Origin of the sequence: Leptospira sanjuanensis (genome assembly GCF_022267325.1) — a bacterium.
Taxonomy (GTDB): domain Bacteria; phylum Spirochaetota; class Leptospiria; order Leptospirales; family Leptospiraceae; genus Leptospira; species Leptospira sanjuanensis.
Window position 1 is genome coordinate 117,501 of the sequence record NZ_JAIZBG010000002.1, and the last position, 115,343, is coordinate 232,843.

Below are 115,343 nucleotides of genomic sequence, written 5' to 3' on the forward strand. Positions count from 1 at the left end.
CCTCTTTTTTGGGAGGTTCGTTTGTTTCTTCTCCGCCGAAATGGAAGCCGAGTCCGATCATACCGGAATAATCGTTGTAATTGATTTTCAGTTCGCGACTGTAATAGCGGCTGATTGCGGAAGCTTCGGCTTCCGTAAAAAGGAAGAATCGATCAAGATTGAGTTTAAAGCCCAAACGGGCAAACCCTCGATACGAAGAAAATTTGTCGAAACCGGTGATTCCGGCGCCGATCGAAAGATACGGATCGAAGGTTTTACCCGGTCTCATGTGGAAGGTGGGTCCGATATCCAAAAAGGTCATGGAAAAATTATTTCTTTCCTGAAACCGATTGTCGTGCAACGCGCCGTTGAAAAAAATCTGATTGGAGATGTCCCGCAAATTACTGTTGATGTTATATCCCGCCTGAAGAAGCAGAATAGGGAACGAATCCTCCCAACGATCCGGTATGTTTAGGGAAAAGATTTTGTGAGTAAGTCCGAACTCGAATCCGAAAAATCTAGGATTGTATTCCGCCGAAACTCGATAGTTGTTCGTTTGACCCCTATTTTCATCGTATCGTGTTTCGTGTGCTTCTCCTATACCTCCGCCCGCTTTTAAACTCCAAGGAGCATATTGCGAATTCGATTCCGTCTCCCCTTCGGCAAAAACGACCGCGCCGGGAAACAAGGCGCAAGCCAGAAACATTAGTAAAATTGAATATTTTCTTTTCATAGAGTGCTCACTTTGTTGATTGATGCCGCTAGGACCGAAAGGGTTTCAAAAAAAGTTTCAATCAAAAACTTGTTTTTTGGGGCGAGCAAGTTGCAGATGATAAGTTAGGAGCGAGTAGATATAATGTCATCGGCCGAAACACGCGTGATCTCGCCAACAAAAACAGAAAGCCGCACATCGGCGGCTTATGCTAAAATTATAATTTCGGTTTAAACAAATTGCTAAAACGAAGACCGATTGGAAACGGTTTCTTCTTTTTTTGGAGTTTCGTCCCCGCCGCCGAAATGAAAACCGACCCCGATCATTCCCGAATAATCGTTGTAATGCAATCTTAGGTCTCGGTTGTAGTAGCGGTTGATGGCCGACGCTTCCGCTTCCGTAAAAATGAAAAACCGGTCGAAGTTGAGTTTAAAACCCAAACGGGCAAATCCGCGATAGGAAGCGAATCGATCGAAACCGGTGGTTCCCGCTCCGATCGAAAGATACGGATCGAAGGTTTTACCAGGTCTCATATGAAACGTCGGTCCGATGTCTAGAAACGTTAGGTTGAAGTTATTTCTTTCCCGAAGAGGGTCGCTGTGCAGGGAACCGCTAAAGATCGCTCCGTTCAAAACGGAATTGTTCTGTCCTGCGGATTGAAACAACGCGTAAGGAAGAACATGGTTCGTTCGGGGAGGGGCGCTTAAGGAAAAAATCTTGTGTGTTATGCCGAACTCAAAACCGAAATATCTCGGATTGTACTCCGCCGAGATGCGGTAGTTGTTTGTTTTACCTTTGTTTTCCCTGTATTCGGTTTCGCCCACACCTCCGAGACCGCCTCCGGCCTTCAGCGACCACGGCGAAAATTGAGCGTCCGGTTTAGAATCCCCTTGTGCGAAAAGGGAAGAACCGGTAAACATCGTGCAAGCAAGCCCAATTAGTAAAATGGAATATTCTTTTTTCATTGATAGATGACCTCTTTAACAGCGCCTCTAGGACCGCAAGAAGTTCTGAACCTTTCCCGTTCCCGAAAAAACGATTCTATCGGATGATAAAATGTCGAAATATCCGGACTAGAAATCTACATGATCGTAATGAGTTTTATACGTTATGCGGAATCGTATCAAAATCGTTTCGAGACCATCCGATCGTTTTTTGCCTTGTTCCTGAAAAAAATGTCTGTATCTGATGCTGAATCGGATAGAATCGCATTTATCTACATTGGCTTGAATGCCGGTAAGACCCGCGAGGAAAGAGTAAGATTCCAATCAAACTGAAAAAACGCCTACCTGTGATTCCGCCTCGATGGGAATGGTTAAAAAATCAACGACGGAAATTTCGATTTCGAAAACTCTGGAAACCGATTTCAAAAGTTGAAGATCGGGGATCGAATTGGAATTTGCACTTTGGGAAAGCCTTTCTAAACTCATTCCGCTTTATGGCGGTCCCGGCCTCGCAGTTGTTTCCTTTGCCGCCGCGACCATCTTCCCGTTCAGCTCCGAAGCGGCGCTCGCACTCGCGATCGTATCCGGACTTCCGCCGCTCGAAGCGGTGATTTGGGCCTCGTTCGGAAATTGTGCGGCCTGTCTGTTGAATTACGGACTCGGCTACGGATCTGAAACGTTCGTTCACAAGAAGCTCGATTCTTCTCCTATCTTTCATAGGCTTTTCGAAAGAATGCAAAAGACGGGATGGCCGATTCTATTCTTGTCGTTTCTGCCTGTGATCGGCGATCCAATCACCATACTGTCCGGTTTCTTTAAACAAAGATTGATTTTGTTTGTGAGTGTAGTGTTCACTCTGCGGATCGTTCGCTATATTCTTCTCGCCTATTTCTTTTTTAAATCTTAGAAATATTTTCCATTCGATGAGCCTTGTATGTTTCGAACTTACAAGCGAACGAATTCTTAAGATTCAATAACTTTTTTTCACATCCGATCGTATTCCCACTGTCTATAATACCGAAATGAAAAAAGAGTCCCTTGCGATCGTTGGAACGGGAATATCAGGAATGGGCTGCGCTCATTTTTTACAAAAGGATTTCGAGCTTACAATCTATGAAAAGGATTCGTATATCGGAGGTCATACCAATACCGTAGACGTCGATGAGGACGGTAAGACGATTCCGATCGACACCGGATTTATCGTGTTCAATCACGTGACCTATCCGAATTTGAAACGTCTTTTCGAGGAGCTGCACGTTCCCACGAAAAAGACTTCGATGTCTTTCAGTGTTCAACACGTCGCAAAAGGACTTGAGTTTTGCGGTTCAGGAATCGGAGGTCTTTTTGCGCAGAAAAGAAACTTTTTGAATCCGAGATTCCTGCGGCTTTTGTACAATATAAACCGCTTTAACAACGAAGCGCCTCGAATTTTAGAAGATTCAAAATATCTACATTACACTTTGGACGAATATATAGAAGCAGCAGGGTATCATCGGGATCTCCTCGAATATTATCTTGTTCCGATGAGCTCCGCGGTTTGGTCTACACCGGATGATCGAATGGCTCGGTTTCCCGCATACGCGCTGGTTCGTTTTTTTCTCAACCACGGATTTATGGGTTTAAATACGCAGCATCAATGGTATACGGTTCACGGTGGATCGAAGGAATACGTTAAACGTCTGACAGCGCCGTTTCTGGATCGGATTTACACGAAGACGGCGGTTCGTTCCGTCGAATCTGAGGGCAAGAAAGTTCGCATAACACTGAATAACGGTCAATCCAATCTTTTTGATAAGGCGATTCTTGCGACGCACGCCGACACTTCGTTAAAGCTGCTGAAAAAACCTTCTTCTTTGCAAAAAGAACTCCTCAAAGAATTCGAATACCAGAGGAATATCGCGACCCTGCACACGGACCGAAGTTTTATGCCGAAAAAGAAACTCGCTTGGTCTTCTTGGAATTATCGCATGCAAAACGTGGAAGGAAGAATGAAAGCGTTCACCGTTTATTGGATGAATTGTCTGCAGGGAGTTAGCGACAAAAGGGATTATTTCGTATCCATCAACGATCCGGGAACCGTCGATCCTAAAAAGGTCATTCAAGAAATTGAATATCATCATCCTCTCTTCAATGTTGGTTCTTTTCGGGCACAAGCGCGTCTGCCCGAACTCAACCGAAAAGGAAATATTTTCTTTTGCGGAAGTTATTTCCGAAACGGATTTCACGAAGACGGACTTTGGTCGGCGAGAATGTTAAGCGAAACTCTTTTAAATCGGAGAGTTTGGGATTGAATTCCTGCGTCTTTCAGGCAAACGTGATGCACGATCGGCGATTCCCGAAACGGAATCGTTTCCGATACGGTATATTTACGTTTGCGCTTGATCTTGACGAACTCGAGGAATTGGATTCGAAGTTTCGGTGTTTCGGTTTTGAAAAACGTGCTTTGTTCCGTTTTTCAAAGGCGGACCATCTCGATTTCGGAAAGAGGAACGTCAAAGAAAATATATTAGAATATTTGCAATCGAATGGAATCACGGACCCGATCGCTAAAGTGATTTTGGTTACCAATCTAAGAGTAATGGGATACGTCTTCAATCCGGTGTCGTTTTATTTTTTTTACGGACCGGAGGATTCTCCGGTTTGTGCGGTCGCGGAAGTGGGGAATACGTTCGGGGAACAGAAACCGTTCCTGCTCGGAAAGGAAACTTGGAAGGACGGCGCTTTTCGGATGAAAACCGGAAAGTTCTTTTATGTTTCTCCCTTTGTCGGATTAAAATCCGAATTCGAATTCGTTCTGAAACCGACGGACGAAGGTTTGAACATTCGGATCGACGCCTTGGAAGAAGGGCAGACCGTGATGGTGACCACCTATGTCGGAAAGAAGCTGGAGTTTAACGATCGGAATCTGATTTTCCTATTCTTCCGCTATCCGCTGGTTACGGTTCAAGTAATCGTTTTAATTCATTGGCAGGCCTTCCGGTTATTTCTGAAAGGCCTCCCTTATATTCAAAAAAATGAAAATATCAATTTGCAAAAAGGAGTTCACATTGGAAAGAACCACTGAATCCGAAATCAAGTTTCCAGATTCGGGAATCGAAATCCCTTCCTCCGAATCGAATTCTTTTAAATTTTATAGGAGCGTGTTTTTCAAAGCGCTTTCCAAAATGCGAAAGGGTTCGATCCGATTGATTCTTCCGAACGGGGAGAAAGCGTATTTAGGCAATCCGGAAAGCGACGATCCGGCCGAATTTCACAAAGGGATCATTCACATTCACAATCCGGTTTTTTTTAAAAAGACGGTGTTAAACGGAGACCTCGGTTTTTCCGAATCGTATATGGACGGAGATTGGGACACGGACGATATACGAGCAATCATATCTTGGTTTCTGTACAATTTGGAAGATTCCCCCTCCGTGAGCGGAAGTAAGAATCGTTTTGCGCATTTGAGTTGGACGAATCTAGGAAGCAGACTTCTGCATCTCTTTCGAAGAAACTCCGTCTCGGGAAGTAAAAAGAATATCGTGGAACATTACGATCTTGGAAACGATTTTTATAATAAGTTTCTCGATCCTACGATGACGTATTCCTGCGCTTATTTTAAATCGATGGAAGAATCTTTGGAAAAGGCGCAACTCACAAAGCTTGAGATTCTTTGTAAGAAACTTAGATTGCAAGAATCCGATCATCTTTTGGAAATCGGAACGGGATGGGCCGGGTTGTCGACCTATGCCGCGAAACACTACGGTTGTAAGGTGACGACGTATACGATTTCGGAGGAACAATATCGTTACGCGAACGAAAAAATCCGAAAAGAACATCTATCGGATCGTATCGAGGTTCGTCTTGCGGATTACCGCAAAGTGGAAGGACAGTATGATAAACTTGTAACGGTCGAGATGTTGGAGGCTGTGGGACACGAATATTTCGAGGACTTCTTTGCGATGTGCAATCGTGTTTTGAAGAAGGACGGAATCATGGCGCATCAGATCATCACTTCTCCCGATTCGCGCTATCAATCATTCCGCAAAGGAGTGGATTTCATTCAGAAACATATCTTTCCGGGTTCTCTTTTACCTTCGATCGCGAGAATCAACCAAGCGATCAATCGAACGAGCGACTTTCATCTGCATTCTTTGGAGGACATCGGAATCAAATACGATCATACTCTGATGACTTGGTTGAAAGGGTTCGATTCCAATATCGCTCTGATCCGCGATATGGGTTTTGACGAATCCTTTATCCGCAAATGGAGATATTACTTTTCTTATTGCGCGGCCGCCTTTTCGATGAGAAATATCAGCGTCGTTCAAGTCGTTTATACAAGACCAAACAACTTGAGTCTGCGCTCTTAAAATCGCATCGGAAACACTCTGTGGAAAAAGAAACGACCTCGATGAATGCGGATCACACCGGAACGAAACGGAAATCGTTTTTCCATTTTCTCAAACATTTTTCCCCAAAGAACGTGATGGACATCATCAGGAGGGAGCTGAAATCGGGAATCACACCCGAAAAGATTTCCTTGAGCATCGTCGTCGGTGCGGGGATCGGCGTCTTTCCTCTGATAGGAACGACGATGACTTTGTGCGGGATCGCGGGCGTTCTGCTTCGTTTGAATCCGGTTTCGATCCAGCTCGCCAATTATCTCGTGTATCCTCTGCAGATTCTTTTGATCTTTCCTTTTTTAAAAACGGGATCGGCCGCTACGGGAACTGCTCTCAACTTGGATTGGGCGGAAACCATCTCCGTGGATAACGTTTCCGCAATCGCAAAAGGAATCTTCGACGTAGCGGGGTTTGCCGTATTGGGTTGGTTGATCTGGGTTCCGGGAATTTCACTGGTTCTATATTTTCTGCTTTTGCCTTTTATGAAGAAGGCGAGCAAATTGTTTCAATCCAAAAAAGATCGATAACGTTTTCTAAAGGATGTCGTATTAAAATGATATTACAAATTCTTACTTTGATGTTAAGCGCGTGGGGTGCGGTCGCCGTTTTGATGTCGCTTCTTTGGTGGATCGGTAAAAAAGCGAAGAATTATGCGATCGTCGACGTGGGCTGGGGACTTTGTATATCGACCGCTGCGATCGTTTATTATTGGTTAGGCGACGGATTTCCGCTCCGCACCGCGCAGATCACTTCGATTGTCGCGTTTTGGGGTTGGAGACTTTCTCTTTTTATCCTGGTCACGCGCGTTTTTAAAGGTCACGAAGACGCTCGTTACACGGCCTTTCGCGCGGATTACGGCGATCAAGTCGATCGCAAGTTTTTTACCAATATCTTTCAGTTTCAGGGAATTCTCGCGGTGTTGTTGAGTATTCCGTTCGTGTTCCCGAATTTAAACGATAATCCGAATCAGAGCGATTTCGAACTCGCGGGACTTGTGCTTTTTGTTTTAGCGGTGATCGGAGAATCGTGGGCGGATTTTCAGTTGAACGAATTTAAAAAAAATCCGAGCAACCAAGGAAAAGTCTGCGATGTCGGACTCTGGAAATATTCCCGTCATCCGAATTATTTCTTTGAGTGGCTGATCTGGGTCGCTTTCGGTTTGTTCGCGCTTGGTTCTCCGTTCGGGTGGATCGGTTTGATTTCTCCGGTCGTCATGTTTATTCTTTTGACCAAAGTCACGGGCGTTCCATTGAACGAGGTCGGTCAGTTGAAATCCAAAGGCGATCTTTATCGGGAATACATGCGGAAGACGAACGCATTCTTCCCCTGGTTCCCGAAGGATTGATCTAGTCGAAACGATTGTCTTGTGTTCCGTCTTTTTTTGTCCGATTCGTATTTCGATAAATCGGATCGGAACGGACGGATGAGAGTGAAGGAAAATTAGAAAAATTGAATATTTTAAATAGGATGGAACCTCGCAATGAAGTGGATGTATGATCTGATGGAAAAGGATGTTTTTCCCCATTGGCTGATCCGTTTTCAGATTCGTCGACTTTTGAAACAAAGACTCGAGCAGGAAAATCAGGGTTCTCTTGAAGCCGATCAGAAACGATTGATTTCCTATGTGGAAACGCTCAAGAAATCTCCGATCGCCGTTCATACTTCCGCGGCAAACGAACAACACTACGAGGTTCCTGCCGATTTTTTTAAGCTCGTAATGGGAAAACACATGAAATACAGTTCGGGTTATTGGGAAACCCCGAACGTCTCTTTCGATGAATCCGAACGAAGAATGCTCGAGATCACCTGTCAACGAGCCAAGATCGAAAACGGTATGAGCGTATTGGATCTCGGTTGCGGTTGGGGTTCTTTATCCTTGTATCTTGCGGAAAACTTTCCGAAATCCTCGATTACCGGCGTTTCCAATTCCAAAAGCCAGAAGAAATACATAGACGAACAGGCAAAGAAACGCGGTCTGAAAAACCTAACGATCCTTACCGCCGATATGAACGAGTTTCGTATTTCGAAAAAGTTCGATCGTCTTGTTTCCGTGGAAATGTTGGAACACATGAAGAATTACGAAAAGCTTTTCGAGAAGTTTGCGTCCTTTCTCAAGCCGAAGGGTTACTTCTTCGTCCATATTTTTACGCATCACAAATACGCGTATGCGTTCGAAGTCGTGGACGATACTGACTGGATGTCCAAATATTTCTTTACCGGCGGTCAGATGCCTTCGCATGATCTGTTTTTATACTTTCAAAAAGATTTTCAAATTCGGGATCAATGGGTCGTCAACGGAAAACACTACGCGCTCACTTCCGAAGAGTGGCTGAAGGGAATGGTTCGAAACCGCGATGAAATTTTGGAAATCTTTTCCGAAACGTACGGTAAGAATCAGGCCTTAAAGTGGTTCGTTTATTGGAAAGTGTTCTTTATGGCCTGTGCCGAACTTTGGAAATACGGAAACGGGGAAGAATGGATCGTTTCCCATTATCTGTTCTCGAAACGTTAGACGAAATCTTGCATCCGTCGCGAAAGGATCGGCGGACGAACGGTCGGATTTTTAGTAATTCAGTTTGAGAATCTTGATTTCCTTTTCTTCGAAACGAATCGTGTCCTTGAGGGTCTGGAACTTTTCGGCGGAAAAAGGATTCTGATGATTTCGAATCTCCGTCTTCAACTTTAGGATTTCCTCATAGAGTCCGAGGATTTCCAAAGTGTTTTCGTTCGCTTCCTTGCGGTAGAGTTCGCGCACCATCGAGATCAATCTCGTCGGGATATCGGCGTGAACCACTTCGATCCAACTCAAATCTTCGATCTCGCGGAACATCCAATTCTGAAGATACAGAGCCACGAGTCTTTCCATTCTCATGATCTCTTCTTTCGTGCTGCGGGGAGAAATACTTTTATAAAAACGATATCGTTTTCTGAGATGTTTACCGGCGGCCACCGAGTCGACGGGCTGATTCTTAAGTTTCGTCCATTCTCCCATTAAGGAAGGAAAGGATTCTTTGCCGTAGAAAGGTTCGCCGAGTTCACAGATGTGAACCGCCGAAGGTTCGAATACTCTGAGTCTTGCAAGAAATGAATCCGTGTCCGCCGTGACGAGATGCACCGGTGCGATCTCTTCCAATGGACTTAGAATCGCGTTGATCTCTCTCAAAAACGTGCTTTTGAGTTGATCGCTCGGATCGGCCAAAAGAAAAAAATTATAGTCGGACGAATCTTTGAAATCTCCCCTTTGTCTGGATCCGTAAAAAAGGACCTCGAACGGTTTTAGGGAAAATACGGTTTGCAGATTTTGTTTGATCGACTCCATCTTCCCTCTCTATTCAAAAAATAATTTCATACGTGATAAGTTCTCGAGAATCGCATCGTACGCCCGGTCTCTTTCTTCCGGATTTCGAAACGGTAAGGATTTGATATGGTTGAGATCGTTGTAGATAATCTCGATCGAGTTGGAAGAGGGGTTCTTTTTGATCGTGGATATATAATCCAGGTTGATGATTTCAGAATCTCCCAGCTTCAACCACATACCAGATCCTTGCAAAGGATAGGATACGGACCTGTACCGAATCGGTCAAGAAGACTAAAAAATTCTGAGACCTTTGCGGATATTTTCATGAAATTCTTTTCCAAGGACGGCCGGAGATTCCCCCGAATCGTTTTTGGACAGAGTTTCAAAGACGAAAATAAAGGATTCCTTCTGCCATTCCCAGCGGATGTAATATTTCCCGTTATGAATTCCCGTTAAAACGCTGGCCCTTGAGTCGTTGGGCATGGAAAAATATTGATATTGTTTATTCTTCAGCGAACCGAGTTCGTCGGCCGTCAGAATATGTTTGAAATCGATCTGATTGTCTTCGGTATAGGAAGAAGCTCGGATTCGATCGAATTTGTGCGCCGACGAATGGATCGAAAAGTCGTAAAATAGTCCTCTCGCGAACAACCTGCCCGATTCATAGAGGGTAACCCCTTCGGACGTATCGTAAACGACGTCGTAGTTGAGTCTCAGATAGCGTGGAGTTTCCGCAGCGGAAGCGGTTCCCTTGCTTTCCTGTGTTTTGCACTGCAACGTAACCGCAAAGACGACGACAAACACAATTGCGAGAAACAAACCGATCCACGTTTCGGAGACGGCTCGGAGGCGGAATTTTCCCTCGAAAAACGCACTTCGCTTAATAACTGATTTCATAGAGTTCGTCCTGATAGTTTCGGAATATGTACGAATGATCCGTCTTTTCCGCGAGATAATCGGTCGGAAGCGGAACCTTGCCTCCGCCTCCGGTCAAATCGACCACGTAGAGAGGAACGGAAAGGCCCGAAATTTTTCCCCGAATCTGCTTCATGATTTCGACTCCCTTGGAGATCTCGACCCGGAATCCGCCGCTTCCCCAAACCTCGTCGCACTGATGGAGGTAATAGGGTTTGATCCCGATCGCGGTCAATCCGTAGAACAAATCTTTTAAAGTTTCCGCGGAATCGTTGATCCCTTTGAGCAGAACTCCCTGGTTCAAAACCATCACGTTTCCTTCCTGGATGAGAAGCGCGATTCTTTCCTTTACCAAAGGTGTGATTTCTTTCGGATGATTGAAGTGCGTTACGAGATAGATCGGAAAATGTTTTTTCAATACGGCGCATAACGAAGCGTCGATTCGCATCGGAAGAGTTACGGGATATCGGGAATGAATCCGAACCTGATTGATATGCGAAATGGATTTGAGTTCGCCTAAAAGATAATCCAATTTCTCGTCCGAAAGATTGAGCGGATCTCCTCCGGATAAGATCACTTCCTTAATTTCAGGATGCGATCGAAAGTAAGCGAGAGCCTGATCCCATTCTTCTTTGCCCGGAGTGTGAATGGATTTGCTGACCTTTCGTTTGCGCGTGCAGAATCTGCAATACACGGCGCATACGTGCGATAAATACCAAAGGGCGCGATCGGGATAACGGTGGGTAACGCCCTTGACGGGCATGTGCGCTTCTTCGGCGAGAGGGTCCTGCCTTTCAAAACCGTTTCGGATCAATTCTTCTTTGCGAGGAACGATTTGCAAACGGATCGGACAATGGGGATCTTTTTGATCCGCGAGACGTAAGTAATACGGCGTAACCGAAAATTCGAAGAACTCGGAACAAGCGTCAAAGGAAAGTTTTTCCGTCGGCGTCAACTCGAGATGTTCGGACAACTCGCTTTGTGTTTTGATACGATTTTGAATCTGCCACTTCCAATTCAGCCATTGAGGAGAAGTTGTCTCCCAATCGGAGGAACGAGGCACGAGATTTGTGAATGAAGAATTAGACAGCGGTTTGACCCCGAGAAACGGTTCTACTGAAATCCTCCGACGAGAACTCCTTGCGTCAACCAAGAAGTGAAATCGCTTCTTTCTAAAAAAAAACCGGAAGTAGGACTTTCGAAACCTCTTCCGGCAATCGTTTTCTATTGCATCTCCGATTGGGAAATTCTCACTTTTTTAGGAGATTCAGGACAAGAATGAGAAGAATCCGAAGGGAGATTCTGTTTACATTCGAGGATGGAATTCTTTTTGCCCAAAGAACGTCCATCCGTGAACGGGGAGACTTACTCCCTCGATACAGAATTGAATGTGTCCTTAAACAGCCGTCGGAGGAGGTAGAGAAAGGTAACGAAAGGAAAGAGAACCTCTACCGGATATGATTTCGATTTTCAGGATAGAATGAGAAGGTAAGAATTTGCCCGAGAAAGAATCGATTCTGAAGAAATCGACAAGCCCTTTATCGTCGTCTCCCGAAGAGAGATTTTTGGTGAAGGGATTGGAAACCTGCTGAATGGTTCTGGATTGAGCCTTGACTCGAACGACCGGTTTGTAGGATTCCAATCGGCTTTCCGCAAAACTATCCGCGAGGAAACATCCTGCGACAAGCAACGCGACGACTCCAAGTATAGCACGGCCCATAACGTTGTATTAGATCCCGAGAATGTCGAAAATCAATCGTTTTCTGCGAAAAAAATCCCGAGATCCTTTCGTTTTTTATCCTATTTTTTGACTTCCACTTCCACTGTAGGAAGGGTTCCTCTCAAATAACCGCTTTTGAGAATCGTCTTTTGTCCGTCTTCGCTCGTTACATACGTGATGAAGTCGTCGATCTTTTGTCCGTGATCGGAAAGATAAAAGAGATACAATCCTCGGGAGAGTTCGTATTTTCTGTTATATACGTTTTCGATGCTCGGAACGACGAACGGATCCTTTCCGCTCAAGGAATATTCCAGAGCACGAACGCGTCCTTTGTTCTCGAAAACGGCGCTTCCCATTCCCATGAACCCGATCGAGTTTTGGTTTCCGTCGATCGCGGCCGCCATTGCGTCGTTGTCCGCAACCACCTTGGCAGTTTTCACGTACCCTACGTTCTTTCTCACTTCAAAGTTCTTGATTCCTAAATCCTTTTGTTTCAAGACGTGCGTTTCAAAGTAAGCCGCGGTTCCCGATTTGTCGTTTCGGATCACCACGTCGATCTTTCCGGGTTTTCCTCCGACCTTGGACCAATCGGAGATTTCTCCGGCGAATATTTTAGAAGCGTTTTCCAGGCTGATCTTGCGAACCGGATTGGATGGATGAACGATGATTGCGATTCCGTCGTAAGCGACTGCGAGAGATTCGAATTTTCCTTTGGAGTCGAATTCCTTCAGTTCGGTTTCGGTCAGAGGCCTGCTCGCCGCTGCGATGTCCGTTTTACCTTGAAATAACTTTTCGATTCCTTCGATCGAGCCTCCGCCGTGAACAACGACTTGGACTCCGGAGTTTTTTCGGGAATATTCCAATCCGATCATCTGCAACATTATGTGCATCGTTTCCGAACCGGTGACGGTGATCGTTTCTTTCGGTTTGCAATTTCCTGTAAATGCCGCAGCAAGGATGACCGCGGATAGAATTGTGGATCTTAATTTCATACGTCTGTTTTTACGTTCCTATGGAATTCTCCGGGAGAATGCCGTTCGCATCCAAAAAGTCTATTACAATTCGCGCGTGAATTGTTACAAATTGATACAGCCGTTTTGATCGGTCGGAGAAAGACATTCTTGACATTGAGTAGAAGGATTATCGTGGCCTCTTAGAGAGCACCGTACAACCCTAGGATGTGGGAACTCTTACAAAAAGAAATAGAAGCAAATCGATGAATTTTTGGTAATTTGTGGGAGCTCCCACATTTTGAGATTAGCTTGACAACCGTCCCTTTTAGAGTTTCGAGACGAGTTCTTCGCTTTTGGATTTTGAGATCTTAGTTTCGGGTTTTAGTTTTTGGGTTCTTAGCTTTTGAGATCTTAGCTTCGCTAAGAGCCAATCGCTGATCGCTCCGCGGCTCTTTGGCCACAACGCTCCCTATGGGTCGCGTTGAAGAACTCAGCAGAACTGCTTTGCAGTTCTGGGTTCTTTTTCTTGACAGGGGGGCCTTTTCCCGAGAAATAGAAGGAGGTAAATTATTCTTAGGAAATTCCATGACTCTTGGCATCACAGAAGTAAAAAAAGGTATGGTTCTCAAAGTGGAAGGGGATCTTTATTCGGTAGTCAAAACCGAATTCGTAAACCCGGGAAAGGGTTCTGCGTTTATTAGAACCAAACTTAAGAACCTCACCAGAAACAGCTCGATCGAACGCACCTTCAAGGCGGCGGAAAAACTGGAAAGCGTCGAGTTGGAAAAAAGAAACATGACCATCTGCTACACCGAAGGCGACGACATCATCTTCATGGATTCCAACGACTTCGAACAGATGCCGGTGTCTAAAGAATATGTGGAGGACATTCTTCCGTTCTTAAAGGAAGAAACCGCGATGGAAGTTACGTTCTACGAAGGCAAACCGATCGGAGTCATTCCTCCGAACTTCTCCATCCTTCAAGTTACTTATGCGGAAGAAGGTCTCAAAGGGGACACTTCCGGTACGGCTCAAAAAAGAGTCACCGTCGAAACCGGCGGAGAAATCAATGTTCCGATATTCGTAAAGCAGGGCGACGTTATAAAAATAGACCTGCGCGATCTCACTTACGTAGAAAGGGTCAACAAATAACAATCTGCGGAGGTATCTATGGCAACGATAGTAAGACAAAACGGACAAGCGCCGATTCAGGAAACGAACGAAGTGAAATCCTTTCTCAAAGAGAGAGGAATCGACTACGATCATTGGGCGGTTCCGCCTAACGCGGCAAATCTTACCGATAAGGAAGTGTTGGCCGATTCGGAAAAAGAGGAACTTCTGAAAAAACTGGACGATCGTTTTGAAACTCTCAAAGCCAAAGAAGGTTATCAATCCCGCGATTTGATCGTGCTTCATCCGAACGTTTCCGGATTGAACGAGATGCTCGCGAAATTCGACCGGGTTCATTATCACACGGACGAAGAGGTTCGATACATCGTGGACGGATCGGGAGTATTCGGTTTCGCCTTAAAGGGCGAGAAGTTTCTCGTTCACGTTTATAAGGACGACTTCATCTCCGTTCCAAGAAACACGAACCACTGGTTTTATCTCGACGATAAAAAAAGAATCAAAGCGGTACGTTACTTTCAGGATATGAGCGGTTGGGTTCCGAACTACGTGGAAGAAACGAATACTCTGGACTGATATGTCCGTTAAAAAACAATTGGAGCGGCTCTCGGAATTGGGAGCCGTCTATCACAAAAACGGATGGATGCCCGGAACCGCCGGGAATCTTTCCGTTCGTGTTCCGGAAGAATCCGGATTTTGGGTCAGCGGGAGCGGACTCGACAAAAATCTTCTCAACAAACGCAATTTTCTCTACGTGGATTTGGAATCGGGGCAGCCGGTGGATTCCAAAAATTCCAAGGCGACCAAAGGATTAAAGCCGAGCGCCGAAACTTCGATCCATCGCGCCGTATATCGTGCGTTAGACGGGGTTTCCTGCGGTCTTCATGTTCACACTCTCGAATCGAATTTAATCCGCGCGAACACTTCCAAAAACGAACCCGTTGCTTTACTCGAACTCCCCACAATCGAAATCCTGAAGGCATACGGAATCTGGGAAGAAAATCCAAAGGTTTACGTTCCTGTAATATACAATTTTCCGAATGTGCAGGATATCTCCGATTGTTTGGAAAAGTATCTCAAGGATTACAGACCTAAGGTTCCGTTCTGCATCATCGAAAAACACGGTATCACCGTTTGGGGAAAGGATACGATTCAGGCGAATCGGAATCTGGAAGCGACGGACTTTATTCTCAAATATATGGTCTCTTGGAAAAATCTTTCTTATCCGGGAGAAACGAAAAATCTGCCTACCGACGCATCGGAGCTGGATCGTCAGGAAGTCTTCTCCACCGAATTTCCGGTTTATCCCGCGACTTTCTCTTAAGGGGAAGATCCTTTGTCCTCCGAAAAAGAACACAAGCCCATTCTCGTAGCCGGGGCCGGTTCCGGCATCGGAAAGTCCGTATTAGAAAACTTGAATTTACTTTCGCGGGACGCGATCGGGATTTCCAGAACCGGCGCCGAGTGGAAAAACGCGGAAAGCGGAAGTCCGTTCGAATACGGAAAGAATTTTCAGTGCAATCTTTCCAGGCAGTCCGAGGTTCTCGAGTTCGTGGGCGCTCTGAAATCGCAGGTGAATTCCTTGTCCGGAGTGTATTTTACCTTCGGAAGCGGACTTTTTAAATCCGTGGATCAAATCGCATTAGAAGAATGGAATGCACATTTCGTTCTCAATCTGAATTCTCTCTTTTTACTCACGAAGGAGATTCTGCCGCTGTTGCGGGCCGGTTCCTTTTTGTGTTATCTTTCTTCCACCGCCGGTTATCAGGGCTTTCCGAACTCGACGGCGTATTGTGCGAGCCGCCACGCGATTGCGGGTTTTGCAAAAGCGCTTCGGGAAGAATTAAAATCCCAGGGAATCCGGGTCATTACGGTTTATCCCGGTGCGGTTTATACGGATATCTGGAAGGGAAGGGAAGGGTTCGAACAGGACGACATGATCCCCGTGGATGATTTCGGGAAATGGCTCGCGACTCTCGCGACTCTTCCCGATGCGGTCTATCCGGACGAAATCCGCTTATTGCCTCGCAAAGGGATTTTATAATTTTATAATATTCAGTTTTTAGTATGCACTAAAGGGAGCTTTACGGTAAATACCGTCTTTCCGGGCTCTGATTCGTAAGAAATCGTTCCGTTATGTTTTTCGACGATCTTCAGGCAAATATCCAGGCCGAGTCCGCTTCCTTCTCCCGGAGGTTTGGTCGTAAAGAACGGATCGAAGATCTTCTCTCGAAGGGAATCCGGAATCCCCGGGCCCGAGTCTTCCACCTGAACTACTGCAAAACCGTTCTCTTTGTTTCCGCTGATATTGAGTTTGCCGGAATAATTCATCGCTTGGACGGCGTTCATGATGAGGTTTGTCCAAAGATGGAGCAGATCGTCCCGGTAGATCGGAATTTTCGGAAGTTCCTCGAAGTTCACGGAAAGATCCACTCCGTGACGGAACAGGTTTTGATAGAGAGCGAGAACGATTTCCACATTCTCCCGTAAATTCGATTCTTCTAACACGCTTTTGCTTTCAAAATGGGCCAAACTTTTCAACGCGTACAGAATTTTGGAGGACCGTTCGACTGCGGTTTGAATCGTCTGAGAATTTCTTTCCGGTCCCAAAAGATCCGTGATCAATTCCAAAATCGGAATCGCTTCCTTATGTTTGAGAAGTTCGATATATTCCTCTTCTCTTCCGTAAAGACCGCATTCGAGCGCGACCTCGCAGAGTTCGTTGGAAGGGGACGGAATGCCCAGACGTTCGAGATTTGTGCGGACGTCTTTTGCCCTTTTTCTTCTTTCCAGACCTAAAACAAGATCCGAGTGGGTTGCGGCGATGTCGATTAACGAGGAAATTTGATCTCGTATCCGTTCCGGTAATTTTTTTAAAAGACGGAAATAGTCCTTCGATTTTTCCCGAAAGGATTTGGTGTAGTGTTGTATGTTTTGGTTCGAAGCGAGAATGGCGCCTAACGGGTTGTTGATTTCGTGCGCGATTCCCGAAACGAGTTGTCCTAGGTCCGCAAGTTTTGCCGCCTGAACGAGTTGCGCTTGCGTTTTGGTGAGAGTGTCGATGATTTGTTCGAGTTCTTTCTTTTGATCCTCGATCATCTGATTCTTTTTTGTGATTTCCTCGTTGGCAGTTTTGAGATTTGCGATTTCGTTTTCCGCATTGTAAACGTCAGTCAAATCCGCGCCCGCAGTGATGATGTAATTGGTTCTTCCGTTTTTGTCCTTGATTTCACGGTTTTCCCATTGGATCACTTTCCGTTCTTTGAATTTACCGATCCATTGTTCCTGGGTTTTCGGAAGAAACTTTCCTCGGATCATTCTCAGATACACTTTCTTGATCGATTCCTTTTTGTGAGGTTCCACGAAGATGTCCCAGAACGCGTGGCCTTTGACCTCGTCGGAACGATAGCCGAACGCGTTTTCACAGGCTTTGTTGAATCGAAGAATTCTTCCTTCGCGGTCGAGGGCGACGAAAAGAACCCTGGTCGAATCCAAAATCATATTCAGGAAGTTCTTTTCCTCGATGGCGCGTTCTTCGCCTAACTTGCGTTCCGTGATATTCCTTAAGGTGAGAATCCAGAAGTCGCTTCGTTCCGATCGGTTTGAAAAATTCCTGAGAATAACCTCGTAATACCGAAGTTCTCCTTTGATGAACAACCTCAGATCCGGGATCGAATCGATTTCGTTTCGTTTGTATTTCTCGATCAGATAGTTCAAGTCGGGATACACTTCCTTCAGGGTGATCCCCGCGGTGTTCAATTGTCCCAGAAAAAGATTGATCGCCGCCTCGTTGTAATCCAGAATGATATTCGTTTTATCTAATATAATAATTCCGTCTTGAATCAGATTGAAAACTTTGTCCCTGGCGACGGGAATCAGATCCATCATCTTGAAATAAAAAAGACCGTAAGCCCATACGAGGGAAGTCGCACATCCGGTGATCGGGAACACATCCATATGAGGATTGATGAACGGGAATACGCCGGCCACGGTCATCAGACCTCCGAGAAACGGAAAAAGAATTCCCACCAAAAGGAGAGACATCTGCGCTTGGCGAAATCCGGTCAGCGTTAAGAATTTCCAGATGAGAATTCCGATGACGGCTGTTTGAGCTCCTAGATAATAAACGATAAACAACTTCATCCAAGGGCCATAGTCGTATGTGAGCGCTTTCCAGGAAGTATCCGTAAGAAATCGAACATTGGTTCTGATCCATTCGGGATGATAACCGGACCACAAAAGCAGTTCGTTGGAGATCGGAAATAGAACTAGAAGCAGGCTCAAAGGGAAGCGATATACGAACGTAAGGGCTGTGATTCTAGGAATAAAAAACGAAATGCCGATTACGATGATGTCGTTGCCGATGAACTGAAAATCGTCCCAGAATAAGATCCAATTTTCGTTTCGGGAAAGAATCTCGAAAAAACTACCTAAGGAATAGAGCGCGAAACCGCATAGAACGAAAAGGAATTCTTTGCTTCCCCGTACTTTAAGATTTTTGTATGTAACGTATAGATTGAAAGAGAAGACAAGGAACGAAAAACCGGAATAGAACGCAAACGGGGACCAGGAAAGGTCCATGGTTTCGTGCAGAGGCGGTAGATTCATTGGCGTTTCGCTCCGGGCAGGCAAAGTGCGACCTTCTCCGGATCGGTTGTAGCCTAAGTCAATTTAGACGACGTGAAAAGTAGAAAAACGATTTCGGTTTAAAAATCCGAATTTTTTATTTTGTTTTTCGATTCTTCCGCCCATTCCATAAAACTTTTCGCGGTTGCAATGCCGAAGTCGAGAGTGATCAGGCTCAATATCTTGTTTACTTTCGGATTTTCATGCTGATCCAAAAAGCCTCGGATGTTCGCATAAATTTCGGTGAGACGTTGCACTTCCTCTTTCGTATGTTGCAGATGTCCTATGAGTATTTCCTTTTCCACGTGATTGCCGAAAAAGAGCTTTAAAAGAAGTTCGTTGCGATAGGGAAAATTTTCGACGGGCTTTTCCAGCCACTCCTTAAGTTCTTTTTTTCCTTTGGGGGTTATCTTGTAGATCGTCGATTCCGGGCCGGTTCGTTTTTTCTCTTTGGACGACTTAAGGCATCCTTCTTTTTCGAGTTGTTTGAGAATCGGATAGATTTGTCCGAAACTTTCCTGCCAGAAAAATCCGATGGTTTGTTCGATGGTTTTTTTGATTTCATAGGCGTTTTTGGGACTTTGTGCTACGATACCCAAGAGCGCATAACGCGTTTTGTTGATACGGGCCATTATTTGGGATTTTGAACCTTATGATTTGAGGAGTTTTGCGATTTCTGATTTAACAATTGAGAATAGAGTTTTTCCGGAAATTTCATGGAAAACCGAGACGGCAAAAATAAGTCGCGCAATCTATAGAATGAGAGATATATCTTTCAGATACTATCTGGTAGATAGAGAGATCAAGCAAAATTTATGATTCCGTAAGATCGGATTTGATGCGAAGCTCAGCGATTTTTTGAATGTGAGCAACTGGTCGCATTCAAGATTCGGTTGGCCGCTGTCTCGAGAAAAATCGGAATGACTTTCGAGTGAATTCTCGTCCATCCGGTAAGTTGAAAAACATCGAAGGAGTTCTTTGGGATCTAAAGGATCGGAAAAAGAGGAATATTCTATCCGAGTTGTCGTGGGGTTTTTGCCGGTTCGGCACGATCGGATGTTGTCGCACCTGTACGGCGGAGAAAAGAAAAAGCCGGGTTATACCCCGACTTCTTCCGCCGTTTCCGATTCTTCTTCGTCGTTCATCAATTCTTTGAGTTCGTTGTATGCTTTTTCTTTTTCCTGAACTCCGGTCTTTTTGATCGCTTTACGAAGCACGTTTTCCCACTGTTTCGCGGGGAGATTCGCTTGAATATCTTCCAATAATTCCAAGACCGCAATGTCGTCTCCCGTGTTGAAGATTTCGGTCGCGTCATAACGGAAGAGCGCGGACAACTCGTCGATGTAATCTCCTACGCTAGTTCCTTTTCCGGAGGCGAGCCTCTTTTCTTGAAGCTGTGTCTTTTTTTCTGCCTTGCGGAGGTCTCTTTCTCTTCTTTCCAGTTCGGTGCGTTTCATAGAAAAACCCTCAAGTATAGCTGATAAGCCAGTTTTTTACGGGGGCTTTTCATGTATAGGAGATTCCCGGGAAGCCCCCGAGACCGGTTGCAAAAACGCTTGTTATAAATTCCATTCTCTCTGTACTATAGACGGACCGAACAATCGTTATGGGCGTTAGAATCGATATAGGAAGAGAAAATAGGAGAATTTGAAATGGCAACGAGTGTAATCGGAGATACAAAATCGAAAACGAACGGCAATTATATGGGAACCGGTTTCCAAGTGTCGCAAAACCCGGCTACGTTGGAAGAAATCGGAAAAGTTCCGAACACGGATCTGGCAAAAATGCCCGAAATTTTCAATAAAGCCCGCGAGGCCCAAAGAAAGTGGGCTCAGACAAAATTCGCCACCCGCAAAAAGCACATTCTCAAGATGAGAGATTATATCGTGGAACACGCGGAAGAACTCGCGGACATCGTGAGCAAGGATAACGGCAAATCCAGAATGGACGCGCTTGCTACGGAAGTTCTTCCGGCCGCGCTCGCGGCGGACTGGTATGCGAAGAATGCAAGACATCACCTGCAACCGAAAAAACTTCCGATGTCCACATTCTTATTTTTTAATAAGAAGAACGAACTGCATCGCGTTCCGCTCGGCGTCGTCGGAATCATCAGTCCGTGGAATTATCCTCTTTCGATTCCTTTCGGGGAAATCGCGATGGGGTTGATGGCGGGGAATGCGATTCTGTTGAAGGTCGCGCAAGCGACGATTCTCGTGGGTCAAGCGATCGATAAGATCGTCGCCGCCGGAGAATTACCCGAAGGTCTTTTTTATCATATCGTCGGTTCGGGCGGAGCGGTTTCCAAATCCTTCTTTGAAAACAAGATCGATAAGATCTTTTTTACCGGTTCGGTTGCGACCGGAAAAACTTTGATGGCGGCCGCGGCTTCCACCTTAACCCCCTTGTCTTTGGAGCTGGGCGGTAAGGATCCGATGATCGTTTTGGAAGACGCGGATCTCGAACGTGCGGCGAACGGCGCGGCTTGGGCCGGTTACCAAAACGCGGGTCAATCCTGCGGCGGTGTGGAACGCGTGTATGTGCAAGACAAGGTATATGATAAATTCGTAAACTTGCTCGCGGCCAAAACCCGAGCGATTCGCCACGGAGCCGACCGGGATTTCGACGTGGAAATGGGTTCCATGACCACGGAAGAACAACTCAATACGGTAAAACGTCAGGTGGACGGCGCCGTGAAACAAGGCGCTAAGATCGTAGCACAATCGCAGCCGAGCGGTAACACGAAGGGATTCTTTTATCCCGCCACTTTGATGGTGGACGTGAATCACCAGATGGAGTTGATGAAAGAAGAAAATTTCGGTCCGATCATTCCCGTGATGAAATTCAAAACGATCGAAGAGGCGATCGCTCTTGCAAACGATTCTTCGATGGCGCTGACTTCATCCGTATGGACCAAAAATTTAAGTCTGGGCAAAAAGATCGCGAAAAAACTCGAATCGGGTGCGACGACGATCAACGATCACCTCTATACGCACGGTCAATCCGAAACTCCTTGGGGCGGTTGGAAAGAATCGGGTTTGGGAAGAACCCATTCCGGCCTCGGTTTCGACGAGATGACTCAGCCTAAGCTCGTGAACTGGGACATCATTCCTTCCAAAAGGAATATATGGTGGTATCCGTTTAACAAAACCTCGTACGAAGCGATTCTCGCCGCGATGCGGTTTAACTTTTCCAAGAATCCGATTTCGTTGCTCGTAAACGGAACGAAGCTGACTATCTTCATGATCGGCAAGATGTTCACTTCTTGGAAGGTTTGAATTTCGTTTGAGGATTTATCATCGAACCGGTTTCGTATTTTTCTTTTTTCTCTGCGTTCCTTCGTTTCTGTTTGCGGACACCGTTCTTCTCAAGGACGGAGGGGCTCTTCGAAACGTAAAGGTTACGATGGGAGGCGATGTGATTCTCGTCGAAGACGAATCGGGCAATATTAGAAAAATCGAAACTAGCTCGGTGAAACGGATCGTTATGGCGGAAGTGAAATCGGAATCCGAACCTTCCGCGTCGAACGTTCCGAAAAACCAAGGTTCGAAAAAACCGAATTCTTCAGGGGCCGGTCGAGTTTCTTATTCTTCGGGGGTTTCCTTCTGGGAAAGCCGTATCGCAGAACCGGATCGAATCGGAAATTTTTCGGTTCTTGTTCAGTCGGTGTTTCTTCAGGCGGAAACCCGTTTTGAAGGCAGATATGGAATCACTCTGGGATTGGAAAATTCCCGTTTCGATTTCCGCAGTTCGTCGAACGCATTCTTGAATCCGAGAGCCGCCGCTTTGGTTTTACCCGGTCCGGATAATATTCAAAAAAATGAATCTTCCGCGACTCTTCTGGCGTTGTCCTCGCTTGACGAAGGTTATACGCCGTTTAGAACCTCGAACTCTTTTCGGGTGGAAACGGTTTCTTTTCTACCGGGTTTGAAATATTATCCGATCGATGGGGAGAGATTTTCCTGGTTCGCACAGTTCGCGTTCGGATTCGGACGAAGTTATCGAACCGGAATGTACTCCGATCCGTTTTTTCACGGCACTTTATCGTTGGGAACGGGGGTTCAATGGAACGGCGATTCCATAGTGATCGCTCTCTCGGCTCAAATCAGGAACACGCTTCTTTCCAATTCCAACGTTTCGTATCGTTTTACGGAACCAAGTCTTCAGTTTTCTTTCGGAATCCGGATCTGATCCCGCCGCGGGTCTTGAATTAAGGAAAAATCTTTCGGAAACCTTCCGGAAGATTTCCCAATTTGCGAGTTGAGTAATCCATAAAAACCACGCCTGTCTTCGCTTCGCAGATCACTTTGCCGTTGGCCGGTCCGTCCGCGTGCGTCATCCTATAATAGATATCGCAACCGCGCTGATTGAAATCTCCCGCGGTGATTTCCACTCGGACCTTATCCCGAAAGAACGCTTCCGCCTTATAGACGACGGCGATGTCGGTCATGATGATCCCGAGTCCGTCCACGTTGAGTTCGTTGTAGTTGTGTTCCAAAAAGAAACGCGCTCTCGCTTCGTGAAGAAGCGAAATCACGCGGTCGTGTGCGAGATGATCCGCAAAATTGATATCGTAGATTCGAACGTCTAGGTCGACGGACCAGACGAATTTATTCGGGAGTTCCAGTTGAATTCTTGCCATAACTATTCCTGAGTTTCGTGTCCTTCCGCTTTCGCTTTTTCCATCGCCTTACGGATGATCTCCGCGGCTTCTTGTTCTCCGTGTTCTTCCTCTTCCCTTGTGAGAGGTTTGTGAGAATTCATATTCTCGATCATCTTGTAATCGTTGATATACGAGGAAACTTTAGAGTATTGCAAATAGAGAAGAATCGCCGCAAAAATCGTAAGTACGATCGCGGTTCTTTGTACGGGTGCTTTGAGATACGAAGTCAACGCGAAGTAGAATAGAATCGGGACGTATGCGGTAAACGCGATTCCGAGTCCGATTCCGAGATACGGATGGATGAGTCCTCCGAAACTCTGTAAAAGCAATGCGACCCAAAAAATTCCGAGAACCGCGGTGCTGGCTCGGAAGTTCGACTTCCAGCTTTTATCTCCGCCGCAAATCCAAGAGAAAAACATATAAAGAAAACCTAAAGTAGGGAATACGATAAAACTCGCGAGAAAGTAGGCGAGCGGCATTTCCAATAATAAGAAGGAGAGGGGAGGATTGGAAAAACCGTCCGGCGTCAAGACGGTCATGCTGAGTACGGCGATCCCGTATAAGAAGCCCATAAAAATCAGGGAACGCAGATATAACGGAATCAGAGATTCTTCCGGGGTTTTGGAAAGTTCTTTGAAAAATGAAACCGGTCTGATCAATACGTCCCGCGCTTCTTCCAGGACGGTTAAGAATGAAAAAGAAAATTGAAACATGAAATCTCCGCTTTCGCACAGAATCGAATGCAAAAGCGGGATTGCAAGTGGTAAATTTGGATTCCACGAACGACCCTCTTTAACTCGGCGGAACGCTTTCTACGAATCGCGTTCTAGATCGCTCGTTATCGATCTTTTGATCACAAAGAGCGTCTTACTTCGGATGATTGTTCGTCGCGTGGTTCGGGTGTTCCACTTTGCTGACACCCTGCATATATTCTTCCAAATACGTGTGATCCGTATAATCGAGCATCTTCGTAAAATGAACGTGATCTCTTTCGTAACCGAGAATCGTTTCCAACGTTTTGAAGATGTTGAGTCCTGCGCTGATCTCGATGTCGCTTCCTCGGAACTGAAGGGGATGTTCGTAACCCGCTGCGTGCGTTACGGACAAAACTTCTTTGCGGAGTCCTTTGATGTAATTCGCGTTCCGTTCCGCTTTGAGATCCACATCGAGCCCGGCCTGTAGCCAGCGGTTCTGCGTCGCGACTCCTGCGGGACAATGGTCCGTATGACAACGCTGCGCTTGAATGCAGCCGATGGACATCATCGCTTCCCGTGCTACGTTGATGAGATCGCATCCCATCGCGAAGGCTACGATGGCTCTATCAGGAAATCCTAATTTACCGCTTCCGATCCAAGCCATTCTTTCGGAGAGTTTTTCCTTTTGAAAGATCTGATACACTCGCGCGAACCCGACCTTGAACGGAAGGGAGACGTGATCGGCAAAAGCGAGGGGAGCCGCTCCGGTTCCTCCTTCTCCGCCGTCGATCGTGATAAAATCGGGTCCTTTGTTGGTTTGTTTCATCCGTTCCGCGAGTTCGTTCCAAAAATGAATTTCACCGATCGCACTTTTGATTCCCACCGGAAGTCCGCTCGCGGAATGAAGGCGTTCGATAAAGTCGATCAATTCGCTCACCGTTCCGAATTCGGAATGCGCGTTAGGCGAAACACAATCTTGTCCGGCCGGAACTCCTCGAATCGCCGCGATTTGTTTCGTAACTTTTTTCCCGGGGAGAATTCCTCCTTTGCCCGGTTTTGCGCCTTGCGAAAGTTTGATTTCGATCATTCTTATTTGGGGGTTTTCGTGAATCTTTTGTCCGAAAAGATCCAAGGAAAATTTTCCGTTCGCGTCTCTCGCGCCGAAGTAACCGGTTCCGATCTGCCAGACGATATCGCCGCCTAACTGGTGATAGGGGCTGATCCCGCCTTCTCCCGTGTTCTGATAACAATGCGCCATCATCGCGCCCTTGTTCAAAGCGGAGACTGCGTTCTTCCCGAGTGAGCCGTACGACATCGCGGAGATGTTCACTACGGAAGGAGGACGAAACGGTTTTTTGCGATTGTGAAATTCTCCGATGACTTTGAGACAGGGGATCATGGAAGAATCGTTTTTTAAATGTTTTACCTTGGATTCGGGAAACGGAAACGCGCTGTGTTTGATGATCGGATAACCGGCTTCGTATAAAAGTTCGGTCGTTCCGAATCCGAAGTTGTTGTTTTGTTTTTTTGCGGTCGCATAAACCCAGGAACGTTCCGCGCGATTGAACGGCATTTCTTCTTTGTCGTTCGCGACCCAGTATTGCCTTAGCTCCGGTCCGATCGTTTCAAAGAGATATCGGATTCTTCCCACAAGAGGAAAGTTATGTTTGATTGCATGCCTTCTTTGAACGATGTCGTGAACGAGAGCGATGAGTGTGTATGTTCCCATCGCGTAAAAAAAAGAAGACCAAGGATTTTCCGAAATGAACTGCAAGATCGTAGAATAGCCTGGAATTTGCATCCGGCAATTCTGCACCTTTTGAAAAGGTTAAGCAAGAAATATTTTTACTAAACGGAGGAATCTTCCTTGTGTTTGTAAACGAATTCTTTGGAGAATTCTCCCCGTTTGTTCATCTTGGCTCCGATAAAATGAGATCCGTCTTGTAATACGAAGCTGTTGCTTTTCACCCAATCCCCCGTGTTGATGATTCTTAAATGAGGAATACAAAGAAAATCGTGTGTGTGACCCGAAATCAAAAGTCGATCTCCTTGGTGCGTGATTCTAGATAGACGTTCGTAATACCGCAGAATCTCTTCGGTCGTAGTAGGGTCCTGTCTGTTCAGGTGTTTTTGATAGAACGCTTCCGAATAACGGAAAAGGTTGGGAATCAGTACGGCAATCGCATGCAAAAAACGTAATAGAAAAATCGACCCGATCCAGGTGAACCGGTTGTATTGTCCCTGATGGCCGTGCACCGCAATCAGGGTTTCGTTTTCGGTTTTTTCGCAGACTTGCCAATCCCGTTCCTTTAGATACTTTTCTATCTTGGGTGGAAGGCTCATCAGATACGAAGTCGAGTCGTGATTTCCTACGATGTAGATTTTGTCGCCGCCACGGACCGATAAAGAGTCGAGTCTGTCGAAGAGTTTGTTGAATTTCTTTTTACTGCGGCGGAGTTTGCGAGATGCGCTGAAAAACCAATTCTCGATGATGTCGCCCACGAGGTAGATCGTTTGAAAGCGGACGTTCTTTTTTTCGAGATGATCCAGGAACTGAAAGAGTTCTTTGTGTTTGTGGGATTTTATTTTTTTATTGAGAAGGTAGTGAACGTCCGAAAGAAAAATTCCTTCATAAACTTTGTCCCTTTCAAATTTCATCGGAAAGTCGTTTCAAAATCAATTTGACGAAAAACGACGTTTTCGTCAAACGATTCCGATGCGATTCTTTCGTATAAAAAATAAAATTCGATGACAAATACCGCGCCGTTTCCGCGTTTCTTTTTTAAAGAATCTTAAACCGTTCCAACGCTTCTCGTTCGAGTTTTTCTCTGTGATCGGGATGAGCGATCTCGATTAAGGCTTTTGCCCTTTGTCGTAAATTCTTCCCGTATAAATTCGCGATTCCGTATTCGGTCACGATGTAGTGAACGTGCGCGCGTGTTGTGACCACGTTGGCGCCGGGTTTCAACATCGGAACGATTCTGGATTCTCCCTTGGAAGTGGAAGAGGGTAAGGCGATGATGGGTTTGCCTCGTTCCGAAAGGGAGGCGCCTCGGATAAAATCCATCTGACCTCCGACTCCGGAATATTGTCTTGTTCCGATCGTGTCCGCACAAACTTGTCCGGTCAGATCCACTTCCACCGCGGAATTGATCGCCGTGACTTTCGGATTTTTTCTTATCACGTGGGGATCGTTGATATAACCGATATCGAGCATCGCAACTTCCGGATTGTCGTCGATAAAGTCGTAGAGTTTGCGGGTTCCCATCACGAAGCCGGAAACGATTTTTCCGGGATGTTTCTTTTTATGAATTCCGGTGATGATTCCTTTTTGAACGAGTTCCATCACTCCGTCCGAAAACATCTCCGTATGAATTCCCAAATCTTTGTGAGAAGTCAGGCACGTTAGGACCGCATTGGGGATCGCTCCGATTCCCATTTGCAACGTCGCTCCGTCTTCCACAAGAGAGGCCACGTTTTTTCCGATCGAGAGTTCAACTTCGGACGGCGTTTCGGAAACGTGTTCGTACAACGTTTGATGTCCTTCCACCAAAGAATGAATTCTGTCGACGTGGATGATTCCGTCTCCGTGTGTGCGGGGCATGTTTTCGTTGACTTGCGCGATCACTATCTTTGCGGTTTCCACGGCGGCCTTGCTAATGTCCACGGAAACTCCGAGAGAACAATAGCCGTGTTTATCGGGAGGGGAAACCTGTACCAAGGCGACGTCCAAAGGAAGAATTCCGTTGCGGAACAACAAAGGGCATTCGCTTAAGAAAATCGGAATATAATCGGCCCGTCCTTCCTCCACGGCCTTGCGCATATTGGCAGCGACGAACAAAGCGTTCGTAAAGAATTTTCCCTCCATTCCCGGTTTCGCATAAGGAGCGTCTCCTTCGGTATGAAGGTGAATCATTTCCACGTTAGACAACTCGCCGGCTCGGGCGGTCAACGCTTCGATCAAAAGAGTCGGAACGGCCGCCACGCTGTGAACGAAAACCCTTTGACCCGCTTTGACGGAGGAAAGGGCCGAATTTGCGGAAATAAATTTAACTTTCATACGGTGGATTTCCTTTTTTGTGAGGATTCTTTTGCGGGAATTCCAGTCGTTCAATCCATTTTTCCCGTTTTTCTATCTACAGGAAACTGACATTTCTCATGCTATCCAATATCTATGTCTTCCCACCCTTCTCGCAACATTCATGTAAAATCCGAACCGATGCTGATCTTCGTATTAGCGGCCGTTCAATTCACTCACATTCTCGACTTCGTAATCATGATGCCTCTCGGAAGCTACTTTCAAGAAGCGTTTCATATCAATCCGAGAGAATTCTCCTTTCTGATTTCTGCATATACATACAGCGCGTTCGCGGCGGGAATCGTAGGCGCTCTTTTTATCGATCGTTTCAACCGAAAGTCCGCCGCAATTTTCTTATATACCGGTTTTATCGTAGGCACCGCGTTCTGTGCCGTTGCCGATTCGTACATTCTTCTTTTATTGGCGAGAATCATTTCCGGAGCGTTCGGAGGAATTCTGAGTTCCGTCATCTTTGCGATCGTAGGAGACGTGATCGCGATGGAAAGAAGGGGAAGGGCGACCGGCGCGATCATGGGAGCGTTTTCCGTTTCTTCCGTGATCGGGATTCCGTTGGGTTTGAAAGTCGCCGAATTTTACGGATGGAACATGTCCTTTGCGGGAATCGTTTTATTGAGTCTTCCGATTCTGGTTCTGATGTATTATCATCTTCCGAGCATTCCTCCGTTTCAATCCGCGGGAGACAATCCGATTCAAAACTTCATCCGGATTCTCACATACAAACGATACATGGCTTCGTATATGCTTATCATGTTCGTGATCCTCGGCGGTTTTACCGTCATTCCGTTTATCGCGCCTTATATGGAACGGAACGTGGGAATTCCCAAAGAGAATATCTCTTGGATTTATTTCTTCGGCGGGCTTGTGACCTTTTTTTCTTCGAGACTGGTCGGGATCGCTTCCGACAAGATCGGAAAACACAAGGTATTCTATATTCTGGTTCCGTTATCCTTTATTCCGATTTTTATCATGACCAATCTAGGTAAGGCCGATCTCGTAACGGTGGTGACGTTGACGACCGCCTTTATGGTGATCGTATCGGGAAGATGGATTCCCGCCTTGGCTTTGATCACATCCACGACCGAGCCGAAGGACCGGGGACGTTTTATGACGGTGATCTCCGCGTTGCAAAACCTGGCTTCGGGACTCGGGGCTACGATCGGGGGGAGCATTTTGGTTGCGGCGACTCCGACCGCTCCGTATCAAAACTACGAGGTGGCCGGTTTTCTTGCAATGGGGTTTAACGTGATCGCGATGATATTGATTTCCAGAGTGAAGGCAGTTTCGTAAATCATTTGTTGATTCTTTGTTGCGCGCCGCCGAAGGCGGCGCGAATCGCGGCTTTTGCCGAATGTCGTCGATGAAAGCGCGGTGTCCGCTCGATGCTCCTTTCAGGAAAGAAAATTCTCAAAAAAATCGCTCTGTTCTTGACATTTTAATGAGACAGAATATTCTGCGGCCACACGAAAAGGAGGTGGTCTAGTGAATGATAGTTGTTGTAAACAATTGACCGGTGAGGTGGCTGAGCAATAGCCCGGGTTTCACTTGCAATACAGCCGTAGTCGGGACATTGCAATCCAATCAGACCGCTGACCTTTCTGAGTTTCGAGAACTGGTCATTCTCGAGCTTCCGATCTCGACAGATGGATGTCGACGAAACGATGCAGTCGCTCAGGAGGTTTCCCTCTTTCGAAAAAATCTGTCCCTTTGAGTTTCACTCGACAAACCGAAAATTCTTCACATTTTTTAAACCCTTTGAGATTCAGGTAGAATGAAACGTGCCCTTATTTTATCCGGAGGCGGAGCCAGAGGCGCTTACCAAGCGGGCGTTCTCCGTTATTTGGAAGAAATCCAATTCAAACCGGATATCATCTGCGGAACTTCCGTAGGAGCGATTACCGCTACCGCGATGGGTTGCGGGATGAACGCGATGGAAATCACGAAGTTGTGGAAGTCCATCGAAGCGAAGAAGGTGATGCGTTATTCGATTTGGAACGATCTTGTCGACATCTTCGTCAAAAGCTATTCTCCTTTAACCGATACGACTCCTCTCAAAAATCTTTTGTATTCTCATCTCGACTTCCGCAAGTTGCGGAAGAATCCCGTGGAAGTCATTATCACGGCGGTCAACATTCTCACCGCGGAACTCGTATTTTTTAGAAACAAGGAAATCGACATCGAACATGTGATGGCTTCTTCGGCGATTCCGATGTTCTTCCCTTGGCAATACGTCGACGGAAAACCTCACTGGGACGGGGGAGTTATGGCAAACACCCCGATCCTTCCGGCGGTCGAACGGGGCGCGACGGATATCGTCGTAGTCCTTCTTTCACCCGTCGGGGGAATCGACATGGGTTTGCCGAAAACGAGACGGGAAGGTTTGGAACGCGTATTCGAGCTTTCGCTCATCGGTTCGTATCAAACCGTGATGTCAAACTTGAACTTCGAGAAAAAAAAGAGAAAGAGAAAGAAGTCCAGACTTTCCTCCCTTCTCTCCATCCCCAGCGCCGATCGGCCCGAGTTGAAAATTCGTACGATCGGACCGAGAACCTCGCTCGGATTCGGAAGTATTTTGAACTTCTCGCAGGTGCAGGCGGATTATCTGATCAGCCGCGGCTACGAGGACGCGAGAATTCAATTCGGAGAATATTAGAATATTATGGAAGAATTATTCGTTAAGAACGGACATTTCACCGGAAAAGACGGAGCGATCTATCAGTTGAGAGGAGTGAATCTTTCCGGTTCGGCAAAACTTCCCTCCAAACCGGACGGAACCACACACTTCGATCAGACCTTAACCTTCTTCAATCATAGAAACGTTTCGTTCGTGGGAAGACCTCTCGAAGAGGATCAGGCTGCGGAACACTTCGATCGTCTCCGCAAATGGGGATTCAATTTTTTGCGGTTTCTCATAACGTGGGAAGGAATCGAACACAAGGGTCCCGGAAAATACGACACGGAATACGTCGATTACGTGGAGAGAATGGTCGCACTCGCGGCTCAAAAAGGATTGTATCTGTTTATCGATCCGCATCAGGACGTATGGTCCCGATTTACCGGAGGAGACGGAGCGCCCGGCTGGACCTTGGAGGAACTGGGAATGGATATTTCCAAGATCCGCGATTCGGAAACCGCGATCGTACATCATCATCACGGAAGAAATTACCGAAGAATGTCGTGGCCTCTCAACTATCAGAAATACGCGTGCGCCACGATGTTCACTTTGTTTTTCGGAGGAAGGGAATTCGCACCCGATACGAAGATCGGCGGCAAAAACGCGCAGGACTTTTTACAGGATCATTACATCGAATCCGTACTCAAAATCGTACGTAAACTCAAGAAGTATAAAAACGTAGTCGGCTTCGACTCGTTAAACGAACCGTCTCCCGGTTGGATCGGTAAAAAGAATCTCGGAGAATTCGACGGATTCGGATTCGGTAAGGTGATCAAAACCTCTCCGTTTAAGGAAATGTATCTTTCCGAAGGACGCGCGGTTTCGGCGGAACAAGCGTATATGCTCGGTTTTTGGAGTTTGCCTTGGGGGAAGGTTCGGTTGAACAACGGCGGAATTCCTCTTTGGAAGCGCGGGCATCAGTGTATCTGGAGAAATCACGGTGTTTGGGACTACGATCCGAACGGAGCGCCTATGATGCTTCGTCCCGAATATTTTTACAAAAAGAACGGGAGAAAATACGAATTCTATTCCGACTTCATGCAGCCGTTCATCAGGAAGTTCAAGGAACGAGTGCAGAAGGTGGAAAGTCGGTTTCATATCTTTATCGAAAGCGACCCGTCCCGACTCGAACTCGAATGGAAGGAAACTCCGAAAAAGAATCACGGTTCGATCGTGAACGCAACGCATTGGTACGATATTTCCGTGCTGATGCTCAAACGGTATTATCCCTGGTTCGGGGTTCATGTATTTAAGCAAAAACCTATATTCGGAAAAGAAAATATAGACAAGGCCTACGAAGAGACGATCCGTATGATCCGCGAAATGTCCGAACGACACATGGGTAACTGTCCGACCGTGATCGGGGAAACCGGAATTCCGATGGATTTGAATCAGCGCGCGGCCTATCTCAAAAAAGACTACGGAGTTTTGGAAAAAGCGCTGGATCGGGTCATGAAGGCCGTGGAAAAAAATTTCGTGCATCTTGCGTTGTGGAATTATACGCCCGATCATACGCATAGTTTGGGCGATCGTTGGAACGAAGAGGATCTTTCGATTTACTCGATGGACACTCCGACTGCTTACGATGAAGACGGAGGAAGGGCGGTACGGGCTTTCAGTCGTCCGTATCCGATTCGAACGAAAGGATTGCCGATCGCATTGACCTTCGATATGGAACGATCCTTGTTCAAATATTCGTTTCGGCAGGAAGGGGAATTGTTTCCGGAAACCGAAATCTTTATCCCCGAGATTCATTATAAAACCGGGTTTGAGGTATTGGTTAATGCGGGTACGTATCAATATGATTCCCGCGCCAAAATATTAAAATTTAAGGGAGAAAAAGGAATTCAACATTATGGAATAACTATTCTCCCGTCTAAAAAATCACTTTTCAGGGAACAAGATCGGGTTAAAGTGGTTCCCAATACTCAAAAGAGGAAGATTAGATGAAAAAAGTTCTCATGATTTCCCTAAGCGCTCTTGCAGTTCTTTCATTAACTGTAATGTGCGGCGGACCAAAACATTCAGCGGAAGAGTGTGCTCCTATCGTTGAAGAAATGTTAACCAATCTGACTGCTGGACAAAAAGCGGATGATACTGCAAATATCGCGACTATGAAAGCGACTTTGGTTCCCGTATTACAAAAAGAATGTATGTCCGGAAAATTCGACCTCACTTGTCTTAAGTCTGCAAAAAGTATTCCTGCAATCCAGGCTTGTAAGAAATAAGATTTTTCCTACTTCTCACCTCGCTTGTCCGATTCCGGTCGGCGGGGTGCTGAACTCCTATAACGATCGGCTTAAATTCTTTTCGGTTTAATTTCTCCGCCGCACCTCCGTCGGTTTGGGCGCTCCTGCTCGAGTTCGCCTTCCAACAAAACTTTTCTTAAAAATCGCAGGCCCGGCTTGTTCCGCGCTGCGGCTATCGCCTTCGGTCGTCTCGAACGAGCCGACTGCTTCGCACGCTCCACATCCTTAGCGCTAGATTACCGACGAACTTACCGTTGTAAAAGTAAACCGTGGTTGATACGGTTTACTTTTGTTTCCCGTGATTCGATTCGGAGAGATTCGGATTTTATTCATCCATCAGAAAAAAACCTTCTTCGTCGGAATAACAACCGTGTTCCCGATACGGTCCCGAAGGATAAAAGTGAATCTTCTGCGCGTATCTTCTCCCGATCTTTAGGCAACTCATACAAATATCCCAACGAATCGCCCAATCACATTCTTCCTTTCGAAATGATGGAAAGACGCGGAGGAGCGGTTTTGTTTCGGCTTGTTCTCGTTGTTGCTGTTTTTCCTGGGAAAAAAGAGACGAGTGAGTTCCTGTCCCGGTCCCGTGGAACAATCCGAAGACCAAAACGATTTCCCCCCAAACGAAAATCGATAAAAGAAACGTTCGAATTTGTAGAATCATTTTGGTTTGGTTGGAATCCCGCCGCCGAAATTTTCCAAGTCGAATTCGACGAAGGAGCGCCTAAGATTTTTATCGAAAAAAAGGGGCGATTTTGGAAGTAGAAAATGCGGTTTTTCTTGTTAATGCGGGCTCGGCTTTCGTTTGAAAGAACCGTGTTTTGATATGGGAAATATCATCTTGGCTGAAACCCAAAAAGTTCGAAAACGTTGGATCGTCGACGGTGAATCAAGCGTGGAAACGTTTTTGATTCCCGAACGCTACTGGACTGGATTGAATGAGAAAGATCGGAAGAATTTGCCGAAACGGATTCCGACGCTGATCCGTAGATATGCAAAGTATATCGTAGCGATGCCGCGTTTGAATTCTAAACCGGGAAAGACGATGTATCAGAAAGATCAAGGTCCTTTGATCCGAATGAATATTAGAATGGGAACTGGAATCGTTTCCATTCTCGCTTCGTTTGCGGCCTCTCACGGAGTGTCCCGCTGTTTTTTAGTGAATTATCTGCTTTGGTTGGAAGAGATCGGAGTCGGGAATTCTATTGTGGAAACGGTTTCTGTGGGAACTCCCACCTTTCACGATGTCTACAGGAATATTCTGACCCTCGATTTCAACTCCAACACGGTTACTCGCGAATTTCAATTCGAACCGAACCCAATTTACGCACAGGATTTGGACTATCGGAATTATTTTTCTCGAAAAATCTTCGAAGATAACTAATTCCAATCAAACGCGAATACGCACACACTGAATTCTTAAATATGGAGAATGAGGGAGGATGTTTTTTTGCGGTTTACGCATGTCCACATGACGATTCCGAAAAGAAATCATTGCAATTCGCTGTAAATCATACAAAGATAACACTGTATCGCACGAACCCCATACGAATACAAAGGAATAATTCGGCTTTATGAAAGACGAACATATATTAGTACATAGTAAAATTATAAAATATCTTCAATGGTTTTTCCGAACCGATAAACTCGATCCATCGAACGATTTTACATCGGAAAACAAACAAGAACCTATCCGCCGAACCCGCGGTCGAAATCCATTGTCAATGTCTACAACGGCTACGATCGTTTTGATTCTTCTCGTTTGGATCGGTTCGGGTTTTATCGGCCGCGCGAGCCTGTTCGCCTTCGATCATAAACACGGTTCTTTTAACGCCGAACTCAAAAAGTATGTCAAAGAAGGTTCCGTCGATTATACATCTTGGAAAAATAACCGAGCCGCTCTGGATTCTTACCTGCAAACGTTGAGTTCCGTTTCCGAAGCCGAATATTCTTCCTTTAGCCAAACGGAAAAACTGAGTTTTCTGATCAACGCATACAACGCGTTTACGATCCGGCTGATCTTGGATCATTATCCTCTGAAAAGCATCAAGGAACTCGGAGGAATTTTGACGGGACCGTGGAAGCTGGAATTCTTCTCTTTGTTAGGATCTAAAAAAAATTTGGATTGGATCGAACATCAAAAACTGAGAAGGGAGTTTCAAGAACCGAGAATTCATTTCGCGATCAACTGCGCATCCAAAGGATGTCCACCCCTTCTCGAAGAAGCGTTTCAACCTTCTAAGCTGGAAAGCCAGCTTTCAAGCGCGGCAAAACGATTTCTTTCCAACCCAAACTACAACCGATACAATGCGACAAAAAACGTTCTGTATCTTTCGAAGATCTTTCAGTGGTTCCAGGAAGATTTCACGCGGAAATCCGGAAATCTCGTGAACTTCTTCAATTCCAACTCGGGACTTTCTCCGGTTCCGGTCAATTCGGAAGTCGAATACTTGGATTACGACTGGAATTTGAATCAAAAGAAATAATCTTCGAGAACCTCCAAAAAAAACCGTCGATCTGAAAAAAAACCGAAATCGCTCTGTTAACTCAGGATAGAAGGCAGGAGCGGCAGAGGAATTTACTTGAAATCGGGTTCTCACTCTTCAACTTAGTTCCAATGACCTCCCGGAAAGATTTTATGGATGCTCTCTATCGAGAGTACAGCGGAAAGATCTTTGATTTCCTCTATAAATACAGCTCCGGGAATCCTGAAGTCGCGATGGACCTCATGCAGGACACATTCCTGAATTTTTTCAGGAAGTATGCGGACACGGATATAGATCGGGAACAGGCGGTCCGTTTGCTTTACACGATCGCCAGAAATCGGTCCATCAATCACTCTCGGAAATTTTCCACCGTAAAGGAAAGTGGAAATCCGGAAATGCAGGACTTTCAGGAACAAAAGCTTTCTTTCGTCAGAAAGGCCGAACTCAAGGATTTGGAAGAGCGTCTTCTCGACTGTTTGGATGAGTTAGAAGAGGACGAGAAGTATGCTTTGATTCTTCGGTTTATGGAAGATTACAATCTGACGACCATTGCGGAAATTATGAATATATCGGTTTCGACCGCTTCGCGTTTGATCGTAAAGGCGACTGCGAAGGTGACGGAAATCGCGGAAAAGAAAAATTTGAAACCCTGATTAAGAGTATCGATAAAAATGGAAGAATCGGGAATGGAAAGGGAAGAGAAGATTAAAGAAATTCTGCTCGATGGGAAGCGGAACGATTTGAGTCCTTCTGTGGAATGGCTGGCCAAAGGCTTAAGCAATTCCTGGGTTGAATATTCGCCCCAAGAAGGAGACTTCGAGTCCCTCTATGCCCGCGCACTTTCCGAAAAATCCGACGATTCTACCTTAAATCGTTCGAATGCAAGGCACGGAATCGCGGCGACCCGCAAAAACAACGTTTTATCCTTTTCCGATTTTGCAAAGAATAAGCTCGTAATCGGGCTTTCCGCCGCGGCGATCTTTTTGTTCGCCGTTACATTAGGATATTATTCTATTCTAAAAGATAAATCCCCCGTCGGTTCCGAAAAAGGCGGCGTCGAAATTTCTCAGGTGGAAGGGGACGCGTATTTAACATCTTCCGATCCGAAGGATAAAATTCTCCTCAAGCCCGGCGTGCGAATCCAAGAAGGCCAAAGGGTCGTTACCGCTCCGGGTGCGATTCTGAATCTGAAAGTTTCCGATGGAATCGCGGTGAGAATTCTTCCCGACTCGGAAGTTTCGTTCCGTTTGATCGATCTTTCCACACATTATAAGATAGGAATCGATCTGGAAAAAGGCGAACTGCTCGCACACATTCATAAGAATCTTAAAAAAGAAGAATTCATCGTTCGTTCCGAGAACGTAAGCGCCGAAGTCCGGGGAACCAGCTTCAGCTTTCAAAACGTTCCGGGAGAAGGGACTCGGGTTCGGGTTCTCGAAGGACGCGTTGCGATCAGCGCTCGAGAAGAATCCAAAAATACAGCCCCGGAAGGGGAACAGGTTCTTGAACCGAATCAGGGAATTTTCGTAAATCAAAAGGGCTTTGTCCGTAGCCGTTTGAACGACGCGGAAAAGGACCGTCTCGGAACGGAGTTCGAAAAACTTCCGATCGATGCGATTCCTCGCGATAAAAACCGGGCGTATGCGAGTAAACAAGAACTCTTAACGGAGTTTCAAAGAATGGAACGTATCGTTCTGGTCGATGGGAAATCGATCGAAGGTGTGATCGTCGATATGGACGAGAACTCGATGTATGTTCAAACTCTGGAAAGAGAAATCACGATCGAGAGAGCGTCGATCTCCGAAGTGATTCAACTCCACTAAAATCAAATTCTCTTTGACAGTCGGCCGGTAAATCGGGAAATTTAGTCCCGAGGACCTTGCATGACACAGAACGACCCCGGTAAAAAAAGAATTTTTAGCAACTACATCATCGACCGGGACTTTCAACTCAAGTTTTTATTGAATTATTCTCTGCTGATCGTTTTCGGCTTACTCTTAACCGTGGGATTTCTCTATTGGCTGAACTACACGAAGTTCGATAAGGGAGTCGTTTTCCGTTTAAGAAACGATCCGGTCAAGGTCTATCAAAAGGGATTCGAAGATCAGAACGGAGTGGAAAAGGAAAAGTTCGTGGAACGCGAAATCTTTCTGCCGGATTACGATCACAGACTGGACATGTTTACGATTCAGGTGAACGGAATTCTTCTTTTATCCGGTTTGTTTCTCGGAATGACCGCGATCTTTACGGTGATCTATTCTCACAAGATGGCCGGACCGGTTTACAATATCAAAAATCATCTCAAAAAAATGGCGGCTGGGGAAGAGCCCGTTAAGAAGATTAAGATCCGCAAAGGCGACGAGTTTCAGGAACTCGCCGATCTTCTCAATCAAGTCATCGAAAGAAGAATCAACAACGGCAACGGCTGAATTTTCTTCCGATCTCTCTTACGTCCGATCGTCTTCCGATTATGGCGTCGACGTAAGACGGCCGGGATTGAAAAAGAAATTCGATCTTTGCGAGAGCCGATCTTCAAACCGGGAAATTTATTGTGGATTTTTTCGGGAACCCGTGTAATTTTTTCCGGTATGATTCGTAAGGTTTTATTTTTTCTTTCCATCGTTTTCCTTGTTCCCCAAGTCCTATCGGCCGACGAAGAGGTTGCGATCGCTTTATTCGTTACGGGAAAAGTTCAGTATTCTCAAAGCGGTAAAACGGAAACGCTGAAGAAGAACACGGTTCTTACCAAAACCGCGAAGGTGGAAACCGGAGACGGAAAGGCCGATCTTCAGTTGGGTGCGAACGCGGTGATCCGTTTGGCGCCGTTTACGAAAATCGAAATCGCGGAACTCTTGTCCGATAACTCCAAAAACACGGCCAAGGTGACTTTGGTTTCCGGGAAACTTTTCGCCAACGTTCAAAAATCGAATAAGAAGGAAGATCTTCAGGTTAGTTCGACTTCTTATACGGCCGGCGTTCGCGGAACTCAGTTCGTGATCAGCGAAGAAAAGAAAAAGGCTCCCCGCAACGACGATTCGGATATACCCGACGGAGTTTTCGTGAATGAAGGAGAGGTCGCCGTCAATTCTTCCTCCGGCGGAGAATTGGATCTTAAAACGGGGGAACAAGCTTCTTGGAACGGAAAAGAACTTCTGCTCGAACCCTTAAAGGAATTCATGAAGGAAAAGATGAAGATCATCCAAAACTTCAAAGCGATCAAGGCCGAGAATTATCAGATGCTCAAGGATCAAAAGTTGAAAAATAAGGAGCTTCTGGAGAACTTTCCAAAATCATAATATTCAATTTGCCTTAAGGATTGGCCGAGATGAAGACTTTTACGACTTCGGCCAATTCTTCCCCTTTGTCCTCCTGCAAAAAATGTCCTCCGTTGGCGATCGTGACGTGTTTTTGTCCTTTCGCACCGGGGATCAACCTTCTAAAAAAGATATCGCCCCCCTTTGTGATCGGATCTTTGTCGCTGAACGCGGTGAGAAACGGTTTCTTCCAAGTTTTTAAAATCTCCCAAGCCTTTCGATTCGCTGCGGATGCGGGATCGTCCGGTGTGATCGGAACCAATGCGGGAAACTTTCGCGCAGCCGCCTTGTAGGTTTCGTCGGGATAGGGCGCGTCGTAGGCGGCTACGATTTCTTTCGTGAGTTCGGAAGTGCAACCGTTCTTTACGATCGTTCCGATTGCCAGTCGTTTCACGTTCTGCGAAAAGTGTCTCCACTTTAAGAAGTCTTCTTTGGGCGGAATATCGCCTGTGGGTAAAAACGTGTTGGCCGCGACGATTCTGGAAAAGCGGTCCTGATTTTCAGCCGCGAGTCGAAGTCCCAAAAGTCCGCCCCAATCTTGACAGAACAGAGTGATCCTTTTCAGATCCAGTTTTTCCATAAATTCCTTCAACCAATCCATGTGCGTTTGATAGGTGAAAAATTGCGGATCGTCCGGCTTATCGGATTTTCCGAAACCGACTAGGTCGGGCGCGATCACTCGGTACCCCGCGGCTGCGAGCGGAGGAATCATCTTTCGGTAGAGATAAGACCAGGACGGTTCTCCGTGAAGGAGAAGAACGGTTTCGCCTTCGGCGTTTCCTTCTTCTACGTAGTGCATTCTCAGATTTTGCACTTCCACATAGTTGGGTTTGAAGTCGTACCCGGGCAGATTTTCAAAAGCGGAGTCCGGCGTTCTTAGGATTTGCATAGGGACAGTAGGATCTTATAAGCTTTCAATCGGGGAAGCATTTTTCTCGGAGCGGAACTTTTTGAGTCAGCGAAAAATGTCCGTGTTGGCCTTTTGCGAATACCCGATGACAGGGATAAGACTGAACCGCTTCCGACTTTGGATCGAGGGAAATTCTTGTGGTCGCCGCCGATTTTCGGTCACTCCGGATTTTTAGGGAGAGAATGTAGGAACTCATACAAGCATTGTTTCGATGTTCGAGAAATCCGTTTCGTGAAGGATGTATTGAGTATAATGTGTAACCCATGTCTCCGGTTTAGAGTGTTACCGATGTGCCGGAACACACAACCCAGCTCTTTTGTAATGCGACATAATGTACATTATCGGAAGTTACCTGTTGCATCCATAAGAATCTACTCCAAACTGTTCACGATGATGGATACGGCTATGATCCGGGGCCTCGTCAAAGACCCAGCAATTGATAAACGAAGTTCACGTCCAAAGATTGCCGAACGTGTCCCGCTAAACGGTCCAGGGATTTTTCAAGATTGTACGAAACTTGGATTTCACCCAAGGGTTGTTTGCCGTTGCGGGTTCGGATCCGATCCAAATAATTTCTCCGAAATTCGTCGCGATCAAAAACCCCGTGAATGTATGTTCCCCAGATTCTTCCCGTAGAATCGCTGTGACCGAGAGCTTCCTTGTCTTCGTTTAAAAAGATCGTTTCGTTTTGTCCGATCGACTCCGTTCTCCCATGATGGATTTCGTAACCCTCCACTTCGCAGCCGCTCGGATTGTGAATCGCCTTGACTTGCTTGAGCGATTTATCTTTTTCGAATACGGTTTCCAGATCCAAAAGGCCGAGGCCTTTTGCGTTTCCCCGATCCGTTTCGATCCGATATGGATCCAAGACGTTTCTTCCGAGCATTTGATAACCGCCGCAGATGCCAACGATCTCCGTCCTTCCGTTTTTCGACAAGGTTAGGATCGATTCCGCTAAACCGACATTGCGTATATGATCCAGATCGGTGACTACATTTTTGCTTCCGGGAAGAATCAGCACGTCCGGTTCTCCCAGATCCTTTCGACTTTTCACGATGCGAACGCGTACGTCCGGCTCCATCCGGAGCGCGTCGATATCCGTATGATTGGAAATCCTCGGTGTGTCGATTACGGCGACATCGATTCTATTTCCTAAGGGCGATGTGTCGTCTAACGTTCCCGATTTGAATTCAAGGGAATCTTCTTCGGGGAGTTCCAGATTTTGAAGGTGAGAAACGATTCCGAGGACGCGTTTGCCCGTGTGTTCTTCCAGATATTCCGTTCCCGTTTTGAGCAATTCTTTGATTCCTCGAAATCGGTTGATGATAAAACCGGCCACGAGTTTTCGTTCCCATTCGGAGAGAGTCTCCATCGTTCCTAGGATCGATCCGAAAATTCCTCCGTGATCGATGTTTCCGATGAGAAAGACGTTGGCCTTTGCATACTCCGCCATTCTCATGTTTACGATGTCGTTTTTTTTCAGGTTCACTTCGGATGCGCTGCCGGCGCCTTCTATTAGGATCGCGTCATATTCGGACGAAAGGGAATCGTACGCTTTTTTCACCTCTTCAAACGCGAAGGATTTGTATTTCGAATAGTCTCTGAAATCCATGGCGGCGATCGGTTTACCGTTGATGATTACTTGTGAATCCTTTTCGCTCGAAGGTTTGAGAAGAATGGGATTCATCCGAATGTCCGGAAGAATTTTTGCGGCCTGTGCTTGCAACGCTTGTGCCCGTCCGATTTCCCCTCCTTCACGGGTAACGAAAGAATTTAAGGCCATGTTCTGCGATTTAAACGGAGCGACTTTGATTCCTTCTTGGACGAGAATTCGGCAGAATGCTGCGGTCATGACGCTTTTCCCGACGTTAGACGCCGTTCCTTGAAACATGATGGCCGGAGTTTTACGCGGGATTCTGCGAGGATGTTTTTTACCGTGGAATAACTCGTGGAGAGCGTTTAAAATCGTTTCGTTTTCTTCGGGAGTTCGGACCGCAATGCGAACGAAATATTCCGAGAGTCCGGTAAAATTACCGCAATCTCGGATAGCGATCTTATACTTCGATAGAAGAAAGTTTGTAAGAGTCGCAGCCGTTCCGTATTTCCTTATTTTTACCAGAACAAAATTCGTTTCGCTTGGGAATACATGCAGAAAATCGAATTTACTGAGCTCCGCAACGAAGTTCCCTTTCCATTCGGAAACCTTGTTCCTTGTCGTCTTAAAAAAATCCGAATCGTCGATCGCTTTTTCGTAAACGGCCGCGGCGAGCGCGTTGACATTCCAACTGGGGAGTCTTTTTTTGAGTTGAGAACAAATTTCTGCCGAAGCGTTGCAGAAACCGATCCGCAGTCCCGGAATCGCGAGAATTTTCGTCAAAGACCGGATCAAGATCATATTTTCGGTTCGTTCGTTTTGAAACGAATCCTCTTCGGAAACGAATTCGATAAACGATTCGTCGATCACAAAAAAACTGTCGGAGAATGTCCGCACGAGCGTTTGAATTTCTTTTTTATCTAAAGCGAGTCCGGTGGGATTGTTCGGATGTCCCAAAAAAATCAACGCCCTCCGGTCCGGATTTGATCGTAGAACCTGTTCGATCGCATCGACTCGAAGACGGAACGAATCTTCCTCGAGGAGGCGCAGTTCCGTGCAGGGAAGATTGGCGAGCTGAATCGCTTCCCGATAACCGCCGTAACAGGGTTCAATCAGAATCGCATAATCGGCGTTTACCGCAAATGGAATCTGATGGATAAGTTCCTCCGCTCCGTTTCCGAAGACGATCTGCTCGGGAAATATTCCATACTTTGCATATATTTTTTCCTTTAAAGACGCGTAATCGGGATCGGGATAAGAGACAAGATCGCTGATCTTCGAGTTCAAAAACGGACGTAACCATTCCGGAAACCCGAGCGGATTGATATTTGCGGAAAAGTCCAGGATTTGATCGGGCGTGCACCCTGCTCTGCGTGCAAACTCCCAAAGATTCCCGCCGTGTTTTGTATGTTCCACCATATCGGCTTTTTATCCTATTTGTCTGCCATTCCGATTCCGAACTGCAAGCGGAAGCCCGCTGACCATAAGTAGCCGAGCTCTCGCTTTGTGCAACGGTTTGATTGCAAGTTCCCAAAAGATGCCTGTAAATTAGGGTAGAATTCTCCGAGAAGCATTAACGCATGTTACTGATAAATTGACTTTTTTAAGTTACGGATCGCCTTACTTCCGAGGACGAAAGGTATCAAATGAACTGTAATTCCACCGGCATTCGGATCGATTCTTTTGGAAAGAAGATTTTTTTCGATCGATCTAAGAATCTTTTCGAGTTGAAACGCTTTTCTCTTTGATCTAAGATAAAATCGATTCGAAGTTTTGGAATTTGTTTGCAGAATTCTCCGGGGTACGGCGCGGGTTCGATAGGATCGAAAAATCAAGTTTAATGAACTTAAACCTCGCTCTCTACGATCGCTCGGTAGGTTCTTATACTGAAATCGTTTCTAAGAATCCTGCTTGACCCTGAAAAAAAGAAACTTATACAGTTCGCATGTTTTTTTTAGCGCAAGCCCGCCCCATTCTTGTCTGGCCGGAATTTTCCTGGATCCCGGTCATCAACGGAACTATCTTCGTGGCTCTCCTGTTGCTTGCGGGATATTATCTAGAACGACGTTTTCGAAATTCGATCAAACATCGCGCCGCGTTGCGCGCTAGAATTCTCAAAAGACTTCCGCTGACATACATGAACGGAAGAGACGTGATTCAAATCCACTCCTTTGTGGATCATGCGTCCGTCTCCGTTCTTCAAAAGATCTCGGATTCTCACTCTTGGTTTCAGGAAGTGTTTCTTCCGGAACTTGCTTCGTTTCTCGCACATCAGGGAGAACTCCCCGCTTGGAGAGACGCGCTCATCGTCAAAAGGTTGCAACATCTTATTCACGATCTCGGGCCTCATCCGAGAAAATTGATTCCCGTCGTATTCTTGACCGATGGGGACGAAGCTTTTCCCGGACTTTTGTATTCTGGGCCTCCCGGTGCGGACTCCGTTCAGAAATCTCTTCACACGAAGGTTTTTACGAAGAAGTTGTATCATTCGTTTCCCGTATCGACCGGCGATAAGATTCACGTATTGTTTTCCGGCGAGGACAAGGAATGGATCCGTTTCGACGCGAAGATTCTCAGTTTAAACGGAAACGATATGGGGATTCAAGTCGAAACTCCCCCTGAAAAAGACGCGGAAAAGACGAGGGCTTGGGGTGGAATTCAAATGGGCGGCGTCAGCGTCCAGGAAGATGTCGCGCTTCCGGAGGAATTTCAAGGAAGTCTAACGCAGATTTTGAACTACGCGGCGATGGGGAACTCGGCAACGTCCGAGATTCAACGCAGGGTGCAAGCCTTTAAGGAACATCCCGGTCTTGTCCGCAAGGAACACAAACCCGAAGAAATTCAAACCTTCATTCAACTTTACTCCGCTTGTTATGCGAGATACAGATCGGACATCGGTCCGGTTCCGAAAGCGGTGCTTCTGTTTTTATATTTCTTTTATCTAGACGAGAATCTTCTTTCGGCGGGAAGAATCGTCCAGCTCTACGGAACTCTACAGAAGATCCGAGATTATACTCAGGATGCAAATCCCTCCAATCATAAGATCGCCGTATATTTTTTACCGGAATGGCTCGGACTCATTCTTTCGGGAAAAAAAATTCCTTCGCGAAATCACCTGGCTCAATCGTACGAACAAGTGCGTGCGACGATGTTGCGTAAAACCGGAACGGACGAATTTGCGGGCGACAGCGGAATCGAAGATCTTCTTCATCTTTTGGATTGGGAACTAAGCAATTTATTGTTCAACGGTCTGATCGGAGTATCCGCCAATCCGAACCTCGCGTATCCGATTCTTTCCGAAGATCAGATGTACGGCGAGACGGACGCGTTCTTAATGACTCCGGAAAAACTGAACGCGGTCGTGGATCACGTTCATAAAATCGATAAACATCTTTTTTACAGACAAATCTCTTTCGAACCCGAGCAGACTCCCGGCAAACCCGAACTTGCTATGAAGGAAATCTGTCCCGATTGTATCATTCTTCCCGTATTCGGAAGCAGAGGCGTCCTTTGGCAGGAAATCACTTCGGGACTTTCGTCGAGAGGACGTCTCGTATTTCCGCAGATTTTAAACGAGAACATGACTCTTGCGATCACGAGAACCCTCGGAGAATTTCGCTGGGAAATCGAACGGACCGTCCGCGGTAGAAAGTGGAAGGATTCTTCCCCTCCTTCGCTGACTTCGGAATATTATTTGTATCTGGAGAATTACCGCAAGTCTCCGGCTTTGACGCCCGACGCAAAAAAAAGCATCGATCAACAACTGGTGAAATATAAGAAAAATCTAAAGGATATGTTCGCTAGCGATTATTCGTATTGGATACTGTTCGAATCCTCGGGCAAACTCAGACTCAACCGCGTTTCGAGGGACATACTCAATCGTTACGTTCCGTTTTCTCCGCAGCTTCGTGCCGAGCTGCAGAAAAATCCGATTCTCAAGGAGTCCATGGATTCTTTCGAGGCGAGAAAACGAAGGCTCGTTTCCGGAATCAAAAAAAGATACAATCCTTATTTTCAGGCGGGAAACGTCCCCGTCGAAGTTCTGGAAACCATCAAGTTTTTCGAGGACATGTAAGAATATTATAATAATCTTTCGAATGGAGAAGTGCGCCAATCCTTCGTTACGAAAAACTTGGAATGGCAGGCCGGGCAGGCGTAGTTTCCGGAAACCTGTATCTTCAGCAGATGAAAACAGTTTGGACAATTTACCAGGACGGGGGAATTCTCCGTAAACGCCTCTCCGCCTGCGTCTTCCGCGGTTAGATGCGCTTTTGCGGATTCCCGATCTCCGAAGACGGGAATTTCGTTTTCTTGTTGGGAAGAAATTTCGATTCCGCCGGGAACGGAGCAGATCGCGAACCGCGTTTGCGGAAAACGCTCCGGAAGTCGGTTTAATATGGAAGCTCCCTCTAACGTTGCCGTTTGAAGTCCCGATGCGTCCAAAAGAATTTTGCGAGGAGCTTCCGTGAGATCTTCCAATTTGGAAAGCAACGCTTCTCCTAACTTAAAGTCCAGATCTCCTTGGAGGTTGATAATAATTTCTTTCAAGGTGTCCCGATATTAGAACCGATTTATTCTCCTATTGGAGTGGGGCAAGAAAAGAATTTCTGCAACACATTTTTCGATTCGCCCAAAAATCGGCCGCATCCATTTCAAAAAGATTGGACTTTTAGGAACAAGCGGATTTTATTTCCTACATGCTCGGTCATTGGAATCGGAGAATGTGGATCTTTCCTTTGGATCTTTTATTCATGGGGATCTCCTACTTTTTGGCGCATTGGATCCGTTTCGAATCGTTCGTTTTTCTCGCTCAACCGGAAAGATTTCTCACCTCTTTACTCATTGTCATCAGCGTTCGAGCCGCGGTTTTTATTCTTTCGGACATTTACAGATCGATTTGGGCCTATGCTTCCATTCACGACCTCGTGGAAATCATCAAGGTCACACTTCTTTCTTCCCTGATTTCGACCACGGCGCTTTTATTCTACAACCGATTCGAACAGCTCTCAAGAATGGTTCCGGTTCTCGATACGCTTCTTCTTTTGAGCTTTCTTTGTATCCGCAGTTTTTCCTGGAGAGTGTTCCGGGATCAGTACATTCTCAAAAAGGCAAAGGAAGAAGGACTTCCTACGCTCATTCTCGGTGCGGGAAAAGTCGGAGCTACGCTTCTTTCCGAAATCCGTAGGCACAACGAACTAAAACTCAATCCGGTCGGATTCTTGGACGACAACGTCCAAAAGATCGGCGCGCATATCCAAGGCGTTCCGATTCTCGCAAAGATCGACCAAGCAGAACAGATGATTCATCAGTTCGGAGTCAAACAGGTGATTATCGCGATCACCAATCCGGACGGAAAACTGATCAGCCGTTTGATCCGTTCTTTCGAAAGCACGGACGTGAAGTTCAAGATTCTTCCTTCTTTGGGATCTTTGTTTTTTGATTCTCCCAAACTGAATCAACTCCGGGAAGTTCAGGTGGAAGACCTTTTGGGTCGTCCGGTCGTAGACTTGGAAATCGAATCCATTCGTTCTTATCTCAAAGGCAAATCGATTCTCGTGACCGGGGCGGGAGGTTCGATCGGAAGCGAACTTTGCAGACAAGTCGCTGTATTCGAACCTTCGAGAATTCTCCTGTTGGATTCCGCCGAAACGCCGTTATACGAAATCGAATACGAACTGAGGAAAAAACTGCAAGGTCAGAATGTGGAACTCGTTCCGATCGTCGCGGACATCAAAAATCTTTCCAGAGTCAGTTCGATCTTTGAAAAACATTCTCCGCAGGTCGTATTTCATTCCGCCGCTTACAAACACGTTCCCATGATGGAAGTCAATCCGACCGAAGCTGTGATGAACAACATACTCGGTACGAAAAACATCGCGGACATTTCAAGACTTTCCGGCGTGGAACGTTTCGTTCTTATTTCCACCGATAAGGCCGTCAATCCGGTCAACATCATGGGCGCATCCAAACGTGCCGCCGAATTGTATCTACAACATGTTTCGAGAGAAACCAGAACCAAGTTCATCACGGTTCGATTCGGGAACGTTCTCGGTTCGAACGGTTCGGTGATTCCTCGTTTTAGAGAACAGATCGCAAACGGTGGACCGGTCACGGTAACACACCCGGATGTAATTCGTTACTTCATGACGATTCCCGAAGCGACGCAGCTTGTGTTGCAGGCCGGAAGTATGGGAGAACGCGGAGAAATTTTTATCTTAGAAATGGGCGAGCCCGTCAAAATTTTGAATCTCGCCGAAGAAATGATTCGTCTTTGCGGACTCAGACCGCACGTGGATATTCCGATCCAATTCACGGGACTCAGACCCGGAGAAAAACTGTTCGAAGAGCTTCTTTTGGATTTAGAAGGGATCAAAAAGACGCACCATCCGAAAATCAAGATCGCCGCTCCTCTGGAAAATCAGGAGACGACCACGTTCCTAGCGCGTTTCAACGAACTTCTGAACGCGGGCCGCACCAATAAAGACAAGGATATCTTCCTCGCCTTCAAGGCGCTCGTTCCGGAATACAAAATCCACGGGGATTATTTGAACGAGGCTAACGCGGGAATCGCAGATCAGAATTTAAAGAATGGATAAACAAAATCTAAAAGAAGAAATCCTTACGCTCCGAAAGTTCAAACGTTCTTTGTTCGATCTTTACTGGGATCAGTTCGGAACCTTCTATCTGCAAGCGGTGCCCCATCGCCAACTGGTTATCGGCAAACGCGGGTTAGTCGGCGACGAAAAAGAATCCGGGATCGTTCTCGTATTCGGACCAAAAGGCGGCGTTCGTCGTTTGGATCTTCAGGAAGAATGGATCTACGCGGAACTTCAATTCGGATACGTCTGGGAAGAAGTATTCATTCCCTGGGATTGTGTCCTACGCTATTTTGATAAAACTCAGGCAACATTGACGAATTTAAAAGTTTTTACGACGGAGCCGGAGATCCTGCAAGATTTCCGTTCGGGCGAGAAGACGGTTACAATAGAGAAAAAAGAGGATGAGACGAAGGATGATAAGTCCAACGTGATTCAAGTGGATTTTGGGAGTAAATCGAAACAATGAGCCAAAATAAATTAAAATGGTTTGTACTGGGGGATTTGGACGGCTTTTTCGGTCTGATGATCGACAATCTGATTCAGATTCTCGTTCTTTCTTTTTTGCTGACCACGTTATGTGGTGTTCCGGGCGACTTCGTTTATAAGGTCATTCTTCCGGGAACAGCAATTTCTCTTCTGCTCGGGAATCTCTTTTATTCCTGGCAGGCGCACCGTCTCGCCGAAAAGGAGAATCGAACCGACGTCACCGCCCTTCCCTACGGAATCAACACCGTATCTCTCTTCGCCTTCGTGTTCTTTATTATACTTCCCGTATATAAGAAAACCGGCGATTATAAACTGGCTTGGCAGGTCGGACTCGTTGCGAGTTTTCTTTCCGGTTTGATCGAGATGTCCGGTTCTTTTGTCGCGGAAAAAATCCGCAAGGTGACTCCTCGCGCCGCGCTTCTTTCTTCCCTTGCGGGAATCGCGATCACCTTTATTTCCATGGATTTTCTGGTAAAAACCTTTCAAAATCCTCTGATCGCGTTTCTTCCGTTCGGGGTGATTCTTCTGCAATACTTCGCTAGAGTCGTGTTTCCGTTCCGTCTTCCGGGCGGACTCGTTTCCGTAATCTTAGGAACCATTCTTGCCTGGTCGCAAGGCGCTTGGGGAAATCCGATGATGGACGGGGCGCTGCTCAAAGGTTCCACGAGTCAGATCGGTCTTTATCTTCCGGTTCTTTCCGTTAGCGATTTGTTTGCCGCGTTTCAACATGCGGATATCCGCGAATATCTTTCCGTTTTGATTCCGATGGGGATCTTTAACGTGATCGGTTCGCTGCAAAACATTGAATCCGCAGAAGCCTCGGGAGATTCCTTCAACACCAGAGATTCTCTGATGGCGAACGGAGTGGGAACCGTCGTCGGATCTTTTTTCGGATCTCCGTTCCCGACTACGATCTATATCGGTCATCCCGGCTGGAAGGCGTTAGGCGCTAGAGCGGGTTATTCCACTCTCAACGGAGTGTTTATGACGATCGTAGCGCTTTTCGGTCTTCTCGCATTCATCCAAGCCTTGATTCCGGTCGAAGCCGGAATGGCGATCGTACTTTGGATCGGAATCGTGATCGGTTCGCAAGCGTTTGAAGCGACTCCGAGCAGACACGCCCCTGCGGTTGTGATCGGAATTCTTCCCGCTCTTGCGGGTTGGGGAGTTCTTCTCGTTCAATCCACGTTCAACTACGCGGACCGATCGATTGCGGGAATTCTGGAGAACGCGGGCGTAAAAGAAACCGCTCATCTTTGGATGTCCGATGTTCCTTTAGGGTTGCCGTTTCTTCCCTATCCTCTCGGAGGACTTTTGAGTCTGTCGCAGGGATTTTTGATTTCTTCGATGATCTGGGCTTCGATTGCAGTGTTCGTCATCGATCGGGATTTCAAAAAAGCTCTCATCACTTGTTTGATCGCGGCCTTTCTCGCGGCGACCGGCTTCATTCACGGATTCTCGTTGCGAGGAAACGACATTCTCAATCAATTCGATGTCGGTTTAAATTCTTTCGTAACCGCGTATGTGTTGCTGGGGATTTTATTCCTAATCGCTTCTTTTTTTCGTAAAGAACCGCGAAAGGTTTAAATTCACCGAGGTTAGCGACTCGCTGAGTTTGGGAGAGTTTCAAAAAAAGTGGTTTTGTCGCGTTAAAAACTCAACAGAACGCTCCCTGAGTTGCGATCCGTAGAGAGCGACTCGCTGAGTTTGGGAGAGTTTAAAAAAAGTGGTTTTGTCGCGTTAAAAACTCAACAGAACGCTCCCTGAGTTGCGATCCGTAGAGAGCGACTCGCTGAGTTTAGGGAGAGTTTAAAAAAAGTGGTTTTGTCGCGTTAAAAACTCAACAGAACGCTCCCTATGAGTCGCGTTCTGGGTCTAACTTCCAAATAGAATCCGATAGGATTTCGAACGCAGTGCTTATTTTTAGTTTAAGAAATTCAATCTCGCTCTCTATGAATCGCGAGATAAGGAGAAACCAAAATGTGGTTTAAACGAATTGGGTTGTTTTTACTGACCAATATCCTCGTGGTCGTTACGATTTCGATCGTTACGAGCGTACTGGGAATCGGTCCGTATCTGGATGCAAACGGAATCAATCTGAGTTCATTGCTCGTGTTCTGTTTCCTCTGGGGAATGGGCGGCGCATTCGTATCGCTGTTGCTTTCTAAGTTTATGGCGAAGATGATGATGGGCGTTAAGATCATCGACCCAAGATCCGCCTCCGGAGCCGAAAGAGAATTGTATTCCAAAGTGGAACGACTTGCAAGGACCGCAAATCTTCCGATGCCCGAAGTGGGAATTTATCATTCTCCGGAAGTGAACGCGTTCGCGACCGGACCGTCCAAGTCCAGCTCTCTCGTCGCGGTTTCCAGCGGACTACTGCAAGCGATGGATAGCTCCGAAGTAGAAGGAGTTCTCGCGCACGAATTGGCGCATGTAGCGAACGGGGACATGGTGACCATGACACTGGTACAAGGCGTTGTTAACGCTTTCGTAATGTTCTTTTCGAGAATCATCAGCTACGCGCTCAGCACGATGGTCAAAGACGAACTGCAATACACGGTACGTCTCGTGGCGAACATCGTACTCAGTATTCTGTTCAGCATTCTCGGATCTATCGTGGTCGCGTATTTCTCCAGAACGAGAGAATACCGTGCGGACGCGGGCGGAGCGAAACTTGCCGGACGTCAGAATATGATCGCGGCTTTAGAAAAACTAAGACGCACATTCAACGCACCCGAAGACGAACGAGGCGGAGAAGCTCTTGCCACGATGAAAATTTCGGGACACAGCAAATGGATGGCCTTGTTTTCCACTCACCCGCCTTTAGAAGCGAGAATTGCCGCGCTGAAGAATTCCGGTTATTAAGAACCGATTCTTCCTCGAACGAAATAAAGCCCGGTTTTGCCGGGCTTTTCCGTATTCCGAACAAAAAAGAATTGTTTGAAATGTCTCCGGTTTTTTGAATAGAACCCGTAAATTAAAAACCTGGGACGTAAAACCTAGATGTCTATTGTTAAATCCAAAATCAGAACAATCCCCGATTATCCAAAACCGGGAATCTTGTTTCGCGATATTACATCACTCTTACTCGATCCGGAAGGACTCGCTCTGACCATCGGAACTTTCGTAAACCGCTACCAAGGCAAGGGAATCACAAAAGTTGCAGGAATCGAAGCCAGAGGATTTCTCACGGGAGCTCCACTCGCGTTTCAGCTCGGAGTCGGTTTTATCCCCATCCGTAAAAAAGGAAAACTTCCCTCCGAAACCGTAGCGGAAGAATACGACTTAGAATACGGAAAAGATGTGATCGAAATTCACAGAGACGCGGTCGAACCGGGAGATAAAATTCTTCTGATGGACGATTTGATCGCAACCGGCGGAACCATGATGGCCGCCGTCAAATTACTCAGAAAACTCGGAGCCGAAGTCTACGAAGCGGGGGTCATCATCGACCTTCCCGACTTAGGCGGCGGTAAAAAACTTCAGGAAGAATTGAAGGTGCCGGTTTTCGCGATCTGCGAGTTCGAAGGACATTAGAAAATTCTAAATTAGAAGTTTCTTATTGGGAGGGCCCATTGACGGCTAATCTATTCGGTTTTTTTAGGATTTGGTTTCGAAGAAATTCGAATGTTTCGCTCCGGGCCTTCTCCGTCGTTTTGTTTCTCGTCTTTCAAACCGGCGTTTACGCCGGTGAAAATGCGCTTCCTTTCGACGAACTCCGCAAAGGAGTCGTTCAAATCCGCGTTTATTCCCAAGCGGTCAATCCGTTTTCTCCTTGGACGACCGATACGGTGCGAGCCAGTTCGGGCACCGGTTTTTTAATCGGAAATAAAAGAATTCTTACCAACGCGCACGTCGTCTCGAACGCGAAGTTCGTGCAAGTGCAGAGATACAATCAAACCGAATGGTACGGCGTGAAGATTCTTCATCTCGCTCACGACTGCGATCTCGCGGTTTTGGAAGCGGACAGTCCCGACTTCTACAAGGATTCGAGAGATCTTTCTCTCGGAGAAATTCCCGAACTCAATTCTCCCTTGATTGTGGTTGGTTATCCGATCGGAGGGAACAAGGTTTCCGTTACGCGCGGGATCGTTTCAAGAAAGGATCAATCCGTATATTCTCATTCCGCGGTGGACAGTCATTTGGTTTTGCAAGTGGACGCCGCGATCAATCCGGGTAATTCCGGCGGACCCGCGATTCAGGACGATAAGGTTGTGGGAGTCGCGTTTCAGGTCGCGACCAAAGGGGAGAATATCGGATATCTTATTCCTACGAACGTCATCCGTCACTTCCTCACGGATATTGAAGACGGAAAATACGACGGTTACGTCGAGCTCGGAGTCAGAACTCTCAATTCGTTTAACATTTCTTTGCGAAAAGCGAAAAAGATTCCGGATTCATTGGAAGGCGTTTTCGTCACGCGCGTGTTAAAGAACGGTTCCGCGGAAAAACATCTGAAAGAAGGCGATTTTCTCGTGGAGATCGACGGACATCCGATCGGAAAAAACGGAACCGTGATGCAGGACAAGGATGCACGAGTCGACTTTGTCGAGATCGTGGATAACAAACACGCGGGGGATAAAATTTCGTTTAAACTCTATCGCGACGGAAAGGAAATGTCCGTTTCGTTTCCGGCGCTTCGTATGCTCGATTTCGATTTTATGCGGAATCAATACGACAAGTCGTACGATTATGAGATGATCGGCGGACTTCTCTTTCAAGAAATGTCGCGCGATCTCATTACGAGTTGGAGCCGCGGAGGAAACACTTCCGGCGGAAGCCAGCTATTATACAGATTTTTTTACTTTATCGAAGACGGCCTCAATCGAAGTAAAAAGACGGACGTCGTTTTATACCGTAAACTTTCGCATCCTGTGAACTCCTCTTTGGATTACTTCGTCAATCTCGTGTTGGAATCGGTCAACGGAACCCCCGTCGGAGAATTGAACGATCTCAAACGAATCTTGAAAGAATCCAAAGAAAAATATCTGCGTCTCAAATTTTTGGACGTTCAGGTCCCTTTGATCTTGAATCGGGAAGAAGCTGAAAGAGCGGATGAAAGAATCCGTAAGACTTACGGTCTGGAGTAAATACGAACATGACTCAACTCAGAACTTTGTTTTTTCCCCTCGTTCTATTCGGCTTTGTTTCGATTTCATTTTCAATCTTTGCGGAAGTTTCTCCAAAGGGAGAATCGAATCCGCTTCTTATTAAAAAAAATCACTCTAAAGCGAAACATTCCAAAAATGCAACCGCACAAAACGGGGCGGCGAACGGTTCCGCAAAGGAATCTCAAAAAGAGGAAAAGAAGGAATCCTCTTCCAAATCCTCGAAATCCACCCAGGAATCGTATTACAAAAGCATTGTGCAGATCAAGGTGACCTATCAGGAACCGGAATACCATCAACCTTGGAAAAAGAAAAATCCGAGAGTGAGGCGCGGGGTCGGAGTCGTAACCGAAGGCAATCGTATTCTGATTCCCTATTCTCTTTTGCCGGACGCGACTCTCATCGAGGTCAAAAAGTATTCTTCGTATTCTGAGATGAAGGCGATCGTATTCAGACAAGATCCGGAATCGAATCTGGCCTTGTTGCGTGTGGAAAAACAGAATTTCTTTGACGATTTGGTCCCTTTGGGTTTTTCTCCCGTGGTCGTATTTCCGAAACAGGTCAACGTTTATCAGTTGGACAATTCCGGTTCCATCCAAGCGACCGGGGCCGCGCTTTTGAGTATGGACATGGATCAAATGCCTCTCGGACAAGTGGAACTTCCCGTTGTGGATTTGAGTTCGAACGAAGGTTTGAACGGATTCGGGGAAGTCGTGATCGAAAACGGAAAAGTCACGGGACTTCTCTATGATTTTACGTCCGGAAAAAATTCAGGAAGAATCATTCCCTCTTTTATCATTCAAAAATTCATCCATACTCCGGGAACCGACGTGTTCGGTTACAAGGGATTTCGTTTTAGACCGATCACCGACGGAGCCGTAAAAAAATATTACGGAATGGAAGAATCGGATTCGGGGATTCTTGTCGCGGACGTGATTCCGGGTTCTTCCGCGAGCGGAGTTTTAAAACTAGAAGACGTCATTCTCGAATTCGGCGGAAAGAACGTGGATTCAAAAGGATATATCGATCATCCTCTTTATGGGAAACAAGTTCTTTCCTTTTTGGCGCATTCGGGAGATTCTTTCGGTTATTCTCTCGGGAAAGAGATTCCGATGCTTGTTCTCCGCGATAAAAAGAAAATTCAACTCAGCATGAAGCTGAAGCCGTTCCCGTATTCCGCGGTTCGAATTCCGTATAAGAGCATTCCGAATTCCAACGATTATGCGGTGGAAGGAGGTTTCGTGTTCTTGGAACTTTCCGAGGCTCTTTTGGAAGAATGGGGAAAGGATTGGAGATCGCGCGTGGATCGTAAGCTTCTTTATCTTTACGACTATTCTAAGTTTCACGAAAAGGAAGGAGACAAGGGAAGAATCGTTCTTCTTTCTCAAGTGTTGCCCGACGAATCGAACGACGGATTTCACGATTTCAGTTTTAAGATCGTGGAGAAGATCGACGATCAAGACGTGAAGTCCGTTGCCGATCTGAAGCGGAATATCCGCGAGGGAAAATCGAATTACGCGGTCATTTCGTTGGACGACGGAAACCAGATCGCGTTGGATCGAACGAAACTCGGTGAAATCAACGAAAGAATTTATAAAAGTTATAAGATTCGCTTTTCAGGAAATTGAAAGACGCTGAACCCGATTCAATAGCAACTCGTTTTGATTCGGTTTTTGGTCGTCGGGCCGAATGATCGGGGTCGGTTGTCGATTGCAAATATAAAGGAACGGATTTCCAATTTCTTTCTCACTTCCAAAGTTCAAAAGGAAGCGGAGTGGAAACAAAGGCGAGCTTAAACAAAAATAAAAAGAAAATGCTTCCGGTTACGAGCCAATAAGCGGTATCCGAAATCGTTTCGTCTTCGATTTTCCACAAAATCAAAAACGCGATCGAAACCGTAAACATTCTCGAAACGTTTTCGTACGAAGACCAATACAGCACGTAACCCGCGGAGAAAACCGAAACGATCACAAAGAAAAAGGAAATTCTAAGTGCGATCGCCTTCTTCCAACTCCCCGTCACAAGTACGGACAATCCAGCGAGAAACAAAAAAAAGATCGGAACTCTCGAGAACTTCTTAGCGAAAAGGATCAATCCCGTTTCAAAGTCCGGAACTTGCAAAAAAGAGAATATACTCGGTTCGTTGATTTCCTTCCAATAACCGAAAAAGCCGTCCAACGGAGCGAAAAAATCCGCGAATCGCGCGGGCGACCAATGCGGAAATTGAATTTTTAAAAACACGCCCCAACAAAACGGTAAAAGCAGGGTCGCGGCGATCGCGATCGAATGTTTCCACTTGCGATCGAACAAGGATTGAATTCCTAAAGGAAACAAAAGAAAGAATGCCTGTTCTTTGGTGACGATCGAAAGACCGCCGAAAAAAGCGAACCACATCCACTTCTCTTTTTTATAAAACCAATATGTGATCACCAAAAGTCCCGTTAGAACGGCATCGCTGACTAAGAGCGCATAACTTCCCAAGAGGAACGGAGAGAATAAATAGAAGCTTGCATAGATCCCGAATTTTTCTCGGCATAAGTCGCGCAGCAAATGCCAAGAGACAAGAATTGCGGCCAGATTGAGGAAATACATTCCGAAAACGGTTCCCCAGGGGCCGAACCATCCGAAGATCGAAACGAACAACGGATATCCGATTCGGGGCGCTCGAATATTTTCCTCGAATCCTTTCGGCCATTCCAAATGGAATTCGCTTAACATTCTGGAATAATAGTAAAAGATTTGTCCGTCGTATCCGGCGCCGAGATCGCCTGGCCGACCTAAAAATATTACCGCCCCTTTCGGAGTCGTTTCCGGGTTTTGAACCGCGAATTGCATTCCGAAGTTGATCTGCGAACTCGGGTTCCAATCGTATTTTCTCCAGATCATAAGGGAGGCAAGCGCGTATAACGCGAAAAATAAGGGAAGAATTACGAACGGGTTTTCAAGCCAAGAACGAACTTTGCCGAAAAAGGAATTCGTCCTTTCCGTCCGCATATCATTTTCTTTCCGGAGAAGAATTTAAAAAATCCTGAATCGCCTGCCGATAAAGGGAAGAACTGCGTTTTGCCGCGTTGAAAGTCAGGTGATGCGGGTCCAAAAACGATTTCTTGTCAGGGATCGCGTCCTTGAGATCGTAAAAACCGAAGATTTCGTTTTTATGGGAATCCAGAAATCCGAGATAACCGGAATACCACTTTCCATTTTTATAATATTTGCTTTCGATCGGATTCTCGGGAGAATTGATTACGATCAGCTTCTGCCCTTTCGCCTTAAACTTCTCGATCGTCTTTTCCAGGAACCGAATTTCGGACCAAATAAAATACGGGGAATTTCCTAGGATTTCCTTGTTTCGTTGGATTTTCTTGAGACGATTGAGAGCGCCTTCGTTTTCGGGATTAAAATAAAGACGTCTTTCATAGTCTTTGAAATAGTCTTCATCGGACATGTTCCCCACCCTGTCATCGTCCAATCCGTGAATTCGATCGTAGGAAATATCGGAACGGACTTCCCTTCTGCAGAAATTCTGCGTGAGGCGGATTCCATACGTTGCAGGAATTCCGAAAATTCGCGCATCGACTTCGTCTGAACTGGTCGTCGGGGATACGGTGAATCGTAAGTTTGCGAATTTCGTTTTTACACCCGGCTCGTCTTCGAATTCAATATCCAGAGACTTCCAACCCGGTTTATCGTATGTCTCTTCGAGTAAGGCCGGGTATTTCATCGGCGCTCCGCTCGGAGTGATCTCTTCGATGGAAACTCGTATGCCCGGTTTTTGAACGAAAATTTCTTCCGATAACTTCCCGTCTTTGAGTTCGCATTCGATCGTGAATTGGGGAGGAGTCCAGCCTCTTAGAAAAATCCCTTCTTTCGGCATCGCGCCGGTGTAATAGTGATAGGAACGCATGGTTCTCGTATGATGTTCCATGTATTCCGTCCAAGGATCGTATAAGAAACTTCTAAAACGATTGAGGAGAATCGCGGCCTTGGTCAACTGCGCGAAAAATTCTCCCTTCGTGTATTCTTTCCAATGGTCGGCGAGGAATTCTCCGGGAAAAATGAATCGATTCTGATGACGGATTTTGTAATCCTTCATCCGAGCCTGTTCGTCGAAACTCGCCGAAGAACTTTCCGTTTTTTGAATATAATCTAATTGTAAATCGGCCGGGTTTAGAACGTAAACGACAAGTTCCGGTTTTTTTGCCAGGATGTCGTCCGAGTAATAATAAAAGTCAGTGGGAGACAACGCAGGATGGGAATAGAATTCCGCTCTGAAGGTTTCGGCGTCTTTTGCCCCGGAAGATCGAAGTTCTTCCGTGATTTGTTTCGGATAAGAAGAATACAAGGCGACGCTGCTTCCTGTCACAAGAATCCCTTTCTCCTTTGGATCGAAGCGGATGTTCCTGCGTTTGTGAAGAAAGTTATACCACGGAGATGTATCCCATTCGAGTTCGTTCGGAAATTCAAAGAGTGCGAAGGGAAAGAGGATTCTATCGATGAAAATAAATCCCAGGATAAGAAGGAGAGAGATCCAAATTGTTTTGAGTTTTACTTTAGATTCGGAATTCATTTTGCCTTGGAATTACAGTCGGAGCAGGTTCCATAGAGAATGATCTCATGGGTGTCCACGGTAAATCCTTTCGGACTTTTGTCCAGAGGAAACGGACAGATTTCAATATCGAACACTCGATCGCATTGTTTGCAGTGAAAGTGATGATGATGGTGAAGATGGCTCGCTTCAAAGCGCGAGGATTCTCCCGGCAAATGGATCTCGTTGATCGCTCCGGTTTCCATCAAATGATTGACCGCTCTGTAAACGGTCGCGATTCCTAAGTTGTCCAGATTTTTGCGGGATAGTTCGTAGATCTCTTTGATCGAAAGCGGACCTTTAGCGGTTTCGAGAACCTTGAGGATTTCCCCCTTTTGTTTCGTGTTTCTGAGGGCGATTTTTTTCTCTTCTACTTTCATGGGAACGACAAGTTTGCGATCCTCTTAATTCTCGGCGGCCGACCTTTGCCCTGTCAATCGCAAATAACCCAGTGGGACTTTGTGGGAACTCATACAAAACCTCTCTTTCAAGGGAGAATTCTTCCGTTGCAGTGGGAATGCAGGAGTTCCCACAAAATTTTACGGTTCGATTTGGAAATTCGAAGGAGTTCCCACCGAGTTTCCGCATTCAATTTGAGAATCCGCAGGAGTTCCCACAAAATTTTTCAGTAAAACAACCTTTCTTCTTCAAAAATAAGTTTGATTCTCAGTATCAACTTCTGAGAATTGTCACAGTATTGTCAGGAGAACCGTAATGAATTTAGCAACACTACTTCGGGAAGGAACATCCGAAGAACACAAAGCCGCAGAAAGTTCCGCCTTCATTCGCTGTTTTATGAAAGGGGTTTTGGAAAAAGGAACTTACGCGCGCCATCTGGAAGCATTTTACTTCGTTTATGAAGCGATGGAAGAAGAACTCGAACGTCACGCAGACAACGTCGTACTCAAATCGATTCGTTATCCGGAATTGTATCGCAAGAACGCACTTTTAGAGGATCTTCAGTTTTTTTACGGATCTTGGAAGGCGGCGGATCACAAACCGACTGCTGCGACACAAATTTACGTGGATAAGATCCGTAAAATTTCAGCGACACAACCCGAACTCTTAGCGGCACATTCTTATGTTCGTTACTTAGGGGATCTTTCCGGCGGACAAATTCTGAAGAAGGTCGCTGCAAGAGCGTTGGCGCTTCCGGAAGGAAAAGGAATTTCTTTCTACGAGTTTCCGGCGATCACCGATATGAACGCGTTTAAAGGAAATTACCGCACCGCTCTGGATTCGCTTCCTGTAAGCGATGACGTAAAGCAGCAGATCCTAACGGAATCTAAGCAGGTATTCCTCTTGAACCAAGGAATTTTCTCCGAGCTGGAACAGGATCTGATTTCTGCGATCGGTAAGGAAGCGTATGACGCAGTTCTTGCAAAAGGCTGATCGAAAAAAATCCCCTTATTTTTTACCGGTGGCAGTCTTTCTGGCGATGCTTCCGGTAACGATGATTGTTCCCGTATTTAAGGAAATCGTAAAGGACCGTTTTCAATCGGGTAATGGAGAAGTCGCCTGGTTCCTGAGCATTGCGATGCTCGGGTCCTTTTTCTTTTCTCCCGTTGCGGGATTTCTTTCGGATTATTTCGGAACCCGCAGAAAAATCATCGTTCTTTTCTGCGGCTTGGACGCGTTGTTGTTGGGACTACTTCCGTATGCGGACAATCTCGCCACCCTTCTACTGCTTCGTTTTTTGGAAGGAGGCGCGCACGTATTCGTGATCGGACTTCTTCTCGCTTCCGTCGCCGACGTGGAGCACGGCGAATCCAAACTCAAATTCGGAAACGGCACCTTGATGGGTTTGTCCGGTATGCTTCTTTCCTTGGGAGGGGCCGTCGGTGTTTCACTCGGCTTTCTCGGTAAACACGATCCCACTCTTCCGTTTCGGATGGGTTCGGGGATCTTACTCTTTCTCGCGTTGGTCGTTTATCAATTTGTCCCCGAAGAAAAGTTCAATCGAAGCAAAAAACATTCTTGGAAAGAATCCGGTATCGTCTTTTTATCCCATCCACTTCTTTTATTCCCCTTGGCGTTTCAGTTTCTGGATCGCTTCACTTCGGGTTATTTTATGAGTTCTCTCAATCTTCGTCTTCGCGAAGAATTTTCCCTCAATCCTTCCGAGACGGGAAGAATGTTGTCCTTGGTTTTTTTACCGATGGCCTTGTTGTCGTATCCCGCGATCCGTCTTTCCAAACGAACCGGTAAATACTTTCCGGTCGCGATCGGTTCTTTGATCTACGGAATTTCATTGACTCTTTCCGGAATGTTTCAATCCGTTTTGTGGATCGGCGTTTCATTGTTGTTCTGCGGATTGGGTGCGGGTTTAATGTTTGCGACATCGTTGCGTTTGGCTTCTTCTCTTTGTACGCGTGAGAACAACGGCCTTGTCATGGCGGGTTTGACCGGTTTCGGTTCTCTCGGTTTCTTTTTGGGTCCGATTTCTTCCGTGGGTTTGGATCGTATTACCGCTGCGGTGAATCCTGCTTGGAATTCTTCTTTGACCGCGGTTGTGTTCGGACTCGCTCAGATCGTGATCGTTCTTGTCAGCGTTCCATTTTACAAAACCTTAAATAAGAAATAACTTTAGAATCTTATAAAGTTATTTAAGCGTCATCGATTCGAAAGCGACGAATGGTAAAATCCGTTTTCAATCGACGCGTGTGAAAGGTTCGTTAAGAGCTACGCCGCCCTCCGAAACCGTGCCGTTTTTTAAAATTGAGCCGAAAATCCGCCGTAGTAGAAGCGAGGCCGCGTCGGGTTGTAGGCGAGTTCGTATTGATTCAATACGTTGTCCACACCGACAAACAAAGCGAAACGTTTTTCAAAGAATTTCTGTTCCATGCGGATGTTGATGATGGTGAACGGTTTCCCGTACGTGACCGGAGGATTTTCGTTCAGCTTGACTTCGGTCGGAATGTAATCCTGTCCCGCTGCGGATAAGTTGTTCGTAGAACTGTAGAACGGACGTTTGTCGAGATGTTTTCCTCTCAGGTTGAATTGAAAACCGCTCGGTGTATTGTAGATGAAGTTCGCCGAAGCCTGATGAAGCGCTCTTCCTTCCAGAGGACGGTCGGTCGTTAAGTCTCTCGTGTCAGTGTGGTTGTATCCCAATTCCAACGTGAAATGTTTTAAGAACCGGTATTGAACTCCGAATTCTCCGCCTCTCGTATATGCCTTTGCGATATTCTGCAATTCGAATTCGGCGAATTCTTTTCCCTTGTTGGAATCGAACTTGTATTGAATCAAGTTGATGATGTCGTTTCGATACAAGCTGAAAGAGAATGTAAGAAAACTGAACGGCGTGTATTCCAAATCGGAGTTGATCGTGATCGATCGCTCGGGTTTTAAGTTCGGATTTCCTTCCACTACGTAGCCCACGGCCGGGTTTTCGAAACGAAGATACAATTCCTGAAAGCTCGGAGGACGAAAACCCCGTCCGTAACTCGCTCTCCATACCAAGTTCTGGAGAATGTCATAACGCATCGCGAACTTCGGAGTCGTTTGGTTTCCGAATTGGGAATCGTCGTCGTACCGAACTCCGGGGATCACTCGGATTCTGGGAGAACGGGAGATCGTCCATTCGTCTTGAAAGAAGGCCGCCTTTCTCGTTCTATATACATAACGATTTTGTAATCGATCCGATTCCAATTCGTTCGCGAAGGATTCGGCTCCCATCGTGATAAAATGTCGGTCGGAAGCTTCCATATCCAATTGAACGGTTCCCTGAGAAGTGAGTTCGGCGTTCAACTGTTTTACGTCCAGCTCGTCGGAACCTCGTTGGTTATTGTAGTATTTGTTCTCCCATTTGGATATATTTCCGCGGAAGGAGATCAGATTCTTTCTTCCGAATCCGTATTCCAAAGAACCTGTCGCTAAAAAGTCGTGCGTCTTGTTGTTTCGATCAAAGACGGCCTTGGACTGAGTTACGTCGACTCCGTTCTGATCCCTGTGTTGGTAGAGAATTCTCGTTTTACCCTTGAACTTTCCGTCCGGGTTAAAGGTAAGATTCATCCCCGCGTTTAAGTCTTGGTATGCGTTTCCGGTCGTCGCCTGCGAATCAGGAACCAATCGATATCCAGGATTTTTATTATAACCTGCGGATACTGCGCCGCTCACCATCTCGTTGCGGAATCCCATGTTGGCCGTGGTATTGAATTCTCCCTCGGTATTGAAGTTTTTCCGACTTCCGTTTCCGTATGTCGTCCGCATTTCGTAACTGAGCTTTTTATCCGCTTCCCTCGTAATGAGGTTGATGACTCCTCCGATCGCGTCAGCTCCGTATAACGCCGATGAGGCGCCCTTTACGATTTCGATTCTTTCCAGGTTTTGCACCTTGAATCGGCTGAGATCCACCGCGTTGTTGAGACGTCCGGAAATTCTTTCCCCGTCTATGAGAATAAGAACGTATTGAGAATCAAGTCCGAGCATTCGAACTCTTGATCCTCCGAAAAACGGAACCACGTCGATTCCGAGTTGCGTTTCCAAAACTTCGGCGGCGTTTCTCGCACCGCTTGCTTCGATTTTTTTACGGGAGATGACCTCGGTCGCAACCGTGGAATCTTTCAGTCTCCGTTCTCCGCGCGAACCGGTGACCACGATTTGCGAATCTTCGGGAGGTTGTCCGTTCTGGCCGTTTTGTCCCGTTTGACCGTTTCCGTTTTTAGGTTCGGTCGAGATCGTGTTTTCCTTCGCAGTATTCGTGTTCGGCGATTCTTTTTCGGAAACTTTATTGTCCTGTTTCGTCTTCTCATCTTGCGCTTCGATGGGAAAACAAAAAAGAATCAGAAACAATATCTGAATCGTTTTACGTTGAAAAATTCGGCGCATGGGAACGGTCATGAGAGGTTAGTAAGAGATCTGTTTCCACTTGATCGTAGGATATGCCGAAGTTCCTTCGGAGCTATAATAACCCGTCACTTGGAGCAGATAGTACTCGTTGCCCGTGTGAGAACGAACCACGAACAGTTTATTATTCGGTTGCAAAAAGGCTAAAGTATAGTTGAACCATTTGTTGAGAACGTCGCTTCCTACATATCTGGTTTCAACCCCTCCTGCAGCCACTTCGATTACGTTCGTATCGGGAGAAAACGCCGCGTTCGGGCAACCGAGAGCCGTGGATGTACTCGCAGCCGCGGCGTTAAAATCGGTAAGAACCGGATTGGTCAAACAAGCCGCGCCTTGGGCCGAAGAATTGGTCAATCCTCCGTTGGTTTGCAGTTTGAATCTCTGAAAGCCGATGTCCCAACCGGTCGAAACGTCCGGTACGTTGGCTTGTGCTTTATTAGAAAAACTGAATTTGATCCACACGTCATACGAAACCGCTCTGACCTTGGTCGTGAACGATCCGTCTCCGTTCGGTTCGGTGGAAAGAATTTTGGAACTGTTCGCTTCTTCGATTTGTTTTTGGATCGCGAGAATCGATTGTCGAAATGCGAGTTCTCCTTCGTCGATCGCGGGATGTTGTCTTGCGCACGAAATAAGAAGCGTGAAAATCCCGAACCCAAGCAGGGCTTGTTTCCATATCGGACTGAAGTTCGGGATCAAATACATTTTCAGTTGGCTACTATCTTATTGAATTTGGAACGTAGTCGTCGGTGGTTCCGCCGTTCTGCTCGCGAGATAGAATACGAAGTAATAGTCTCCGCCCTTAGTCGCGTTCAAAGTATACGTAAACGGGCCGTTTCCGGAGTAAGTTCCTTCACTGCCGCCGGTGTACGTGGATCTTGCGGTATCCAAAGAAGGATCCAACAACGGGCAAGAAGACGCCGTGTAAACCAGAGGAGCATTTGTATTACTGGAAGTCCCTTCGTCGAAGTCGGCAACGTTACGCCCTGTAAAAACGACTTTCGTTCCGTTTACTGCACCCGTAACTTTTACGGCCGCGATGGAATGATTCACAAAGGGAACTTTTCCGTAAACTAAAGTTTGAACGGATGTAGTTGCGGTCATTGCAGGAAGTCCTGCTACTCTACCGCCGACATTGGCGGAACAGTTGTAGCCGTTTGCCGCAAGTCCTAATAAAAGAAGATTCAATGTATCATCGTCCTTCTCCTCTTTTTTGCACTGTAAGAGCGCTCCGAGGATGAGACTAAAAATTACTGCCGTTTTAGCATACTTCTGGATGGTTCTCATAATGACTCCTTCTGTCTTTGAGAGTCATTCTGAAAATGTGAAGATGAGAGTCAAACTCAAAATCAGGCAAAAATGAGCAAAGACTCAAAACTTTAGAAACGGAATGGAGGCACGTTATTTGCAATTTGTCCCAAAATTGAATCTACTTGGATCGAAAGCCAAACGGCAAGATTCTTATCCTTCTGCCATAGGTTTTAAAAAGAATTTGGTTTCTCTTTCTTTCCATTTGGGTTTTCATCGTTGTATGATGCGATCGGATCGAAACGAAACTCGATGGAAACAAAACCGATACGCGCGCGTAGTCGGTTGCTTCTTTACGCTTTCTACATTGTTTTTCTTTCTTTCTTGTTCGCTTTTAGAAAAAGAACCGGTTTCGGGGGGAATCCCCGTCTATTCCAAAGAAGGAAAGATTCTTCGTTATTACCCGTATCAAATCCGATGGATCGGCTTTGGCGAGAACGAACTTCCCGACACGGCCAGTCTCGTCGATTTTCGGAACTTGGTTTCGCTCGAAATTCTTCATCCCGAATTTGAGAATCTGGAAGAACTCAGTTCCTTAAAGACGATCGGATTTTTGAACGTCAACGGAACCAAGGTGAAGAATCTGAGTGCGTTGAACAAGCTTCCCGCGCTCCACAGTTTGTATCTGAACGAAACTTCCGTGGACGAAAAAGATCTGAAACGTTATGCGTCCGTCGGAACTCTGACCAAACTCGGTTTGTATAAAACGAAGATCAAGGACCTATCGTTTATCGGTGCGGAATGTAAGCTGAGACAACTCGATATTCGGGAAACGGAAGTGGCTTCCTTGGAACCGATTTCGATCTGTAAAGATCTTTTGGAACTTCGAATCGGACATACGAAAATTCGGGAAATCCGCCACGTTTACGAAATGAAGGATTTGCGTTATCTCGAGTGGAGCGGTTTAAAACTTTCCAAAGAAGAATTGGATTGGATTCGCGAACAGCTTCCCTATCTCAAGCTCGTCCCTATGCACATAAATCCTTTATAATATTCGATATTTTTAATACGTAAGGGGCCCCGATTCTCCCGGGTTCGAATAAAGAAGAATGTCCCCTTTTTCGACGGGAACACCTTCCGCGGTCACCTGCCCCGTGGTCTCGATCGTTTCGAGGGCGCGGACCGGATATCGTTTTCCGTTCTCTTTTTCTAAAACGATGGACGCGTTTTTTCTCACTCGGGAAAGTCGGAGTCCCCAGACTTCTAAGATCGTTCCGCCGCTTTCCAAAACGAGCGCGCTGATTCGAGACGGATCGGAAGACGCGGATTTTCTATAAACTCCGATCGGAGTTCCCGGAATAAAATCGGGCGCGATGGATATCCGGTTGGATTGGTTCGATTCGATTTCGAAGGAAAGGTGATCGCAGTCGTACGCGCGGAACAGGGCCCATCGGTTTCCCGATTCACGATTGGTAAATACGCGGCAGGATTCGGGAATCAATCGAAAACCTCTGCTTGTCGCTTTTGCAATTCCTTCGATTCTAGTTTCTTCCCGGTTTTTGCTCAACGTTACGCTTAACTGAGTGAAGATGAATTTTCCCTTTTTTGCGGTCGTATCGAGAAACAACTGTCTTACAAAATAACCTTCTTCTAATTTTTGAATCGGAGAATAGTATTCCCCGGAAAGAACGGGGAGAGAGGGTTTTGACGCGGACTCGTTTTCGAGCCTTTCATTTCCTAAGGAACAGAATTGAATCGTAAAAACGGCAATCGCGAAAAACGAAAGAATTCTCCGCGTTTTCAGGTTGAACTTAGGAAATATTTTATCCAATGTTGATTGCTCCGGATGGAAGGCGCCAAGATGCTGACAAGTTACGGGGGCAAGAGAGAATCTCAATCAAGTTTCTTTCGTCTAAGATCTTTCATGAGAATGAATTTCGGAAAAAAACTTGCGCTTACGTTCTGGATTCTTCTCTGGATCAGCTTTTCGAACGCCTGCTCGTTAGAAAGTGTTTTCCCTTCCTTCTTTCCCTCCGACAAACCGAAGCTCGGAACGCAATACGTGCAAACCTTGATCCTAACCGCGATCGGTTGTTCTGGTCCGGGCAAGTTCTGGGTGCGCGACATTACCAAAAATTCCTCCTATTGTCTGCAGGCTAATCTCGTGGGAGAAGGAAGTTCGGTCGCGGTTTACGCCGAATACGGACAAGAACACGTTTTGGATTACGCAAACATCGTTCGCGAATTCGATCAGAGAATTTTTCCGAAAGTGACCGCCGCGTTCGGTGTTCCTTCCGATATGGATCAAAGCGGAAAGGTTCATATTTTGTTTTTGGATATTCGCGACGGAGCAAAACCGGGCGGTTCTTTCGTGGCCGGTTTTTTTGATCCTTTCGATTTTTTTGCGGACGACGCCCGATCGAGCGTACGTTCCAACACAAAAGAAATTTTATATATCGATTCGGTTCAATTGAAGGAACTCGCGGAGAAGGACGTCGCGTCCGGTAAATCGGATACTCTTTTGTCGACGATTGCACACGAGTTTCAACACTTGATCCGTTTCCAATTCGAACTTCCCGATTATCAATCGCAGAAGGCGCGGGACGAAACCTGGTTGAACGAAGGGACGAGCGAGGTCGCCAGCGATATCGCGGGTTATTCTCCGCAGACGAATCGGATTCAGTGTTATCGAGGAAATATTTCCGGAGTTTGCGCACGGGGTGTGAACGGTTCCACCTTGTTCGGTTCTGCCAATTTTTCTTCGATCGTAGATTATGCGTTCGCGTACGCGTTTATGAAATATCTGTACACCGTTTCCGGTTCGAACGTCCAGGAAAGAAATTCTTTCTTTAAGAAGACCGTTGCCGGACCCTCTGTGCGAGCTAAGGACGCACAGAGTCTTGCTGAAATTTTTCTGACTTCTCCGGCGGTGACCGCTCTTTCACCCGCGCAGAAAAACGATTTGGGTGTTTCCGGAGAAGCCGCCTTTGTCCGTTTGTTTGCCGCGTTTTTATGGTTGTCCACGGGAGAAACTTCCCTTTCGGAAGCTCAGTTGGGAGTGGACTCCGCAGGCGCGTCCAACTTCAAGTCGGCCATGGAATCGGTGTTAGGCGCTCTTCCCTTCCCCGCCACGAGCGACGGAAACGAACTGCGTAGATTGTATGAAACGCAGCCCCTTCCGTTCATCATTCCTCTGAGCAACTTGAAGCCGGGACAGTTTCATTTTATCGATCAAACACGAAGCAACACCGGAACACAACCGGCAGTCGTTCTGCTGAAGAAAACGGTTCCTAGTTTGAAGATTTTACAGGTGAACGCCGACCCGTATCGTTTGGGTCAGGCATCTCAATCGGTGGTCAGAACGGAAGACGAAGGCGAACCGCTTCTTTTACCGGAAACCGGCGGCCCGGAAGCGGTCTGTCCGTTGGATTATTTTCATTCTATTGAAAGAACTCGAAACGATTGATATTGGATTTTATCTCGGTTCAAAAATCGCGATTTTATTCCATTCCGGGAATCATTCCGCGGAACTCCGCCATTCTTTCTTCGGCGGCGGCTTGCGCGAGTTCGAGGGAACGGGTCACCGCTTGTTTGATGCTCTTTTGTAAAAGTTTCTTGTCGTTTTTTGCGAGAAGTTCGTCTTCGATCAGAATGTCTTTGATGTTCAGTTTTCCGTCGGAGATACAAGTTACGAGGTCGTTTTTGGATTTCGCTTCGAACGAGAGGGCCATGAGATCTTTTTCGAGCTTCTTCATTCTCACTCGCATCTGATTCATCTGCTTCATTGATTCTAACTTGTTTCCGAACATTCTTTGATTCCTTTTGATTTTCTGAAGCGGCTGCGATCGTTTCGAACCGGTTGCGTCGATGGGCGATTGATTTCCGTATTGCGACGAGACGGGCGAAGCCGCAGATGCCCTTCCCGATCAAATTCTTAAACCGAAAAAAACGGGCAACCAGAAAAGAAGTTAGAAGGAAAGCTCCATTCCTAAAGAAGTGAAGTATTCCGTATAATATTGGGAAAACGCAGGAAGACGGAACGGACCGACGTCCGTATAAATCACACCTTTGGAAAGATTGTTTCGGAAGTTCATGAAAAAGATCGCGTTTTGAAAGCCGGTCTTTCCGCGGAAACTCGCGGAGAAGGACCGGAGCGGTTCGTCGACTTGCGTGTTGACTCCCGTGTTTCTTTGCGAAAGAAGATTGTAATAGTTGTTTCCGAAAAAGAGAGAATATCTTCCGGCCGGATCCAAAAGCATCGTAAATCCGAGCGTAGTCGCGTCGGATTCCGGAGTGATATAAAGGCCGTTGTTGCGCGTGGTCGGGTCCGCGGAATAACTGTATCGCACGTTCAGGATGATTTTCGTAAAATCGATGAACATCGAAAAACGCGCGGCTTCCGGACTGTAAAGACCCTTGTCCTTTTCTTTGTTCAAAACGGAAGTCTGAAACGAAAGACGTTGGATCGGTTGGATGTTCGCCTGCCATTCGATCACTCTTCCTCCGCTGTTCCCCATGGCCTGATTTCTCAAAACCGGATTGTTTCCGATGTTCGGATCGATGTTCATCGCCTGCACGTTGGAAGAATGAGGAGAATACGAAAGTCGGTTCGCGGTTAAGCTCGAGTTCCCGAACGAACTTCCGGAAACGATCTTGGTGCTGACGTATTCGTTCGGTTTAAAAGCGAAACCCGCCATCGAATAACCCTGATCTTTTTGATCGGCGGTGTAGGGAAGGGAATTCCCCGTTTTTAAGATCGCCTCCACGCCGGGAAGTACGGTATAACTGAGTTCAAAGTTGTCTAACGTAGCTTGGTTGACTCCGGTGCGATCCGCCGGGCCGAACGGATCGGATTTTCTGCCGCGCAGAGAAGGAGACAATTCTCCGAACGGATTCAAAGGACGAACGGAAGAAGTCATCTGAACTTTTCCTTGTTTACCGCCGAGAAAACGCGCGCCCGTCCAGTTCGTGTTCTGATCGTTAAAGAGAGAATCGGGTTGGTTCCAACCCAGGTTGTTTCGGGAAGGAAACGGATTCCAACCGTTGCCGACTCCGGTAAAGCTCGAACCCTTTGCATCCATCAAACCTCGATCGGTTTCCCATCCCTCAAGTATGGAAGTTTTTTTCGAACCGGAGATTTTGAAGACTTGAATGTCTTTTTGTTCCTCGTGTTTTCCTTTCCAAGTAGGATGTGATTTGGAAGGATCGCTTTTTTCTTCCAGAGGAACGGATTCGATTTCGGGAAAATTTTCGGGGGTTTTGACTTGGCCGACGGAAATGAGAAGTCCGAGTCCGATAGCGGACAAACCGCTAACGAGCAAGGAGGATTGAATATTGATCGCCCCGATGAGTCTCATGTTCTAATTTTAATATCGGTAATCAGAGTCGAAGGACCAGACGCAAACATAAGTCTGGTTTTAGACGAAGATTTTATGGAGAATCGTTCAGATAGCAAACTTTTCTCCGACCAAAAGACAGGTTTGGAAATTTCTCCGTTGAGAAACATTCCTTTGCAAAGACAGAGCTACAATGATTCAAAAAAACGAGTTCTGATTTCCTTTCTTCCAATATAGAAGACGCGATACGCAGGGAAAGAAATTTTTTCTAAGATTCTGTCTCATCCTGGACGAGTTTTGGTTTCTATAATTCGTGCTCTTCTTCTTTTTTCCGGTCGATTCGTTCCTCTATTAAATGGAACAGACTTCCCTGCGGATATTTTCCGTTTTTGCCGAATTTTCCCGCCGGAATTCCAAAAACTTCCGGAATCAATTCTTCGACGTGAGAACAGGTGAAAATCTGTAATTTTCCCTTATCCATCGCTTTGCGGATATGCGAAGGGAGATTCAAGTCTCTCAGATTCGAGGTAGGAATATAAACCCGGTATTTATCCTTTGTGTTACCGACGATTTGAATCACTTCATACCAAGCGGCGATCTTCGTGTTCACGGAACCGACGGGAAGAATTTCACCATATTGGGAAAGCGCTCCGGTGACCGCGATATTGCAGGGAATTTCCAAACCGGAAAGTGCGGAAAGAATTGCGAGAAGTTCTGCGCAGCTCGCGGAATCTCCGTCGATCGGTGAATAGTTTTGCTCGAACAGAATCGAAGCGTCCAATCCGAAGGATTGGATATGAGAGAACATTCCTTTAATATAAGATTGTAATATAAAGACTCCCTTATCGTGCAAGTCGCCGGAAAGATTCACTTCCCGTTCGATGTTGATAAAGTTACCGGACCCGAGCGCGACCCGCGCGGAAACCTGATTCACTTGTCCGAAATCGGATAAGGAAGAATGAAGTAAGATCACCGAAAGACCGTTGATTCTTCCGGTTTTTTTCCCTTTCAGCTGGATCGTCGTCAAACCTTCGCGTACGCTTTCCAGATATCTTCTCTTATGAACCGCGATCCTTTTTTCGATCGTTTCGATTGCGGATTCCACGTCGATTCTCGTGAGAGTTTTCTTTTCCTTTTTGTACAGAACGAGAAGTTCTCCCACGAAGGTTTTGAGTTCCGCGAAGGAAAGGGAAAGTCTGGTTTTGCTGTCGTTCCAGCGAAGTGCGATTTCGAGTAACGTGTCCACCGCGGAAGAATCAAAACTCGGATAACCCGGTTTTTCCCAGGAATGAATCAGACCTCCGAACAACTGAAGATTCTTTTTTGTCTTCATGACGGCTTCGTACGGAAGGTGAATCTTAAACGAAAAACTATCGTAAAAGTCGGGATCGACTCCGGAAATAAAGTCCACTTCCCCCTCTTCTCCCGCGAGAATGAGCCGAAAACGCGTATTGACCGAGGGATGAAAACGGTTCATTTCCTTGGAACCGGTCATTTCCGGCAAGGTGAGAAAGTCGATTCTCCCCGTTTGCAAGACTTCCTTTACGAGAAAGTAGAGATTGGAATCTTCCGTGAGCGCGCGCATCGGAAGAAGCAGATAACCTCCGTCCGCTTCGGCCATTTTTCCGGGACGATACTCCGTGTTTCCGGGAAATCCGGCGAGCGTCAAAAAGCCCGGATGCGGATCGCAGATCACTTTGATATTCTTTTTTAAACCGGAGATGTATTCCTGAAGCAACGTGAGATTGGATTCGAGTCCCGGACCCGTGAGCAAAAGATTGGAAAAGATTCCCGGATTTTCCAAAGCCTTCGGCAAAGAACTGAGTTCCTCCCTGTGAAACGCTAAAAAATCGGGGAGCCCGTTTTTCGGTTTTTGTTTTCCCGCGTGAAGTCGGATTGCCGCTTGGTTGGAAGTTATTTTTTTGATCACTAATTACGATTCTCTCTCATGTTCTTACTACGATCAATCAATAAGTAAATCAGTATGAATTCTTTGTAGCTTCTTAGACGAATTCAAAGGGGAAAATTTAATCCTTTGAAAAAATCGATTCTTGGGCGCTTTCACAAAAGAAACTTGTTTCTTCTTTAAAACTCGAACGACATCTTTTCAAACGCCTGGACCGAAAATCAATGTTGTTTGGTCCGTTTTAAGTTCGATTCCGGTCGGATTTTTTTCTTCCCAAAATCAACATCGCGTCGCCGTACGAATAAAATCGAAAATTTTCTCGAATCGCTTTTTGATAGGCGTCCAAGATCAATTTTTTTCCGGCAAAGGCGGAAACGAGCAGTAATAAACTGGAACCGGGCAAATGAAAATTCGTGATCAGTCCTTCACAGCTTTGCAGGTTGTCATCCGGTCGAATGAAAAGTTCGGTCGCTCCCGGTCCCGCTCGGAACGTTTTTGTGTCCGGTTGGTATGCGGATTCGAGCGCGCGTAAAGTCGTTGTTCCGATCGAAAGAATTCTTCTTCCTTCTTGTTTTGCCGCGTTTAATTGCTCCGCAATCGTTTCTTCCAGGAAGAATTCTTCCCGATGCAGTTTTTGATTTTGAAAATTCTCTTCGGTGAGAGGTTGAAACGTTCCGTATCCCACTTTGAGTTCGAGAGTGCAAAGCCGGATTTTTTTCCGCCGAAGCGTTTCGAAAAGTTCTTCCGAAAAGTGCAAACCTGCGGTGGGAGCGGCGACCGAGCCGGGCGTTTTTGCAAAGAGAGTTTGATAACGGATTTCATCCTGCACGTCCGCATTTCTTTTAAGATACGGAGGAATCGGAATTTCTCCGATCGTTTCAAAATCTTCTTCCGTAAGTCCGCGCTGCGGTTTTAAAAAAACAAATTCCTCCTCTTTTTTTGCGACCGTAAATCCGAGTTTTTGCGTGCGGTTGTCCTTGAGTTCTTCTCCGAGTTTGAGTTTTTTAGAATTGCGGATTTTGCATTTCCAGAGTTGTTCTTTTTCTTCCAAGAACATCGCTTCGTGAATTCGCAACAGGGTTTTGAGATAGACTCTTCGTTTGCTTACCTTCGTGTGATTGGCGACAAGTATGTCCCCTTCTCTCAAATACGAAACGATGTTCTTAAACGAAGGTTCAGTTTTGATTTCTCCCGAGTATACGTCGAGAATCATGAGTTTGCTTTCGTCCCGATAAGCCGCCGGATAACGCGCAATCCGCTCCTCGGGTAAGTCGAACTCGAATTCTTTGAGGTCTTCAAACAACATGGTTTGCAGTGGATCCGCGAGCGGTCCGCAGGAGAATCCTTTTTTAGTTGGCTTTTCCAGTGCCGTTGAAAAGTGTTTCAGAATGCAATTGAGAGATCGAAAAACCTGGATTCTTGCGGGAACGGTTTTATTCTTCTCCCTTCTTTTTCTAAACGGAATTTCCAAATCGGGGAATCGATCGGATTTCCGGGATTATTATAACGCATCCGTTCGTTTTACCCAAGGAAACAATTTATACAACCTCGAACAGATCGACGAGATTCTTGCGAAACTTCAATCGGGTGAAATCAAAATCGAAGAGGCGTTCACTCCGAAGGTGTTTCTACAACTCAAGGATATGATGGAAGGTCTGGGCTCGTACATCTATCCTCCGACATTCGCATTTCTTCTCATACCGATTTCTTTTTTTTCGTACGAGATTGCTTCCGCGGTTTTTATGACGCTCAACTTCGCGGCGCTTTTGGGCTCCTTGTATATTCTTTCGATTCGTTTAAACAGAAAGTGGAATCTGATTTTTTTCGTCGTTTTATGTTTGTTGAATCTTCGTTTTCTGGAGAATCATCAGAACAACAATCAAGTCGGTTTTCTGTTGATCTTTCTGATTCTCGCGTCCGTACATACGAGCAAGGATTGGTTGTCGGGACTTTTACTTTCTCTTGCGATCGTGATCAAGCTGACTCCGGGAGCGTTCGTTCTTTTCTTTTTGATGCAAAGAAGATACGCTGCCGTCGTTTACACGTTTGTCTTTGCGCTTTTCTGGATCTTTCTACCCTGCGTCTACGCTCCTTCGTTTACGATCGAGATGACGTTGACTTGGAAGCAGTTGATCTTGGACAATTATCTGAAGTCCCCTTTGTTCCGCGCTTGGAAGAACAATCAGAGTTTGAACGCGACACTCGCGAAGTATTTTCTGAACTACGCGGACGTTTTGAATCAATCGCAACTCGGATACCCGATCCGGGAACTCAGCGAAACCGCGGTAAAAGGAATTTATTCTATTCTTTCCTTATTGATCGTGATTCCGTTTTTTGTCCGCGTTTTTATGAAGCGAAAAGCGGAATTTACTTTGGGATGTCTGTTCGTATTTTCGGTGATCTTCAGCGGAATTTCGTGGGTGCACGCGTTCGTTTTTCTTTTGGTCCCTTCCGCTCTGCTTTTGGATCGGACTTGGACGTTTGCGGAGAATGTGATTTTACCGGCTTGGAACAAATCGTCCGATTCGTTTTGGAAAAAGACGGTCGACTCCGCTGTTATTCTATTCAAAAAGGATAAAGTAATCTTTGCGTTTCTGGCGAGTTCCGTCCTGATTCTTCTGTGCAACCGTTCCCTGATCGGAGGCGGAACGGAAGAAAAGTTGATGATGGCTTCCTATCTTTTGTATTTCGCGATCTTTCAATACGTTCTTCTTTTGGTTGCGGCGAAGTCGGAAACCGCGGCGAAGAATTAAACTTAGGCACGACCGAAAAACCATGTCGCCGATTCGAACCAACGAACTCAAATACAAACCTAGGGTCGGAGTCGACGTCCGCCCTCTCGCGTACGGAATCACGGGAAATTCGAGATATCTTGCGGAAGTATTGCGAAGATTGATCACGAGCGAATCCCCTCTCGAATACTATCTCTATTCGAACAAACCGATTCATACGGTATTTTACGATATTCTTTCGAACGTGAATTCCCGTTTTTTTATGACCGGAAAACTTCCGGGCGTCGCTTGGCTCAACTGGACGATTCCGAAGCGGATCAGAAAAGATCGGCTCGATCTTTTCTGGGGAACGTTGCAGCTTCTTCCTCTTTCTTGCGGGAACGCGTTGACCGCGGTGAACTATCACGATCTCAATTTTCGTTCCGCGCCGGAAACGATGACGACCGCCAACTTCTGGCAGCATAGAATTCTTTCTCCGAAGACGTTGAACCGGGCCGATCTTGTGTTCTGTCTTTCCGAAAATACGAGACAAGACATCTTGAAGTTCCGCGCGGACTTGGATCCTAAGTTGAAGGTCGTTTATCCCGGAGTGGAATCCTTTCCTTCGGTTCGAGAACCTTTGCGCGAGCTTCCCGGAAATTTCTTATTTACAATCGGAACTTTGGAACCGCGTAAGAATCTCGGAACTCTCATCGAAGCGTATCGAAAATTAAAACGGCAAAATGTCTCGTATCCTTTTCCATTGGTGATCGCCGGACGTTTGGGTTGGAAGTCGGAAGGTCTGACGCAACTTCTCAAAGAAGGAACCTTGGAATCGGAAGGAATCTTTTTCGTGGAGAATCCGGCCGATGAAGTGTTGGCTTGGCTCTATCAAAAATGTTCCGCCTTTCTTTTCCCTTCGATCCACGAAGGCTTCGGTCTACCTTTATTGGAAGCGCTGCGGGAGGGAAAGATTTGCGTCGCTTCGGACATCCCCGTCTTTCATGAAATTTTGGACCGAGGAACGGATCTTTTTGCGGAACCGTTGAACGTGGATTCTTGGGTTTCGGCGCTTGCGGAATTACAAAGAAAAAAATTGCAAAGACCGTCGGTTTGGGACGCTTCTCAGTGGACTTGGGACAAAACCGCGAAAAAGATCGAAGAAGGTCTGATCGATCTTTGGAAACACAGAAAGGAACTGCATCATTAACCTATGAAACAAACAGAAAAGAAACTCTATGGCGGATGGGAATCCTTAAACGCCGACGAGATCGCTTCCGGCGCCGCGATCCGTTTACGGATCAATCCGATCCCTCCGATTCTCGTGACTTTGATCGTTTTTGCGGTGTTATACGGTTGTTTTCTTGCGGGAGAATTGTCCGCGTCGTATCTGCAAAAGTTCACGGATTTTCTCCTGATTCCCAAGGTGCTGAATCTGCCGATTCTACAGGACGAACGATTGTATCTCGCGGTCGGTTATCTGACCTTCGGTTATATCGGTCTTGCGTTTGTGATCGATTGGGTTCGTTTTATCGGCAGGACCTGTTTCACGTTCGTTTCACTCAAAGGCGAAACCTTGTTTCTCGAAACCGGAGGGCTTTTCGGTAAGAACGTATTTCAGTGGAACCTAAAACAGAACGGAATTCAGCTCGTTCATAAAACTGGATTCTTGCGGAAACTTTTGGGTTTGGAAAGAATCGTCATCGTAACGCCCGATCTTCGCTCGGAGGGAATCGCTTCTGAAAACGGATTGCATTCTCCGTTTTTTTTCCGAGGACCGAATGTCAATCTGATTTACGGTTTGTTTCAATATTAGAATTTTAGAATATTTCTGTTTGTGAAGATCCGTTTTAATTTGAAAGTTTTGAGATTGTGCGGGTTCTAAGATTTTATTTTCGGCCGTTTCGATCTTGTTGCCCGGCTTGGATTTCGTTTTACCGTTTTGTTTTTTTGGAGTTATGTTTTGAATTTCAGATTGCCCCGAATAACTCGCTTGCAGTACGTAGAGAACGTTGCTGCAAGTTTTTTCCGAACGGAAAGTTTGTCGGAACAACTGAAGAATCCGGCTTGACAAAAGAAAATCAGATCGCGGATCGCAAGTGAATTTGTTCAAAAGAGAAAAGATGCCAAACGGCAAACAAACAAAGTCCAAATGAGATCACAGTTTCTTCAAAATAGAATCTTTTTCGGATTTCTGATCCTTTTGATCTTTGCCGTTTTTTTATTCGATCTTCGTTTTCTTTCCAGACATTACGATTGGGACGCGATCGTTTACGCCTATAATATCAATTCGGATCTTACCTGGAGAATTTTCTACAATCCGCATCATCTCGGTTTTGAAAGCACGGGATATTTGTATTTGAAACTTTGGAGAGAAATTTTCGGAAAAGATTCGGTGATGTTCGGTCTTCGTCTCCGCATTCTGGTTTCCGCTCTTTTGTTTTTGTTCTTTTTTATCTGGATGTATCGAAAACTTTATTCGGACACGTTAGGCGCCATTGTGTTGGGTCTGGCGGTACATGTTTCGCAGGGTTTTTGGTTTTACGCCCAACACAACGATACGCCGCTCATTCATTCCTGTTTGACCGCGCTGCTCTATTTGTTTTGCGTTTACTTCGCAAGAAACGGCCATTCCCCCGTTACGCTCGCGGCCCTTTTTTCGATCCAGCTTTTCGGCGTCTACTTCCACCAATCCGATATTCTCTTTTTGCCCTTGGTTCCGATCTCTATCCTATTTTCTCAAACCTGGAAGGGAAAAGAATTCCGGTTTTCTTGGAAGCTTCGGTTTATCTTTGCGTATTGTTTTCTTCTCGTGGGAATTCTTACTCTATCGTATCTCTACGTGGGATTTATTTTATTAAACCGAAATCTCAGCGCGCCCTTGGACAGCGAACGAAACTTTGCGAACTGGCTTTTTTTGTATGCGACAAAGGACAAATGGGGAAATTCTCCGGAAGCAAAAAACTACGTGATGAATTTTTATCGCGGGATCGGAGACGCGTTTTTGAATTTTGAAGGCGTCAAAAACGGCCTTCGGATCAGACCGCAGTCTTGGGAACAAAGAGAAGCCCTTCCCTACAATCTCAATCTTCTGTTTTGGGTTTCGATCGTTTCGTTGTTTTTATTGAACTTGCGAAACGTATGGAAACGATTCCGCATCGAAGTCGTTTTACTTTCGTTTTGGCTCGTTCCTTCGATCGTTTTTTATACTTGGTGGGAAGGTTATTTTTTCGAGTTCTGGGTGGGGACTTCGATCGGTTTGATTTTGCTCGCCGGTCTGACGTTGAAGTCTTTGGAGTGGAGAACGTTTGCATTCGGAACAAGAGCGTTTTATCATTCGCTTCTTTTCGCTTGGTGTTTGCTTTTGTTTCTTGTGAATTTTTCTTTTTCCACGTTTCCTCGTTCCGCGAAAAAATCCGTTAGTTATATCGAAGGAATCGAATTCAAACTGGATGCGATTCTTCCCGAAAAAGTATATCCGCCCCAATCCGAAAAAATAGGGATTTTTGCCACAGATTCCAAATCTCCAAAGCCCTAAATTGAAGTTGTAAGGATATTCTAGTTTGAAAAACTGCTCTTCAGGTCTTTAAAAACAGCCTATAAGTCGAAACATGCTCTTCAACTCGCTTCACTTTTTATTTTTTTTCCCGATCGTACTCATCCTCAATCATTTGCTCAAGGGTAAGATCCAAAGAATCTTTCTTTTGGGTGCGAGCTTTTACTTTTACATGTCTTGGAGAAAAGAATTCATCGTTCTTTTGCTCTATTCGATCGTCATCGACTTTTACGCTTCGTTAAAAATCGAAGCGGCGGCTCCCGGTTCGAAAAAAAGAAAGCTCTGGCTCGTTTTATCTCTCGTTACGAACCTCGGACTTCTCGCATATTTCAAATACACCAACTTCTTGTTAGGCGTCGTGAACGATCTGACTCCGGTTGCAGGTTTTAAATTCGCGTATTATGATATTATTCTTCCGGTGGGAATTTCGTTTTATACGTTTCAATCTTTGAGTTATACGATCGACGTTTACCGCGGTCAGATCGAAGCGAGAAAATCCTTTTTGGATTTCGCATTGTATGTTTCCTTTTTTCCTCAATTGGTCGCGGGTCCGATCGTTCGCGCGCAAACCTTCTTTCGCGACTTGGAAGTTCCCCTTCCGGTCACCAAGGAAGACATTCAAATCGCGTTTTGTCAGATTCTGATCGGTTTTACGAGAAAGATCGTGTTTGCGGACAATCTCGCCAAGGTCGTGGATTCCACCTTTGCGAATTATGCGACTCTGAATCCGATCGAGATTTGGACCGGGGCGCTCGCGTTCGGTTGGCAGATCTACTTCGACTTTGCGGGTTACACCGATATCGCGATCGGCGTCGCCCGTTTGTTCGGTTATAAGTTCGATCCGAACTTCAATTTTCCTATGGTGGCGAGAAACATCACGGATCATTGGTCCCGTTGGCATATTTCCTTTTCTACCTGGATTCGGGATTATATCTTCATTCCTCTCGGCGGTTCTAGGGGAACGAACCTTCTGATCTACAGAAATATTTTCATCACTTGGTTCTTTGCCGGAGTTTGGCACGGGGCGGCGTACCACTATATCGGCTGGGGACTTTGGCAAGGTATTATGATTCTTGCAAATAGGGAATATGCGAAAACGAAACTCGCGGTCTTTCTCAACGAAAAAGGCGGGATCGTATACGATATCTGGGCGCGCGTTTTTACGATGTTTTGCCTAACGTTCGGATTTATCATGTTCCGCGCCGAAACGATGGAAAAGGCGATCCCGATGATGAAGTCTCTTCTATTTATCGGCCCCGACGGTTTTGTCGGAGTCAAGGGATATGGAAACTACATGTACGGGATTCTGCTTCTGGTTTGTTTTGTGGCTTCTTATCTATTCAATAAAAATAATATAGAAAAAGTCGTTCAGAGCCGTTGGAAGTTCGTTTTATTCTTTTTGGCGAACGTATTCATGCTTTTGATTTTCGGAATCACGGAAAGTCAGAGCTTCCTCTACTTTGCGTTTTAGGATTAACTTCTTTTATGAAAGAATATCTTGCATTTATCAAAGATTCTAAGTTCTGGATTCCGGTTCTGATTCTTGTCTTTTTAGAAACAGGAATGCAATTCGGCTGCTATAGACCTTTCTTAAAAAAGAATTCCTACGCTGCCAACGTATCCAGAATCACGAATCACGTTTTAGAAAAACGGAATACGTTCGATCCGGATGTTCTCGTTGTCGGGACATCGGTTGCCTATCAGGGTTTGTCCATTCCGATCTTAAATAAAGAACTTGCTCCTCTTGGAAAAAAGATTCAATCCATCGCGATTCCGGGAACGGAATTGATCGTTCAGGATCTCGCCGTTCTGAAAACCCTTCCGCATTTTAAAAAAGTAAAAACCGTCGTTCACGTATTCGAGATCACAACTCCTTGGGTCGGTCAAAAAATTCTTAACTTGCATACGCTGGCGATGATCTCCGAGTTCGATCGTTCGGAAGTATATCCGAGAATTTATAGTTTCGGCTACGACGTAAATGTGGACGATCTCGCTTATATCACTCTGAAGTCGATCGCTTACAGAAGGGACATTCAAGATCTGATTTTGAGTCCTTCCAAGAGAATCAAGGACATTGGCAAACGTTTCAAACTGGAGAATTCCGATCCTTGGGATTACGAGAATTCTTACAAAGAAAAGATCAGCATGTATCCGATCAAGGACGTGCCCGATTGCGTCGCAAAAACCGATCCTGCAAACGGCCAGCCGATCCCCGAAGGTTCGGATCGTTTTCACAAAAAGGCGATCTTTGATACTTGTATCATCTCGAGCAATCCGTTGTCGAACGCGGTAGAGGACGACGTAACGAGACAATACTTCGATCGGCTTAAGATTCTGCACGACGAGATCCGTAGAATCGGCAGGGAAAACGGACAAGACATTCGGATTATCGGAGTCGTCGCGCCGTACAGTCAATTGATCCAGCAGTGGAGACTTCCGGAACGCAACGAAGTGTGGAAGCGGGAACTTGCAAGAATCCATCCGGAAAACCCTGTGCCTTTGCTCGATTATCAGGATCTTTTGGACGGGCCGGAAAACGGGGATTATTATTACGATCTGATCCATCTGAACTCGATCGGAATGCAGAAACTTACCGACGCGTTTGTAAAAGATCTGAAAGGAATTTTGGAGAAGGATAAGAAATGATTTTTACATCCACTCTCTTTCTTCTTTTCTTTCTCTGTGTTTACGTTTTTTATTGGGCTTACGACGGAAGAAAATACAGAGAATGGGTGATCGTAGTCGCTTCCGTGGTTTTTTACGCGACCTGGAACGTTCCGTTTCTGTTTCATTTATTAGCGATTCTTTATATTAACTATCTTGCAATATCCAGTTTGTTTAAGAAAAAAAATCCCGGAGTTTTAAGGGCCGTCATTCTGCTCGATCTGATCAATTTAGGGGTTTTTAAATACTTCTACTTTTTTACGGATAACTTTTATGCTTGGACCGGTTGGGGATTTTTGGATCAAAAGACCTTCGGGTTTCAGATCATTCTTCCCTTAGCGATCAGCTTTTATACGTTTCAGATCATCGCGTTCGTGGTCGACGTCTACCGCGGAAAGATTACAGAAAACTGCGGTTTTTTCCGATTTACTTTGTTCATTCTATTCTTTCCCCAATTGGTCGCAGGTCCGATCATGAGGCATCAGGATTTTTTTCCGATTCTGGATAAGGTAAGAATCAAACCTTCGTACATCTACGCCGGTTTGTATCTTTTGGGACTGGGGATCGCGAAGAAGATTCTTGTTGCGGATAACATCTCCTCCTTGGTCGATCCGGTGTTTCGCAATCCTTCCGAATACGACGGTTATTCTTTGTTTCTCGCGGTGCAGGGATTCACTTGGCAGGTTTATTGCGACTTTAGCGGTTATACGGACATCGCGCGAGGTTGCGCGTTTCTGATGGGATTCAACATTCCGGTCAACTTTCGTGCGCCGTTTTTCAGTCAGAGCATACAAGACCTTTGGAGAAGGTGGCACGTTACGCTTGCGACTTGGCTTCGGGATTACATCTACATTCCTCTCGGAGGTTCTAGGACTTCCGAGCCTAGAATTTATCTCAATCTCATCACCACATTCACGTTAGGCGGTTTTTGGCACGGCGCGAGTTGGACGTATGTTATTTGGGGTTTTTGGCACGGACTTTGCCTTGTGATCGATCGGTTGATGGATCGTTTGGGAATTCCGAAACTACCCGAAAAGGGATTTCTCTGGTTTGCGATTCGCGCCTCGTTCGTATATTCGATTTTCGTAATCGGTGCGATCTTTTTTCGATCTCAGAGTTTGGCCGATAGCTGGCATATTCTTTGTCACGGCCTTGTTTGGGTTTCGGAACCTGCCAAACAGGTTTTAAAGACGAATCTCGTAGCGCCGTTTTTGATCGGCGGCTTTCTGCTTCATACTCTCGAGTATTTTGAAAAGGCTCCGCGATTCTATTTCAAACATCAGAAAATCGTAATTTCCGTTTTTCTAATTTTGCTGGTTCTGCTGCTTTCCAATTACGCCGGAAAGGGTCAGGACTTCATCTACTTTCAATTTTAAGGAGGAATCATGAACGACCGAAAACAAACCGACTTGATTCCTTTATTCCGCAAAAAACTCCTTTGGGTTCCTCTAACATTTTTTATTTTCGCGTTTTCCTTGGATCGACTTTTGTCTTCCGAATGGATTCGCCCGTACACCGAAGCGGGGGCCGAATATTACTTTTACGAAATGAAAGACCGCGTCCTTACCGCTTTGGTAAAGGAAAAGTCGGCCGCAGCATCGGACCAAAAAACGATGCTCTTTTTCGGAACGTCCCACATGGGAGAATTCTCCCTGGATACGATCCGAAAAAAAAGAAAGGATTTGATCGTTTACAATTTTTCCGCGCCGTCGGCTCCGTTTTCGTATCACAACTACAATCTTGAAAAGATTCTTTCCGCGGGGATTAAACCCGATTACGCGATTTTGGAATTTTATCCCGATTCGATGACGGACTTCTGCAATCGTTATCCGCTGCGTTATTCGTATGATCTTCCGTATTTTTTAAGACACGCGGACGAGTTTTCGACAAACGATTGGGATACGTTTTTGCGATCCAGGGTTTTTAGGACGACGGTGTTCCCTCCCCGTTTTAAGGAAGCGATGCAAAGAATCAAGGACCCAAGTTCCAAGGAAATGATGCTCGCGATTCGGAACGTGCTCATGACGGAATCGGATAAGTTCAACGGAGGGATTCCGAACGTTCTTCTTACGAACACTCCTCCCGAAAAACTCGAAGAGGAATCCGCGAAGTATTACAACGACATCTATCGTTATATTACGATCTCTCCGGTTCAAAAAAACTTTCTCTTTCAATTCTTGAAGACCGCGGAAAAAAACGGAATCAAGGTCGTATTGTGGTCCCCTCTTCTTTACAGCGGACTTGAAACCAGAGTGAAGTCGGCGGAATTTTATCCCGCTTGGGAGGCGATTCGCAGAGAAGTATTAGAATTTAAGAATGTATTCCCTCTGGATATGAACGACTTCCGCGCGCAGGTTACTTGTCAGAAATACATCGATCCGCATCATTTGAGCGGGGGATGTTATCCCGAGCCGACGGAGATTTTGGTGGATCGATTGGATGCACAAAGATGAACGAGTCCGATCTTTCCCTGAATCAGGCGCAGACAATAGTGGACGAATGGATCAAAAACTTCGGGGTTCGATATTTTTCGGAACTCACCAATCTCGCGATCCTAATGGAAGAAGTGGGAGAATTCTCCAGGCTCGTGGCAAGAACGTACGGAGATCAATCCTTTAAAAAGGGGGAAGATCCGAACGGTATCTCGAAAGAAATGGGCGACATTCTCTTCGTTTTAATCTGTCTCGCCAATCAGATGGGAATTTCCCTCGAGGACGCGTTGCGCGCCACTTTGAAAAAGAACACCGAAAGGGACAAGGATCGTCACAAGGAAAATCCCAAACTACAGTCCTGATTATTCCTTTTTGACCGCTAAATGCAATTCTTTTAAATTAGAATTCTTTAAACTGTTTAGAACGAAAACGAATCTTCCGTAACCGACGGCCTCATCCCCGTAGATCCAAACGACTTCGTTTTGAAATTCTCCCTTGGATACGATTCGTTTCCAATCCTCTTCTTCGAGAGTTGCAACGCCGTATTTGAGTTTCCCGTCTTTTAACAAGAATACTTCTTTTTTGGTTCCGTCCGCACCCGACTTCGTTTCCGCCTTCGGAAGAGCGACCGGCAAAGAATGAACTTCCTTTTGAAAGCTCATCGCGACCATCGCAAAGATCAAAAGAATAAAAACCACGTCCAACATGCTCGTCATGTCGAGCGGAGAATCCTCTCCTTCCAGAAGGCTTCTTCGTTTTGCGTTCGGTTTTTTCATTCGCTGTTTCGAATCGAATTCGAGACGCCGTTGTCCACGGCGGATTTGAGTTCGATCTCCGTTTTATGGAGAATGGTTTTGAGATATTGAAACCCTAATACGGAAGGAATTGCGACACAAAGTCCTTCGATCGTCGTGTTGAGCGCAAGTCGGATTCCTTCGGAAAAAATTTCAAGGCTGACGGTTCCCGCGTTTTTCATCTCTTCGAACGCGACAGAAATCCCGATCACGGTTCCGAGAAGACCGAGCATGGTCGCGATCCCCGCTAAGTTGCGGATCCATGCGATCATCGATTCTGGAACGAAAAATTCCCGCGTAAAAAATTCGTCCGGATCTTCGAGGATCAAGTTTAAGTCCGCGTTTTGACGGTCTTTGTTTCCGTCCTGATCGTTGTCTTGTAAACGGAATAAAAGTTTTCGTTTGAGAATGGGAAGAAAGGTTCTAACTCGAATCAATAGTCCGAGATTGATAAAGCTTACGATCAGGATGAGAATCGATACCCATCCTCCTTTTGCAAACAACGTCTCCACGAATAGAACCTCCGAAGATAAGAGCAGATTATCCGTTCACGTTCGTTTGTCATTCTAATCTTGAGCGCGACTGAAATGGGATTCGGGAATCGTTCGTTGAAACGGAGTCCGCGTAAAACAGGGATCCACGATCTATTTCAAGATTCGACCGAATCAATACAATTTACTCAATTATTCACTATGAATAAAAAGTGTCCTTGCCAGAGCGAAACATTTTGAAATCCTTTCAAATAGCCTATGTCCGAATTTCAAATGCCTCAAGTCGATCGGAAGGCCGGTTTTGTTCGGGAGAATTTCAACAAGATCGCCGAAAAATACGATCGGTTCAACGACTGGAACAGCTTTCTTCTCCATCGAGTTTGGAAAAATCGTCTGGTGAACGAGATCGAAAAAAATCTTCCCGGCCACCTTCACGTTATGGATCTCTGTTGCGGAACCGGGGATATCAGCGTTCGATTGGAAAATTCTCCCTCCGTCGATCACGTGACTTGTGTGGATTTTTCGGAGAACATGCTCGAAATCGCAAAGACCCGTTTGCAGAAACAAAGCGAACAAGGCCGCGTTCGTTTCGAAGTCGGTGACGCGACACAGCTCAAGAATTTCAAGAACGCTCGGTTCGATGCGGTTTCGATCGGATTCGGTCTGCGGAACGTGGATCATCTCCCGAAAGCGATCGGTGAAATTCTCCGCGTGTTAAAACCGGGCGGTTTGTTCCTCAACTTAGATGTAGGAAAGGTAAAAAATCCCTTGATTCGATGGGCGGCCGACTTCTACTTCTTCCGAATCGTTCCGATTATGGGTTATATTCTTTGGGGTGGAAAAAACGAGATGTTCGATTATCTGCCTGTTTCTTCCCTTTCTTACCCCGATCAGGAAACTCTCAAATCCATTCTGGAAAAAGCCGGGTTTCAGGAAGTGCGTTACCGCAATTTCGTATTCGGGAACGCGGTCCTTCATATCGCGCGCAAGCCATATTAAAAAGACATAAATTAGCGAAGAATGACTTTTTCGATCGGAAAAGTCATTGGTGAAATCGGAAAAATCCCCTATAATTTCAAACCCGAATAGTATTTAATATGTAGTACTCTTCGTCTTTTATTCTAACTAAAAAAAGGATATAGGGATCATGAAGAAGATTCTGTTTATACTGCTCGCGGTAAGCATTGCAGTCGGTTGTAACGGCAAAAAAAAAGGCGCGCTTTGGCCGTTTTTATCTTTGCTCAATCAGGATACCAGTAGTTCTACTCCTGCAAACGGACAATCGGGCGTCGCCACCGAAACCGCGTCCGCTTCCAACGGTGGAACGGTTGTCATTGTGGACAATACCACGGGAAATAATACGGTAGTTTATCCTACCAACGCGACAAATACTCCACCGTCCCCCGTTTCTTCGGGGAATAGTTCCGACAGCGGTTCTTCCGCATCCGGTGGTTCCTCATCCGGAACCGGCTCATCCTCCGGCGATAGCGATGCGGTAAGCGGTGGAAGTTCCGGCAGCGGAGATTCCTCTGCTTCTTCCGGAAGCGGTTCTACTTCGGGAAGTTCGGGAGATTCCGGTACTTCCACATCAGGCGGTTCTTCTAATTCCGGTGACAACGTCGCTTCCGGCGGATCTTCTTCCAACGACGGAAGTTCTTCTTCCAATTCGGGAAGCGGCTCCAACGGTTCTTCTCAACCGGGAACCGATCCGAATGCGGGCAACGGCTCTTCTTCCGGCGGTTCCTCCGCTCCGGACGTAACCGGTGTGATTACCGTGAACGACCAAGTAGGAACTCCTCCGTTTACATACAACACGGTCCAGACCATTCCTTTGAATCTGATCGTAACCGATAAACAATCCAAGCCAGTATCGGGCGCGACCGTAATCGTTTCCGACAACATGGGAAATATCCTGTTCCAAGGAATTTCCGACAGCGCTGGAAAAGTTTCCGGAACGATCACAGTGGAGACTTCCGTAGGTCAGATCACTCTCGAGATCACTGCAAACGGAGAATCCATTTCCAACATCATCAATCTCATCAACGTCATCGGTATCAACCGAGAGATCAAATACGAAGTTCTTCTTCCGGTTGTAAACGCACCGCCTGCCGATACGGACAAGGACGGAATTCCCGATTCTTTGGACGCGTATCCTCAAGACCCGACTCGCGCTTCCATGATCCGCACGCCTGCGGAAGGTGTGAGTACCGTTGCGTTTGAAGACTTGTATCCGAGTGCGGGAGACGCGGACTTAAACGACTACGTGATCCAAATGCACAACGAAGTAGACTTGAACGCAGCGGGCGACGTGATTCGACTCAGAGGAACGTATCAGCACGTTGCAAGAGGAGCCGGATACAAACACACGTTCTTTATCAAACTCGTCGCAGGCACGGGCGCAAAATTTACCAGAAAAGTGGTGCGTGAAGACGGAAAAGAAGTCACCGCTTCCAGCACGAAAGCAGTATCTGCAGCGGACTTAACGGCCGGACTTCAGATTCACGAAGAATCGAACAAGACCACTTCCAATCCGAACGTGAATCCGGGAGGCGTATTTAAACCGGGTCATATCGCAACGATTGAAATCGAATTCGATTCTCCCGTGAAAAAAACCAAGCTCGGAAACTATCCGTACGATATTTTCATCAAGGTAACAAACACAGGAAAAGAGATCCACTTTCCGGGATTGTATAAGAATGCGGACGGAACGGACAAGTATTTGGATTCCAACCGCTTTCCTTGGGCGATCCTCGTTCCGGGAGTTTGGAAATATCCGTATGAAGGTTTGGACATCCGCAAGGAATCCCAATCCGGTTACAAGGAATTCAACCTTTGGGTGGCTTCCAACGGAACCTCTTACAAAGAGTGGTATAAACATATCACGAACGAAGCGAAGGTATTCCCGGTTCCGGACGATTCCGGTCTGATGGGATTCCTTTTGCTGTCCGTGAAAAGGAACGCGATTTTGGTCGCGGTTCTGCTGATGGCTGCGGGCGCCACAGCGGCGTATCTTTTGAAAAGAAGAACGCTTTCCAGGGCCTGATCGATCAAATGAAAGGGGGCATATTCCGATATTAAAGAGGAGTATGTTCCTTTTCTTAGGATTCGAAGAATTCTTCCTCACCCTTGTAAAATTCGGCACGGCGGTTTCCGCCGCCGGGTTTTATTGGTTTTTCTACCGCAATACCTACTATCATCCGAACCGAGTCAGTTTCGATTTATCCGCGATCTTTTCCGGAGTTCTAACGGTCGGACTTGCGATTTTCCCCGAGTTGTTCATTCAAACTCATTTGGATGAGAATTCCTATTTCGACCGGGCCTTTCAAGGTTCTTCCCTATTGGAAGAAGTTCCGAAGCTCGTCGTGATCCTTTGGTATTTTAAGGGATTGAAATCTTTGTATAATACTTCGGACGGGATTTATTTCGGACTTACGTTAGGCGCTTCTTTCGGGCTTGTGGAGAATCTTCTTTATGCCCCGATCTTAGAGTTCTGGCCTTTGTTCTTACGCGCGGTCACCTCCCTTCCGATCCATACGTTTACCGGGGGAATCTACGGGTACGCGGTGATGCAATACTATCATTCCCGTCCTTCTTCGTTTAATTTTCTGATTTTGTTTTACGCGTTCGCAGGCTGTTTTCTGCTCCACGGAACCTTCAATTACATTCTGCTCATAGACGGAAACTACGTGACCTTGTTACCGTTCATTCTCGCGGCCGGATTTTTGATTTTGGAATATCTTCTTACGGTTTCCCAGAACATGATTCCGATCGAAGTGCTTCAATCCATCGGTTTGTTTCGGGACGATTATACGGTGGTTTCCAAGTTTACCCGATACGATTCCTGGATGCGATCGAGTCAGAGCCAGATTTCGAAAGTTGTTCCGATTCCGTTTTTCCGAAATCTTTCCCGCGGGAAAATCGCGGTTTCGGTTTTTTTAATCGTAGTGCCGGCCGCATTATATTCGATTTATCGAATGTTTCCGGAAAGAATTCCCGTTTTACTCGGAGGAATTCGGACTTCGGAATTCATCGGTTTGTTTTTGATTTATCCGATTTGGCTTTGTGTGTTGACGTTGTTCCGAGGAATTCTCAATCCCAAATTTTTTCGGGAAAGAATACTGCGGATTCCTTTGTTTATCGCCGTATCCATCGTTCAGGAAGAACGGGAATATCATTCCTTGGCGTATTCTCTTTCAGGGAAGGGATTTTATTCGCCGATCGAAAAGACCTTGAAAATCGGAGATCGAGTTTACGTGACGTTCTACGTCGCAGGAAAAGAATTTCCGAATATACTTGCGATTCCGGTTTGGTTGAACGTGCGAGAGGACGATCCCGAGTTCGAACCCGGGGCCGTTTTTATCTTCGTAAAACCGCCTTGGAAATTATTGATCTGGAGATTTTCGGTTCGAGCAAAACAACAACTGCAAAACCTGATTCATCAGATCTCGCATCCGGGATCAGCGCACCCTGTTTAAACCGTCAAAGTCTTCCGCAAAAACTCCGAACTCTTCCGCGCCGGTTCCGAAAAAAGAACCGGAAAGAACTTCCGCTCTCAAATACTTGGCCCGATCCGGAACCGCGAGTCCGACCGCGCTCGCGCTTGAAAACAACGGAAGAGTTTTGGATTGAATCTCGATCCAATCCGGTCCGAGAAACGCCCAACGAACGTAAACCTTGTCTTCTTTGGAAAGTTTTTTGTCCGCGGGAACAAAGGCGCGCAGGTTGATCGGTGCTCGGCTTGCCAAAACCCAGGTTGCTCCGGAGGAAAACTCGTGGTAACGAATTCCGTTTTGAACGAGGTTGGCCCGCTTTGCCATCAACTGATAGGATTTCAATTCCGAATAACGGAACTCGGGACCGCGCAGATTCGGAGCGATTCCGACTAACGCGTAAAAAAGCACGAAAGTTCCCGCAAGGAGCGCGAAAAGGTTAAACCCTCCCCCGATCGCTCTGTGCAATTGCCTCGCCGGTTGATTGGAGGACGTGATGAGCCACAGAACGAAGAATGCGGCGACTCCGCCGGTTCCCGTCCAAGGCATAAACAGGAAAACGATCGGCAAAAGAAGAAGAACGATTTTCCAGTGATTGCGGAGCGCGATTTCCAAACCGACCCAAACGAAGAATACGACGGAAAAAAGAATCCCTCCGTCGTGGAACAAAAAGACGAAAGAGTTCAATCCGAGTTCTCGGATTCCTCCCGCGGGAACCGGGTTTGTGGACCTTGAATCGATCCAGTTCAATGCGAAACTTCCTGCTCCGTTTCCGATCCAAACGGATTGTTTGACCCAGTTCCAAGCGGATCTGGTTTGGATCCAACCTTCTCCCCAATAGAGTTCTAAAAATCGAATCAGACTACCCGCCGGTCCGCGGTAACCCTTGGCCCAAGCCTGATGGAATTCCTGCCAGGGCTCGTAGGCCCACGGAAAGGAACCCATCCAAACGATCAAGACAACGAACGCGATAAAAACGATCACACAAACGGGAACGTAAGACCATTTCCACCATCGGTTCCGGATTTTTGGAAAGTAAGAAATCGAATACGAGTATATGCAAAGAATGGAAAGTAGAATCCAAGAACCGGCGCTGAAGTGTGTTCCTAAAATCGCGTACGGGAGAATCAAACCCAGACTCAAAACGATCTTTGTGGGAATTCTCCAGCCTTTCGAATGAAGATAATGGAAGAAATACGCGATCAAAAGAGGAAACAACCAGCCCAAGGAACCGGTATCGACCAGAAAACCGGCGACCGCGTATTCGCCGTTCCACATCGGAGTAAACGGAATCACGGAATGTTTTGTCAAACCCTGAATTAAGAATAGTAGAATATTCAAAAATACTCCCGCAAAGAGACCTTGTCTCCAATACTTAACGGGAGAATCGCTTTCGTGAGAGGAGGCTTCTTCCGCTAAAAAGTAGAGGATCGCAAGCATCCAGGAACCGATAAAATCCAAGCTGAGTCCGAACGCGTATCTTGAACTGATTCCGGGAAGATAAACCGTATCCAGAATTCCGAAACCCTTGAACGGAGGAGCGTTGAAATAAACGAAAAAGCGCTCTAACAAAAGCAAGCCCAAGAAAAGAAGAATTCCCGTTTTCGGATTCTGATAAAACGGAAGAGCGGATTTATAAGGACGGTTGATGTAAAAAAAACGGAAGATCGGATCTTCTTCGTTTACCGTTTGGGAGTGAAACGTGGAAATATATTGTCTTAGAAAAATTCCGAAGATCGCACCGGTAAACAATCCGCTCAAAGAACTCCAAATCACCGTCGAATCGTAGAGAATTCCGGGTAACACGAGGGCTCCGGCCATCGTGAACATTCTTCCCGGCTTGCGATGATAGAGATTGGGAATGAATCCGAATAAAAATTGGATCATTCCGATCGCGACGACGCCCGCTCCTTCTGTCGCTCTTACAAAAAGAAAACCGCGGAACAAAAGATAAGAGGCAAAGGCGCAAAGAATGAGCCCGAAAAACGTGGGAGTTCGAAGGGGTCTGAGCTTATTGAATAATCCGGGCACGAATAAAGACGATTTTGTAAAAAGATTCAGATTTCAATCGAAAAATGCGTTTGAATCCGTCTTTCGAAAAATTGAACTTCTTCTTATAAGAAGGTGAACAATTCCTTAAGGAAGATAAAATGAGAGGTTGAAACTAAAAGATCGAATCGAAGAACGAACTCAGTCGTCCATCGAATCCATGTCGGATGGGATTTTGTAAGCGCCGGTAAGACTTCCAGCGTTGCTTTTGCGCGAGAATCCCTTTCCTTTCGAAAGCGTTTCCGCATATTCCACGGTGTAGCGAGTCCATGGGATCGCTTTCAGGCGTGCGATCGGAATTTTTTTACCGGTTCCTTCGCAGATTCCGTAGGTGCCGTCTTCGATTTTTTCTAAAGCAACATCAATTTCGCGGATCGTTTCGATTTCCGCTTCGGAAAGAACCGAACTTAAGGTCTCTTCGTTGATTTCCGAGGCGATATCGGCGATATCGCCCATTTCTTTCAGGCCGGACGGTCTGCTGTTGTCTTCCCAATGGGCATACTTTTCCAAGAGAGCGTTTTTTCTCTCGAGGAGGAGCTCTGAAATTTCTTGAAGAGCTTTTTTGTCGTATGCCGGTGCCGGTTTTTTTGCAGTCATCCTGTTACCTGGAAATCTTAGACCTTAGTTTCCTTGTATTCGGTGTGTTTTCTGCAAAATTTGCAGAACTTTTTAGTAACCAATTTTTCAGTTTTGGCTTTCTTGTTCTTAGTAAGAAGGTAGGTACTTCTTCCTTTCGAACAGCCTGGTTCCTGACAAACGAGCTTGATAATTTCTCTCATGGCGCTACTGTCTCGATTTCAATAAATTCCTCATCAGTAGACGGGATAACCCGCACTTTCAGTCCAATTTGTTTGAAAATTTGGAAAGAAAACCCCAAAAACGGCCGTACTGGAGGTTGTATTCTGCTAGAAAATGGGAGAGGGCTGAAAAATCAAGGAGGATTAGGGAAAATTCTCGAAAAAGAAAAGGTTTTTGGAATTTGGGGATATTTGAACGGCAATCGGAATATCGGATTCCATTACTTTGGGCCGCGGCTTTGACGGAAACCGTCCTTGTACGGGGGAGATCGCTTCATTGAAAATCCCCGTGAAAAATGAAATAAAATCTGGCCCAAACTTCGTCCATTTGAGTTATTACTAACTAGAACAGTTCGATTTCCTTTTCCCATTTTACCGTTTCAGAACAGATACAATCTTGGAAATTTTTTTCGTAGTACCGATCATGGCGGCAATCGCCAACGTAAGTTGTTTAATCGAAAACGTACGGAGGGACCATCCCTTTCATAAGTTGATGACCGCGTTTTATCTGGCGATCGGATTTCAAAATTTTAGCACTGCCGCCATGTGCCTTTCTATGAACGAAGAGACGTCCTTGGCTTGGTGGATTTTTCAATGTCATTCCTTCTTTTTACTTTCGCCCATACTTGTCGGGATGGCCAGTTTTTCCACAGGCAGGAAAATTCTAAATGTCTATACTTGGATCGTTTTGATCGCCGCAGTAGTCGTCGATTTTCTTTGTTCTTCGATGCCTCGCTTATTTATCGTCGAGTTTAGAATGTTATCCTTCGGTTTATCGCCGATGATCTCGCCGTTCGGCGCGGCTTTGGGGGCAGGAATTCATCTTCTTTCCCTTAGCGTCTGTATTTATCTTTTTGTTCGACCGGTTCAATGGAACGTATTCTTTGAGCGGAACTTTTTTGTCGGCGTCTTTCTCTTGTGGTGGTTCGCTCTCTTTGCGAATTTTTTTCCCATGCACGGTGTCAACTTGCCTCCGCTCCATCCCGTTGCGGACGCCGCGCTTTCCGTAACTCTTGCCGTTTATTTGAATCGGTACAATGCGGCAGGTTTCGGTTTCTGGCGTATCCTGGCTAACATTCTGATTTCGATCGCGGTGGGAGTCACGATAGGAATGTTGTTTTGGCCTGTCTTGAGGTCTATCGCCTATCGCGAGTTATACGTGACTGCAATTGCGGCTTTTTGCGCCTGTTCCTTTATTTCCTTTCTTTTGTTTCATTCTTTTAGAACGGATTCCATTCTTCCTAGGCAGGAATTCAATTTGGAGGGATTCGGACTTTCCAAACAAGAGATCCGAATTTGCGAATTGCTGGAGGCGGGACACAGCAGAACCTTTATTCAGCTGATCTTGAACGTTTCCAACGGAACGTTGAGAAATCATCTGAAGAACATTTATGCGAAGGTACTGCCCGAATCCAAATCCACCGCTAAAGATCAATTGCAGAGATTGACAATTCTTCTTTCCAAACGGAAGGAAGATCGAATTACGACTTAGTTTTAAAACGAAGCCTTTGCCGAATCGGTATGACAAAAAACGCAGTTCTTTTTCAGAGAGTCCGGTTTTGATTCACGCGCATTCTCGTTGAGTTGTATGATTCGGATCATTGCTTCGTTCATACAGACGGATTTTTTTGCGGAGCCGTCCATTATCGTTTTATACGCGGTCACGACCGCGGTTCCGTTTTCTTTCGCTTTCAAGTCGTCAGCGTTTGCGCTCAATCCGACGAACAAAAGCAAGGCCGCGATTCGATTCGTTTGAAACATTTGATTCTAACCATCTCTTTTTGAATCGATTGTAACTCCCGGAGGAACTTCGTTCAACGCCCAGCTGTCACGGTTTTAAATTTCGGTTCGTTACATTTGTCATGTTTTTTGGTTTATAGGATTTATAACGGAGGATGCGGGTTCTTTTTCGCGTGAGAAAATAATATTCTTTAGGAACGAAAAGAGAATGATCGATACGAAAAACGGAATGGAAGGAGGGAGGTCAATTGCAATCGGAGTAGCGAATACCGTTGTTTTTACTTGTAACTTCGACCGAAATTGTTTTTGTTTTAGACAATTCGTTTAAACTTGGGATCGTATTTTTTTCACAAACCCATCCCGCGGTATTTCCCTGTACATTCAGATTTCCGCATCCTCCCATAAACTCAAGATTTTGCCAGACGAAAACGTTCAAGTTTCGGAAGGGAATGTTTTGGGGACTTCCGTTCGGAACGTGTACGATTCCGATCTTAAAAGAATTCTCCGCTTGAAACCGATATGTCCATTCGAACTCGGGTTCGGAAACGTTCCCGTTCGTATTGACTCCGATCGATTCCGGTATATTGCCGAGGGTTAAGGTGAATTGAACGTGAGTTGCATTGTCCTGTATGTTTCCCGAAATCAAATCCAGATGCCCTATTCCATCCGTTGACACATTTAAAAAGCCGGCTTTGACATCCCCGCTCGAGTCGGAAAAACTCCAAGGATTTGCGTATTCTCTCGGAGGACAAGGCAGGCTTGCAGTCGTCAAAAATAAATAAGGAACGTAGTTTTCGGCGACGGGTTCTTCGATCTTGTTTGAAGAACAACCGAACGAAAAACAGACGAGAAAAAATCGAATTAGTATTTTAGAATACATTAGATGCTCCAAGGACAAATCGGATACCCGGAGCCGGTTTGATAGGAGCAGGTGATTCCTTTTTGGAAGGTCCCGTTTTTTATATTCTGCGTTAGGTTGATCAGTTCCGCACTGAAGTTTAAGTCGTTCATGCAGGTTGCGGTTGTTTGAGGTATCAACGCTAGTTCGGCTTCCAAGCCGTTGAGTTGGGACAGCTCGTTTCCGTTTAACAGACGTGAAAAACTCCCCGAAACAAAAGGACCGGATTCGAGTCCGAGTCCATTGCACGTTTTCTGATTGGTGAATTGAAACTGAGATTCGGTGTTGGCTCCGTCGAATCCGAACGCGTCTTTCCAGAGCATCGAAACCGGCGGTTGAAGGTTGGAATACTTTAAGAATAAGGGCGCAGTTCCCGCCGCGCAATTGGAGAAGTTGATACTGATGAACGTAAGATCGTCCCTTCTATTTTGAAGCGTTGTCTGTGTTTTGATATTATTGAAAAAATCGAGATTGCATCTTTCCTTTTCCAATTCGTAACAGGTCGTGATATTTCTTCCTGCGACTTGCGTATTGACTAGACATGCTTTCACATCCGGAACTTCCGGCTTGGGCACTACATGCAACTGTCTTTCGATCAAGGCGAGTTGGAGGCTGGGATTGGATGCGTTTTCCTGAATACAATGAGATAGGAAAGCCCCGATCATCCCGAGCGTAACGGGCACGAACTTACGAAACGTCACCAGCACTTTCCGGTAAAGAGACAAATCAAAAGAAGAATGTCGATCGGTTCCGGTTGGACTTCTACGGGTTGAGGGGTTTGCTCTTCCGGCAAAGGGGTGACCACCGTATCGTTTCCGGGAATGGATACGGCTCCGTTAAAGAGAGGCGGTCCGTTTCTCAACGAATTGTGCCAATCCAGTTGAGTCACTTTGGAGGCTAATGCCCCCGCCCAAACCGTGTATCCGATGTAGTTCAAATGTCCGACTTGATCCTGATACAGCCAGGGATTGGCGACCCAACACTGACCGAATTCAAAACAGTCTCTTTGCCGAATAAAAAGATGATACATGGGTAAAAAATGAACATTTCCGTATTTTGAGTTCACCTCCGCGGCGGTTTGTTCTAACGGCCCCTGTGAAAAGAACATTCCCAGGCTTGTGACCATACTGATGTTGTTTTTGATCGTATGCAGCCACAGCCAATACCATTCGTCCTGACTCGTGGGCGAGGTGCCCGAGTTTTTGATTTGTATATGCAGCATTTCTAATTCTACGATTCCGGTTTGGATTTGAACCGTCGCCAAGGCGTTGTTGTATGCCTGTTTGACTCCGATGATTGCTTGTACGAAATCTCCGTGTAATTCATTCATATCGATCGGAATATACAATAGTCCCAACCAACCGAACGGCAACACGGCGATCGCGGCTGCCTGGGCTTCTTCATACATTGCCTTTTTTTGTTCTTCGTGTAGTTTACTCATATTGTAGGTGAACATTCCGTCGGGATGGGTTGCGAGCGGCGTGAAGTAATTGTTCGTATTTCCGAGTGTCGGGCTGTAAGAGAGATTGGGAAAATTTCCCATTACCAAGACATTTTTGTTTCTTCTTGGATTTCGGAGTTGATACAAAATCGACTTGGTATTGAAGGAAACTCTGCCGACTACGGCGCTAAACTTCCAAGGCATGAAGGTGAGCATGATGGAGTTATGCCAGAAATCGTTTCCTCCGATTTCAAAGGCGACGTTGGGTGCGGTTTTGAAATTGAAACGTTGTTCCGGTTTGTTTGCACAATCTCGAATAAAATAATAAATATCGTTTGTTGTAAATCCTCCGTGCGCTAAGTTTTGTACATTCCAGGAAACACCAAAATTCATGAGAGTCAGATATTTATCCCAACCGAAATAGCCGTATGCGCCTTCGTCCACAAAATCTCCTAGGCTGTCCCCATACAATGTGAGAAATGTTTTGTCCGGCTCAAAGGATTCAGGATTAGAATCATCGAATTGAGTATTGCAGTTTGTTTGATTAACAAGATAATCATAGGAATGATTCAGATCCGGTAAAATATATCTAAAGTTATTTTTATCGGCGAAGAGAGATGAATTTAAAAAGAGAATAGATATCATTAAAATACAGTTTGTTTGAATATTCATTTTTGATTTCCTTATTGTGGAGGGTCTTGCGCTGTCGGTGTAGTGAAAGTAATATTGCCTGAGCCGCTCATTGCCGTTATTTTTGAGAAAAAACCTAATCTTCTTTGGGGTAATGGCGGAATTTTTAATCTTAAATCAAGAGTTTCTAATTGTCCGGAGAGTCCTGAATCATCATCAGCTTTGTATTCTTCAGGACTGTTTCCACAATATGGGCTTGCTAATTTCACGTTTTGTCCGGCGGATTCTTGGATTATGAAAGTAAAATACTCTGAAGCGCCACTAGCAACGTTCGGATTGCCACCAGCATTCAATCTTGCTCGATTATCAAAAATAAATGTATCCCCCGCCTGCATAAACCTTGTGTACGTTCCGGGTTCTAGGATCGGAATCTGATCTGTGGGAGGACAGAATTGATTGAAGTCAAGATTCGGAGCAATAAAGAAAAACCCATACGTAAGTAAGAAATTATTATCGATGCCTGCGGTTGTACCTCGATCGAAGTCTTCCTGTTTTAGATTATCACAGTGAGCGCTTAACATGCACGCGATGATTAAAATAAAGATTCGTTTCAACATAAGAATTCCGATCGAATAGGGCTGCCACAAAGGGAAAATTCTTTCGAAGAGAAAAGACTTCATAAATTTTTCACTCCGCGTTTGATCAATTCCAAGTTTACCTTCTGCCGGATCGCCACGGCCTTTTCTCTTGCCATGATCAGAAACGATGTAGGGATGCCGGTTGCCGGATCTCCGTAATCCATCATAAACCGAATCATAACCAAGCTCAACGTAAAGTTCTCCCGAACCTTGATGAGTTGAGGCACGGTCATACCCGGAAGATCGTTTGCAACCTTTCCGTAAAAAACATCCGCCGCTTGGCTTTCTTGCTGTAAGATTTGCTGTTCGGTTCCGTAGGTGGGAGTCGGAACCGATTGGCCTTTGAGTTCCGCCTCCACTTTGGCTTCCAGTTCGGAATCGGACAAAGGGCGATTGAATAAAACGTCTTTCGAAGCCATAGAAGATTCTTTTACGAACTTTTGATCCAATTGGCCGTTTTCGTTCATCATCCGAAAAGCTTCTTCGATCGAAGCGCGCTCGTTATCCGAAATTGCGGGCAATGTCGCCAACGGTGAATCCGGCGTCGGCGTAGGAATGCCCAGGTCGGAGGGAGAATACGGGGTCACATTCGACGCGAACAAAGGGGGAAGCTTGCCCGAGCCTGGTTTGATGCAGGCTGCGGTCGCGAAGGAGCAGACGATAAGAAATATAATAAAAATTGAATATTTTAGAGATTGAATGTTTCGGTTTTGATCCATGTCCGATCTTCCTTTAAAAGTGATGTGTAATGCCGAGTTGAATTGCGGGAATTCCGAAGGAGGAAGATCGCGTATCCGTTCCTTCTCCGATCGGTTTCAATTCCCGGTTTTGTATCTGTAAGTCTTTGTAGGTTTCGTTTTTTCCGAAACGAACGTATGCCTTGATCGTCGTGAACGTAAAAAAACCGACGGTAATCGCGGCCAGGGTTTGATATCTTGTATAAGAATTCTGGAATGTATGTTTTTCCTTATCGTTGAAACCCGAATAAGAGTTTTTTAAGGATTGATTTTGCTGATTCGTATCGACATAAGCCGCGGCGGTAAGAAGGACGAGCCCGACTTTGACCCAGAGGGTGTATGAATTCTCGAATTGTCCGTTCGGAGCGACGCTTTCGTTCGGAAAACCTTTCCATTGAGCGTCGGCCGATGCGTTCCAATAAAGAAGCGATTCCCACGCGCTGCGAAACGCGGAAGAATTCTTTATATTTTTATAATATTCTTCGGAGACAAAATCGACGATTTGTTCTTTCGGTATTTTTTTTCCGATCTTAGAATTTCGGATAAAATAATATTCTTGGAATTCCCCCACTTCTCCGGAAAACGCGGAGCCGTCCTTTAAAAGAAGGATTCCGGTGCGAAACGGGGAAGGATTTGCGTTCTCCGAAAAAGTGTCCGTGGCCGTACAGACGACAAGCAGAAAGAGGACGATCCGCGCGGTATTTTTTAAAACCATCGAACCGCCTCTGCGTCCACTTTGGTTTCTTTTTTGCGATTTCCGATTTTTTCCTGAAAGAGAATCCATCTCTTGCCTTCTGCCTTGCGGGTTGTGTAGGAAAAGAATCGGATTTTTTTGCCTTCGAGAAAATCGGGCGGATGCGGGAGAATTTCCGCGGTCGATACGCTTTCTCGAAAATCTTTCTTTTGTGGATTGCAATCCGCCGCTTCGGGGATCGGGGTCGCGACGTTCCTCGTTTGGCTTAGATTCTGATATACGAACAGAAGATTGCAGAAAACGGATAGGATCAGAATCGGTAGAAAAATTGCCTGATTTAATTTCATACGGGAGAGCTCGAGTAACGTTCTTTTGACATCTTCTGAGGAATGTATTCCCGAAGCAAAAAATTAAAGACATATTTGTATTAAAAGTTCGTTAGTTTGTTTTTTATATCAAAAATATGGCTTCTGTGAGTTTAAGATTAGGAGAGGATCCGGCCGGAGTTTCGATCTGCGTTGCTTCAGTTTGAGGAAAAGAATTCGTTTTGCGTTCGAAATTTGTGGGATCTCCCACGAAGTTGCGTTCAACAGAAGAAGACGATGATGATGATCTACTCAAAGTTTGGCGGCAAAACTCTCTGTCTTTCTCGAATCATTTGCAGGATCTCCTACGAAGTCGGGATCATTGGACGGAGAATTCGAAGAACGCAAGAAGCAACATAGAATGTTCCGGAAGAAACGCCGTATGAGTGTAAGCGCCTAAACAACCGCACCTTTTTCTAATCGTATAAATGTTGTAAACTGTCTTTGATGAAAAAAACGAAAATAGATTGGCCCAAAGAGTTTGATGACTTTTCAAAGAGTGGACTTTCCCAGCCTCAGTATTGTAAAGAAAGACACCTCAAATACACGACGTTTCGATATCATTGGGAGAGACGTTCTAAGCATTCAGAGAAGAACGACTTTGTAGAAATTCCTCCTTCCTCGACAAATTCTCAGTCATTGGTAGAAGCCGAATTTTTGACCCTAAAGATAGATACGTCGGGGAAGGCATCGCTCCAAGTAAACGTTCAGTTTAGTTTAGGACGATGGAGTTAAATCCCGGAAACAGAAAAGTGTATCTTCGACCTGGGGCGACGGATTTAAGGAAATCGATCAATACGCTCTCTGTAATCGTAGAAGGAAAGATGAAAAAAGATCCGTATTCGGCGAGCGTCTTTCTCTTCTGCAATCGCAAGAAAGATAAACTGAAGATGCTCTACTGGGATAAGAGCGGGTTTTGCCTTTGGCAGAAGAGACTGGAAGAGAGTAAATTCCCGTGGCCGAACTCAGAGGAGGAAGTGCATAAAATACCCGTTGAAAGGTTTCATTGGCTATTGAATGGGATCGATTTTTTCAAAGAGCACAAGAAACTAAAATACAAGAATGTCAGTTGAAAATGTTTGACTCAAGAAAAGAAAGTATTAAGACTGAATCCGAATGTCTTTGGATCTAAACTCTCTTCCTGATGATGTAGAAGAACTAAAAAGAATCATTATATTAGAGAATAATAAATATCAGGAAGAATTACGACTCCAAAAACAGAAAGAATCCGAACATTTGGATCAGATCGAGAGATTGAAGATCCAGCTTTTCGGGAGAAAGACTGAGAAATGGAGTCAGATCGAAAAAGATCAAGGATTTCTTTTTAACGAAATAGAAAGCTCCTTGCAAGAAGATTCTCCTGAACCCGAAGAAGAAAGTCTTTTTAGTCCTGTTAAAAGCCATACAAGAAAGAAGACGGGAAGAAAACCTTTCCCGGACTACTTTCCAAGAATCGAAATCCTACATGATATTCCTGAAATTGATAAAACCTGTTCTTGTGGTCACGAGCTTACTCGTATCGGAGAAGACAAGTCCGAGAAGTTAGATATTATCCCGGCTAAAATACAAGTCGAAGTTCATATTCGCCCTAAGTATGCGTGTAAGCATTGTGAAGGAACTTCTGATGAAACTCTACCTGTCGTAAGAATCGCGCCGGTTCCCCATCAGATCGCTGAGAAGAGTATGCTTTCTTCCGGATTCTTAGCTCACACGCTTACTCAAAAGTTTGCGGATGCTCTTCCGTTTTACAGACAAGCCGGGATTCTCCAGAGATCGGGAGTGGATATTTCAAGGAGCACCCTTTCCAATACCGCAATTCAAGTTTTTGAAAAACTTTCTCCGATGATCGAGGATGTGAGAAGGGAACTTTTCAAATCGAAGTATTTGCAGATCGATGAGACGATTCTTCAAGTGTTAAACGAAGAAGGAAAGTTGAATACATCCAAATCGTATATGTGGGTGATCCGAGGGTTCATCAGAGAAAAGCCCGTTGTTCTCTATCATTATGAGCCGAGTCGGAGCGCTAAGTTTTTAGAAGAATGGATCCAGGGATTTGAAGGAATCATCCAAACGGACGGTTTTGAATCTTACGATTCTTTGTTGAAAGTTAAATCTAAGATTCTTCACGCGGGATGTTGGAATCATGCGAGGAGGAGATTTTTCGAAATTCTAAAAATCGATTCTAAGAATGTGCAAGCAGAATGGATCGTAAAGAAAATCGGTAAGCTTTATACAATCGAGTCAAAAGCTAAGGTAGAAAGTTTAAGTTCTGAAGAACATCTGAAACTCAGGCAATCCGAATCTAAGCCTATCGTTGATGAGATTCGTTCTTGGATGAACAAACGGATCGTCGAAGTTGCTCCCAAATCTTCTATGGGAAAAGCGCTCTCTTATCTTTCTGGCCAGTGGGAAAAACTGCTTCTCTTTTTGGATCATCCGGAATTGCAATTAGATACGAATCTCGTTGAGAACGACATTCGTCCTTTTGTGATCGGTAGAAAAAACTGGCTCTTCTCCGGTTGTCCACAAGGGGCAACTGCGAGCGCGGGATTCTATTCGTTAATTCAAAATGCAAAGATCTCAGGTATCGATCCTTACGCTTATTTACGAGATCTTTTTAAGTCTTGGGAAACGATACCGAGAAGTCTTTCTTGCGAGGATCTGCCAAAAAACGGTGGGCTTGTGGTTCGTTAGGCGGTTACGTATGAGTTCCTACATAGTTTGAACTGTAAAGCTTTGGTGGAGATCGGATCCATTCCGGTTCACAACCCGCAAGGGACACGCAAGGCTTGGTCTAAAACGCGGCTTGAAAAATCCGCTTTATGAGAAGTAATTTCCTTTGCCGAGTTTCCGTTTCGATCTTTGCGTTTTAGACCGAGCGGGACTCCGCGAGCCTGAAGTGGCCCGACCGCCGTGGCGGGTGCGGCCTTATCCCTTCGGAGTTGATTTTCTCCAGAAGGCAGCGAGCAAACTTCCGATCAGCGAATGTACCAAACTGGAAATCGCGGCGGGTATTGCGACTAACGGGTCCGGGAAATTATTTCTGGAAAGAACGACTCCCAGTCCGGAGTTTTGCATCCCTACTTCGATGGAAATTGTTCTCGACGTTTTTTGTTTTCGGATGAAAAGCCAGGAAAGGATATAACCGAAAAAGAATCCGGAGGAATGCAGGCCGACTACCGCCGCGATCAATCTTACGGCCGACTGAAGAATCTTTTCTCTTCCCGCTCCCAAGATCGAAGATACGATCATCGTAATGAGTAGAACGGCGACGAGCGGAGAAACCGTTTGGATCCTTTTGGAAATTTGCGGGAGATAAAAGTTGAGCAGAACACCGAGCGCCACGGGTAAAATCACCACTTGAAACGTGTCCAAGAATAGTCCGCTCGCGGACGCTTCCACGCCTTTGCCGATGAGAAAGAGCGTTAAAAGCGGAGTCATAAAGACCGATAGAATCGTGGAAGACGCGGTCATCGAAACCGATAAAGCAAGATCCCCTTTCGCGAGATAAGTAATCACGTTAGACGCAACACCGCCTGGACAACAGGACACTACGATCAATCCCGTCGCGAGCGGGGCGGGCAAATCCAGAAGAATTCCGATTTCCCAGCCGGATAAAGGCATCACCGTATATTGCAATACGACCCCCGCAAGTACGGGGACCGGAGTTTGAAAAACGTCTCGAAAGTCCCGGGGTAAAAGAGTGATTCCCATTCCGAGCATCGTAAAGCCGAGCCCGTATGTGATCCAAGGCCCGGTAAACCAAGTGAACCATTGGGGAAAGAAAAAGGACAGAACCGATCCGGTTAAAACCCAGACCGGAAATAGCAGCGTGCCGATTTCTCCGATTTTCTGCAGTTTGTTTGTCTTCATCAAGGTTAAGGACTAAAAGAAGAGATTTTCTGTAGGAGTTCCGACAAGAATCATAGTTTCTACTCGCAAAAAGTTTGATTTTCTGATATAGAAAAATTTCTCGCGGTTTCCCGCCTCCTCACCCCTCCACCCAAGATAAGGGTGGGGCCGCTTTTTTACTGAAAAATTTTGTACTACCGACAAATTGATCCTCGGCAATCAACCCGGAAAACTTCCGAGAAGTTCCACAACCCGATCGAGCTGATCTTTTCGGTTATAGATATGCGGAGAAAAACGGACCTTGCCCAATCGAAGCGCGCACATCACTCCGTTCTTCTTGAGATAGGAAACGAGTTCGTCCATCGGAATTCCTTCCTTGTACCCGACTACGATCCCCGTTCTGTTGTCCGGAAAATGATCGAGTTCGATTTGAAATCCGACGCTCTTCATTCCTTCGGAGAGATAATCCGAAAGCTCGTAGATTCTTTCCATAACCGTATGAAATCCGATCTTTTGGAGCATTTCCAGAGTGGATTGAAAGTAAACCCAATCGATAAAATTGCCGCTGGAAATCTCGTAACGATCCGCTCCCGGTTTGAGTTCCGCCCGATACGGTAAATAGACTTCGTCGTTGACCACGGAACCGGTTCCTTTGAACGGAAACGAGAGTGTGTCGATGCGGTCTTGCTGGATGTACAACATTCCCAAGCCGAGCGGACCCAAGAGCCATTTCCAAGCGGGGAAGGCGATGTATTTCAACTTCATTTTTCGGACGTCGATGGGGACAAGTCCCACACCTTGCGCTCCGTCTAACACGAATTCGATGCCCTTCTCGTCCAGAAACGTTCCGATTTCCTCCAAAGGGAAAGGCATTCCCGTACACCAGTGAACCGCGGACAGAGAGACGATTTTGGTTTTAGGCCCGACGGAGGACTTAACGTTCTCTAAAAACTGATCGGGTGTGGAGCTCATCGGGATGAATCCGAGATTTACGCCCTTCTCCTTCCAATGTTCCCAAGGATAAATATTGCTCGGGTACTCGTTTTCCAACAGTAGAATCTCGTCTCCCGGTTTCAGTTGAAAGCCGAGCGAAAGAAAGTTCATTCCTTCGTTGGTGTTGTGGATGACGCACAGTTCTTCCACGTCGCAGTTGATGAGTCCCGCCACGATCTTTCGAATCGTATGTTTTACGGAAGCGTATTTGCGCACTTCGGTAAGTACTCCCTTGCGGGCGTACCCTTCCAAATATTCTCCGACCGTTTGGATCGTATTCACATTGCAGGGAGTCGTCCCGCAATTGTTCAACCAGATCATCTCCTGATTGACGGGATACAGATCTTGGATTTCTTTCCAATCGGTGATCGTGGTGGGCTGCATGAAATCGATTACCTTTTCTTCTTAGCCTTTGCCGCGGCTTTCTTTTTCGGAGCCGCTTTCTTGACCGTCTTCTTAGCGGTTTTTTTCGGTTTTGCCGCCGCTTTTTTCACCGCTGCCTTTTTCTTCGGCGCAGCCTTCTTCGCAACTGGTTTGGATTTGCTCGCGGCCTTTTTCGGTGCGGGAGCCGCTTTCTTAGCGGACGCCGTAGAAGCGACGGGTTTTACGGCCGGAGTCGATTTAGCTACGGGAGCGGGTTTTGCGGCAGGTGCAGGTTTAGAAGTCGGAGCTGCGGCCTTCGGTTTTTTCGGAACGGATGGAGCCTTGGAAGGTTTGGATTCCGCCTTCGCAACTTCTTCGGCTTGTTCGTCCCAAAAAAACGTTCCTTGTTGTCCCGAACCGGATTGATCCAATCCGTTCAATTCCGTTTCGAGAAGAGACTGATAGTTGTGATTGTAGTCCTTGAGTTTCGTGAAAAGAGATTTGATGTTCACGTCGTCGAATTTGTTCGCGAGTTTTTCATAGAAAGAAACGGAGTTCTCCGCTTCGCGGATCGCAAGTTCGAGCGCCTCGTGCGCGTCCTTCGTTCCAGGACCGGAAATGGTTCTCTCCACCTTGTTCATCAGTTTTTGAAGAGTCGTCTCGTGAAATTTGTGAATCGCGGTGAGTTGTTTCAGGTTCGGGAGTTCCGATCCTTCCGCTTGTTCGTACAACTCGGTGATGAACTTGATATGATCGTCCACTTCTTCCGCGAGTCTTTCGAAAAGTTCCTTTGTGTCTCCGGGAGGAAGTTTTTCATACGTGCTCATATAAAATTCGAAGTAATCTTTTTCGTGTTGGATCGCGGCCGCTACCGCTTCCAAAAATGTCGTTTCTTTTAAAGGTTTAATATTCATAATAAGATTCCTCCCGATTTCTTAGCTATCTTAGTTATGTTACGGACTGAATCAATAATTATTTAATTTTCTTCCACGGATTCATAGATGAGGAACTGCGCGGCGTAGTACGTCAGCATGATCCACGTTCCGATCATCGGAATCGGAAGCCCCGCGAACTTTCCCATCGCGATTAGACTGTCGGAAAGAATAAAAAGAGAGGAACCCGCAAACGATTTCCAATATTCCGGTCTTGGACATTCTCTGGCGATCGCTCTCCAACCCATCACACAAATGGCCGATACATACGCCGCAACCGGAACGTAAAGAGAACTTCCGATCCCGGGAAGAATCCAAGTGTAGAAAGAAATTCCGAACGCGAAGTACGGAATCAACCGAACAAGGTTTACCGGATTTCCAACGGAGAATCCGATCGAATATAAAATCTGCGCTACGAGAAACGATCCGAGTCCGAATACGAAGTAGTTTCCGGGAAGACCTAAAAACGTATCTCCGAACAAGGAAAAGATCAATCCTACGAAGACGTATTTTCCGGCGCGGTCTTTCCACTTGCCTTCAAAGAAAGAAAAGAAAATCAAAATGAGAATCGGTATGACTTTGGTCGCCAATTTGAGAGCGACTTCGCCCGGGAAAAAATAGGAAACGAGCAATTGAATCAAAGCGGTGATCGAAAATAAGAGTAAAATCATCTGAGCCTTCTTTCTGGGAATTGGGATTGTAATTTTGTACAGAGCTACGATTCTGTCACCCAAGAATCGGAAAACACAGAGGGATTATGGGATATTGGAGTTCGGGAGAATTCGTCTTAGTCGTTATCTTCACGGTGGTCTTGGGTCTTCTCGTTTATTTGGATCTCTTCGTATTAAACAAAAGAGCCCACAAAATTCCCCTCCGAGAATCCGTCTACTGGTCTCTCTTCTGGTTCAGTCTCGCGATTTCGTTCAGCATTTTGATCTACGTGATGGATCAGACTCCGAACGACCCGGACCGCGGGAAAACGAAATCCCTCGAATTCATCACCGGATATCTTTTGGAATATTCCCTTTCGGTGGATAACCTCTTCGTCTTTATCATGATCTTTCAGAAGTTTCGGATAACGCCTCAGTATCAGCCTCTGATTTTGAAATGGGGAATCATCGGCGCGCTGATTTTCCGCGCGATCATGATTTTTATCGGTGCCGGATTGATTTCTCAGTTCAACTGGATTCTCTACTTGTTCGGAATTCTTCTTCTTTATACCGCTGTGAAGATGTTTACCCATCAGGAAGACGAGGACTTTCATCCAGAATCTTCTCCCGTAATCAAGTTCGCGAAAAAGTTTCTTCCGATGAGTCAAGCGCATCACCCCGAAAAATTCGTCGTGATCGAACACGGAAAGTATGTTTTTACTTCTACCTTTATCACTCTGCTCATCGTTGAGTTCAGCGATATTATGTTCGCGCTCGATTCGATTCCCGCGATCTTTTCGATCACTACGGACGCGTTTATCGTTTATACTTCCAATATCTTCGCGATCCTCGGGCTGCGTTCCCTGTATTTTATGCTTTCGGGAGTGATGGAATTGTTCGTATTTTTAAAACGGGGCGTTAGCGTTCTTCTCGCATTCGTGGGAGTGAAGTTATTGCTTCCGCTTTTTTCACCGTATGTTTTCGGACACGAGATTCATATTCCGATATTGGTTTCTTTAGGGGTGATTGTGGGAACTCTTACGCTTTCGATTTTGGCATCGATTCCCCATTACCTCAAAACCAAAAATGAGAATTGAGGACGGGTTTTTGACTTTACACGCCAGTCTTGCAGGGTTCCCTAGAAAGAGAGCCTTGTAAAAGTCTCGATCAAAGAGAAAAAATCAAATGGCAGACCAGAAACTATTTACGGACTTCCCGCCTGTCACTCGGGAATCCTGGATTGCACTCATTCAAAAAGATCTCAAAGGCGCCGACTTTGAGAAGAAGTTAGTATGGGAAACCGCGGAAGGATTTAAGATCCAACCCGTTTATACCAAAGACGATATCGCCGACAAGCAGTGGCTGACTTCCAATCTTCCCGGAACCTTCCCGTATGCGAGATCGACCCGCAAGCTCGTGCAGGACTGGAGCATTCGTCAGGACTTCGATTCTCCGAGCGTTTCCGAAGCCAATCGATTGGCCAAAGAAGCCGCGAACAACGGAGTTACGGCGATCGGATTTATCATCGAAAACAAAACGACTCCACAACGCGGAATTCCGGTGAACTCCGCAAAGGATTTGGAAGCTCTCATCGACGGACTCCCTTTTGATCAGGTGACGCTTCACTTTATCGCGGAAGAACGTTCTCCCGAAATTTTCTCTTGGCTTCCGAAGGGCAAGGTTCTTGTGGGCGGACTCGGTTACGATCCGTTTCGGATTCTTCTCAAACACGGAAGATCGGGAAAACATTCCATTGCGGGCCTCAAAGAAATTTTGGAAACATTCGCGTCTTCTTGGCCGCATTACAGAGGTTTGTCGGTCACTTCTTCCACGTTCCGGGACGGCGGCTCCACGATTTCGGAAGAACTCGCGTTTACATTGGCGGCTGCGGCGGAATACGTGCAGCAACTCCTCGAAGCGGGAATGTCCGTGGATACGATCGCTTCCCAGTTGATGTTCGAATTTTCCATCGGCCCAGATTACTTTTTGGAAATCGCAAAGTTCCGCGCCGCGAGAATTCTCTGGGCCGAAATCATCCGAGAATTCGGGGCCAAGGAAGAATCTTCACAGCACGCATTTTTAAGCGCGCAGACATGCCGTTACAACTACAGCGCCTATGATCCGAACGTGAATATGCTTCGCGCCACGACCGAGGCGATGTCCGCGGCGATCGGCGGTTGCGAAGTGATCAGCGTTTCTCCATACGACAGCGTTTTGAAAACGAGCGATTCCTTCTCTCTGAGAATCGCACGTAACATTCAGCTTCTGATGAAACACGAGTCCCACGTGGACAAGGTGGTCGATCCGGCAGCAGGTTCGTATTATCTGGAATCGATCACCGATTCGATCACCAAAAAGGCTTGGGAAATTTTCTGCGAGATCGAATCCGCGGGCGGATTTCTCGAAGCCGCGAAAAAAGGAATGATTCAAAAAAAAATCTCCGAGTCCAGAAAGAAAAAGGAAGAGAACCTTGCGAATCGAAAAGAGATTCTACTCGGAACCAATCAATATCCGAACGGAGAAGATAGAATTTCCGTTTCCGAATTGAATCTGCGCGGTGCGTTAGGCGACATCGAAAGTGCGGCGGGCGAAATCGTCTGCGAAACGATCGCCGACTTTAGAGCCGGAGCCGGAATCGAAGAGATCCGTTTGAAAACGGAAGCCTATGCGAAGAAGTCCGGTAAAACTCCGACCGTTCTCCTTTTGCCGATGGGCGATCTCAAGATGAAAAAGGCGCGCGCGATCTTTTCCCAAAACTTTCTCGCTTGTGCGGGAACCAAGCTGATCGATCCGGGAAGTTATGCGACACCGGAAGAAGCGTCGCAAGGTTTGAAAGAAACGAACGCCGACATCGTGGTCTTCTGCACGAGCGACGAAGAAGTCGTGGGTTTTGTGGATTCTACCTTTGCGGTTTTGAAAAAACAAAACTCCAATTTGATCGGAATCGTAGCGGGAAATCCGACCGAACAGATCGATTCTCTGAAATCCAAAGGGATCGAATTTTTCATCCACGTCAAATCCCAACATTTAGAAACTTTGAAATCGATTCAGAAAAGGCTGGGCATCCAATGAAACGTCCGAGTTTTGATCGCCAACGTTATGCGCCACAGGGCAACGGAAAAATTTCCAAATCCGATTGGGAAAAATCCGCGCTCGGTGATTTAGGGTTTAGTTCCATCGAACAAACTCTGTGGAATACTCCCGAAAAAATCCCGGTCAAACCGGTTTATACCGCGGAAGACATCGCTAAGATGGAACACCTCGACTACGCCGCGGGAATTCCTCCGTATTTACGCGGACCGTATTCCACGATGTATGTCCAACAACCTTGGACGATCCGCCAATACGCTGGATTTTCCACCGCGGAAGAATCGAACGCATTCTATCGTAGAAACTTAGCCGCCGGACAAAAAGGTCTTTCGGTCGCGTTCGACCTCGCGACTCACAGAGGATACGATTCCGATCACGAACGTGTGGTCGGCGACGTCGGTAAGGCCGGGGTTGCGATCGATTCGATCCTCGATATGAAGATTCTCTTCGATCAGATTCCTTTGGATCAAATGTCCGTATCGATGACGATGAACGGGGCCGTGATTCCTATATTAGCGTTTTATATTGTAGCCGCGGAAGAACAAGGAGTCAGCGCGGACAAACTTTCCGGAACGATCCAAAACGACATTCTCAAAGAGTTCATGGTGCGGAACACCTACATTTATCCGCCCGCTCCTTCGATGAAGATCATTGCGGACATTTTCAAATATACGTCCGATTTCATGCCCAAGTTCAACTCGATTTCGATTTCGGGTTATCACATGCAGGAAGCCGGAGCTACAGCCGACATCGAACTCGCCTACACCCTCGCGGACGGTTTGGAATACCTTCGAACCGGAATCAAGGCGGGAATGGACGTGGATACGTTCGCTCCTCGATTGTCCTTTTTCTGGGCGATCGGTATGAATCACTTTATGGAAATCGCAAAGATGCGCGCCGGTCGTCTTCTCTGGGCGAAGCTCGTAAAACAATTCAATCCTAAGAATTTAAAGTCGCTCGCACTCCGAACTCACTGCCAGACATCGGGTTGGAGTTTGACCGAACAAGATCCGTTCAACAACGTTGCGCGCACTTGTATCGAAGCCTTGGCCGCGGCTTTGGGTCACACACAATCGCTTCACACAAACGCGCTCGACGAAGCGATCGCGCTTCCGACCGACTTCTCCGCGAGAATCGCAAGAAACACGCAGATCTTTTTGCAGGAAGAAACGAACATTCATCGTGTAGTCGATCCTTGGGGCGGCTCGTATTATGTGGAATCTTTGACGCATTCTCTCGCGCACCGCGCTTGGGAACTGATCGAAGAAGTCGAGAAGTTAGGCGGAATCGCAAAGGCCATCGAAACCGGAATTCCAAAGATGAGAATCGAGGAAGCCGCGGCCCGCAAACAGGCTAAGATCGATTCCGGAAGGGATGTGATCGTCGGAGTCAACCGATACAAGGCCGTCGAGGAAAAGCCGTTAGATATATTAGATATCGATAATACTGCCGTCCGCGAATCCCAGATCCGCAGATTGCAGGAGCTCAAAAAAAATCGAAACAACGCCGACGTGACCGCCGCGCTCGAAGCGATCACAAAATGCGCGGGAAGCGGAGAAGGAAATCTTCTCGCTCTCGCGGTGGACGCGGCCCGCAAACGCGCGACGCTCGGCGAAATTTCGTACGCTATGGAAAAAGTATTCGGAAGATACCAGGCGACGATTCGTTCGATTTCGGGAGTTTATTCCTCGGAAATCGAAGACGATCCGGATTTCAAACGCGCGAAAACGCTTTCGGATAAATTCGCAACGTTGGAAGGGCGTCGTCCGAGAATCATGGTCGCCAAGATGGGACAGGACGGACACGATCGAGGCGCGAAGGTGATTTCGACGAGTTTTGCGGATATGGGATTCGACGTCGATATAGGACCGCTCTTTCAAACTCCGGCGGAAGCCGCAAGGCAAGCGGTGGAAAACGACGTACACATCCTCGGAGTTTCGAGTTTGGCCGCGGGTCACAAAACGCTCGTGCCTCAGGTCATCGCGGAACTGAAAAAACTCGGAAGAGAAGACATCATGGTCATTGCCGGCGGAGTGATTCCACAGCAGGACTACGACGTTCTCTACAAGGCGGGAGTAACGGGCATCTTCGGACCGGGAACGAAAATTTCCAAGGCGGCCGCGGACATTCTGGAACTTCTCATCAAAGATTTAGAAACTTCTAAAGTAAACGCCTAAGGGAAGAATCGTCTTTGAGCTCCGGAGAACAAACCGGGATTCCTTCGAGCGGAGGAATTCGATCCACCGGAATTTCCCGAAAGCCGCTTCCTTCCGCGGAAGCATTCGTAAAAGGAATTCTCGCAGGAGATCGAGTGATGCTCAGCCGTGCGATTACGCTCGTCGAAAGCGCGCGAGCCGATCACAAAGAACTCGCGGAAAAAATCATAGACGCATGTCTTCCTCATTCCGGAAAATCGATCCGAATCGGAATCACGGGCATTCCCGGAGTCGGGAAAAGTACGTTCATCGAATCCTTCGGAATGCACGTGCTTTCTCAGGGAAAAAAGTTAGCCGTTCTTACCATCGATCCTTCGAGTCAAATCTCGGGGGGAAGTATTCTCGGAGACAAAACAAGAATGTCCGAGCTTTCCCGAAACGAATCCGCGTTCATCCGCCCTTCTCCCTCCGGAGATTCGTTAGGCGGTGTTGCGCGTAAGACGAGAGAAACGATTTATCTCTGCGAGGCCGCGGGTTTTGATACGATCATCGTCGAAACGGTCGGTGTCGGACAATCCGAAACGGCGGTTCATTCCATGGTGGATTTGTTCTTGCTTCTTCTCATCGCGGGAGCGGGAGACGAACTTCAAGGAATCAAACGAGGTATTATGGAAATGGCGGATTTATTCGCCGTGACCAAAGCCGACGGAGACAACAAAATCAGATCCGAAGCCACGAGAATCGAAACTCAATCCGCGATTCACTTTTTTCCTTCTCATGAAAATACTTGGATTCCAAAAGTACTTTCCTGCTCGTCTTTGACGGGAGAAGGAATCGGAGAAATTTGGAAACAGATCCAGGAATATGAAAAAACCGTAAAGTCAAACGGATACTTCGAGATTCGAAGAACGAACCAGGCCAAATATTGGTTGGAAGAAACCGTTTCCGAACATTTGATGAGCGATTTTTATACGCGCATGAAGGATCTTTACGAGGAACTCGAGGACAAAGTTAGCCGTCACCGAATCAGTTCCTTTCAAGCCGCGGAGAAGTTGATCGCGGAATACCGCAAACGTTTGTACGGTTAGATTTTTTCTCGGACCTTTCCAAGCCGGGATTTGTTCCCAAAACATAGGGAAAACCCCTCTCAAAAGCCTCTTTTTTCGAATCCTATTTTTTCCCAAAACGGAACTTTTTTTCTATGAGATTGTCATTCCTTTCGGAAAATGAAGAATACAATTTATCAAAAGGATTCGATCCGGTTCGCCTAGGAAAAAATTTATTCTTGCACGTATATCTGACAGATAGTATCTGGTAGATATACTGTTCTTGAGACAAGAAAAACAAAAAGAACGTCTCGGGATTATCAGCGAACTTGGGTTGCAGGCAGGTACCGTGAAAGCTTTTCAAATTCTCTCCGTATTTTTGATTTCCCTGATTTTGGCGAACTGCGCGACTTCGTCGGCTGGAATCGCCACGAGTAATATTCCCGTCGCGGACCGTAAATACAAGGTGATCGGTCCGGTCGAAGGTCACAAAACTTGGAACACGTTCGACATCGCGATCGTGGGAGTTCCTCTTTCCGAACCTCCGATCGATAAGGTCGTTACCGCGATGTTGACCGAAAAAGAAGCGGACGCTCTCATCAACATCCGTTATTGGACGGATAAATACATTCTTCTTTTCCTCACCATCAACAGACTGCATATCAATGCGGAAGCGATCAAATTCGAGGATCAAAATGACCAGAACGGTAAAAAAAGAAGATAGAAAAACTCGAAAGGAGTTTTTCGGCGGAAAAGGATCCGCCGGATTTTCCGTTTCGGAATTACATTCGTTTTTCATAAAGTTATTTGCGGTCTTGATCTTCTGCGTTTTCGGGAATTGTATGGGCGCGACCTTGTTCGAACCGGGAGGGCGCGTGCGTTCCCCGGGTATTTACGAATCCGCAACGATCATCCGCTCGAGCGGCTACGATATTCTGGAAGAAGCGGAGGGAGAATCCTCCACGTTCTTCGTGTTCGGTTTGATTCCGATCACGAATCCGATTAGCATCGATTATGCGATGAGCCAGGCGGTCCAGAAGGTTCCCGGCGGAAGAAGTCTTGTGGGCATCAAGGTTTGGCACGAAACGCACGTTATGTTTCCTTTGGGAACGGTTTCCGTTTTGAAAGTAAAAGGAAGCGTGATCGGCAACAAGGAAGAATCCGAACGACTGAGATTGGAAGAACAGCGCAAGAAAGAAGCCGCGGAAACGTCCGCTTCCCAACCTCAGGATGAAAAATCCAATTCGGAATCTTCTTCCGGGGGGATCAGCGTAGGCGGCGGAAAACGTTCCTCCAATGCGGGTCAGGAATCCGGCGGAATTTCCGTCGGCGGGAAAAAGAAGGATTGATATGCTCTTACATCGTTTATTCAACTCTTTGAATGTTCTTTCGGGCCGCCCGTCGGCGAAGGCTGAAACATTCCATTTTTTGAATGTTTTTCGGAAATGCGGCTTTGCGACGAACCTTCGGCCGCATTCTCGGAGTCTTCTGAACAAACTGATTTTCTTTTTCAAAACGAAACCCTTCGTTTTGAACGGGAGAATTCTTCCGTTGTTCTGGATTTTAACCGCGCTCGTTTTCGTTCAGAACTGCGTGCGACCGGAAGTCGTCTCCGCGGGAGATTCGCAGAGTCAGATGTATGCCGCGGCGAGTTACTTGGCGAACAAATGCGGAACGCCGATTCCTCAGCCATTCCCGATTATATTCGAGGAAGTTCAGCAAAAAAACCTGGATCTTTGCACGATCGCGATCACAAGATCGGAATGTCCTTTTGTTTCTTATCCTTTCGCCTGTGTTCTGCTCTATGTGGACAAACCTCTCGACGATATTCCCTGGTATCTCAACTTCCAGGAAACATTCGTAAAAACTAAAATACAGTAAGGCAAACGATGAAGATGTTCGAACGATCCACACAACGAGCCGTCAAGTTTGGAAAACGGATTCCGTTTTTATTTTTCGTTTTTCTTACGATTCCGATGGCGGAGGTCTTTGCGGAAGTTTCCTTTCGAGGCCGCGTCTTTTCCCGCAATAAGAGCGCGGGAGAAGCGAACATTACCGTTCGTCTTTCGGAAACCAAGAAATTCTATCAGACCGATGCGGAAGGCTACTTTCAAGCGGTCGTCCCTTCTCCCGGAACGTATACGTTTCGGATTTTAAGAGACACGGGGATGCAGGAAATTCGGCAAGAGGTAGGAGATACTTCCGAAACCGTAGTTCTTTATACGGACAAGGCTTCTACAGCGGGCGGCGGAGTTTCCAAAGGCGGAATCAACGTTACGGGGGAACGGGAAAAACAACTCATGTCCCGTACCAAACTTCGCTTCGAAGAAATCAAACGGATGCCCGGTACATTCGGAGAACCTCTTCGTGCGATCGAAACGATTCCAGGCGTGGTTCCCGTTTCCGCGTTCGGCGGCGGTGCGAGCAACTATGTTTTCCGAGGCGCTGACCCCAATACGAACCTTTATCTCTACGACGATCTTCCGATTTTGTATCCGTTTCACTTCGACGGTTTGACCGCGACGATCAACGGAAACTTGATCAAGTCCATGGACGTTTACACGGGCGTTCTTCCCGCGAACTTCAACAACGCACTCGGGGGGGTGATCGAAATCGAATCTCCCGATAAGGTGGAACGTTCCCAGGGAAATTTTTTGACTTCTCTTTGGGCAGCTTCCGCGAACTACCAGACAACGTTTGCGGGAGGGAAAGGTTATATTCTCGGCGCGGTGAAAGTCGGTTATATCGACAAGACGTTCGAGACGTTAGGCACCATGTCGGGGGGAAGTCTTCTTCCTGACGGAGTTCGTCTGCCTCGCTACACCGATTCTCAAGTGAAGATGGTCTATAACTTCAACGATCAACATCAGATCTCGTTGTATTCTTTGACCGCAAAGGACGACTTTGCGCTCAATCCTCCCGCCAAACCGCAGAACGATCCTACCAAGGATCAGCTCGCGGCGTTTGCTGGTGGAAATCTTTCCGCAGGTCAGGGTTATCGCACGCAGGCGATTCGTTATACTTGGAGACCGATCGAAAACTTCTCCAATCGGATTACGGTCATCAGTTACGATCCGTTCGTGGATTACAACGTTTCCTTGGGTTCCATCAAAGGAAAGCAAAGGGCGAGCGGGGCTTACAACGGGATTCGTCAAGACGCGTATTGGGATCCGAACAAGCACTTTACGCTGGAGTTCGGTTCCGAAGTCCGTTTCTTGAATTACAAAACGACGGGAAGCACGATTCAACAAACCGATCCGAACAACCCCGACCCGAACCCGTATGACACGGCAAGTCCGGACTTTAGAACCGTACAAGATACGAACCGAGCGCGAAGCAAATACTACAACGCTTATACTACGATGAAGTTCAAGTTCGGCGGTTTGCTGTTCGAGCCGGGCGCGAGATACGATTACATTCCTTATATCAAAAACGGGGCTTTGGGTCCTAAGGCGCAACTTTCCTACAAGTTCGAGGGAATCGGAAAGGGAACCACCGTATTCGGAGGAGCGGGAGAACACTTTAACTTTCCGTTAAGTACTCAATTCTCCGAAGAAAGCGGAAACCCTCACCTGAAGTTTCAAAAGGCATTCAAATACGGCGGAGGGATCGATCAACAAGTCACTTCCGATTGGCAGGTCAAGGGAGAAGTATTCAAACAGGAATTCTCCAAC

106 protein-coding genes and 1 pseudogene (2 of these 107 cut by a window edge) are annotated in these 115,343 nt (G+C 46.2%); 59 read left to right on the forward strand and 48 right to left on the reverse strand.

The genetic code is table 11. The features are described 5' to 3' along the window. Together LFX25_RS18545 and LFX25_RS18550 are read right to left on the reverse strand one after the other, a co-directional pair. A protein-coding gene (locus LFX25_RS18545; protein WP_238731751.1) for a hypothetical protein crosses the window boundary here: on the reverse strand, positions 1–712 show its 5' portion. 29 nt of this gene lie to the left of the window's left edge; only the first 712 of its 741 coding nucleotides appear in the window; it begins with the start codon at positions 710–712; the stop codon falls past the left edge of the window. A gap of 221 nt (positions 713–933) precedes the next feature. Further along, positions 934–1,656: a hypothetical protein gene (locus LFX25_RS18550; protein ID WP_238731752.1), complete on the reverse strand. Its 723-nt coding sequence runs from the start codon at positions 1,654–1,656 to the stop codon at positions 934–936. A 427-nt stretch (positions 1,657–2,083) separates the two neighbouring features. Between LFX25_RS18550 and LFX25_RS18555 the strand changes: the two genes are divergently transcribed. The 7 genes from LFX25_RS18555 (at position 2,084) to LFX25_RS18585 (ending at position 8,532) form a co-directional block, all read left to right on the forward strand. Then, the gene (locus LFX25_RS18555; protein ID WP_238731753.1) at positions 2,084–2,542 is read left to right on the forward strand and encodes a YqaA family protein; all 459 of its coding nucleotides are present in this window, start codon (positions 2,084–2,086) and stop codon (positions 2,540–2,542) included. A gap of 115 nt (positions 2,543–2,657) precedes the next feature. Then, positions 2,658–3,926 carry an NAD(P)/FAD-dependent oxidoreductase gene (locus tag LFX25_RS18560; RefSeq protein WP_238731754.1) on the forward strand — a complete coding sequence of 423 codons (1,269 nt, stop codon included), beginning with the start codon at positions 2,658–2,660 and terminating at the stop codon, positions 3,924–3,926. Continuing rightward, the gene (locus tag LFX25_RS18565) at positions 3,923–4,699 is read left to right on the forward strand and encodes a DUF1365 domain-containing protein (RefSeq protein WP_255717871.1); all 777 of its coding nucleotides are present in this window, start codon (positions 3,923–3,925) and stop codon (positions 4,697–4,699) included. Before LFX25_RS18560 ends, LFX25_RS18565 begins: the two co-directional genes overlap by 4 nt. Next, complete coding sequence (locus LFX25_RS18570) at positions 4,683–5,987, forward strand: SAM-dependent methyltransferase (RefSeq protein WP_238731755.1); 1,305 nt, start codon at positions 4,683–4,685, stop codon at positions 5,985–5,987. The genes LFX25_RS18565 and LFX25_RS18570 overlap by 17 nt, the downstream gene beginning before the upstream one ends. A gap of 41 nt (positions 5,988–6,028) precedes the next feature. Then, a complete protein-coding gene (locus LFX25_RS18575; RefSeq protein ID WP_238732070.1) occupies positions 6,029–6,547 on the forward strand; it encodes a DUF2062 domain-containing protein in 519 nt (172 codons plus the stop codon). A 26-nt stretch (positions 6,548–6,573) separates the two neighbouring features. Next, complete coding sequence (locus tag LFX25_RS18580) at positions 6,574–7,365, forward strand: DUF1295 domain-containing protein (RefSeq protein ID WP_238731756.1); 792 nt, start codon at positions 6,574–6,576, stop codon at positions 7,363–7,365. 135 nt (positions 7,366–7,500) lie between these two features. Further along, the gene (locus LFX25_RS18585) at positions 7,501–8,532 is read left to right on the forward strand and encodes an SAM-dependent methyltransferase (RefSeq protein ID WP_238731757.1); all 1,032 of its coding nucleotides are present in this window, start codon (positions 7,501–7,503) and stop codon (positions 8,530–8,532) included. A gap of 51 nt (positions 8,533–8,583) precedes the next feature. On the opposite strand, the gene LFX25_RS18590 is transcribed toward LFX25_RS18585, so the two are convergent. The 6 genes from LFX25_RS18590 to LFX25_RS18615 form a co-directional block, all read right to left on the reverse strand. Continuing rightward, positions 8,584–9,339 (reverse strand): hypothetical protein, encoded by a 756-nt coding sequence (locus tag LFX25_RS18590; RefSeq protein WP_238731758.1) that lies wholly within the window; start codon positions 9,337–9,339, stop codon positions 8,584–8,586. A 9-nt stretch (positions 9,340–9,348) separates the two neighbouring features. After that, positions 9,349–9,555: a hypothetical protein gene (locus LFX25_RS18595; RefSeq protein ID WP_238731759.1), complete on the reverse strand. Its 207-nt coding sequence runs from the start codon at positions 9,553–9,555 to the stop codon at positions 9,349–9,351. Positions 9,556–9,609: 54 nt separating this feature from the next. Beyond that, positions 9,610–10,215, reverse strand: a complete 606-nt coding sequence (locus tag LFX25_RS18600) for a hypothetical protein (protein WP_238731760.1) — start codon at positions 10,213–10,215, stop codon at positions 9,610–9,612. Next, complete coding sequence (locus LFX25_RS18605) at positions 10,199–11,296, reverse strand: KamA family radical SAM protein (protein ID WP_406600544.1); 1,098 nt, start codon at positions 11,294–11,296, stop codon at positions 10,199–10,201. The genes LFX25_RS18600 and LFX25_RS18605 overlap by 17 nt, the downstream gene beginning before the upstream one ends. A 333-nt stretch (positions 11,297–11,629) precedes the next feature. Continuing rightward, positions 11,630–11,953 carry a hypothetical protein gene (locus tag LFX25_RS18610; protein WP_238731761.1) on the reverse strand — a complete coding sequence of 108 codons (324 nt, stop codon included), beginning with the start codon at positions 11,951–11,953 and terminating at the stop codon, positions 11,630–11,632. Positions 11,954–12,033: 80 nt separating this feature from the next. After that, positions 12,034–12,945: a phosphate ABC transporter substrate-binding protein gene (locus LFX25_RS18615; RefSeq protein WP_238731762.1), complete on the reverse strand. Its 912-nt coding sequence runs from the start codon at positions 12,943–12,945 to the stop codon at positions 12,034–12,036. A 546-nt stretch (positions 12,946–13,491) separates the two neighbouring features. Here LFX25_RS18615 and efp point away from each other — a divergent pair. Genes efp through LFX25_RS18635 form a run of 4 tightly spaced genes read left to right on the forward strand, consistent with a single transcriptional unit; the run spans position 13,492 to position 16,078 of the window. Further along, complete coding sequence (efp, locus tag LFX25_RS18620) at positions 13,492–14,058, forward strand: elongation factor P (protein ID WP_020772460.1); 567 nt, start codon at positions 13,492–13,494, stop codon at positions 14,056–14,058. A gap of 18 nt (positions 14,059–14,076) precedes the next feature. Beyond that, positions 14,077–14,610, forward strand: coding sequence for a 1,2-dihydroxy-3-keto-5-methylthiopentene dioxygenase (locus LFX25_RS18625; RefSeq protein WP_238731763.1), 534 nt, complete (start codon positions 14,077–14,079; stop codon positions 14,608–14,610). 1 nt (position 14,611) lies between these two features. Next, complete coding sequence (mtnB, locus tag LFX25_RS18630; protein ID WP_238731764.1) at positions 14,612–15,358, forward strand: methylthioribulose 1-phosphate dehydratase; 747 nt, start codon at positions 14,612–14,614, stop codon at positions 15,356–15,358. A gap of 12 nt (positions 15,359–15,370) precedes the next feature. After that, positions 15,371–16,078 (forward strand): SDR family oxidoreductase, encoded by a 708-nt coding sequence (locus LFX25_RS18635; protein ID WP_238731765.1) that lies wholly within the window; start codon positions 15,371–15,373, stop codon positions 16,076–16,078. A gap of 11 nt (positions 16,079–16,089) precedes the next feature. Here LFX25_RS18635 and LFX25_RS18640 read toward each other — a convergent pair whose 3' ends face one another. From LFX25_RS18640 to LFX25_RS18650, 3 genes are all read right to left on the reverse strand, one after another. Further along, positions 16,090–18,642, reverse strand: a complete 2,553-nt coding sequence (locus tag LFX25_RS18640) for a histidine kinase N-terminal 7TM domain-containing protein (protein ID WP_238731766.1) — start codon at positions 18,640–18,642, stop codon at positions 16,090–16,092. Positions 18,643–18,740: 98 nt separating this feature from the next. After that, positions 18,741–19,292 carry a PadR family transcriptional regulator gene (locus LFX25_RS18645; protein ID WP_238731767.1) on the reverse strand — a complete coding sequence of 184 codons (552 nt, stop codon included), beginning with the start codon at positions 19,290–19,292 and terminating at the stop codon, positions 18,741–18,743. A 465-nt stretch (positions 19,293–19,757) separates the two neighbouring features. Further along, complete coding sequence (locus LFX25_RS18650) at positions 19,758–20,117, reverse strand: LB_289 family protein (protein ID WP_238731768.1); 360 nt, start codon at positions 20,115–20,117, stop codon at positions 19,758–19,760. A gap of 195 nt (positions 20,118–20,312) precedes the next feature. Here LFX25_RS18650 and LFX25_RS18655 point away from each other — a divergent pair, with 195 nt between their 5' ends. Then, positions 20,313–21,935, forward strand: coding sequence for an aldehyde dehydrogenase family protein (locus LFX25_RS18655; RefSeq protein WP_238731769.1), 1,623 nt, complete (start codon positions 20,313–20,315; stop codon positions 21,933–21,935). Positions 21,936–21,942: 7 nt separating this feature from the next. Further along, positions 21,943–22,848, forward strand: a complete 906-nt coding sequence (locus LFX25_RS18660; protein WP_238731770.1) for an LA_0442/LA_0875 N-terminal domain-containing protein — start codon at positions 21,943–21,945, stop codon at positions 22,846–22,848. Between the two features lie 19 nt (positions 22,849–22,867). Here LFX25_RS18660 and LFX25_RS18665 read toward each other — a convergent pair whose 3' ends face one another. The 5 genes from LFX25_RS18665 to LFX25_RS18685 form a co-directional block, all read right to left on the reverse strand. Then, positions 22,868–23,299, reverse strand: a complete 432-nt coding sequence (locus tag LFX25_RS18665; RefSeq protein WP_238731771.1) for an acyl-CoA thioesterase — start codon at positions 23,297–23,299, stop codon at positions 22,868–22,870. A gap of 2 nt (positions 23,300–23,301) precedes the next feature. Then, positions 23,302–24,033, reverse strand: coding sequence for a Yip1 family protein (locus tag LFX25_RS18670; RefSeq protein WP_238731772.1), 732 nt, complete (start codon positions 24,031–24,033; stop codon positions 23,302–23,304). Positions 24,034–24,187: 154 nt separating this feature from the next. Next, positions 24,188–25,816: an FMN-binding glutamate synthase family protein gene (locus LFX25_RS18675; protein ID WP_238731773.1), complete on the reverse strand. Its 1,629-nt coding sequence runs from the start codon at positions 25,814–25,816 to the stop codon at positions 24,188–24,190. 47 nt (positions 25,817–25,863) lie between these two features. After that, the gene (locus tag LFX25_RS18680; protein ID WP_238731774.1) at positions 25,864–26,673 is read right to left on the reverse strand and encodes a UDP-2,3-diacylglucosamine diphosphatase; all 810 of its coding nucleotides are present in this window, start codon (positions 26,671–26,673) and stop codon (positions 25,864–25,866) included. Positions 26,674–26,797: 124 nt separating this feature from the next. Next, positions 26,798–28,075, reverse strand: coding sequence for an acetyl-CoA hydrolase/transferase family protein (locus LFX25_RS18685; protein WP_238731775.1), 1,278 nt, complete (start codon positions 28,073–28,075; stop codon positions 26,798–26,800). A gap of 114 nt (positions 28,076–28,189) precedes the next feature. Between LFX25_RS18685 and LFX25_RS18690 the strand changes: the two genes are divergently transcribed. The 4 genes from LFX25_RS18690 to LFX25_RS18705 all read left to right on the forward strand — a co-directional run bounded on the left by LFX25_RS18690 (position 28,190) and on the right by LFX25_RS18705 (position 33,013). Continuing rightward, positions 28,190–29,401, forward strand: coding sequence for an MFS transporter (locus LFX25_RS18690; RefSeq protein ID WP_238731776.1), 1,212 nt, complete (start codon positions 28,190–28,192; stop codon positions 29,399–29,401). 481 nt (positions 29,402–29,882) lie between these two features. Beyond that, the gene (locus LFX25_RS18695; RefSeq protein WP_135780171.1) at positions 29,883–30,764 is read left to right on the forward strand and encodes a patatin-like phospholipase family protein; all 882 of its coding nucleotides are present in this window, start codon (positions 29,883–29,885) and stop codon (positions 30,762–30,764) included. A 6-nt stretch (positions 30,765–30,770) separates the two neighbouring features. Beyond that, the gene (locus LFX25_RS18700) at positions 30,771–32,735 is read left to right on the forward strand and encodes a glycoside hydrolase family 5 protein (RefSeq protein ID WP_238731777.1); all 1,965 of its coding nucleotides are present in this window, start codon (positions 30,771–30,773) and stop codon (positions 32,733–32,735) included. Next, entirely contained in the window at positions 32,732–33,013 is a 282-nt protein-coding gene (locus tag LFX25_RS18705; protein WP_100764322.1) for a TIGR04454 family lipoprotein, read from the forward strand. The genes LFX25_RS18700 and LFX25_RS18705 overlap by 4 nt, the downstream gene beginning before the upstream one ends. Positions 33,014–33,359: 346 nt before the next feature. Here LFX25_RS18705 and LFX25_RS18710 read toward each other — a convergent pair whose 3' ends face one another. Continuing rightward, entirely contained in the window at positions 33,360–33,701 is a 342-nt protein-coding gene (locus LFX25_RS18710) for a hypothetical protein (protein WP_406600545.1), read from the reverse strand. 162 nt (positions 33,702–33,863) lie between these two features. On the opposite strand from LFX25_RS18710, the gene LFX25_RS18715 reads away from it, so the two are divergent. From LFX25_RS18715 to LFX25_RS18740, 6 genes are all read left to right on the forward strand, one after another. Then, positions 33,864–34,421, forward strand: a complete 558-nt coding sequence (locus LFX25_RS18715) for a DUF1564 domain-containing protein (protein WP_238731778.1) — start codon at positions 33,864–33,866, stop codon at positions 34,419–34,421. 340 nt (positions 34,422–34,761) lie between these two features. Continuing rightward, the gene (locus LFX25_RS18720) at positions 34,762–35,523 is read left to right on the forward strand and encodes a DUF547 domain-containing protein (RefSeq protein WP_238731779.1); all 762 of its coding nucleotides are present in this window, start codon (positions 34,762–34,764) and stop codon (positions 35,521–35,523) included. Between the two features lie 152 nt (positions 35,524–35,675). Continuing rightward, positions 35,676–36,176: an RNA polymerase sigma factor gene (locus tag LFX25_RS18725; RefSeq protein ID WP_238731780.1), complete on the forward strand. Its 501-nt coding sequence runs from the start codon at positions 35,676–35,678 to the stop codon at positions 36,174–36,176. A gap of 18 nt (positions 36,177–36,194) precedes the next feature. Beyond that, on the forward strand, positions 36,195–37,346 hold the full coding sequence (locus tag LFX25_RS18730) for a FecR family protein (protein ID WP_238731781.1): 1,152 nt from the start codon (positions 36,195–36,197) through the stop codon (positions 37,344–37,346). Between the two features lie 60 nt (positions 37,347–37,406). Continuing rightward, positions 37,407–37,952 carry a HAMP domain-containing protein gene (locus tag LFX25_RS18735; protein ID WP_238731782.1) on the forward strand — a complete coding sequence of 182 codons (546 nt, stop codon included), beginning with the start codon at positions 37,407–37,409 and terminating at the stop codon, positions 37,950–37,952. Between the two features lie 159 nt (positions 37,953–38,111). Further along, entirely contained in the window at positions 38,112–38,819 is a 708-nt protein-coding gene (locus LFX25_RS18740; protein WP_238731783.1) for a FecR family protein, read from the forward strand. Between the two features lie 13 nt (positions 38,820–38,832). On the opposite strand, the gene LFX25_RS18745 is transcribed toward LFX25_RS18740, so the two are convergent. Both LFX25_RS18745 and LFX25_RS18750 read right to left on the reverse strand, forming a co-directional pair. Continuing rightward, positions 38,833–39,726: a haloalkane dehalogenase gene (locus LFX25_RS18745; protein ID WP_238731784.1), complete on the reverse strand. Its 894-nt coding sequence runs from the start codon at positions 39,724–39,726 to the stop codon at positions 38,833–38,835. A gap of 442 nt (positions 39,727–40,168) precedes the next feature. Continuing rightward, the gene (locus LFX25_RS18750; protein WP_238732074.1) at positions 40,169–42,757 is read right to left on the reverse strand and encodes a cobyric acid synthase; all 2,589 of its coding nucleotides are present in this window, start codon (positions 42,755–42,757) and stop codon (positions 40,169–40,171) included. A 529-nt stretch (positions 42,758–43,286) separates the two neighbouring features. Between LFX25_RS18750 and LFX25_RS18755 the strand changes: the two genes are divergently transcribed. Continuing rightward, on the forward strand, positions 43,287–45,416 hold the full coding sequence (locus LFX25_RS18755; RefSeq protein ID WP_238731785.1) for a hypothetical protein: 2,130 nt from the start codon (positions 43,287–43,289) through the stop codon (positions 45,414–45,416). A 5-nt stretch (positions 45,417–45,421) separates the two neighbouring features. Here LFX25_RS18755 and LFX25_RS18760 read toward each other — a convergent pair whose 3' ends face one another. Next, positions 45,422–45,889 carry a hypothetical protein gene (locus tag LFX25_RS18760; RefSeq protein WP_238731786.1) on the reverse strand — a complete coding sequence of 156 codons (468 nt, stop codon included), beginning with the start codon at positions 45,887–45,889 and terminating at the stop codon, positions 45,422–45,424. Positions 45,890–46,038: 149 nt separating this feature from the next. On the opposite strand from LFX25_RS18760, the gene LFX25_RS18765 reads away from it, so the two are divergent. The 7 genes and pseudogenes from LFX25_RS18765 to LFX25_RS18795 all read left to right on the forward strand — a co-directional run. After that, positions 46,039–47,937: a polysaccharide biosynthesis protein gene (locus LFX25_RS18765; RefSeq protein WP_238731787.1), complete on the forward strand. Its 1,899-nt coding sequence runs from the start codon at positions 46,039–46,041 to the stop codon at positions 47,935–47,937. Beyond that, a complete protein-coding gene (locus LFX25_RS18770) occupies positions 47,930–48,406 on the forward strand; it encodes a ClpXP protease specificity-enhancing factor SspB (protein WP_238731788.1) in 477 nt (158 codons plus the stop codon). Before LFX25_RS18765 ends, LFX25_RS18770 begins: the two co-directional genes overlap by 8 nt. After that, on the forward strand, positions 48,403–50,013 hold the full coding sequence (locus tag LFX25_RS18775) for an NCS2 family permease (protein WP_238731789.1): 1,611 nt from the start codon (positions 48,403–48,405) through the stop codon (positions 50,011–50,013). The genes LFX25_RS18770 and LFX25_RS18775 overlap by 4 nt, the downstream gene beginning before the upstream one ends. 393 nt (positions 50,014–50,406) lie before the next feature. Further along, positions 50,407–51,294, forward strand: a complete 888-nt coding sequence (gene htpX, locus LFX25_RS18780) for a protease HtpX (protein ID WP_238731790.1) — start codon at positions 50,407–50,409, stop codon at positions 51,292–51,294. Positions 51,295–51,432: 138 nt separating this feature from the next. After that, positions 51,433–51,966, forward strand: a complete 534-nt coding sequence (locus LFX25_RS18785; RefSeq protein ID WP_238731791.1) for an adenine phosphoribosyltransferase — start codon at positions 51,433–51,435, stop codon at positions 51,964–51,966. A 38-nt stretch (positions 51,967–52,004) separates the two neighbouring features. Further along, positions 52,005–53,519, forward strand: coding sequence for a S1C family serine protease (locus tag LFX25_RS18790; protein WP_238731792.1), 1,515 nt, complete (start codon positions 52,005–52,007; stop codon positions 53,517–53,519). 236 nt (positions 53,520–53,755) lie between these two features. After that, positions 53,756–55,165: pseudogene (locus LFX25_RS18795) on the forward strand (PDZ domain-containing protein); the annotation flags it as partial. 118 nt (positions 55,166–55,283) lie between these two features. Here the strand turns inward: LFX25_RS18795 and LFX25_RS18800 are convergent. From LFX25_RS18800 to LFX25_RS18810, 3 genes are read right to left on the reverse strand one after another with little or no spacing between them, the layout of a single operon-like run. Next, entirely contained in the window at positions 55,284–56,531 is a 1,248-nt protein-coding gene (locus LFX25_RS18800; RefSeq protein WP_238731794.1) for an AZOBR_p60025 family cell surface glycopolymer formation protein, read from the reverse strand. Between the two features lies 1 nt (position 56,532). Beyond that, positions 56,533–58,104 carry a hypothetical protein gene (locus tag LFX25_RS18805; RefSeq protein WP_238731795.1) on the reverse strand — a complete coding sequence of 524 codons (1,572 nt, stop codon included), beginning with the start codon at positions 58,102–58,104 and terminating at the stop codon, positions 56,533–56,535. Beyond that, a complete protein-coding gene (locus LFX25_RS18810; protein ID WP_238731796.1) occupies positions 58,101–58,502 on the reverse strand; it encodes a Fur family transcriptional regulator in 402 nt (133 codons plus the stop codon). The genes LFX25_RS18805 and LFX25_RS18810 overlap by 4 nt, the downstream gene beginning before the upstream one ends. A gap of 334 nt (positions 58,503–58,836) precedes the next feature. Between LFX25_RS18810 and LFX25_RS18815 the strand changes: the two genes are divergently transcribed. Together LFX25_RS18815 and LFX25_RS18820 are read left to right on the forward strand one after the other, a co-directional pair. Beyond that, positions 58,837–59,514 carry a biliverdin-producing heme oxygenase gene (locus LFX25_RS18815; RefSeq protein WP_238731797.1) on the forward strand — a complete coding sequence of 226 codons (678 nt, stop codon included), beginning with the start codon at positions 58,837–58,839 and terminating at the stop codon, positions 59,512–59,514. After that, entirely contained in the window at positions 59,489–60,706 is a 1,218-nt protein-coding gene (locus tag LFX25_RS18820) for an MFS transporter (RefSeq protein ID WP_238731798.1), read from the forward strand. Before LFX25_RS18815 ends, LFX25_RS18820 begins: the two co-directional genes overlap by 26 nt. Positions 60,707–60,834: 128 nt before the next feature. Here LFX25_RS18820 and LFX25_RS18825 read toward each other — a convergent pair whose 3' ends face one another. Genes LFX25_RS18825 through LFX25_RS18835 form a run of 3 tightly spaced genes read right to left on the reverse strand, consistent with a single transcriptional unit; the run spans position 60,835 to position 64,257 of the window. Then, positions 60,835–62,964: a TonB-dependent receptor plug domain-containing protein gene (locus LFX25_RS18825; RefSeq protein ID WP_238731799.1), complete on the reverse strand. Its 2,130-nt coding sequence runs from the start codon at positions 62,962–62,964 to the stop codon at positions 60,835–60,837. A gap of 6 nt (positions 62,965–62,970) precedes the next feature. Next, positions 62,971–63,675, reverse strand: coding sequence for an HmuY family protein (locus tag LFX25_RS18830; protein WP_238731800.1), 705 nt, complete (start codon positions 63,673–63,675; stop codon positions 62,971–62,973). An 18-nt stretch (positions 63,676–63,693) separates the two neighbouring features. Beyond that, on the reverse strand, positions 63,694–64,257 hold the full coding sequence (locus LFX25_RS18835; RefSeq protein WP_238731801.1) for an LIC20153 family lipoprotein: 564 nt from the start codon (positions 64,255–64,257) through the stop codon (positions 63,694–63,696). Positions 64,258–64,504: 247 nt separating this feature from the next. On the opposite strand from LFX25_RS18835, the gene LFX25_RS18840 reads away from it, so the two are divergent. Next, positions 64,505–65,269 carry a leucine-rich repeat domain-containing protein gene (locus LFX25_RS18840; RefSeq protein WP_238732075.1) on the forward strand — a complete coding sequence of 255 codons (765 nt, stop codon included), beginning with the start codon at positions 64,505–64,507 and terminating at the stop codon, positions 65,267–65,269. 12 nt (positions 65,270–65,281) lie between these two features. Here the strand turns inward: LFX25_RS18840 and LFX25_RS18845 are convergent, their stop codons facing one another. Beyond that, entirely contained in the window at positions 65,282–66,040 is a 759-nt protein-coding gene (locus tag LFX25_RS18845; protein ID WP_406600553.1) for a hypothetical protein, read from the reverse strand. Between the two features lie 108 nt (positions 66,041–66,148). Here LFX25_RS18845 and LFX25_RS18850 point away from each other — a divergent pair, with 108 nt between their 5' ends. After that, positions 66,149–67,684, forward strand: coding sequence for a peptidase M30 (locus tag LFX25_RS18850; protein ID WP_238731802.1), 1,536 nt, complete (start codon positions 66,149–66,151; stop codon positions 67,682–67,684). 34 nt (positions 67,685–67,718) lie between these two features. On the opposite strand, the gene LFX25_RS18855 is transcribed toward LFX25_RS18850, so the two are convergent. The 4 genes from LFX25_RS18855 to queA form a co-directional block, all read right to left on the reverse strand. Further along, positions 67,719–68,027 (reverse strand): YbaB/EbfC family nucleoid-associated protein, encoded by a 309-nt coding sequence (locus LFX25_RS18855; RefSeq protein WP_118957249.1) that lies wholly within the window; start codon positions 68,025–68,027, stop codon positions 67,719–67,721. Between the two features lie 159 nt (positions 68,028–68,186). Continuing rightward, positions 68,187–69,575 (reverse strand): hypothetical protein, encoded by a 1,389-nt coding sequence (locus tag LFX25_RS18860; RefSeq protein WP_238731803.1) that lies wholly within the window; start codon positions 69,573–69,575, stop codon positions 68,187–68,189. A 283-nt stretch (positions 69,576–69,858) separates the two neighbouring features. After that, complete coding sequence (locus LFX25_RS18865) at positions 69,859–71,484, reverse strand: S16 family serine protease (protein ID WP_238731804.1); 1,626 nt, start codon at positions 71,482–71,484, stop codon at positions 69,859–69,861. Between the two features lie 217 nt (positions 71,485–71,701). After that, a complete protein-coding gene (queA, locus tag LFX25_RS18870) occupies positions 71,702–72,766 on the reverse strand; it encodes a tRNA preQ1(34) S-adenosylmethionine ribosyltransferase-isomerase QueA (RefSeq protein ID WP_238731805.1) in 1,065 nt (354 codons plus the stop codon). Here queA and LFX25_RS18875 point away from each other — a divergent pair. The 9 genes from LFX25_RS18875 (at position 72,765) to LFX25_RS18915 (ending at position 83,185) form a co-directional block, all read left to right on the forward strand. Beyond that, positions 72,765–74,213: a glycosyltransferase family 87 protein gene (locus LFX25_RS18875; RefSeq protein WP_406600546.1), complete on the forward strand. Its 1,449-nt coding sequence runs from the start codon at positions 72,765–72,767 to the stop codon at positions 74,211–74,213. The genes queA and LFX25_RS18875 overlap by 2 nt on opposite strands. Positions 74,214–74,235: 22 nt before the next feature. Then, positions 74,236–75,381 (forward strand): glycosyltransferase family 4 protein, encoded by a 1,146-nt coding sequence (locus tag LFX25_RS18880; RefSeq protein WP_238731807.1) that lies wholly within the window; start codon positions 74,236–74,238, stop codon positions 75,379–75,381. 3 nt (positions 75,382–75,384) lie between these two features. Next, a complete protein-coding gene (locus LFX25_RS18885; RefSeq protein ID WP_238731808.1) occupies positions 75,385–75,987 on the forward strand; it encodes an LIC20162 family protein in 603 nt (200 codons plus the stop codon). A gap of 336 nt (positions 75,988–76,323) precedes the next feature. Then, on the forward strand, positions 76,324–77,709 hold the full coding sequence (locus LFX25_RS18890) for a hypothetical protein (protein WP_238731809.1): 1,386 nt from the start codon (positions 76,324–76,326) through the stop codon (positions 77,707–77,709). 73 nt (positions 77,710–77,782) lie between these two features. Further along, entirely contained in the window at positions 77,783–79,198 is a 1,416-nt protein-coding gene (locus LFX25_RS18895) for an MBOAT family O-acyltransferase (RefSeq protein WP_238731810.1), read from the forward strand. A gap of 14 nt (positions 79,199–79,212) precedes the next feature. Next, positions 79,213–80,373 (forward strand): SGNH/GDSL hydrolase family protein, encoded by a 1,161-nt coding sequence (locus LFX25_RS18900; RefSeq protein WP_238731811.1) that lies wholly within the window; start codon positions 79,213–79,215, stop codon positions 80,371–80,373. Beyond that, positions 80,370–81,767: an MBOAT family O-acyltransferase gene (locus tag LFX25_RS18905; RefSeq protein WP_238731812.1), complete on the forward strand. Its 1,398-nt coding sequence runs from the start codon at positions 80,370–80,372 to the stop codon at positions 81,765–81,767. Before LFX25_RS18900 ends, LFX25_RS18905 begins: the two co-directional genes overlap by 4 nt. A gap of 9 nt (positions 81,768–81,776) precedes the next feature. After that, entirely contained in the window at positions 81,777–82,844 is a 1,068-nt protein-coding gene (locus LFX25_RS18910) for a DUF1574 domain-containing protein (protein WP_238731813.1), read from the forward strand. Beyond that, complete coding sequence (locus LFX25_RS18915; RefSeq protein ID WP_238731814.1) at positions 82,841–83,185, forward strand: nucleotide pyrophosphohydrolase; 345 nt, start codon at positions 82,841–82,843, stop codon at positions 83,183–83,185. The genes LFX25_RS18910 and LFX25_RS18915 overlap by 4 nt, the downstream gene beginning before the upstream one ends. On the opposite strand, the gene LFX25_RS18920 is transcribed toward LFX25_RS18915, so the two are convergent. Continuing rightward, the gene (locus tag LFX25_RS18920; RefSeq protein WP_238731815.1) at positions 83,186–83,599 is read right to left on the reverse strand and encodes an ExbD/TolR family protein; all 414 of its coding nucleotides are present in this window, start codon (positions 83,597–83,599) and stop codon (positions 83,186–83,188) included. Continuing rightward, positions 83,596–84,129, reverse strand: coding sequence for a MotA/TolQ/ExbB proton channel family protein (locus LFX25_RS18925; RefSeq protein WP_238731816.1), 534 nt, complete (start codon positions 84,127–84,129; stop codon positions 83,596–83,598). The genes LFX25_RS18920 and LFX25_RS18925 overlap by 4 nt, the downstream gene beginning before the upstream one ends. Before the next feature lie 237 nt (positions 84,130–84,366). On the opposite strand from LFX25_RS18925, the gene LFX25_RS18930 reads away from it, so the two are divergent. The 3 genes from LFX25_RS18930 to LFX25_RS18940 all read left to right on the forward strand — a co-directional run bounded on the left by LFX25_RS18930 (position 84,367) and on the right by LFX25_RS18940 (position 88,583). Beyond that, positions 84,367–85,107: a ubiquinone/menaquinone biosynthesis methyltransferase gene (locus LFX25_RS18930; protein ID WP_238731817.1), complete on the forward strand. Its 741-nt coding sequence runs from the start codon at positions 84,367–84,369 to the stop codon at positions 85,105–85,107. 148 nt (positions 85,108–85,255) lie between these two features. Then, positions 85,256–87,151 carry an LruC domain-containing protein gene (locus LFX25_RS18935; protein ID WP_238731818.1) on the forward strand — a complete coding sequence of 632 codons (1,896 nt, stop codon included), beginning with the start codon at positions 85,256–85,258 and terminating at the stop codon, positions 87,149–87,151. Positions 87,152–87,194: 43 nt separating this feature from the next. Then, entirely contained in the window at positions 87,195–88,583 is a 1,389-nt protein-coding gene (locus LFX25_RS18940) for a PrsW family glutamic-type intramembrane protease (protein WP_238731819.1), read from the forward strand. On the opposite strand, the gene LFX25_RS18945 is transcribed toward LFX25_RS18940, so the two are convergent. The 3 genes from LFX25_RS18945 to rpmG all read right to left on the reverse strand — a co-directional run bounded on the left by LFX25_RS18945 (position 88,566) and on the right by rpmG (position 91,426). After that, positions 88,566–90,629 carry a hypothetical protein gene (locus tag LFX25_RS18945; RefSeq protein WP_238731820.1) on the reverse strand — a complete coding sequence of 688 codons (2,064 nt, stop codon included), beginning with the start codon at positions 90,627–90,629 and terminating at the stop codon, positions 88,566–88,568. The two genes, LFX25_RS18940 and LFX25_RS18945, sit on opposite strands and share 18 nt — an antisense overlap. A gap of 159 nt (positions 90,630–90,788) precedes the next feature. Continuing rightward, on the reverse strand, positions 90,789–91,244 hold the full coding sequence (locus LFX25_RS18950; RefSeq protein WP_238731821.1) for a TraR/DksA family transcriptional regulator: 456 nt from the start codon (positions 91,242–91,244) through the stop codon (positions 90,789–90,791). A gap of 17 nt (positions 91,245–91,261) precedes the next feature. After that, on the reverse strand, positions 91,262–91,426 hold the full coding sequence (rpmG, locus tag LFX25_RS18955) for a 50S ribosomal protein L33 (protein ID WP_002998847.1): 165 nt from the start codon (positions 91,424–91,426) through the stop codon (positions 91,262–91,264). A 415-nt stretch (positions 91,427–91,841) separates the two neighbouring features. Between rpmG and LFX25_RS18960 the strand changes: the two genes are divergently transcribed. After that, complete coding sequence (locus LFX25_RS18960; protein ID WP_238731822.1) at positions 91,842–92,936, forward strand: helix-turn-helix transcriptional regulator; 1,095 nt, start codon at positions 91,842–91,844, stop codon at positions 92,934–92,936. Between the two features lie 2 nt (positions 92,937–92,938). Here LFX25_RS18960 and LFX25_RS18965 read toward each other — a convergent pair whose 3' ends face one another. From LFX25_RS18965 to LFX25_RS19000, 8 genes are all read right to left on the reverse strand, one after another. Then, complete coding sequence (locus tag LFX25_RS18965; RefSeq protein WP_238731823.1) at positions 92,939–93,205, reverse strand: hypothetical protein; 267 nt, start codon at positions 93,203–93,205, stop codon at positions 92,939–92,941. A 223-nt stretch (positions 93,206–93,428) separates the two neighbouring features. Continuing rightward, positions 93,429–94,064 carry a hypothetical protein gene (locus LFX25_RS18970; protein ID WP_238731824.1) on the reverse strand — a complete coding sequence of 212 codons (636 nt, stop codon included), beginning with the start codon at positions 94,062–94,064 and terminating at the stop codon, positions 93,429–93,431. Further along, positions 94,064–94,747, reverse strand: coding sequence for an LA_1694 family PerA/PerB upregulated protein (locus tag LFX25_RS18975; RefSeq protein WP_238732077.1), 684 nt, complete (start codon positions 94,745–94,747; stop codon positions 94,064–94,066). Before LFX25_RS18975 ends, LFX25_RS18970 begins: the two co-directional genes overlap by 1 nt. A gap of 32 nt (positions 94,748–94,779) precedes the next feature. Continuing rightward, the gene (locus LFX25_RS18980) at positions 94,780–96,168 is read right to left on the reverse strand and encodes an LIC10707 family hydrolase (protein ID WP_406600554.1); all 1,389 of its coding nucleotides are present in this window, start codon (positions 96,166–96,168) and stop codon (positions 94,780–94,782) included. A gap of 38 nt (positions 96,169–96,206) precedes the next feature. Next, positions 96,207–96,770, reverse strand: coding sequence for an LIC_10705 family lipoprotein (locus tag LFX25_RS18985; protein WP_238731826.1), 564 nt, complete (start codon positions 96,768–96,770; stop codon positions 96,207–96,209). A 59-nt stretch (positions 96,771–96,829) separates the two neighbouring features. Beyond that, the gene (locus tag LFX25_RS18990) at positions 96,830–97,510 is read right to left on the reverse strand and encodes an LA_3478 family PerA/PerB upregulated protein (RefSeq protein WP_238731827.1); all 681 of its coding nucleotides are present in this window, start codon (positions 97,508–97,510) and stop codon (positions 96,830–96,832) included. A 13-nt stretch (positions 97,511–97,523) separates the two neighbouring features. Continuing rightward, positions 97,524–98,243 carry a hypothetical protein gene (locus tag LFX25_RS18995; protein ID WP_238731828.1) on the reverse strand — a complete coding sequence of 240 codons (720 nt, stop codon included), beginning with the start codon at positions 98,241–98,243 and terminating at the stop codon, positions 97,524–97,526. Further along, entirely contained in the window at positions 98,234–98,569 is a 336-nt protein-coding gene (locus tag LFX25_RS19000; protein ID WP_238731829.1) for a hypothetical protein, read from the reverse strand. The genes LFX25_RS18995 and LFX25_RS19000 overlap by 10 nt, the downstream gene beginning before the upstream one ends. Positions 98,570–99,034: 465 nt before the next feature. Between LFX25_RS19000 and tnpA the strand changes: the two genes are divergently transcribed. Genes tnpA through tnpC form a run of 3 tightly spaced genes read left to right on the forward strand, consistent with a single transcriptional unit; the run spans position 99,035 to position 101,281 of the window. After that, on the forward strand, positions 99,035–99,322 hold the full coding sequence (gene tnpA, locus LFX25_RS19005) for an IS66 family insertion sequence element accessory protein TnpA (protein WP_118966454.1): 288 nt from the start codon (positions 99,035–99,037) through the stop codon (positions 99,320–99,322). Further along, on the forward strand, positions 99,313–99,660 hold the full coding sequence (gene tnpB, locus LFX25_RS19010; protein WP_118966397.1) for an IS66 family insertion sequence element accessory protein TnpB: 348 nt from the start codon (positions 99,313–99,315) through the stop codon (positions 99,658–99,660). Before tnpA ends, tnpB begins: the two co-directional genes overlap by 10 nt. Before the next feature lie 43 nt (positions 99,661–99,703). Continuing rightward, the gene (tnpC, locus tag LFX25_RS19015; RefSeq protein ID WP_118966396.1) at positions 99,704–101,281 is read left to right on the forward strand and encodes an IS66 family transposase; all 1,578 of its coding nucleotides are present in this window, start codon (positions 99,704–99,706) and stop codon (positions 101,279–101,281) included. Positions 101,282–101,515: 234 nt separating this feature from the next. Here the strand turns inward: tnpC and LFX25_RS19020 are convergent, their stop codons facing one another. The 4 genes from LFX25_RS19020 to LFX25_RS19035 all read right to left on the reverse strand — a co-directional run bounded on the left by LFX25_RS19020 (position 101,516) and on the right by LFX25_RS19035 (position 105,398). Beyond that, positions 101,516–102,460, reverse strand: coding sequence for a bile acid:sodium symporter family protein (locus LFX25_RS19020; RefSeq protein ID WP_238731830.1), 945 nt, complete (start codon positions 102,458–102,460; stop codon positions 101,516–101,518). Between the two features lie 198 nt (positions 102,461–102,658). Then, positions 102,659–103,816 (reverse strand): aminotransferase class V-fold PLP-dependent enzyme, encoded by a 1,158-nt coding sequence (locus tag LFX25_RS19025; RefSeq protein WP_238731831.1) that lies wholly within the window; start codon positions 103,814–103,816, stop codon positions 102,659–102,661. A gap of 8 nt (positions 103,817–103,824) precedes the next feature. Next, entirely contained in the window at positions 103,825–104,709 is an 885-nt protein-coding gene (locus LFX25_RS19030) for a ferritin-like domain-containing protein (RefSeq protein ID WP_238731832.1), read from the reverse strand. Between the two features lie 62 nt (positions 104,710–104,771). Continuing rightward, positions 104,772–105,398 (reverse strand): lysoplasmalogenase, encoded by a 627-nt coding sequence (locus LFX25_RS19035; protein ID WP_238731833.1) that lies wholly within the window; start codon positions 105,396–105,398, stop codon positions 104,772–104,774. Between the two features lie 86 nt (positions 105,399–105,484). Between LFX25_RS19035 and LFX25_RS19040 the strand changes: the two genes are divergently transcribed. The 8 genes from LFX25_RS19040 to LFX25_RS19075 form a co-directional block, all read left to right on the forward strand. Further along, positions 105,485–106,474 (forward strand): TerC family protein, encoded by a 990-nt coding sequence (locus LFX25_RS19040; RefSeq protein WP_238731834.1) that lies wholly within the window; start codon positions 105,485–105,487, stop codon positions 106,472–106,474. An 88-nt stretch (positions 106,475–106,562) separates the two neighbouring features. Then, entirely contained in the window at positions 106,563–108,449 is a 1,887-nt protein-coding gene (locus tag LFX25_RS19045; RefSeq protein WP_238731835.1) for a methylmalonyl-CoA mutase family protein, read from the forward strand. Further along, positions 108,446–110,644, forward strand: a complete 2,199-nt coding sequence (gene scpA, locus LFX25_RS19050; RefSeq protein WP_238731836.1) for a methylmalonyl-CoA mutase — start codon at positions 108,446–108,448, stop codon at positions 110,642–110,644. The genes LFX25_RS19045 and scpA overlap by 4 nt, the downstream gene beginning before the upstream one ends. 14 nt (positions 110,645–110,658) lie before the next feature. Further along, the gene (meaB, locus tag LFX25_RS19055) at positions 110,659–111,711 is read left to right on the forward strand and encodes a methylmalonyl Co-A mutase-associated GTPase MeaB (protein ID WP_238731837.1); all 1,053 of its coding nucleotides are present in this window, start codon (positions 110,659–110,661) and stop codon (positions 111,709–111,711) included. Between the two features lie 307 nt (positions 111,712–112,018). Further along, a complete protein-coding gene (locus LFX25_RS19060; RefSeq protein WP_238732078.1) occupies positions 112,019–112,393 on the forward strand; it encodes an LIC20211 family lipoprotein in 375 nt (124 codons plus the stop codon). Beyond that, on the forward strand, positions 112,365–113,018 hold the full coding sequence (locus LFX25_RS19065; RefSeq protein WP_238731838.1) for a hypothetical protein: 654 nt from the start codon (positions 112,365–112,367) through the stop codon (positions 113,016–113,018). The genes LFX25_RS19060 and LFX25_RS19065 overlap by 29 nt, the downstream gene beginning before the upstream one ends. A 181-nt stretch (positions 113,019–113,199) precedes the next feature. After that, positions 113,200–113,550 (forward strand): hypothetical protein, encoded by a 351-nt coding sequence (locus LFX25_RS19070; RefSeq protein ID WP_238731839.1) that lies wholly within the window; start codon positions 113,200–113,202, stop codon positions 113,548–113,550. Between the two features lie 8 nt (positions 113,551–113,558). After that, positions 113,559–115,343 carry the 5' portion of a TonB-dependent receptor plug domain-containing protein gene (locus tag LFX25_RS19075; RefSeq protein ID WP_238731840.1) on the forward strand. 789 nt of this gene lie beyond the right edge of the window, so only the first 1,785 of its 2,574 coding nucleotides appear in the window; its start codon is at positions 113,559–113,561; its stop codon lies beyond the right edge, outside the window.

Bases quoted from the DNA above. Each gene is read 5' to 3' on its own strand.
- LFX25_RS18550 (WP_238731752.1), bottom strand. From the start codon at position 1,656: ATGAAAAAAGAATATTCCATTTTACTAATTGGGCTTGCTTGCACGATG.
- LFX25_RS18560 (WP_238731754.1), top strand. From the start codon at position 2,658: ATGAAAAAAGAGTCCCTTGCGATCGTTGGAACGGGAATATCAGGAATG.
- LFX25_RS18575 (WP_238732070.1), top strand. From the start codon at position 6,029: ATGAATGCGGATCACACCGGAACGAAACGGAAATCGTTTTTCCATTTT.
- LFX25_RS18580 (WP_238731756.1), top strand. From the start codon at position 6,574: ATGATATTACAAATTCTTACTTTGATGTTAAGCGCGTGGGGTGCGGTC.
- LFX25_RS18585 (WP_238731757.1), top strand. From the start codon at position 7,501: ATGAAGTGGATGTATGATCTGATGGAAAAGGATGTTTTTCCCCATTGG.
- LFX25_RS18590 (WP_238731758.1), bottom strand. From the start codon at position 9,339: ATGGAGTCGATCAAACAAAATCTGCAAACCGTATTTTCCCTAAAACCG.
- LFX25_RS18595 (WP_238731759.1), bottom strand. From the start codon at position 9,555: ATGTGGTTGAAGCTGGGAGATTCTGAAATCATCAACCTGGATTATATA.
- LFX25_RS18600 (WP_238731760.1), bottom strand. From the start codon at position 10,215: ATGAAATCAGTTATTAAGCGAAGTGCGTTTTTCGAGGGAAAATTCCGC.
- LFX25_RS18610 (WP_238731761.1), bottom strand. From the start codon at position 11,953: ATGGGCCGTGCTATACTTGGAGTCGTCGCGTTGCTTGTCGCAGGATGT.
- LFX25_RS18615 (WP_238731762.1), bottom strand. From the start codon at position 12,945: ATGAAATTAAGATCCACAATTCTATCCGCGGTCATCCTTGCTGCGGCA.
- efp (WP_020772460.1), top strand. From the start codon at position 13,492: ATGACTCTTGGCATCACAGAAGTAAAAAAAGGTATGGTTCTCAAAGTG.
- LFX25_RS18625 (WP_238731763.1), top strand. From the start codon at position 14,077: ATGGCAACGATAGTAAGACAAAACGGACAAGCGCCGATTCAGGAAACG.
- mtnB (WP_238731764.1), top strand. From the start codon at position 14,612: ATGTCCGTTAAAAAACAATTGGAGCGGCTCTCGGAATTGGGAGCCGTC.
- LFX25_RS18640 (WP_238731766.1), bottom strand. From the start codon at position 18,642: ATGAATCTACCGCCTCTGCACGAAACCATGGACCTTTCCTGGTCCCCG.
- LFX25_RS18645 (WP_238731767.1), bottom strand. From the start codon at position 19,292: ATGGCCCGTATCAACAAAACGCGTTATGCGCTCTTGGGTATCGTAGCA.
- LFX25_RS18650 (WP_238731768.1), bottom strand. From the start codon at position 20,117: ATGAAACGCACCGAACTGGAAAGAAGAGAAAGAGACCTCCGCAAGGCA.
- LFX25_RS18655 (WP_238731769.1), top strand. From the start codon at position 20,313: ATGGCAACGAGTGTAATCGGAGATACAAAATCGAAAACGAACGGCAAT.
- LFX25_RS18665 (WP_238731771.1), bottom strand. From the start codon at position 23,299: ATGGCAAGAATTCAACTGGAACTCCCGAATAAATTCGTCTGGTCCGTC.
- LFX25_RS18670 (WP_238731772.1), bottom strand. From the start codon at position 24,033: ATGTTTCAATTTTCTTTTTCATTCTTAACCGTCCTGGAAGAAGCGCGG.
- LFX25_RS18675 (WP_238731773.1), bottom strand. From the start codon at position 25,816: ATGCAAATTCCAGGCTATTCTACGATCTTGCAGTTCATTTCGGAAAAT.
- LFX25_RS18680 (WP_238731774.1), bottom strand. From the start codon at position 26,673: ATGAAATTTGAAAGGGACAAAGTTTATGAAGGAATTTTTCTTTCGGAC.
- LFX25_RS18685 (WP_238731775.1), bottom strand. From the start codon at position 28,075: ATGAAAGTTAAATTTATTTCCGCAAATTCGGCCCTTTCCTCCGTCAAA.
- LFX25_RS18690 (WP_238731776.1), top strand. From the start codon at position 28,190: ATGTCTTCCCACCCTTCTCGCAACATTCATGTAAAATCCGAACCGATG.
- LFX25_RS18695 (WP_135780171.1), top strand. From the start codon at position 29,883: ATGAAACGTGCCCTTATTTTATCCGGAGGCGGAGCCAGAGGCGCTTAC.
- LFX25_RS18700 (WP_238731777.1), top strand. From the start codon at position 30,771: ATGGAAGAATTATTCGTTAAGAACGGACATTTCACCGGAAAAGACGGA.
- LFX25_RS18705 (WP_100764322.1), top strand. From the start codon at position 32,732: ATGAAAAAAGTTCTCATGATTTCCCTAAGCGCTCTTGCAGTTCTTTCA.
- LFX25_RS18710 (WP_406600545.1), bottom strand. From the start codon at position 33,701: ATGATTCTACAAATTCGAACGTTTCTTTTATCGATTTTCGTTTGGGGG.
- LFX25_RS18715 (WP_238731778.1), top strand. From the start codon at position 33,864: ATGGGAAATATCATCTTGGCTGAAACCCAAAAAGTTCGAAAACGTTGG.
- LFX25_RS18720 (WP_238731779.1), top strand. From the start codon at position 34,762: ATGTCTACAACGGCTACGATCGTTTTGATTCTTCTCGTTTGGATCGGT.
- LFX25_RS18725 (WP_238731780.1), top strand. From the start codon at position 35,676: ATGGATGCTCTCTATCGAGAGTACAGCGGAAAGATCTTTGATTTCCTC.
- LFX25_RS18730 (WP_238731781.1), top strand. From the start codon at position 36,195: ATGGAAGAATCGGGAATGGAAAGGGAAGAGAAGATTAAAGAAATTCTG.
- LFX25_RS18735 (WP_238731782.1), top strand. From the start codon at position 37,407: ATGACACAGAACGACCCCGGTAAAAAAAGAATTTTTAGCAACTACATC.
- LFX25_RS18740 (WP_238731783.1), top strand. From the start codon at position 38,112: ATGATTCGTAAGGTTTTATTTTTTCTTTCCATCGTTTTCCTTGTTCCC.
- LFX25_RS18745 (WP_238731784.1), bottom strand. From the start codon at position 39,726: ATGCAAATCCTAAGAACGCCGGACTCCGCTTTTGAAAATCTGCCCGGG.
- LFX25_RS18755 (WP_238731785.1), top strand. From the start codon at position 43,287: ATGTTTTTTTTAGCGCAAGCCCGCCCCATTCTTGTCTGGCCGGAATTT.
- LFX25_RS18765 (WP_238731787.1), top strand. From the start codon at position 46,039: ATGCTCGGTCATTGGAATCGGAGAATGTGGATCTTTCCTTTGGATCTT.
- LFX25_RS18770 (WP_238731788.1), top strand. From the start codon at position 47,930: ATGGATAAACAAAATCTAAAAGAAGAAATCCTTACGCTCCGAAAGTTC.
- LFX25_RS18775 (WP_238731789.1), top strand. From the start codon at position 48,403: ATGAGCCAAAATAAATTAAAATGGTTTGTACTGGGGGATTTGGACGGC.
- htpX (WP_238731790.1), top strand. From the start codon at position 50,407: ATGTGGTTTAAACGAATTGGGTTGTTTTTACTGACCAATATCCTCGTG.
- LFX25_RS18785 (WP_238731791.1), top strand. From the start codon at position 51,433: ATGTCTATTGTTAAATCCAAAATCAGAACAATCCCCGATTATCCAAAA.
- LFX25_RS18800 (WP_238731794.1), bottom strand. From the start codon at position 56,531: ATGCGGACGGAAAGGACGAATTCCTTTTTCGGCAAAGTTCGTTCTTGG.
- LFX25_RS18805 (WP_238731795.1), bottom strand. From the start codon at position 58,104: ATGAATTCCGAATCTAAAGTAAAACTCAAAACAATTTGGATCTCTCTC.
- LFX25_RS18810 (WP_238731796.1), bottom strand. From the start codon at position 58,502: ATGAAAGTAGAAGAGAAAAAAATCGCCCTCAGAAACACGAAACAAAAG.
- LFX25_RS18815 (WP_238731797.1), top strand. From the start codon at position 58,837: ATGAATTTAGCAACACTACTTCGGGAAGGAACATCCGAAGAACACAAA.
- LFX25_RS18820 (WP_238731798.1), top strand. From the start codon at position 59,489: ATGACGCAGTTCTTGCAAAAGGCTGATCGAAAAAAATCCCCTTATTTT.
- LFX25_RS18825 (WP_238731799.1), bottom strand. From the start codon at position 62,964: ATGACCGTTCCCATGCGCCGAATTTTTCAACGTAAAACGATTCAGATA.
- LFX25_RS18830 (WP_238731800.1), bottom strand. From the start codon at position 63,675: ATGTATTTGATCCCGAACTTCAGTCCGATATGGAAACAAGCCCTGCTT.
- LFX25_RS18835 (WP_238731801.1), bottom strand. From the start codon at position 64,257: ATGAGAACCATCCAGAAGTATGCTAAAACGGCAGTAATTTTTAGTCTC.
- LFX25_RS18840 (WP_238732075.1), top strand. From the start codon at position 64,505: ATGCGATCGGATCGAAACGAAACTCGATGGAAACAAAACCGATACGCG.
- LFX25_RS18850 (WP_238731802.1), top strand. From the start codon at position 66,149: ATGAATTTCGGAAAAAAACTTGCGCTTACGTTCTGGATTCTTCTCTGG.
- LFX25_RS18855 (WP_118957249.1), bottom strand. From the start codon at position 68,027: ATGTTCGGAAACAAGTTAGAATCAATGAAGCAGATGAATCAGATGCGA.
- LFX25_RS18860 (WP_238731803.1), bottom strand. From the start codon at position 69,575: ATGAGACTCATCGGGGCGATCAATATTCAATCCTCCTTGCTCGTTAGC.
- LFX25_RS18875 (WP_406600546.1), top strand. From the start codon at position 72,765: ATGGTTTGCAGTGGATCCGCGAGCGGTCCGCAGGAGAATCCTTTTTTA.
- queA (WP_238731805.1), bottom strand. From the start codon at position 72,766: ATGTTGTTTGAAGACCTCAAAGAATTCGAGTTCGACTTACCCGAGGAG.
- LFX25_RS18880 (WP_238731807.1), top strand. From the start codon at position 74,236: ATGTCGCCGATTCGAACCAACGAACTCAAATACAAACCTAGGGTCGGA.
- LFX25_RS18885 (WP_238731808.1), top strand. From the start codon at position 75,385: ATGAAACAAACAGAAAAGAAACTCTATGGCGGATGGGAATCCTTAAAC.
- LFX25_RS18890 (WP_238731809.1), top strand. From the start codon at position 76,324: ATGAGATCACAGTTTCTTCAAAATAGAATCTTTTTCGGATTTCTGATC.
- LFX25_RS18895 (WP_238731810.1), top strand. From the start codon at position 77,783: ATGCTCTTCAACTCGCTTCACTTTTTATTTTTTTTCCCGATCGTACTC.
- LFX25_RS18900 (WP_238731811.1), top strand. From the start codon at position 79,213: ATGAAAGAATATCTTGCATTTATCAAAGATTCTAAGTTCTGGATTCCG.
- LFX25_RS18905 (WP_238731812.1), top strand. From the start codon at position 80,370: ATGATTTTTACATCCACTCTCTTTCTTCTTTTCTTTCTCTGTGTTTAC.
- LFX25_RS18910 (WP_238731813.1), top strand. From the start codon at position 81,777: ATGAACGACCGAAAACAAACCGACTTGATTCCTTTATTCCGCAAAAAA.
- LFX25_RS18915 (WP_238731814.1), top strand. From the start codon at position 82,841: ATGAACGAGTCCGATCTTTCCCTGAATCAGGCGCAGACAATAGTGGAC.
- LFX25_RS18920 (WP_238731815.1), bottom strand. From the start codon at position 83,599: ATGAAAAAACCGAACGCAAAACGAAGAAGCCTTCTGGAAGGAGAGGAT.
- LFX25_RS18930 (WP_238731817.1), top strand. From the start codon at position 84,367: ATGTCCGAATTTCAAATGCCTCAAGTCGATCGGAAGGCCGGTTTTGTT.
- LFX25_RS18935 (WP_238731818.1), top strand. From the start codon at position 85,256: ATGAAGAAGATTCTGTTTATACTGCTCGCGGTAAGCATTGCAGTCGGT.
- LFX25_RS18940 (WP_238731819.1), top strand. From the start codon at position 87,195: ATGTTCCTTTTCTTAGGATTCGAAGAATTCTTCCTCACCCTTGTAAAA.
- LFX25_RS18950 (WP_238731821.1), bottom strand. From the start codon at position 91,244: ATGACTGCAAAAAAACCGGCACCGGCATACGACAAAAAAGCTCTTCAA.
- rpmG (WP_002998847.1), bottom strand. From the start codon at position 91,426: ATGAGAGAAATTATCAAGCTCGTTTGTCAGGAACCAGGCTGTTCGAAA.
- LFX25_RS18965 (WP_238731823.1), bottom strand. From the start codon at position 93,205: ATGTTTCAAACGAATCGAATCGCGGCCTTGCTTTTGTTCGTCGGATTG.
- LFX25_RS18970 (WP_238731824.1), bottom strand. From the start codon at position 94,064: ATGTATTCTAAAATACTAATTCGATTTTTTCTCGTCTGTTTTTCGTTC.
- LFX25_RS18975 (WP_238732077.1), bottom strand. From the start codon at position 94,747: ATGATCGGGGCTTTCCTATCTCATTGTATTCAGGAAAACGCATCCAAT.
- LFX25_RS18980 (WP_406600554.1), bottom strand. From the start codon at position 96,168: ATGATATCTATTCTCTTTTTAAATTCATCTCTCTTCGCCGATAAAAAT.
- LFX25_RS18985 (WP_238731826.1), bottom strand. From the start codon at position 96,770: ATGTTGAAACGAATCTTTATTTTAATCATCGCGTGCATGTTAAGCGCT.
- LFX25_RS18990 (WP_238731827.1), bottom strand. From the start codon at position 97,510: ATGGATCAAAACCGAAACATTCAATCTCTAAAATATTCAATTTTTATT.
- LFX25_RS18995 (WP_238731828.1), bottom strand. From the start codon at position 98,243: ATGGTTTTAAAAAATACCGCGCGGATCGTCCTCTTTCTGCTTGTCGTC.
- LFX25_RS19000 (WP_238731829.1), bottom strand. From the start codon at position 98,569: ATGAAATTAAATCAGGCAATTTTTCTACCGATTCTGATCCTATCCGTT.
- tnpA (WP_118966454.1), top strand. From the start codon at position 99,035: ATGAAAAAAACGAAAATAGATTGGCCCAAAGAGTTTGATGACTTTTCA.
- tnpB (WP_118966397.1), top strand. From the start codon at position 99,313: ATGGAGTTAAATCCCGGAAACAGAAAAGTGTATCTTCGACCTGGGGCG.
- tnpC (WP_118966396.1), top strand. From the start codon at position 99,704: ATGTCTTTGGATCTAAACTCTCTTCCTGATGATGTAGAAGAACTAAAA.
- LFX25_RS19020 (WP_238731830.1), bottom strand. From the start codon at position 102,460: ATGAAGACAAACAAACTGCAGAAAATCGGAGAAATCGGCACGCTGCTA.
- LFX25_RS19025 (WP_238731831.1), bottom strand. From the start codon at position 103,816: ATGCAGCCCACCACGATCACCGATTGGAAAGAAATCCAAGATCTGTAT.
- LFX25_RS19030 (WP_238731832.1), bottom strand. From the start codon at position 104,709: ATGAATATTAAACCTTTAAAAGAAACGACATTTTTGGAAGCGGTAGCG.
- LFX25_RS19035 (WP_238731833.1), bottom strand. From the start codon at position 105,398: ATGATTTTACTCTTATTTTCGATCACCGCTTTGATTCAATTGCTCGTT.
- LFX25_RS19040 (WP_238731834.1), top strand. From the start codon at position 105,485: ATGGGATATTGGAGTTCGGGAGAATTCGTCTTAGTCGTTATCTTCACG.
- LFX25_RS19045 (WP_238731835.1), top strand. From the start codon at position 106,563: ATGGCAGACCAGAAACTATTTACGGACTTCCCGCCTGTCACTCGGGAA.
- scpA (WP_238731836.1), top strand. From the start codon at position 108,446: ATGAAACGTCCGAGTTTTGATCGCCAACGTTATGCGCCACAGGGCAAC.
- LFX25_RS19065 (WP_238731838.1), top strand. From the start codon at position 112,365: ATGACCAGAACGGTAAAAAAAGAAGATAGAAAAACTCGAAAGGAGTTT.